At 71.8% G+C, this 110903-nt stretch carries 113 protein-coding genes and 4 pseudogenes (2 of these 117 running past the window's edge); 61 read left to right on the forward strand and 56 right to left on the reverse strand.

Annotated features, from left to right (window positions below; genetic code table 11):
- Window positions 1–255 carry the 3' end of an MFS transporter gene (locus ACSUPV_RS05640; RefSeq protein ID WP_031112603.1) on the forward strand. 1035 nt of this gene lie to the left of the window's left edge, so the window shows 255 of its 1290 coding nt (coding positions 1036–1290); its start codon lies off the left edge, out of view; it ends in the stop codon at window positions 253–255.
- Here ACSUPV_RS05640 and ACSUPV_RS05645 read toward each other — a convergent pair.
- Together ACSUPV_RS05645 and ACSUPV_RS05650 are read right to left on the reverse strand one after the other, a co-directional pair.
- Window positions 234–1448 (reverse strand): hypothetical protein, encoded by a 1215-nt coding sequence (locus tag ACSUPV_RS05645; protein ID WP_436947042.1) that lies wholly within the window; start codon window positions 1446–1448, stop codon window positions 234–236. The two genes, ACSUPV_RS05640 and ACSUPV_RS05645, sit on opposite strands and share 22 nt — an antisense overlap.
- Window positions 1445–1816 (reverse strand): peptidoglycan-binding protein, encoded by a 372-nt coding sequence (locus ACSUPV_RS05650; RefSeq protein WP_037769377.1) that lies wholly within the window; start codon window positions 1814–1816, stop codon window positions 1445–1447. The genes ACSUPV_RS05645 and ACSUPV_RS05650 overlap by 4 nt, the downstream gene beginning before the upstream one ends.
- 281 nt (window positions 1817–2097) lie before the next feature.
- On the opposite strand from ACSUPV_RS05650, the gene ACSUPV_RS05655 reads away from it, so the two are divergent.
- Window positions 2098–2802, forward strand: coding sequence for a GNAT family N-acetyltransferase (locus ACSUPV_RS05655; protein ID WP_436947043.1), 705 nt, complete (start codon window positions 2098–2100; stop codon window positions 2800–2802).
- A gap of 158 nt (window positions 2803–2960) precedes the next feature.
- On the opposite strand, the pseudogene ACSUPV_RS05660 reads toward ACSUPV_RS05655, so the two are convergent.
- From ACSUPV_RS05660 to ACSUPV_RS05680, 5 genes and pseudogenes are all read right to left on the reverse strand, one after another.
- A pseudogene (locus tag ACSUPV_RS05660) lies at window positions 2961–3942 on the reverse strand (aldo/keto reductase).
- 534 nt (window positions 3943–4476) lie between these two features.
- Complete coding sequence (locus tag ACSUPV_RS05665) at window positions 4477–4887, reverse strand: alpha/beta fold hydrolase (protein ID WP_436947044.1); 411 nt, start codon at window positions 4885–4887, stop codon at window positions 4477–4479.
- A 31-nt stretch (window positions 4888–4918) separates the two neighbouring features.
- Window positions 4919–5065: pseudogene (locus ACSUPV_RS05670) on the reverse strand (helix-turn-helix domain-containing protein); the annotation flags it as partial.
- 122 nt (window positions 5066–5187) lie between these two features.
- Window positions 5188–5355: a hypothetical protein gene (locus tag ACSUPV_RS05675; protein WP_382610212.1), complete on the reverse strand. Its 168-nt coding sequence runs from the start codon at window positions 5353–5355 to the stop codon at window positions 5188–5190.
- Window positions 5356–5622: 267 nt separating this feature from the next.
- A complete protein-coding gene (locus tag ACSUPV_RS05680; protein ID WP_382610214.1) occupies window positions 5623–5778 on the reverse strand; it encodes a hypothetical protein in 156 nt (51 codons plus the stop codon).
- 98 nt (window positions 5779–5876) lie between these two features.
- Between ACSUPV_RS05680 and ACSUPV_RS05685 the strand changes: the two genes are divergently transcribed.
- From ACSUPV_RS05685 to ACSUPV_RS05700, 4 genes and pseudogenes are all read left to right on the forward strand, one after another.
- Window positions 5877–6374 (forward strand): Chromate resistance protein ChrB, encoded by a 498-nt coding sequence (locus tag ACSUPV_RS05685; RefSeq protein WP_382610217.1) that lies wholly within the window; start codon window positions 5877–5879, stop codon window positions 6372–6374.
- Window positions 6371–6802 carry a chromate resistance protein ChrB domain-containing protein gene (locus ACSUPV_RS05690; RefSeq protein ID WP_382610220.1) on the forward strand — a complete coding sequence of 144 codons (432 nt, stop codon included), beginning with the start codon at window positions 6371–6373 and terminating at the stop codon, window positions 6800–6802. Before ACSUPV_RS05685 ends, ACSUPV_RS05690 begins: the two co-directional genes overlap by 4 nt.
- Window positions 6799–8196 (forward strand): chromate efflux transporter, encoded by a 1398-nt coding sequence (gene chrA, locus ACSUPV_RS05695; RefSeq protein WP_436947045.1) that lies wholly within the window; start codon window positions 6799–6801, stop codon window positions 8194–8196. Before ACSUPV_RS05690 ends, chrA begins: the two co-directional genes overlap by 4 nt.
- Window positions 8197–8405: 209 nt before the next feature.
- Window positions 8406–8660: pseudogene (locus ACSUPV_RS05700) on the forward strand (MarR family winged helix-turn-helix transcriptional regulator); the annotation flags it as partial.
- Window positions 8661–8847: 187 nt separating this feature from the next.
- Here the strand turns inward: ACSUPV_RS05700 and ACSUPV_RS05705 are convergent.
- Entirely contained in the window at window positions 8848–9192 is a 345-nt protein-coding gene (locus tag ACSUPV_RS05705; protein WP_436947046.1) for a hypothetical protein, read from the reverse strand.
- Window positions 9193–9270: 78 nt separating this feature from the next.
- On the opposite strand from ACSUPV_RS05705, the gene ACSUPV_RS05710 reads away from it, so the two are divergent.
- Complete coding sequence (locus ACSUPV_RS05710) at window positions 9271–9753, forward strand: heavy metal-responsive transcriptional regulator (protein ID WP_436947047.1); 483 nt, start codon at window positions 9271–9273, stop codon at window positions 9751–9753.
- Window positions 9754–9864: 111 nt separating this feature from the next.
- Here ACSUPV_RS05710 and ACSUPV_RS05715 read toward each other — a convergent pair whose 3' ends face one another.
- Window positions 9865–10068, reverse strand: a complete 204-nt coding sequence (locus ACSUPV_RS05715) for a hypothetical protein (RefSeq protein WP_436947048.1) — start codon at window positions 10066–10068, stop codon at window positions 9865–9867.
- 783 nt (window positions 10069–10851) lie between these two features.
- On the opposite strand from ACSUPV_RS05715, the gene ACSUPV_RS05720 reads away from it, so the two are divergent.
- Window positions 10852–10983, forward strand: a complete 132-nt coding sequence (locus ACSUPV_RS05720; RefSeq protein WP_359786317.1) for a hypothetical protein — start codon at window positions 10852–10854, stop codon at window positions 10981–10983.
- A 316-nt stretch (window positions 10984–11299) separates the two neighbouring features.
- On the opposite strand, the gene pspAA is transcribed toward ACSUPV_RS05720, so the two are convergent.
- Together pspAA and ACSUPV_RS05730 are read right to left on the reverse strand one after the other, a co-directional pair.
- The gene (gene pspAA, locus ACSUPV_RS05725; protein WP_359786314.1) at window positions 11300–11578 is read right to left on the reverse strand and encodes a PspA-associated protein PspAA; all 279 of its coding nucleotides are present in this window, start codon (window positions 11576–11578) and stop codon (window positions 11300–11302) included.
- Window positions 11575–12348 (reverse strand): PspA/IM30 family protein, encoded by a 774-nt coding sequence (locus ACSUPV_RS05730; protein ID WP_037769389.1) that lies wholly within the window; start codon window positions 12346–12348, stop codon window positions 11575–11577. Before ACSUPV_RS05730 ends, pspAA begins: the two co-directional genes overlap by 4 nt.
- 487 nt (window positions 12349–12835) lie before the next feature.
- Between ACSUPV_RS05730 and ACSUPV_RS05735 the strand changes: the two genes are divergently transcribed.
- The 7 genes from ACSUPV_RS05735 to ACSUPV_RS05765 all read left to right on the forward strand — a co-directional run bounded on the left by ACSUPV_RS05735 (window position 12836) and on the right by ACSUPV_RS05765 (window position 16828).
- Window positions 12836–13441 (forward strand): hypothetical protein, encoded by a 606-nt coding sequence (locus ACSUPV_RS05735; protein WP_436947049.1) that lies wholly within the window; start codon window positions 12836–12838, stop codon window positions 13439–13441.
- Between the two features lie 61 nt (window positions 13442–13502).
- Window positions 13503–13868 (forward strand): phage holin family protein, encoded by a 366-nt coding sequence (locus tag ACSUPV_RS05740; RefSeq protein WP_359786308.1) that lies wholly within the window; start codon window positions 13503–13505, stop codon window positions 13866–13868.
- Window positions 13844–14551, forward strand: a complete 708-nt coding sequence (locus tag ACSUPV_RS05745; protein WP_037769394.1) for a DUF3618 domain-containing protein — start codon at window positions 13844–13846, stop codon at window positions 14549–14551. Before ACSUPV_RS05740 ends, ACSUPV_RS05745 begins: the two co-directional genes overlap by 25 nt.
- Window positions 14552–14645: 94 nt before the next feature.
- Window positions 14646–15146 carry an SPW repeat protein gene (locus tag ACSUPV_RS05750; protein ID WP_359786306.1) on the forward strand — a complete coding sequence of 167 codons (501 nt, stop codon included), beginning with the start codon at window positions 14646–14648 and terminating at the stop codon, window positions 15144–15146.
- Window positions 15147–15206: 60 nt separating this feature from the next.
- Window positions 15207–15977, forward strand: coding sequence for a PRC and DUF2382 domain-containing protein (locus ACSUPV_RS05755; protein WP_359786303.1), 771 nt, complete (start codon window positions 15207–15209; stop codon window positions 15975–15977).
- A gap of 201 nt (window positions 15978–16178) precedes the next feature.
- Window positions 16179–16427 (forward strand): YhjD/YihY/BrkB family envelope integrity protein, encoded by a 249-nt coding sequence (locus ACSUPV_RS05760; protein ID WP_382610235.1) that lies wholly within the window; start codon window positions 16179–16181, stop codon window positions 16425–16427.
- Window positions 16427–16828, forward strand: a complete 402-nt coding sequence (locus ACSUPV_RS05765; protein WP_436949874.1) for a phosphatase PAP2 family protein — start codon at window positions 16427–16429, stop codon at window positions 16826–16828. The genes ACSUPV_RS05760 and ACSUPV_RS05765 overlap by 1 nt, the downstream gene beginning before the upstream one ends.
- Before the next feature lie 265 nt (window positions 16829–17093).
- On the opposite strand, the gene ACSUPV_RS05770 is transcribed toward ACSUPV_RS05765, so the two are convergent.
- Window positions 17094–17678, reverse strand: coding sequence for a hemerythrin domain-containing protein (locus ACSUPV_RS05770; RefSeq protein ID WP_359786298.1), 585 nt, complete (start codon window positions 17676–17678; stop codon window positions 17094–17096).
- 275 nt (window positions 17679–17953) lie between these two features.
- Complete coding sequence (locus ACSUPV_RS05775; protein ID WP_436947050.1) at window positions 17954–18487, reverse strand: hypothetical protein; 534 nt, start codon at window positions 18485–18487, stop codon at window positions 17954–17956.
- 159 nt (window positions 18488–18646) lie between these two features.
- Between ACSUPV_RS05775 and ACSUPV_RS05780 the strand changes: the two genes are divergently transcribed.
- Complete coding sequence (locus ACSUPV_RS05780; protein WP_037769397.1) at window positions 18647–19138, forward strand: DUF2243 domain-containing protein; 492 nt, start codon at window positions 18647–18649, stop codon at window positions 19136–19138.
- Window positions 19135–19989: a cytochrome c oxidase assembly protein gene (locus ACSUPV_RS05785; RefSeq protein ID WP_436947051.1), complete on the forward strand. Its 855-nt coding sequence runs from the start codon at window positions 19135–19137 to the stop codon at window positions 19987–19989. The genes ACSUPV_RS05780 and ACSUPV_RS05785 overlap by 4 nt, the downstream gene beginning before the upstream one ends.
- Before the next feature lie 90 nt (window positions 19990–20079).
- Here ACSUPV_RS05785 and ACSUPV_RS05790 read toward each other — a convergent pair whose 3' ends face one another.
- Window positions 20080–20565, reverse strand: coding sequence for a Rho termination factor N-terminal domain-containing protein (locus tag ACSUPV_RS05790; RefSeq protein ID WP_436947052.1), 486 nt, complete (start codon window positions 20563–20565; stop codon window positions 20080–20082).
- Between the two features lie 716 nt (window positions 20566–21281).
- Here ACSUPV_RS05790 and ACSUPV_RS05795 point away from each other — a divergent pair.
- From ACSUPV_RS05795 to ACSUPV_RS05825, 7 genes are all read left to right on the forward strand, one after another.
- Complete coding sequence (locus ACSUPV_RS05795) at window positions 21282–22352, forward strand: aromatic ring-hydroxylating dioxygenase subunit alpha (protein WP_359786285.1); 1071 nt, start codon at window positions 21282–21284, stop codon at window positions 22350–22352.
- Window positions 22349–22531: a hypothetical protein gene (locus tag ACSUPV_RS05800; RefSeq protein WP_031112235.1), complete on the forward strand. Its 183-nt coding sequence runs from the start codon at window positions 22349–22351 to the stop codon at window positions 22529–22531. The genes ACSUPV_RS05795 and ACSUPV_RS05800 overlap by 4 nt, the downstream gene beginning before the upstream one ends.
- Entirely contained in the window at window positions 22528–23463 is a 936-nt protein-coding gene (locus ACSUPV_RS05805; protein WP_436947053.1) for a PDR/VanB family oxidoreductase, read from the forward strand. The genes ACSUPV_RS05800 and ACSUPV_RS05805 overlap by 4 nt, the downstream gene beginning before the upstream one ends.
- A gap of 138 nt (window positions 23464–23601) precedes the next feature.
- Window positions 23602–24570, forward strand: a complete 969-nt coding sequence (locus ACSUPV_RS05810) for an ABC transporter substrate-binding protein (RefSeq protein WP_436947054.1) — start codon at window positions 23602–23604, stop codon at window positions 24568–24570.
- The gene (locus ACSUPV_RS05815) at window positions 24567–25340 is read left to right on the forward strand and encodes an ABC transporter permease (RefSeq protein ID WP_031112231.1); all 774 of its coding nucleotides are present in this window, start codon (window positions 24567–24569) and stop codon (window positions 25338–25340) included. Before ACSUPV_RS05810 ends, ACSUPV_RS05815 begins: the two co-directional genes overlap by 4 nt.
- Window positions 25337–26116, forward strand: coding sequence for an ABC transporter permease (locus tag ACSUPV_RS05820; protein ID WP_037769414.1), 780 nt, complete (start codon window positions 25337–25339; stop codon window positions 26114–26116). Before ACSUPV_RS05815 ends, ACSUPV_RS05820 begins: the two co-directional genes overlap by 4 nt.
- A 20-nt stretch (window positions 26117–26136) precedes the next feature.
- Window positions 26137–26907: an ABC transporter ATP-binding protein gene (locus ACSUPV_RS05825; protein WP_436947055.1), complete on the forward strand. Its 771-nt coding sequence runs from the start codon at window positions 26137–26139 to the stop codon at window positions 26905–26907.
- Window positions 26908–26926: 19 nt separating this feature from the next.
- Here the strand turns inward: ACSUPV_RS05825 and ACSUPV_RS05830 are convergent, their stop codons facing one another.
- From ACSUPV_RS05830 to ACSUPV_RS05860, 7 genes are all read right to left on the reverse strand, one after another.
- Window positions 26927–27598: a GntR family transcriptional regulator gene (locus ACSUPV_RS05830; RefSeq protein WP_436947056.1), complete on the reverse strand. Its 672-nt coding sequence runs from the start codon at window positions 27596–27598 to the stop codon at window positions 26927–26929.
- Window positions 27599–27633: 35 nt separating this feature from the next.
- Window positions 27634–28635 carry a proline racemase family protein gene (locus ACSUPV_RS05835; RefSeq protein WP_436947057.1) on the reverse strand — a complete coding sequence of 334 codons (1002 nt, stop codon included), beginning with the start codon at window positions 28633–28635 and terminating at the stop codon, window positions 27634–27636.
- Between the two features lie 5 nt (window positions 28636–28640).
- Window positions 28641–29531, reverse strand: coding sequence for a dihydrodipicolinate synthase family protein (locus ACSUPV_RS05840; RefSeq protein WP_382610259.1), 891 nt, complete (start codon window positions 29529–29531; stop codon window positions 28641–28643).
- A complete protein-coding gene (locus ACSUPV_RS05845) occupies window positions 29528–30925 on the reverse strand; it encodes an FAD-dependent oxidoreductase (RefSeq protein WP_436947058.1) in 1398 nt (465 codons plus the stop codon). Before ACSUPV_RS05845 ends, ACSUPV_RS05840 begins: the two co-directional genes overlap by 4 nt.
- The gene (locus ACSUPV_RS05850) at window positions 30915–31229 is read right to left on the reverse strand and encodes a (2Fe-2S)-binding protein (protein ID WP_031112217.1); all 315 of its coding nucleotides are present in this window, start codon (window positions 31227–31229) and stop codon (window positions 30915–30917) included. Before ACSUPV_RS05850 ends, ACSUPV_RS05845 begins: the two co-directional genes overlap by 11 nt.
- Complete coding sequence (locus ACSUPV_RS05855; RefSeq protein ID WP_436947059.1) at window positions 31226–32380, reverse strand: NAD(P)/FAD-dependent oxidoreductase; 1155 nt, start codon at window positions 32378–32380, stop codon at window positions 31226–31228. The genes ACSUPV_RS05850 and ACSUPV_RS05855 overlap by 4 nt, the downstream gene beginning before the upstream one ends.
- 98 nt (window positions 32381–32478) lie before the next feature.
- Window positions 32479–33138: an MmyB family transcriptional regulator gene (locus ACSUPV_RS05860; protein WP_436947060.1), complete on the reverse strand. Its 660-nt coding sequence runs from the start codon at window positions 33136–33138 to the stop codon at window positions 32479–32481.
- A gap of 238 nt (window positions 33139–33376) precedes the next feature.
- Between ACSUPV_RS05860 and ACSUPV_RS05865 the strand changes: the two genes are divergently transcribed.
- The 3 genes from ACSUPV_RS05865 (at window position 33377) to ACSUPV_RS05875 (ending at window position 35003) form a co-directional block, all read left to right on the forward strand.
- The gene (locus tag ACSUPV_RS05865; RefSeq protein WP_436947061.1) at window positions 33377–34036 is read left to right on the forward strand and encodes a helix-turn-helix domain-containing protein; all 660 of its coding nucleotides are present in this window, start codon (window positions 33377–33379) and stop codon (window positions 34034–34036) included.
- Window positions 34037–34068: 32 nt separating this feature from the next.
- Window positions 34069–34599 carry a hypothetical protein gene (locus ACSUPV_RS05870; RefSeq protein WP_031112210.1) on the forward strand — a complete coding sequence of 177 codons (531 nt, stop codon included), beginning with the start codon at window positions 34069–34071 and terminating at the stop codon, window positions 34597–34599.
- Between the two features lie 179 nt (window positions 34600–34778).
- Window positions 34779–35003 carry a hypothetical protein gene (locus ACSUPV_RS05875; RefSeq protein ID WP_037769432.1) on the forward strand — a complete coding sequence of 75 codons (225 nt, stop codon included), beginning with the start codon at window positions 34779–34781 and terminating at the stop codon, window positions 35001–35003.
- Window positions 35004–35079: 76 nt separating this feature from the next.
- Here ACSUPV_RS05875 and ACSUPV_RS05880 read toward each other — a convergent pair whose 3' ends face one another.
- Complete coding sequence (locus ACSUPV_RS05880; RefSeq protein ID WP_037769434.1) at window positions 35080–35739, reverse strand: 4'-phosphopantetheinyl transferase family protein; 660 nt, start codon at window positions 35737–35739, stop codon at window positions 35080–35082.
- Window positions 35736–36596 (reverse strand): metallophosphoesterase family protein, encoded by an 861-nt coding sequence (locus ACSUPV_RS05885; protein ID WP_436947062.1) that lies wholly within the window; start codon window positions 36594–36596, stop codon window positions 35736–35738. The genes ACSUPV_RS05880 and ACSUPV_RS05885 overlap by 4 nt, the downstream gene beginning before the upstream one ends.
- 255 nt (window positions 36597–36851) lie before the next feature.
- Here ACSUPV_RS05885 and ACSUPV_RS05890 point away from each other — a divergent pair, with 255 nt between their 5' ends.
- Window positions 36852–37982 carry an ATP-grasp domain-containing protein gene (locus tag ACSUPV_RS05890; RefSeq protein WP_436947063.1) on the forward strand — a complete coding sequence of 377 codons (1131 nt, stop codon included), beginning with the start codon at window positions 36852–36854 and terminating at the stop codon, window positions 37980–37982.
- Here the strand turns inward: ACSUPV_RS05890 and ACSUPV_RS05895 are convergent.
- The 5 genes from ACSUPV_RS05895 to ACSUPV_RS05915 all read right to left on the reverse strand — a co-directional run bounded on the left by ACSUPV_RS05895 (window position 37979) and on the right by ACSUPV_RS05915 (window position 45404).
- Complete coding sequence (locus tag ACSUPV_RS05895) at window positions 37979–38848, reverse strand: sulfotransferase family protein (protein ID WP_382610279.1); 870 nt, start codon at window positions 38846–38848, stop codon at window positions 37979–37981. The genes ACSUPV_RS05890 and ACSUPV_RS05895 overlap by 4 nt on opposite strands.
- Before the next feature lie 141 nt (window positions 38849–38989).
- On the reverse strand, window positions 38990–40240 hold the full coding sequence (locus ACSUPV_RS05900; protein ID WP_436947064.1) for an alpha-L-fucosidase: 1251 nt from the start codon (window positions 40238–40240) through the stop codon (window positions 38990–38992).
- 2 nt (window positions 40241–40242) lie between these two features.
- On the reverse strand, window positions 40243–43284 hold the full coding sequence (locus ACSUPV_RS05905) for a glycoside hydrolase family 38 C-terminal domain-containing protein (protein WP_436947065.1): 3042 nt from the start codon (window positions 43282–43284) through the stop codon (window positions 40243–40245).
- A 21-nt stretch (window positions 43285–43305) separates the two neighbouring features.
- Window positions 43306–44643 carry a 6-phospho-beta-glucosidase gene (locus ACSUPV_RS05910; RefSeq protein ID WP_436947066.1) on the reverse strand — a complete coding sequence of 446 codons (1338 nt, stop codon included), beginning with the start codon at window positions 44641–44643 and terminating at the stop codon, window positions 43306–43308.
- Window positions 44640–45404, reverse strand: coding sequence for a DeoR/GlpR family DNA-binding transcription regulator (locus ACSUPV_RS05915; protein ID WP_031112193.1), 765 nt, complete (start codon window positions 45402–45404; stop codon window positions 44640–44642). Before ACSUPV_RS05915 ends, ACSUPV_RS05910 begins: the two co-directional genes overlap by 4 nt.
- Window positions 45405–45553: 149 nt before the next feature.
- On the opposite strand from ACSUPV_RS05915, the gene ACSUPV_RS05920 reads away from it, so the two are divergent.
- The 9 genes from ACSUPV_RS05920 (at window position 45554) to ACSUPV_RS05960 (ending at window position 58272) form a co-directional block, all read left to right on the forward strand.
- The gene (locus ACSUPV_RS05920) at window positions 45554–46606 is read left to right on the forward strand and encodes a carbohydrate kinase family protein (protein ID WP_031112192.1); all 1053 of its coding nucleotides are present in this window, start codon (window positions 45554–45556) and stop codon (window positions 46604–46606) included.
- Window positions 46607–46653: 47 nt separating this feature from the next.
- Complete coding sequence (locus ACSUPV_RS05925) at window positions 46654–47931, forward strand: ABC transporter substrate-binding protein (protein ID WP_037769440.1); 1278 nt, start codon at window positions 46654–46656, stop codon at window positions 47929–47931.
- Window positions 47932–48055: 124 nt separating this feature from the next.
- The gene (locus ACSUPV_RS05930) at window positions 48056–48940 is read left to right on the forward strand and encodes a carbohydrate ABC transporter permease (RefSeq protein ID WP_031112190.1); all 885 of its coding nucleotides are present in this window, start codon (window positions 48056–48058) and stop codon (window positions 48938–48940) included.
- Entirely contained in the window at window positions 48937–49785 is an 849-nt protein-coding gene (locus ACSUPV_RS05935) for a carbohydrate ABC transporter permease (RefSeq protein ID WP_031112188.1), read from the forward strand. The genes ACSUPV_RS05930 and ACSUPV_RS05935 overlap by 4 nt, the downstream gene beginning before the upstream one ends.
- 106 nt (window positions 49786–49891) lie before the next feature.
- Window positions 49892–50794: an alkaline phosphatase family protein gene (locus ACSUPV_RS05940; protein ID WP_382610291.1), complete on the forward strand. Its 903-nt coding sequence runs from the start codon at window positions 49892–49894 to the stop codon at window positions 50792–50794.
- Window positions 50791–53724 carry a glycoside hydrolase family 2 TIM barrel-domain containing protein gene (locus ACSUPV_RS05945; RefSeq protein WP_436947067.1) on the forward strand — a complete coding sequence of 978 codons (2934 nt, stop codon included), beginning with the start codon at window positions 50791–50793 and terminating at the stop codon, window positions 53722–53724. The genes ACSUPV_RS05940 and ACSUPV_RS05945 overlap by 4 nt, the downstream gene beginning before the upstream one ends.
- Before the next feature lie 31 nt (window positions 53725–53755).
- Window positions 53756–55591, forward strand: coding sequence for a LamG-like jellyroll fold domain-containing protein (locus ACSUPV_RS05950; protein ID WP_436947068.1), 1836 nt, complete (start codon window positions 53756–53758; stop codon window positions 55589–55591).
- 16 nt (window positions 55592–55607) lie between these two features.
- On the forward strand, window positions 55608–57308 hold the full coding sequence (locus ACSUPV_RS05955; RefSeq protein WP_436947069.1) for a PHP domain-containing protein: 1701 nt from the start codon (window positions 55608–55610) through the stop codon (window positions 57306–57308).
- 136 nt (window positions 57309–57444) lie between these two features.
- Window positions 57445–58272 carry a PaaX family transcriptional regulator gene (locus tag ACSUPV_RS05960; RefSeq protein ID WP_031112179.1) on the forward strand — a complete coding sequence of 276 codons (828 nt, stop codon included), beginning with the start codon at window positions 57445–57447 and terminating at the stop codon, window positions 58270–58272.
- Here ACSUPV_RS05960 and ACSUPV_RS05965 read toward each other — a convergent pair.
- The 4 genes from ACSUPV_RS05965 to ACSUPV_RS05980 are packed head-to-tail and all read right to left on the reverse strand — an operon-like array spanning window position 58263 to window position 62044.
- Window positions 58263–58718 (reverse strand): MaoC family dehydratase, encoded by a 456-nt coding sequence (locus ACSUPV_RS05965; RefSeq protein WP_031112177.1) that lies wholly within the window; start codon window positions 58716–58718, stop codon window positions 58263–58265. The genes ACSUPV_RS05960 and ACSUPV_RS05965 overlap by 10 nt on opposite strands.
- An 8-nt stretch (window positions 58719–58726) precedes the next feature.
- Complete coding sequence (locus tag ACSUPV_RS05970) at window positions 58727–60229, reverse strand: acyl-CoA synthetase (protein WP_382610303.1); 1503 nt, start codon at window positions 60227–60229, stop codon at window positions 58727–58729.
- A gap of 10 nt (window positions 60230–60239) precedes the next feature.
- Entirely contained in the window at window positions 60240–61115 is an 876-nt protein-coding gene (locus ACSUPV_RS05975) for an amidohydrolase family protein (protein ID WP_031112175.1), read from the reverse strand.
- Window positions 61116–61126: 11 nt separating this feature from the next.
- The gene (locus ACSUPV_RS05980; protein ID WP_031112174.1) at window positions 61127–62044 is read right to left on the reverse strand and encodes an SDR family NAD(P)-dependent oxidoreductase; all 918 of its coding nucleotides are present in this window, start codon (window positions 62042–62044) and stop codon (window positions 61127–61129) included.
- Between the two features lie 167 nt (window positions 62045–62211).
- Between ACSUPV_RS05980 and ACSUPV_RS05985 the strand changes: the two genes are divergently transcribed.
- The 4 genes from ACSUPV_RS05985 (at window position 62212) to ACSUPV_RS06000 (ending at window position 66227) form a co-directional block, all read left to right on the forward strand.
- Complete coding sequence (locus tag ACSUPV_RS05985; protein WP_078651131.1) at window positions 62212–62673, forward strand: MarR family winged helix-turn-helix transcriptional regulator; 462 nt, start codon at window positions 62212–62214, stop codon at window positions 62671–62673.
- A 79-nt stretch (window positions 62674–62752) separates the two neighbouring features.
- Entirely contained in the window at window positions 62753–64099 is a 1347-nt protein-coding gene (locus ACSUPV_RS05990) for an MFS transporter (RefSeq protein ID WP_037769445.1), read from the forward strand.
- Window positions 64096–65463, forward strand: coding sequence for an alpha/beta hydrolase family protein (locus ACSUPV_RS05995; RefSeq protein ID WP_037769447.1), 1368 nt, complete (start codon window positions 64096–64098; stop codon window positions 65461–65463). The genes ACSUPV_RS05990 and ACSUPV_RS05995 overlap by 4 nt, the downstream gene beginning before the upstream one ends.
- Window positions 65460–66227: an IclR family transcriptional regulator gene (locus ACSUPV_RS06000; RefSeq protein WP_037769448.1), complete on the forward strand. Its 768-nt coding sequence runs from the start codon at window positions 65460–65462 to the stop codon at window positions 66225–66227. The genes ACSUPV_RS05995 and ACSUPV_RS06000 overlap by 4 nt, the downstream gene beginning before the upstream one ends.
- Before the next feature lie 70 nt (window positions 66228–66297).
- Here the strand turns inward: ACSUPV_RS06000 and ACSUPV_RS06005 are convergent, their stop codons facing one another.
- A complete protein-coding gene (locus tag ACSUPV_RS06005) occupies window positions 66298–67341 on the reverse strand; it encodes a lipase family protein (protein ID WP_436947070.1) in 1044 nt (347 codons plus the stop codon).
- Between the two features lie 201 nt (window positions 67342–67542).
- Window positions 67543–67998 (reverse strand): VOC family protein, encoded by a 456-nt coding sequence (locus ACSUPV_RS06010; protein ID WP_031112163.1) that lies wholly within the window; start codon window positions 67996–67998, stop codon window positions 67543–67545.
- Window positions 67999–68144: 146 nt separating this feature from the next.
- On the opposite strand from ACSUPV_RS06010, the gene ACSUPV_RS06015 reads away from it, so the two are divergent.
- The 3 genes from ACSUPV_RS06015 to ACSUPV_RS06025 all read left to right on the forward strand — a co-directional run bounded on the left by ACSUPV_RS06015 (window position 68145) and on the right by ACSUPV_RS06025 (window position 70790).
- On the forward strand, window positions 68145–68417 hold the full coding sequence (locus tag ACSUPV_RS06015; protein ID WP_037769450.1) for a hypothetical protein: 273 nt from the start codon (window positions 68145–68147) through the stop codon (window positions 68415–68417).
- Between the two features lie 200 nt (window positions 68418–68617).
- The gene (locus ACSUPV_RS06020) at window positions 68618–69166 is read left to right on the forward strand and encodes a DUF1062 domain-containing protein (protein ID WP_037769452.1); all 549 of its coding nucleotides are present in this window, start codon (window positions 68618–68620) and stop codon (window positions 69164–69166) included.
- Between the two features lie 226 nt (window positions 69167–69392).
- On the forward strand, window positions 69393–70790 hold the full coding sequence (locus ACSUPV_RS06025) for a glycoside hydrolase family 16 protein (protein WP_037769455.1): 1398 nt from the start codon (window positions 69393–69395) through the stop codon (window positions 70788–70790).
- An 82-nt stretch (window positions 70791–70872) separates the two neighbouring features.
- Here ACSUPV_RS06025 and ACSUPV_RS06030 read toward each other — a convergent pair whose 3' ends face one another.
- On the reverse strand, window positions 70873–71760 hold the full coding sequence (locus ACSUPV_RS06030) for a helix-turn-helix domain-containing protein (protein WP_031112159.1): 888 nt from the start codon (window positions 71758–71760) through the stop codon (window positions 70873–70875).
- 156 nt (window positions 71761–71916) lie between these two features.
- Between ACSUPV_RS06030 and tkt the strand changes: the two genes are divergently transcribed.
- Genes tkt through ACSUPV_RS06070 form a run of 8 tightly spaced genes read left to right on the forward strand, consistent with a single transcriptional unit; the run spans window position 71917 to window position 82414 of the window.
- Complete coding sequence (gene tkt, locus ACSUPV_RS06035; protein WP_436947071.1) at window positions 71917–73992, forward strand: transketolase; 2076 nt, start codon at window positions 71917–71919, stop codon at window positions 73990–73992.
- A gap of 19 nt (window positions 73993–74011) precedes the next feature.
- Window positions 74012–75157, forward strand: a complete 1146-nt coding sequence (tal, locus tag ACSUPV_RS06040; protein WP_031112153.1) for a transaldolase — start codon at window positions 74012–74014, stop codon at window positions 75155–75157.
- Entirely contained in the window at window positions 75154–76821 is a 1668-nt protein-coding gene (gene zwf / locus ACSUPV_RS06045) for a glucose-6-phosphate dehydrogenase (protein WP_037769462.1), read from the forward strand. The genes tal and zwf overlap by 4 nt, the downstream gene beginning before the upstream one ends.
- A complete protein-coding gene (opcA, locus tag ACSUPV_RS06050) occupies window positions 76818–77753 on the forward strand; it encodes a glucose-6-phosphate dehydrogenase assembly protein OpcA (RefSeq protein WP_031117413.1) in 936 nt (311 codons plus the stop codon). Before zwf ends, opcA begins: the two co-directional genes overlap by 4 nt.
- On the forward strand, window positions 77746–79410 hold the full coding sequence (gene pgi, locus ACSUPV_RS06055) for a glucose-6-phosphate isomerase (RefSeq protein WP_436947072.1): 1665 nt from the start codon (window positions 77746–77748) through the stop codon (window positions 79408–79410). Before opcA ends, pgi begins: the two co-directional genes overlap by 8 nt.
- A 1-nt stretch (window position 79411) precedes the next feature.
- Window positions 79412–80296, forward strand: coding sequence for a phosphogluconate dehydrogenase (NAD(+)-dependent, decarboxylating) (gene gnd / locus ACSUPV_RS06060; RefSeq protein ID WP_037769467.1), 885 nt, complete (start codon window positions 79412–79414; stop codon window positions 80294–80296).
- A 4-nt stretch (window positions 80297–80300) separates the two neighbouring features.
- Window positions 80301–80888, forward strand: a complete 588-nt coding sequence (locus ACSUPV_RS06065; RefSeq protein WP_037769469.1) for a histidine phosphatase family protein — start codon at window positions 80301–80303, stop codon at window positions 80886–80888.
- Between the two features lie 59 nt (window positions 80889–80947).
- A complete protein-coding gene (locus ACSUPV_RS06070; RefSeq protein ID WP_037769472.1) occupies window positions 80948–82414 on the forward strand; it encodes a hypothetical protein in 1467 nt (488 codons plus the stop codon).
- Here the strand turns inward: ACSUPV_RS06070 and ACSUPV_RS06075 are convergent.
- Complete coding sequence (locus ACSUPV_RS06075) at window positions 82401–84197, reverse strand: bifunctional sugar phosphate isomerase/epimerase/4-hydroxyphenylpyruvate dioxygenase family protein (RefSeq protein ID WP_436947073.1); 1797 nt, start codon at window positions 84195–84197, stop codon at window positions 82401–82403. The genes ACSUPV_RS06070 and ACSUPV_RS06075 overlap by 14 nt on opposite strands.
- A 21-nt stretch (window positions 84198–84218) precedes the next feature.
- Entirely contained in the window at window positions 84219–85094 is an 876-nt protein-coding gene (locus ACSUPV_RS06080) for a shikimate dehydrogenase (RefSeq protein WP_382610324.1), read from the reverse strand.
- 142 nt (window positions 85095–85236) lie between these two features.
- On the opposite strand from ACSUPV_RS06080, the gene ACSUPV_RS06085 reads away from it, so the two are divergent.
- Together ACSUPV_RS06085 and ACSUPV_RS06090 are read left to right on the forward strand one after the other, a co-directional pair.
- On the forward strand, window positions 85237–85902 hold the full coding sequence (locus tag ACSUPV_RS06085; protein WP_031118560.1) for a TetR/AcrR family transcriptional regulator: 666 nt from the start codon (window positions 85237–85239) through the stop codon (window positions 85900–85902).
- 160 nt (window positions 85903–86062) lie between these two features.
- Window positions 86063–87421, forward strand: a complete 1359-nt coding sequence (locus tag ACSUPV_RS06090) for an MFS transporter (RefSeq protein ID WP_436947074.1) — start codon at window positions 86063–86065, stop codon at window positions 87419–87421.
- Between the two features lie 228 nt (window positions 87422–87649).
- On the opposite strand, the gene ACSUPV_RS06095 is transcribed toward ACSUPV_RS06090, so the two are convergent.
- Complete coding sequence (locus ACSUPV_RS06095; RefSeq protein ID WP_031118558.1) at window positions 87650–88255, reverse strand: lytic polysaccharide monooxygenase auxiliary activity family 9 protein; 606 nt, start codon at window positions 88253–88255, stop codon at window positions 87650–87652.
- Between the two features lie 393 nt (window positions 88256–88648).
- Here ACSUPV_RS06095 and ACSUPV_RS06100 point away from each other — a divergent pair, with 393 nt between their 5' ends.
- Window positions 88649–89374, forward strand: coding sequence for a dienelactone hydrolase family protein (locus ACSUPV_RS06100; RefSeq protein WP_436947075.1), 726 nt, complete (start codon window positions 88649–88651; stop codon window positions 89372–89374).
- A gap of 248 nt (window positions 89375–89622) precedes the next feature.
- Here the strand turns inward: ACSUPV_RS06100 and ACSUPV_RS06105 are convergent, their stop codons facing one another.
- A complete protein-coding gene (locus ACSUPV_RS06105) occupies window positions 89623–90012 on the reverse strand; it encodes a VOC family protein (protein WP_436947076.1) in 390 nt (129 codons plus the stop codon).
- Window positions 90009–90302, reverse strand: coding sequence for an ArsR/SmtB family transcription factor (locus ACSUPV_RS06110; protein WP_031118555.1), 294 nt, complete (start codon window positions 90300–90302; stop codon window positions 90009–90011). The genes ACSUPV_RS06105 and ACSUPV_RS06110 overlap by 4 nt, the downstream gene beginning before the upstream one ends.
- A 173-nt stretch (window positions 90303–90475) precedes the next feature.
- Here ACSUPV_RS06110 and ACSUPV_RS06115 point away from each other — a divergent pair, with 173 nt between their 5' ends.
- A complete protein-coding gene (locus ACSUPV_RS06115; protein WP_436947077.1) occupies window positions 90476–91708 on the forward strand; it encodes a serine hydrolase domain-containing protein in 1233 nt (410 codons plus the stop codon).
- A 7-nt stretch (window positions 91709–91715) separates the two neighbouring features.
- On the opposite strand, the gene ACSUPV_RS06120 is transcribed toward ACSUPV_RS06115, so the two are convergent.
- From ACSUPV_RS06120 to ribA, 3 genes are all read right to left on the reverse strand, one after another.
- A complete protein-coding gene (locus tag ACSUPV_RS06120; protein WP_031118553.1) occupies window positions 91716–92873 on the reverse strand; it encodes a saccharopine dehydrogenase family protein in 1158 nt (385 codons plus the stop codon).
- A complete protein-coding gene (locus ACSUPV_RS06125) occupies window positions 92863–93924 on the reverse strand; it encodes a saccharopine dehydrogenase (RefSeq protein WP_436947078.1) in 1062 nt (353 codons plus the stop codon). The genes ACSUPV_RS06120 and ACSUPV_RS06125 overlap by 11 nt, the downstream gene beginning before the upstream one ends.
- A 158-nt stretch (window positions 93925–94082) precedes the next feature.
- Window positions 94083–94742, reverse strand: coding sequence for a GTP cyclohydrolase II (ribA, locus tag ACSUPV_RS06130; protein WP_031118551.1), 660 nt, complete (start codon window positions 94740–94742; stop codon window positions 94083–94085).
- 41 nt (window positions 94743–94783) lie between these two features.
- Here ribA and ACSUPV_RS06135 point away from each other — a divergent pair, with 41 nt between their 5' ends.
- Window positions 94784–95512: a creatininase family protein gene (locus tag ACSUPV_RS06135; RefSeq protein ID WP_114256432.1), complete on the forward strand. Its 729-nt coding sequence runs from the start codon at window positions 94784–94786 to the stop codon at window positions 95510–95512.
- A gap of 155 nt (window positions 95513–95667) precedes the next feature.
- Here the strand turns inward: ACSUPV_RS06135 and ACSUPV_RS06140 are convergent.
- The 5 genes and pseudogenes from ACSUPV_RS06140 to ACSUPV_RS06160 form a co-directional block, all read right to left on the reverse strand.
- Window positions 95668–96834, reverse strand: a pseudogene (locus ACSUPV_RS06140) (lysylphosphatidylglycerol synthase transmembrane domain-containing protein); the annotation flags it as partial.
- Entirely contained in the window at window positions 96831–97886 is a 1056-nt protein-coding gene (locus tag ACSUPV_RS06145) for a class I SAM-dependent methyltransferase (RefSeq protein WP_436947079.1), read from the reverse strand. The pseudogene ACSUPV_RS06140 and the gene ACSUPV_RS06145, both read right to left, overlap by 4 nt.
- Window positions 97883–99088 carry a glycosyltransferase family 4 protein gene (locus ACSUPV_RS06150; protein ID WP_436947080.1) on the reverse strand — a complete coding sequence of 402 codons (1206 nt, stop codon included), beginning with the start codon at window positions 99086–99088 and terminating at the stop codon, window positions 97883–97885. The genes ACSUPV_RS06145 and ACSUPV_RS06150 overlap by 4 nt, the downstream gene beginning before the upstream one ends.
- Window positions 99085–99483 (reverse strand): 6-pyruvoyl trahydropterin synthase family protein, encoded by a 399-nt coding sequence (locus ACSUPV_RS06155; protein WP_031118546.1) that lies wholly within the window; start codon window positions 99481–99483, stop codon window positions 99085–99087. Before ACSUPV_RS06155 ends, ACSUPV_RS06150 begins: the two co-directional genes overlap by 4 nt.
- Window positions 99484–99655: 172 nt before the next feature.
- Window positions 99656–100636, reverse strand: a complete 981-nt coding sequence (locus tag ACSUPV_RS06160; RefSeq protein WP_382610348.1) for a zinc-dependent alcohol dehydrogenase — start codon at window positions 100634–100636, stop codon at window positions 99656–99658.
- A gap of 108 nt (window positions 100637–100744) precedes the next feature.
- Here ACSUPV_RS06160 and ACSUPV_RS06165 point away from each other — a divergent pair, with 108 nt between their 5' ends.
- Window positions 100745–101506: a CDP-alcohol phosphatidyltransferase family protein gene (locus ACSUPV_RS06165; protein WP_031118544.1), complete on the forward strand. Its 762-nt coding sequence runs from the start codon at window positions 100745–100747 to the stop codon at window positions 101504–101506.
- Window positions 101507–101545: 39 nt separating this feature from the next.
- Here ACSUPV_RS06165 and ACSUPV_RS06170 read toward each other — a convergent pair whose 3' ends face one another.
- Entirely contained in the window at window positions 101546–101926 is a 381-nt protein-coding gene (locus tag ACSUPV_RS06170; protein ID WP_037769498.1) for a winged helix-turn-helix transcriptional regulator, read from the reverse strand.
- A gap of 113 nt (window positions 101927–102039) precedes the next feature.
- On the opposite strand from ACSUPV_RS06170, the gene ACSUPV_RS06175 reads away from it, so the two are divergent.
- Complete coding sequence (locus tag ACSUPV_RS06175) at window positions 102040–102441, forward strand: RidA family protein (RefSeq protein WP_436947081.1); 402 nt, start codon at window positions 102040–102042, stop codon at window positions 102439–102441.
- 9 nt (window positions 102442–102450) lie between these two features.
- On the opposite strand, the gene ACSUPV_RS06180 is transcribed toward ACSUPV_RS06175, so the two are convergent.
- Complete coding sequence (locus ACSUPV_RS06180) at window positions 102451–103965, reverse strand: ABC transporter substrate-binding protein (RefSeq protein WP_436947082.1); 1515 nt, start codon at window positions 103963–103965, stop codon at window positions 102451–102453.
- 152 nt (window positions 103966–104117) lie between these two features.
- On the opposite strand from ACSUPV_RS06180, the gene ACSUPV_RS06185 reads away from it, so the two are divergent.
- Window positions 104118–105059, forward strand: coding sequence for an ATP-binding protein (locus ACSUPV_RS06185; protein ID WP_037769502.1), 942 nt, complete (start codon window positions 104118–104120; stop codon window positions 105057–105059).
- 152 nt (window positions 105060–105211) lie between these two features.
- On the opposite strand, the gene ACSUPV_RS06190 is transcribed toward ACSUPV_RS06185, so the two are convergent.
- Window positions 105212–105586 carry a hypothetical protein gene (locus ACSUPV_RS06190; protein WP_436947083.1) on the reverse strand — a complete coding sequence of 125 codons (375 nt, stop codon included), beginning with the start codon at window positions 105584–105586 and terminating at the stop codon, window positions 105212–105214.
- Between the two features lie 155 nt (window positions 105587–105741).
- On the opposite strand from ACSUPV_RS06190, the gene ACSUPV_RS06195 reads away from it, so the two are divergent.
- Window positions 105742–106056 (forward strand): hypothetical protein, encoded by a 315-nt coding sequence (locus tag ACSUPV_RS06195; protein ID WP_037769504.1) that lies wholly within the window; start codon window positions 105742–105744, stop codon window positions 106054–106056.
- Between the two features lie 482 nt (window positions 106057–106538).
- Here the strand turns inward: ACSUPV_RS06195 and ACSUPV_RS06200 are convergent, their stop codons facing one another.
- From ACSUPV_RS06200 to ACSUPV_RS06220, 5 genes are all read right to left on the reverse strand, one after another.
- Entirely contained in the window at window positions 106539–107453 is a 915-nt protein-coding gene (locus ACSUPV_RS06200) for a YceI family protein (RefSeq protein ID WP_359790322.1), read from the reverse strand.
- Window positions 107454–107591: 138 nt separating this feature from the next.
- Complete coding sequence (locus ACSUPV_RS06205) at window positions 107592–108434, reverse strand: NmrA family NAD(P)-binding protein (RefSeq protein WP_436947084.1); 843 nt, start codon at window positions 108432–108434, stop codon at window positions 107592–107594.
- Window positions 108435–108601: 167 nt separating this feature from the next.
- Window positions 108602–109693, reverse strand: coding sequence for a maleylacetate reductase (locus ACSUPV_RS06210; protein WP_037769510.1), 1092 nt, complete (start codon window positions 109691–109693; stop codon window positions 108602–108604).
- Window positions 109690–110559, reverse strand: a complete 870-nt coding sequence (locus ACSUPV_RS06215; RefSeq protein WP_031120135.1) for an intradiol ring-cleavage dioxygenase — start codon at window positions 110557–110559, stop codon at window positions 109690–109692. Before ACSUPV_RS06215 ends, ACSUPV_RS06210 begins: the two co-directional genes overlap by 4 nt.
- A 47-nt stretch (window positions 110560–110606) precedes the next feature.
- Window positions 110607–110903 carry the 3' portion of an FAD-dependent oxidoreductase gene (locus ACSUPV_RS06220; RefSeq protein WP_436947085.1) on the reverse strand. Its footprint extends 1443 nt past the window's final position, so the window shows 297 of its 1740 coding nt (coding positions 1444–1740); its start codon lies beyond the right edge, outside the window; the stop codon is at window positions 110607–110609.

Below are 110903 nucleotides of genomic sequence, written 5' to 3' on the forward strand. Positions count from 1 at the left end.
CTGACCGGTTTCACCTCGATCAGCGCGGCCGTGAACGCGGAGGTCTTCCCGCCCCGGGTCCGCGCGGCCGGCATCGGCTTCCCGTACTCCCTGACGGTGGCCCTCTTCGGCGGCACGGCCCCCTACGTCGGCACCCTGTTCAAGGAGCAGGGGCACGCGGGGCTCTTCCCGTGGTACGTCGCGGTGATCTGCCTGGTGTCGTCGGTGGTGTACCTGCGGTTGCCGGAGACGGCTCACGCACCGCTGCGGCGGTGAGGGGGCGGCAGCCCGTCGGTGCCCGGCTCGCCGTCCCCGCCGTCCGTGGCTGCCTCGTGCGGCTCCTCGTCCTCACCCGCGCCGTCCGGGAAGGCGGTCGGCACCGCGGGGGTCACGGGCTCGCCCGCCGCGCCGCTCTTCACGGCGGCGCGCTCGGCGTCGGTCACCGCCTCGGTGGTCCTGCCCACCTCCGACAGCGTCATCTGGGCCCGGTCGTCGACCAGCCGGGTCACCAGGTGCTGTGCGGCGCCGAAGGCCGCGGCCCAGCCGAGGACCTGCGCCCTGCTGTCGAGGTCGCTGAGGCCGGGGACGAAGGCACCCCTGATCAACAGCAGGCCGAGGAAGGCCGACAGGGCGCCGGTGGGGAACTTCAGCACCGCCGACGCCAGCGGCAGCATGTACGGGGAGTCGGTGCCCCGGATGCGGCGCAGGGAGGCGATGACGGTGAGGGCGGCGCCGGCCAGTCCGGCGATCTCGACGGTGAGGATGTCCCTCGGCTGGGCCAGGTCGCTGGCGGGGGTGCCCGTCGGCACGTTGTGATGCTCCGCCGTGGGGCAGACGACATCGATCCCGCTCGTGTCGCCGGGGCTGACCTTGGGCGCGAAGCACATGCTCAACGACTGCGGGTAGAACCAGCCGTAGACGGCGAGGCCCGCCACGCCGAGCAGGACGAGGAACGTCGCGGTCCACAGGATGTTGCGCAGGCTGCGCACCCGGGCGAGTTCGTCGTCCAGCGCGTTGTAGGCGGCATCGAGTGCCCGGACCATGAGGTCCCGGTCGCTCCGCGTCGCCTGGCCGGAGGTGATGGCACGCAGCCGCCGGGCGAAGCGGACCCGCCGTGGGTCGTCGATGTCCAGGTGGTCCTTGACCAGCGCCATGACCTCGCTGGCGCGGCCGGAGGCCTCCTCGTCGGACACCAGTTGAAGGAGCAGCACCTCGGCGCTGCGCACATTCGACCAGACGCCCTCGCGGGCGGCCGATCCCGACCAAGGGCGCTGCCAGCCGAAATTCTCGTCCGCGGCGTGCCGGGCCCTTTCCAGATGGTTCCGCGTTCCCTCGACAAGGGTCATGCGGCCTTCCGGGCAGGGCCCGACGCTCACGTGTTCCAGCTGCGCTTCGAGATAGTCGATCCGGGTCTTGGCCCGGGCGCGCCACGCCGTACGCGCGGGGCGTCCGGGAGCGATGGCGATCACTCGTAGACGGCGGGCACGTGCAGCCTCTCCCAGGACTTCGGACCCGGCGTGCCGTCAGCGTCGCGGCCCGAGAACCCGAGCTTGCGCTGCCATTTCGCGTACGACTTCCGGTCCGCCTCGCTCCACTGGGAGTCGGGACCCTCGGCGTACGCCGAGCAGTCCTCTTCGATGAGGCGGTAGCCCATGGCCTCGATGACCGGGCTGCTCACGGACGACTGGAAGAAGTCGGCACCCGGAAACGGCTCGTACTCGTCGTCATGGTGCGAGTGCGGCGGGGCGACACGGATCCGCTGTTTGGGGAAGATGATGTCCGGATCCGTGATTTCGGGGTTCCATTCGAGGATCTGGTCCAGTGTCACACGGAACATTGCGGCGATCTTACTGAGCGTGTCACCGCGTTTCACTACGTAGAACTCTGCTGTCTTTTCCATGTATCCACGGTAAATCAACACCCCGAGGCGAAGAAGTGCGGCCGGTAAAATCGAGGGCAAAAAGCACCGGGCCACAACGTGCGGAATTCCGTTTCGATTTCACTTTTTGATTCGGAAACGGCCTGAAGAGTCGACCTGGTCGACCGTCCGCGTCCGTGTCGGGGATAGGGTGTACCCCGAAATCATCCGGGGGACGGTCCGAGAAAGGCACAGCAGGGATGAGGAGCGGGGACACCGCCGTACTCGACGACCCGGTGGGCGAGTCACTGCGCGGTCACCACGCGGCTCTCGCCCGCCGGCTCGGCCGCGCCGCCGCGTACGTGCCGGAGGTCGCGACCTTCTCGGCGGTGTCCTCCGCCGCGGGTCCGGCGGACTGGGCCGATCTCGCCGGACTGCTCGGTCCAGGCGAGTTCGCCGACCTGTTCAGCTGCCGGGCGACCCCGCCGCCGGACTGGGAGCCGGTGTTCGTCCTGCAGGGCCGGCAGATGATCCTGCCCGGCCTGAGCGGGCCCGCTCAGGCCCGTGCCGCGAGCGACACCGGCGTGGTCGAGCTGGGCGCGGCCGACGTGCCCGAGATGCTCGAGCTCGCCGCGCGGACCCAGCCCGGGCCGTTCTGGCCGCGCACCCACGAACTCGGCACCTACCTCGGTATGCGCGCCGGCGGACGGCTGGTGGCCATGGCGGGCGAACGGCTCCGGCCGCCGGGCTGGACCGAGATCAGCGCCGTCTGCACGGCCCCCGAGGCACGCGGGCAAGGCCACGCCGCCCGCCTGGTGAACGCGCTCACCGCACGCGTGCTGTCCCGGGGCGAACGGCCGTTCCTGCATGTGGCGGAGACGAACACCGCCGCGATCGCCCTCTACGAACGGCTCGGCTTCGAGAGCAGGAAGCGGGTGACCTTCCGCGGGTTCCGTACTCCGTGAGCGGCACAGGGCGGCGGTCGGTCGGGGCGGGGCGTGTCCCTCGAACTGCCTTGCTCAGGCCAGGGCGATCCGCAGCTGAAACACCGCGCGTCCACGCGGATGCCATGGCCGCTCAGATACCTGGGGCACGCCCCCGAGCGAGTCGATGTGCCTGTCGCTCATTGATCAGTCTCGAGGAGCTTTTTGAGGCTCATGACGTCCTCGTCGGTCCGGTTGCCGTGTATCTCGATCTTCGCCAGCTCGCTCTCGATCCGGGCGAACTCTTCGTCGATGAGGTCGAGTTCGGCGGCGTCCAAGTTCTCCTGGATGCGGTGGAGCTTGCGGGAGCCGGGGATGGGCACGATGAAGTCCTTCTTGTGCAGCATCCAGGCCAGCGAAATCTGTGCCGGAGTGGCTCCCTTGTGGTCCGCGAAGCTGGTGAGGAGGTCCACGAGGGGCTGGTTGGCGCGAACGTTGTCCTTGTGGAAGCGGGTGATGACCCGGCGGGCGTCGTCCCCGGTGTAGATGTCGTCGCCCGAGACCATGCCGGAGAGGAAGCCGCTGGCGAGGGGGCTGAAGGGGACGAATCCGATGCCGAGTTCCTCGCAGGCGGGGATGACGTCCCGCTCCCACATCCGCTCCATGATCGAGTACGTTCTGCACGGCCGTCAGCGGAGTGATGGCGTGGGCGCGGCGGATCTGTTCCTCGGTGGCCTGGGACTGGCCCCAGCCGAGGATTTTGCCCTCGGCGTTGAGTTCGCCCATGACGGCCGCGACGTCCTCCACGGGGATCGAGTCGGGCACCCGGTGCTGGTAGTACAGCTCGACGTGGTCGGTCCCGAGTCGGGCCAGGGACGCCTCCAGGTGGGCGCGGATCTGCCGGCCCAGCTCGGTGCGGGTGTGAGAGCCGTCCAGGTAGAACTTGGTGGCGATGACGACCTGGTCGCGGATGGGCGCCGGCGCTCGGCCGACGAGGTTTTCGTTGGCACCGTCGGCGTAGACCTCCGCGGTGTCGAAGAAGGTGCACCCCAGGTCGAACGCCTTGCGGATCAGGTCGACGTCTTCAGGGTCGCTCACTGCGGGGCCGTAACCATGGCTGAAACCCATGGTGCCCAGTCCAACGGCGCAGACTTGGAGTTGGCCGAGGATCCTTGTCCTCATGGAGTCTCCTTTCGGTACGAGGTACGGATTCAGGTCTGGTCGGGGTGCAGGCCGATGACATAGCCGGGATGAAGATGCTCCGACCGGCCCGCAGACAGGGCTGTCGATGAGTTCCCACGACGTACGGCTCGGCGTGACGGGGGATGCCAGGCTCCTGGCACCAGTTGTCACCTAGAGGCCGTCCCGTACGGGATGTGAGTTATTAGTGAGGGCCCGGTTGTGGAGCCGGGCGATGCCGAGCATCGCCCGGTGAACGCCGTTGCCCTTGACCGGCAATCCCGCAGGGGATTCATGCACGGTGCGAGGTGACTCGTCGTCCTCATCCGCACCATCGCCTTCAGCGGCATCCGCAGCGTCTCGGCGTGCCCGCTGCCTCGGCGGCCGGTCCGGTCGCTTCGCAGATTTCCTTCCCCCGCAGCGGCGTGTACGCGCCGGCGGCGGGGCCAGGACCGCCCAGTCGGTTCCGGCACCGCCCGTGGTTCCGGCAGGAACGGGCGGGCCGCACGATCGTGCGGCCCGCCCGTTGCGAGGGGGTCAGTGTGCCGAGATGAACTCGTGCATGACGCGGTTGAACTCCTCGGCGTGTTCCATCTGCGCCCAGTGGCCGCAGTTGTTGATGAGGTACAGCCGGGAGGATGGAATCATCGCCATCAACCGCAGCGCGTTCTCGAAGTGGACGGCGCGGTCGTTCCGCCCGTGCACGATCAGCGTGGGCACGGTGAGCTCGGCCAGCAGCGGCGGCAGGTCCTGGAACAGCTGCGGCGGGCCATTGAGATCCCCGCTGGACAGCGAGAGCCTCATGTTCTCCAGGTGGTCGGGGCGCGCGAGCGCGGCCTCCGACCGCGCGCGGGCGAGGTCGGCGTCCTCGGCGAGCGCCGGGTCGTGCGCGAGCGCCCCGACCATCGCCTGGAAGTTCGCCGGCGACGGGTCGAAATAGGCGCGCACCAAGGGGAGGATTCCCCCCGAGGACGCGGTAGGCCGTCGACTTCGGCAGACCGGCGCGGCGCGCCACCTCACTCAGCGTCAACACGCGGCCGTGACGGAACACTTCCAGCAGATCGAACGCCTTCTGCATGACCGACGACGGAACGGCCGTCTCCCGCACTGCGGCTCCATTGCCCATGTGCAGTCCTTTCACGAACGCCTTGAGAACGATCGTTCAAGGGCCTGTCTCGCAGATCGGTGCGGGGGGGGGAGGCACCTCGGGTGATCTGCGAGACAGGCCCTGGGGCGGTCAGGCCGTGATCAGCTTGGCGATCCGCAGCCCGTGCTCGGCGGCCATTCGATCTTCGAGGACATCACGTACTGCGGAATGATGAGTACGTAGACCGGCACCATCAGGGTCAGCATCATCATGCCGAAGAAGAACGCCCGCCCGCGGAACTTCAGCCGCGCGAAGGCGTAGGCCGCCATGGAACAGCTGACCAGGTTGCCGAGCAGCGCCCCCAGGACGACGATCGCCGAGTTCGCCAGGTACAGCCCGAACGGGTGCGACAGCGCGCTCCAGCCGTCGGTGCAGTGGCCGAAGTCCGTGTCCGTGGGCAGCAGGGAGAGGTCACGGAAGATCAGGGCGTCGGGTTTGAAAGCGCGCGAACGCGGGCCACCCGCCTCCGGCGGTGCGCGGCAGGAGAAAAGGCAGGAGCGGGCGAAGGGGTGTCTTCGGCCTTCAGGAACGTCGTCTCACTTACCGTCACCGTAGAACACCCATCTCTTGCTGAAGTAGAAGTTGATTGCGGTCAGGACGCCGACGATCAGCACGAGCAGCCATGCCATCGCGGACGCGTAGCCCATGTGGAGCCGGCCGAAGCCCTCGCCGTAGAGGTACAGCGACAGCATTGATGTAACCACGGTTGCGTGTAACCATGGTTGCATCGCCATGCGTCGAGCCGCCCGGGAAGCCACCGTGAACCACACCGTACGAACCGGAATTCTCCGTGCCCCCTGACCGACCGGCACGCGGCCCGGGCGAGTGGGTCCTGCTCTCCTACCGGATGCCCCGGGAACCCTCCACGCCCCGCATCACCGTCTGGCGCAAGCTCAAGCGCCTCGGAGTCGCCCAGCTCTCCGACGGTCTGGTCGCACTGCCCGCCGACGCCCGCACCCGCGAACAACTGGAGTGGCTCGCCGACGAGGCGATCGAGGCGGGCGGCACGGCATCCATCTGGCTGGCGCGCCCCGCGAGCCTCGCGCAGGAACGTGAGCTGGCTACCGCCATGGCTGCAGCCCGCGCCGCCGAATACCAGGCTGTGATCGACCAAGCCGCCGAGGCGACAGGCGGCACCCACACCGCGGCCGCCGTCCGGCGGCTGCGCGCCGAGTTGCGGCGCATCGGCCGCCGCGACTTCTTCCCGCCACCCGAACGCGACCGCGCCCACGCCGCCGTCCGCGCCCTGGCAGAACAGACCGAAACACCCAAGGAGGAGAACGCATGAAGTGGGCGACCCGCGCCGGCATCCACATCGACCGTGCCGCCTGCGCCTGGCTCATCCGCCACCACGTCGACAAAGAAGCCGAGTTCGTCTTCGTCACCGACCCCGCCGATGTCCCGGACGACGCAACGCCGTTCGACATGCGCGGCGTCGCCCTCGGCCACCACGGCGGCGACTGCTCCTTCGAGACCATCCTGCGCCGCTACGACCTGACCGACCCGGTGCTGTGGAAGCTGGCCGAGATCGTCCACGAGGCCGACCTCGACGACGAGCGCTACGACGCCCCCGAGGCCCCCGGCCTCGACGTCGTCCTGCGGGGCCTGTCCATGATCTGCGACGACGAACGGACCTTGGAGCTGACCGGCCCGCTCTTCGACGGGCTGTACGAATACCAACGCCGGGCCATGCTGATCGGACGGGATCCCGCATGAGCGCCCCCGAGACCACGGCCGGAAGCACGACAAAGTCCGCAGCCGTACGCGATGTCGTGCCGTTCCCCACGGCCGTGCGCACCTGGTTCGCGATATCCCTGCAGACCTTCGGCGGCCCTGCCGGGCAGATCGCCGTCATGCAGCGCGCCCTGGTGGAGGAGAAACGCTGGATCGGCCAGCAACGGTTCAACCATGCCCTGAGCTACTGCATGCTGCTGCCCGGCCCCGAGGCCCAGCAACTGGCCATCTACGTCGGCTGGTTGCTCAACGGCACCCGCGGCGGCCTGGCCGCCGGTACCCTCTTCGTCCTGCCGGGCATACTCGCCCTGCTGGCCCTGTCCGCGCTGTACGTCGCCTTCGGCACGACCGCCGCCGTCACCGGGCTGTTCGCCGGGCTCGCCCCCGCCGTGGTCGCCATCGTCGCCCAGGCGGTCTGGCGGGTGGGCCGCCGCTCCCTGACCCACCCGGCACTGATCGCCCTGGCGGTCGCGTCGTTCGCCGCACTTGCTCTGTTCGCCGTCCCCTTCCCCCTGGTCGTCGTCGCAGCCGCGCTCATCGGCTGGCTACTGGCCCGCCTCGCCCCGCACACCCTGCGCCCGGCCGCCGCACACACGGCCGACGACGGACCGCCACCGCTGATCGCCGACGACGCACTGCACGCCGAACGCCCCAGCCGCCGCCGGGCGTTGCGCATCCTCGGCCTCAGCCTGCTGCTGTGGGGCGCGCCCCTGGCCGCAGTGGCGGTCCTCACGGGCGCCGGAAGCGTCTTCACCACCCAGGGCCTGTTCTTCTCCGGCACCGCCCTGGTCACCTTCGGCGGCGCCTACGCCGTCCTCGCCTACGTCGCCCAGCAGGCCGTCCAGCACTACGGCTGGCTCGGCGCGGGCGAAATGGTCCGCGGCCTCGCCCTCGCCGAGACCACCCCAGGACCGCTGATCATGGTCGTGCAGTTCGTCGCCTTCCTCGGCGCCTACCGCGACCCCGGCGCCCTCAACCCCTGGGCCGCGGCTCTGCTCGGCGCGCTGCTCACCACATGGGTGACCTTCGTGCCCTGCTTCCTGTTCATCTTCCTCGGCGCCCCCTACATCGAGCGCCTACGCGGCAACCGCTCCGTCTCCGCCGCCCTCACCGGCATCACGGCAGCCGTCGTCGGCGTCATCGCCAACCTCGCCGTCTACTTCGCGCTCCACACCCTGTTCACGAAGGTCGACGACCGCACCTGGGGCCCGCTGCACCTCCAGCTCCCTGACCTGTCCACCGTCCGGCCGACCGCCCTGGCCATCACCCTCGCCGCCCTGGTCATGATCTTCGGACTCAAGTGGAGTGTCCTGCGCGTCCTGGGCATCTGCGCCGCTCTGGGCCTAGCCGTCGCCGGAGCCACCGCGGTCTGGTGATGCGACATTCCGAACAAGCCCCTCTTCCTCCGCCAGCCTTTCGCTGGACCGGCTGTTCGAACTCGCCGAAACGCTCGGAGCCCTGATAGCGCGCGGCATGGCGGAGCGGGGCATCAGCCGGGCCCGGGCGGGCCTGCTGTGGGCGCTGCTGCACGGCGGTCCGATGACACAGCGGGCCCTTACCGCCCGGCTGGCGCGTCACGCCCCGCAATGTGACCGGGCTGCTGGATGCCCTGGAGACGGATGGGCTGGTCCGGCGCGAGGCGGACCCCACCGATCGACGCGCGCTGCTGGTCTCCCTCGCCGAGCAAGGGCGGTCGCTGACGGCCGCGCTGCGCTCCGGCCGCGACGAACTGGCGGCCGAGCTGTTCCAGGGCATGCCGGATGAGCAGGTCGCCGCCTTCACCGCCGGGCTGGAGACAGTGATCGAGCGACTGCGGTCCACTGCGCTGCCCGACTGCTGATCAGTGACCGGCCTGGCGGAGCAGCGGGCAATTCGTTGCAGATCAGCACGCAGATCGTTATTCGCCAACAGCGGTCTGGCTTCCCGACTATGGGGAGGGCTTCGTCGAGCAAGGTGTCGGTGCGTGCGGGACGGCGGGCCCGGCATCGAGGCGCGAGAGGGGGCAGGATGCAGGCATCCGCCAGGTGTCAGTCAGTTCCGGACGCGGGCAGTCCGGCAGCGGCGAGTGCCTGGCGCAGGTCCGCCGTGGTCGGCGCGCCGTCAGCGGTGCCGTCCGGGTGCCGGTAGAGCCGGCAGGACACGCTGGGCCGGGACTCGGCCGTGGCGAACGGGTCGACATCGTTCAGCAGGATGGTGGGTGATCCGGTCATCTGCCACTGCGCTGCTCCCGCCTCGTCGGACACCTCAATCCAGTCAACAGGGACTTCTCGGCCGTCCAGGGCGCTGTCGATGCGGTGGCGTACGACGGTAGCGTTCGGACAGCCCGGGACCGTCAGGACGGTGATCCGCAGTCTCGTCTCGCGCGGGGTCACGGGAAACCTCCCGGTTCGTCGCTGCCTGGAACCGTAGACCTTCCAGTGCGCTGGAAGGTCAAGGGCTAGCCTGGAGGTATGCGTATCGGCGAGGTCGCCGCCGCCAGTGGTCTGACGACGAAGACCATCCGTTTCTATGAGCAGGCCGGGCTGCTGTCCGCACCGCCTCGTACCGCAGGCGGCTACCGCGACTATCCAGGCCAGACCGTCAAACGGCTGGCGTTCATCCGCGACGCCCAAGGCGCTGGCCTGACTCTGGCCGAAATCTGTTCGGTGCTTGCACTGCGTGATGCCGGTTCCTCCCCCTGCACGCACGTCACCGCGCTCATCAACCAGCACATCGCGGACATCGACCAGCGCCTGGCCGAGCTCCGCGCCACCAGGGCAGTCCTGCGCACCCTCGCGGGGCGTGCCGCCGCCACCGATCCGGCCGACTGCACCGATGCCGACGTCTGCCGCATCCTCACCAAGGTGAGTGGCTCCCTTGGTGAGCGCCCTCACGGAACCGGCCAGGCGGCCTTGTCCAGCGTGAATCATCCGGGAGCAGGCCCCGGCTCGTGAGGAGCGCTTCGATGCTGCGCGCGGTATGGAATGGCACGGTGTTCGCGGGGTGTTCGCGGAGTCCCCGCGCACGGTAATCGTCCAGGGCACTGGAGCCGGGGCGGCATGCGGTCAGCGGCCTTCGCCCGTCCGGTCGCCCGGTTCGGTGCCGCTGGGGCTGAGCCGGACGCAGCATTCTCCGGGCTCGGGGGCCAGGACGGCTTGGACTCCGCTGATTCGGAGGCCGTCGAGGTAGCCGGTGAGGAAGGCGTGGTTCATGCCGCACACCAGGTCGGGAGTCTTGGCGGCCAGGGGGTGGAAGGGGCAGCTGCGCAACCGAAGGTCGGTGGGGTTTCGCGGACGGGTTCCTAGCCGTGCTCGTCCAGCATGCGCTCGCAGGCGGTCAGACCGCGTTCGGCACCGAGGCGGCCTGGGCGCGTCTGTTCCTCAGTAGGCAGCTGGTGGAAAGCCGACAAGCGCACCGACCGGATCGGTCTGCCCGTCAGCTACGCCCTGCTGGTCTCCTTGCGAACCCCGGACGTCTCAACCGACCTGTACACACCCATCGCCACCCGGCTCGGCGTGCCGGTCGAGGTAGCGCCCGCCGCCCGGACCGAAATCATCTAAGGCATCCCCGTCCAGATGGAGTTCGGCTGGTGAGCCGCCGGCAGCTCGTGCGACGAAGCTAATCCTCGTCCTGTTCATTCGTACATCAGCGAAGGCGAGCACGAAGGGACCCTGCACGCGGAGCGCCTCGTGACGCAGACCGCAGGAGAGCTGGTCGAGCGAGTCCGGATCACCACCGACGAGCAACCCTGCGGTGCTGGCGCAGTACGCCACGGGTTCTGGCCAACGCACCGCGTCAGGCGGATCAGCTGATGCAGGACTGCAGCCGCCCGTAGACGGAGGAAGCCGGACACCATCGCGACGACTGGGTCACCCCGACATCTGGAAGCCAGCCGGCACGGACAAAATGAGCGGGCGCCCGGCAGGGCGCTTCGATGTGTGGCGCTGCCAGATGCGAGGCCCCTCACTCGATGCCAGTCTGGTCAGAGGACTGAAAGCGATGCAGGAGGTGCGGTCATGGGCGCAGAGGGGATGAGGCAGCGAGCCAAGGACATGGCTGAGAGGTTGCTGCAGAAGGGCCAGGGTGGGCAGAGCAGCAAGTCGCGACACAGGAGCGAAGGGCGCGGCAAGCGCATCGAGGAGCAGATGAAGAAGCTCCAGGAGCGGCGGCACCGGCATCGGTGACCGCTGGTCCGGCCCCGGGTGCCGGCCCGACGTGTTGAACACGCTCAGCGGTTTCGACGTGCACGCGCGAGTGCGGACATGACTGTCGCGCATCCCCGAGCACCGCCTGCAACAGCCCTTCCCGCTCGACGTCCCGGCCGACCAGCCCAGCGCAGGAATCGCCGCAGAGCCCGCTGGCACAGACCAAGGGTGCGAGCACCTGCTGCCTTGGGATACGCCTGACTGCACGGGCCTCATCCGCGCCACCGAGTTTTGCGGCTCCGACCACCTCCCGGCCGTGGCCTACGGGCGACGCGGACATCGTCCCTGCGCACGATCACCCCGGGATCAGGCCCTCGTCGGTCAGCAGCGCCTGTACGTCGGTCAGGCTGGCGTCCGAGTCGGGGAGCACCAGGTCGGACGGAGTGATCGCTTCGTCCGGCAGCGGGGTGCCCAGGCGGCGCACGGTATCGAGGAGGGCGTGCAGCGCGGTGTGGAAGGCTGCCTCGTCGTCGGCGTCGGCCGCGGACTGCAGGGCCGAGTCGGGCTTGTTGAGCTCGTCGAGGCGGGCATCGGTGACGGCGTACTGGCCCTCGCCGAGAATCCGGATGATCATGGCGTCTCCTGTTCCCTCGAGCGGCCGGGGCTGCCGCCTTCCACGGCCGCCGGACGGGCGGCGGATGCGGGGAGTTGGGCCTTCATCCGAGCCAGCTCCTGCTCGATTTCGGTGCCGGAGCTGAGGGCCTCCAGTTCTGCCTGGATGTCGTCGCGGCCGGCGGGAAGGGTCGCGTCCGCGAGGACCCCGGAGTCGATCAGCTCGTCCAGGGCGCCGGCGCGCGCCTGCATCTGCTCGGTCTTGTCCTGGGCGCGCTGCATGGCCAGGCCGACGTCGCCCAGCTCTTCACTGATGCCGGTGACGGCCTCGGTGATGCGGGTCTGGGCCTCCGCCGCGGTGTAGGTGGCCTTCATGGTCTCCTTGCGGGTACGGAAGGTGTCCACTTTGGCCTGCAGGCGCTGCGAGGCGACGGTGAGCTTGTCCTCGTCGGCCTGCAATGCTGCCTGCTGGCTCTGCAGATCGTTGAGCTGGGAGGTCACCGCGCTGCGCCGGGTCAGCGCCTCGCGGGCGAGGTCCTCGCGGCCTGCGGCCAGTGCCTGCTGTGCTTGGGTCTGCAGTTTCCCGGCGTACTGCTGTAGCTGTACCAGCTGCAGATCCATCCGCTTGCGGCTGGTGGCCACATCCGCCACCCCGCGCCGCACCTTGCGCAGCAGCTCCAGTTGCTGGGTGTAGGAGTAGTCCAGCACCTCACGTGGATCCTCGGCCCGGTCCAGAGCCCGGTTCGCCTTGCTCCGGAACAGCAGGGTGACGCGGTCGGCGATGCTGCTCACAGCCCCGCCTCCTCTCCTCGGACAGAGGCGTACACCTTCAGGCTCCGCCCGGCGGTGGTGTGCCGCAAACCCGACTGCGGCGATCCGGGCCGCGGCCCGGGCGGTGCCCCTTCCCGTACATCCGCCTGAACCTGTGAGCGAGGAGGCCCGGCTGCGCATTGTCGGCACCCACCGGAACCAAGACCTGCGCAGTAGTCCAGCGCACCGAGGTTGTGGCAGGTCAGGCAATGCGGAGATACCGACCGGGTGACGGGGTCACCAACTAGGCAGATTTAACCCGATTTACGACTTTTTGCTGTTTCGCCGATCGAGTGAGGGTTAGCCGAGGAGGGGAGAGAGGGCCGCACAGTGCCAGGGGCAGGCGGCTTCAGTCTCGGCGTCAGCAGGGGTGGAGCGTGGTGGGGCGTGTATCGATGCCGCGGACAGTCAGGGTTCTTGACCAGATCCATGGGCGGTGTGCCCGAGAGAAGGGGAGAAGGAGGGACTCATGGGTGACATGGCGAGAGAGGGTGCCGGGCGTGCTCAGCGGGCCGGGCAGACAGCGAAGCAGGAGGCGTCGGCGACGGCCGACCGGGCCAGGCAGGCGGCAGGTGAGGTCGCCGGTACGGTCACCGAGCAGGCAAAGGTCGTAACCGGTGAAACCCGGGAACAGGCCGGAGCGGCAACTCGTGAGCTGCGGGGTCGGGTCACCGAGCAGGCCGAGAGCCAGACCAAGCGTGGGGCGCAGGCCCTGCGGCAGTGGGCGGACGACCTGTCCGGTCTTGCGGACAAGGCAGACGGTGATTCCCCCGCGAAGACCCTTGTGGCGCAGGTGGCCGACCGCGGTCACCGTGCCGCCGACTACCTGGACAAGCAGGGCGCGGAAGGCTTGGTCCAGGATCTGCAGGGCTTCGCTCGACGGCGGCCGGGCGCCTTCCTGGGCGCGGCGGCGCTGGCCGGGTTGGTCGTCGGGCGGCTTGCCAAGGCCGGCAGCAAGGCCGACGGCTCCCGTCCAGGCCCGTCGGCGCTGCCCCCGTCTCCGAGTGAGCGGACGAGTCAGCAGAGCTTGCCTGCAACGGGCGTGCCACCGGAGCTTCCTGGCCGGGGGGTTTGAGATGTCGTCGGTTTCGCCGCAGTCCCCGCGGCCAGGGGGCCAGGTCGGCCAGGACAGCTCGGTGGGTGAGCTGCTGTCGACGGTGGCGTCGGACGTGCAGCAGTTGTTCCGGCAGGAGGTGAAGCTGGCCAAGGCCGAGGTTCAGGAGGAGGCCACCAAGGCGGGCAAGGCCGCCGGGATGTTCGGCGGTGCCGGGTTCGCCGGCTACATGGTGGCCGTTTTCGTGTCGCTGGCGGCGATGTTCGCCCTGGGCAACGTCATGGACCTGGGCTGGGCCGCGCTGATCGTCACTGCGGTGTGGGCGGTGATCGGTGCCGTTCTGTACCGCAGGGGCCGTGACCGCATGCGGACCGTATCGCCGAAGCCGGAACAGACCATGGAGACACTGAAGGAGGACGCGCAATGGGCACGGCACCCGACCAGGTAAGGGCCGATATCGAAAGAACCCGGGAACGACTGTCCGAGGACGTCTCCCGGCTGGCGGACCGCACCCGGCCGCGCCAGATGGCACGGCGTCGCGCCCGGCGGGTCCGCGGCGCGCTGTCCGGGATGAGGGAGCGGGTGATGGGCACAGCCTCCGACGTGACCGGTCAGGCCGCCGACCGGACACGGCAGGCCACCCAGTCGGTTCAGGAGACCACCGGGCAGGCCACGGACACCGCCCGCGAGGCGGCCGGTGAGGTCACGGACACCGCCCGTCAGGCCGCCCAGCAGGCGGGGGAAGCCGTACGGCAGGCCCCCGACCAGGCGATGCGGCAGACCCAGGGCAATCCGCTGGCGGCCGGTCTGATCGCCTTCGGCGCCGGCCTGCTGACCGCATCGCTCCTGCCCACCTCCGAGGCCGAACAGCAGGCCGCGACCCGGCTCGCCGACCGGGCCGGCGAGGCGGTCGAACCCGTCAAGCAGGCAGCAGTGGAGTCGGCCCAGCAGCTCAAGCAGGACGCGACCCAGGCCGGCCGACAGGCGGCTGAAGAGGTCAAGGACACCGCCGCCGAGGCCGCCCGCAGCACGGCGGAACAGGCCAAGGACCAAGCCGGGCAGGTCACCGACCAGGCCCGCCAGTCCGCACAGACCACAGCCGACGAAGCACGCAAGCAGACCGAACCGTAGAACACCGCTGCACGGACAGACACCACATGCCGTCCGTGCAGCGTGCACACCCAACGGCGAACACCGCCCTTGTCCTTCTTTGGAGGCGATCGGAATGACGTCACCCAGTTCCGGGTCGACGATGGAAACCCATCCCGACCTTGTCGAAATGCGCCAGCGCCACGCGCTGGCCGAGCGCGCCGCCACGACCCCGCGGGCGCAAGCGATCGAGGCGATGGCGCTGCTGACGGGCCTCTACCTCGCGGCCTCCCCCTGGATCGCGGGGTTCCCCGGCGGCACCTTCTCCCGGCTGGCCATCACCAACCTGATCACGGGAATCGGCTATGCGCTGCTCATGAGCGGCGGCTTCGGCCGTGCCTACGACCGCACGCACAGCATGGCGTGGGCCGCGTGCGCCCTGGGCGCGTGGACGATCATCGCGCCGTGGGTGGTGGCAGGCAATGTCGACACCACACGGACCGTCGTCAACAACGTCATCACCGGGATCATCGCGCTGCTGCTGGCCCTGGCCGCAAGCGCAGGAGCCCGCCGGAGCACCGGACGCGGTGATCAAGGCGCCTACGGGGGCGCATACGGCGGCGGTGTCGGCCGCTGACCGAGCCGGTATGCGAGTCGTGCGGGGCGACAGACCGGTTATGACCGAAGGAGAACTGAGATGATCACCCGAGAGCAGATACCCGCCGTGCTGGACCACCCGGTCTACGACTCGAGCGGGAGCAAGATCGGCGACGCCAGGCATGTCTTCTTCGACGATGTCACTGGCGAACCCGAATGGGTCAGCGTGAAGACCGGCCTGTTCGGCACCAGCGAGTCGTTCGTCCCCATCCACGACGCCAGCGTGGTCGAGGACCATCTTGAGGTGCCGTACGCCAAGAACCAGGTCAAGGACGCGCCCAACGTCGACGTCGATGCCGGCGGTCACCTGTCCGAGCACGAAGAGCACCGCCTGTACGAGTACTACGGCATCGACTGGGACGCCGCCTGGCAGCAGGCCGCCCAGCCCACTGCGGACACGGCACAGGCGCGCACAGCCGACGAGGCGATGACCCGCTCCGAGGAGGAGATGCACGTCGGCACCGAACGCCGTGAGGCCGGCCGCATGCGGCTGCGCAAGTACGTCGTCACCGAGGAGCAGCAACAGACGATCCCCGTGCGCCACGAGGAGGTCCGCGTCGAACGCGAGCCGATCACGGAAGCCAACCGTGACGCGGCCCTGTCCGGCCCGGAAATTTCCGAGGCCGAGCACGAGGTGACCCTCCACGAGGAGAAGCCGGTGGTCGAGACCAGGGCCGAGCCCAAGGAGCGGGTCCGCCTGACCACTGATGAGGTCACCGAGGAGGAAACCGTCACAGGCGAGGTCCGCAAGGAGCGCATCGAGGCAGAGGGGGAGACGGACGAAAGTGGCAAGCGGCGCCCGCGCCGCTGATCCATTCCCCGGGCGCCCGGACAGGAACAGGGACAGCCCTCACCGGGTGCCCGGCGACCACCGGACCAACTGCTTTTCGCGCCCGTGCCCGTTCTGCTACAACAGCGACGCGACGCCGAAGCGTACGGCCGCGAGGATGAGCCGGACAGGTTCGGTCCGGCTCCGGAGGTGGAGCGCAAAGCACCCAAGGCTCTCAGCAGAATGCCGAAGCAGTCCTGGTGGGCGGTGCTGCGCGGGACGTTCAAGGAGTTCAAGGACGACGAGCTCATCGACCGGGCGGCATTCCTGACCTACTACGGCATCCTTTCGCTGTTCCCGGCCCTGCTGGTGCTGGTCTCGGTGCTGGGGATGACCGGACAGTCGACGACGAGGCAAGTGCTGGACAACGTGCAGCGGCTGACCCCGGGCGCCGCGAGCACACCAGGCTGTGGTGCGGCGCCGCCGTGCTGATGTCCTTCGCCGGGGGCCGGCGTGGCCGCAAGGCCGCGGTGGCGGGGCTGGCGAGCATGGCTGTGGCGGAGTTGGTCTCCAACGCGGTGGCCAAGCCCCTTCGAGGCCGTCCTCGGCCGCCGAAGGAGTGGATCCCGCATGACGACGTCGACGACCGTCCCGCGTCGTCTTCCTTCCCGTCCGGGCACACCGCCGCAGCGGTCGCCTTCACCAGCGCCGTTGCGCCGACGTGGCCGCGTGGGGCCACCGCGTGTGCGGTGCCGGCGGTGATGGTGGCGGCCGAGCGGGTTCACAGCGGCGCCCACTACCCCACCGACGTCGCCGTCGGCGCCGTCATCGGCCTCGCGGCTACCGCCCTCGTACGTGCTGCGCCGCGCCTACTGCTGCAGCACCCTAGGTGAGGACTTCGCGGCGACAGGCTAAACGTGCCTGGTTTCCGGAGGTACCCGCCAGTCCGAAATAACTGGGAGACAGTCCTGGGCCCGCCGCCGACTGCGGCACGCTGGGTTCGCCGTGGGCCACGGCACCCATAAGCAACCTCGCTGCGCGAGCCCGCCTTGTCCCCGGACCTGCGAGGAAGCCTGATTCCGGAAAAGGCGCCCTGCGTCAGAGTGGACGCCATCAGCCCGGGATGTTCCGTGTCCATCTGGCGCGCACTGCGGCGTCTCAGCCGTTCTGGCCCATGGCCTTGCGGACTGCGTCGCGCGTGCGGTCGACGATGGCGGCGAAGGGGCCCACCGCGATGTTGGCCGCGGCGCTTTCCACACCCGGATGCGGGCGGGTGGGCGCCATGGCCTCGGCGGCTTTGACGGCCTTGGCCATCGCGGAGAGCTTGTCGGCGTCGGTGTGCTGCTGCAGCTGGGCGAACTCCTCGCGTTCTTCCGCATCGGCATGGGCGAGCACCGCTTGACGCAAAGCGAGAAAGGCGGACATGAAGGCGGGGTCCTCCGGGCCCATGTCGTCCAGGCGGCTGAGCTGCTCCTTCGCCTGCCGTTCTTCCTCCAGGCGTTCGGCGACGACCTGCTCGCCACTGTCGAAGGCGCGGCGGGCCGTCGGATGCACGACCTCTTCCTCCGCTGTCTCGTGCACGGCCAGCATGCGTACGAGCCTGCGCCAGGCGTCACGTTGCTGATCACCCGTGCTGCTCTCCACCTCCTGGAACAGTTCCCGGATGGTGACGTGCTGCGCTTTCAGCAGGGCCACCACGTCGTCATCGGGGCCGATCTGTGAAGGCCGGCCGGTGTCCGTCATCTGTCTCTCCTCGGTGCGGGACGGCGCCGGCCTTTGGACCCGGTCGGCAGTTCTTGTCTCCCCGGCGTGGCGGCTTCTGTGGGCGAAAAGGGGGTCGTTTCACTCGCTGGAGGGAGCGACACAGCGGTGCAGGGCGTTCGTCCTCTTGGATCCCGTCCGCCGCTGCCGCAGGGGCGGCCCTGGGTCGGCGGTCAGGCGCTCGCCGACCGGGTACCCCGCCACGGTGGTGCGATCGGGCTCAGGTCCTCCTGCCTCCGATGCACGACCGCAGGCGCCTACCGACCGTAGGCGTCCCGCCGAGGCAGGGGTCCGACGTCGGAGTGCCGGCCTGGCCGGACGGCGGCGTGACGCTGTCCCGGTCCGGGACCGGATCGGGCGGCGAGTGCGTCGGCGACCGCTCCGGTGACGAAGGCGTAGACGGCCTTGTGCAGCACGTCCACCGTCAGTTCGGTGCGGGGCCAGGTGGACGGTGGGGCGCCCACACCCGTGGCGTTCTCCAGAATCTGGTCGTTGGTGAGGCGGACCACGGTGAACTTCGCCGAGGCCACCGGTCCTCGCAGTCCGGCATGGGCCATGACCGAGCGCAGGACGCCGAGGAGGGCGGCCTGGCCGAAGTGCATGGTCCAGTTGACCGGCAGCGGCTGTCTGCCGGGGCTATCGGGCATGCCGGTGAGGCGTTCGAGGACCCGCCCGGGAACATGAGAGTCGGGTCGGCCGGTGACTGCCTGCTCGATTTTCTCGCCGAGCGTCATCACCACGCCTCCGGCCGTGCCGGCCAGCAGTCCCTGCCACAGTGCGCGCGTGATCACGCCCTGCCGGGTACCCGGCGCGTACACCTTTCACCCATCCGAGCGGACTGCACCGCGCCAGTGACTCACCAGCACCCCGGACGAATGCCCTGGGCCAGTTCACGGGGGTCAGATGGAAGGTCGACAGGAAGTAGCCCGGCAGGAAGGCGAGGCTCCGCCATGAGCGATGCAGTTCCTCCGCAGCCCGCCTCCGGGCCGCGTCCACAGCGCCGGAGGTCTCTGGCCGTGTGCGCCCTGATCGGCGTGGCCGTGATGGCCGCTGTGGATGAGATCGTCTTCCACCAGCTCCTGGGCTGGCACCACTTCTACGACCGTTCCACCAGCAGCGTTGGCCTGCTTTCCGACGGCCTTCTGCACACCGCTGAGCTGCTGGCCCTGGTCGCCGGATTCTTTCTCTACGCCGACCTGCGCCGCCGACGGGCCCTGGCCGCCGCCCACGCGTGGGCGGGGTTCTTCCTGGGCCTGGGCGCCTTCCAGCTCTTCGACGGGATCGTCGACCACAAGCTGCTGCGCCTGCACCAGATCCGCTACGGGGTGGACGTCACCCCGTACGACTGGGCATGGAACATCGGCGGCCTCGTCCTGCTGCTCATCGGCTGCACCCTCGCCGTCCGCGCGGCCCGCCGCACCCGGACGGAGCCGACAGCGTGACGCAGGTCCACGACGTCCACCCCGTACCGGCCGAGACGGGATCAGGACCGGGCAGCCTGACCGAGCCGTACATCGCGGTGCTTGCGGTGCTCGCGGTACTGGCGGCCGGTGTCTATCTGCTGGCCGCCCACCGCCTGCGCCGCCGTGGGGACGCATGGCCATGGCCGCGGGACGTGGCCTTCACCACCGGCTGCGTCACGGTGGCCTGGGCGGTGTCGAGCGAACTGCCGGGCGGGCCGTTCACCGCGCACATGACCCAGCACCTGATCGTCGGCATGGCAGCCCCGCTGCTCCTTGTCCTCGCCCGTCCCCTCACCCTCGCCCTGCGCAGTCTGCCTCCCGGGCGTGTGCGACAGGGCCTGCTGGCGACGGCCCACGCGCGGCCGGTCGGCCTGCTCCTCTTCCCTCCGGTGGCGGCGTTGGTGGACATCGGCGGCCTGTGGCTGCTCTACCGCACCGGACAATTCGCCGCCGCACAGCACCAGCCGCTGCTGCACGCCGTGACGCACACGCATGTGCTGGCCGCCGGACTGCTGTTCACCTTCACGGTCTGCCAACTCGACCCGGTGCGCCGCCGCTGGCGCCTCGCCGTGCGCGGTCCCGCGCTGCTGTGTGCCGGTGCCGGCCACGCCGTTCTCGCCAAGAGCCTGTACGCCGCACCCCCGCCCGGCACCGCCTTCACCACCAGCGACCTGCACACCGGTGCCCAACTGATGTACTACGGCGGCGACCTCGTCGAAATCGCTCTGGCCGTCGCGCTGGCCGTCCAGTGGTACACCATCACCGGCCGGGCCACCGCCCGCCGTCCGGTCAAGGTTCGGGGCGTTGAGGCGGCGTCCGCAGCACATTGATGACGCGGCCGCGCGGGAGGGCACGCTGTGGACCAGACACCGAAGTCCGCCAGGCTCTCTACGGCGCGTGGCGGAGCCGGCGTGCTCGTCTTACGAGCTCTGCTTGCCGCTGAGCGCGCCGACCAGGTCTTCCTTGCGCATGTCGTGGACGCCGCTGAGACCCTTCTCGCGGGCCATATCGCGCAGTTCGTCCATATTCATCTCACGGAGTTGCTCTTCAGACACGTCGGTCTCCTCCGACGCCCGGGTTCCGCCGCTCATGGACGCTCCGGCAGGGGTCGTCGCACTGGGCGGCGACGTCGGGTAGCCCTCCCCCGCCTCGCTCGAACCCATCTGCTCGACCAACTGGCCGAGCAGCCGTTCCGTCTCACGGCAGGCCCTCGCGGACAACTCGAAGTACGGGGTGCCCTTGATCTCCTCGGCGGCGTCGGCGCTCGCGCGCAGGACGGTGCGGGTCGCCTCGATGATCGCCATCGTGGTAGGCGCGTCGTAGCCCGTCTGCCGGGCCAGGATCCGCGCGGCGACTGTACACAGGTCGGCGCAGTCGTTGTCGAGCCGTACGCACTTGATCGACATCACGATCTTTTCCGGGTCCTGCTCGGCGGCGGCCGCGTCGGCGCAGGTGAGACAGACGCCGGCTCACTCGTACAGCTTGTCCAGTGCCTCTCCCAGGATCCTGGGCGGCATTCCCGTCTCGGCGGGATAGGCATCAAGCAGCTTCTCGCACCATTCCCGGGCCAACGACTCCGACGAGCTGCCCATAGCCGCCCTGTGCGCAGGTCAGCGATGCGTAGCCGCTGTACCACCAGCAGACCAAGAACCTCCCGGTGACCACCCCTGCCCCTCGGGACCTGCCGCAGCCAATCACACGACCCCCGTGTGATGACGTCTGATCATGTCATTGACCTGCACCAACACGCCTAACCGGGCGAATGGAATACGATTCGACCCGGATTCGACCCCGCCCCCTCCCGTCACGGCAACGCCCAGCCTTGATCTGCTGCTATGCAAATTCTGCCGCTGTACCAGCCGTATGCAGCCAAAGGAGCGCCAGAGAAGCAAGAAAACGGACATACATCTCAATGAGATGGTCACCGGCGAACGCGCCCGTCATTGCCGGCAGACGTTATGACTGCTGTCTCTCTTGCCGGAACGCAGCGGCACAGCGCCTCGCATCAGCACTCCCACCAGGGAGTTTCCGAGCACTCTTCCGTGACACGGAAGCCGTATTGCGCCCCCGCACAACTCGTTCCGACGATATCGCCACGACCCAACGACGGGAGCCGAACGCCATGCCGCACACCACCGCTTTTGCCAGGAACCAGTGGTACGTCGCCGCCTACAGTCACGAGGTCGGGCGGGAGTTGCTCGGACGGACGATCCTCGGTGAGACGCTCGTGCTGTACCGGACCGAGGAGGACGGCACGCCGGTCGTGCTGCACGACCGGTGCGTGCACCGCCGCTACCCGCTGTCCGAGGCCCCGACCCGCCTCGACGGGGACCGGATCGTGTGCGGGTACCACGGGTTCACGTACGACACGACCGGCACGTGCGTGTACGTGCCGGGGCAGAAACGGGTGCCGCGCACGGCCCGGGTCGCCTCCTACCCCGTCGTCGAGCAGGACTCGCTGATCTGGGTGTGGATCGGCGACCCGGCGCTCGCCGACCCGCAGGCCATCCCGCGGGCGAAGCACCTCGACTCCCCCGGCTGGGTGACCGTGCGCGGCATGGAGCCCATCGACTGCGACTACGGCCTGCTCGTCGACAACCTTCTGGACCTGTCCCACGAGACGTATCTGCACGGCGGTTACATCGGCACCCCGGAGGTCGCCGAGACGCCGATCACCACGGAGGTCGACGAGGGCGCCGGGATCGTCCGGGTCAGCCGGCACATGGACGACGCCGAGTGCCCGCCCTTCTACGCCAAGTCGACCGGTATCGAGGGCCGGATCACCCGCTGGCAGGACATCGAGTACCACGCGCCCTGCCTGTACCTGCTGCACAGCCGTATCGCCCCGGTCGGCGTACTGCCCGAGGCGGACGGCAGCGACCCCAACGGCTTCCACACGGAGATCACGTACTGCATCACGCCGTCCGGCGACGGCAAGGTGTACGACTTCTGGGCCGTCTCGCGGGACTGGGCGACGGACGACGCCGAGGTCACCGAGTTCCTGCGCGGCAACAACCACACGGTCGTGATGCAGGACGTCACCGCGCTCAACCTGCTGCAGAGGACGCTCGGCACCGAGCGCACCGGCTACCAGGAGCTGAGCATCAACATCGACACCGGCGGCCTGGCCGCGCGCCGCATCCTGGCCCGGCTGGTGGAGCAGGGCGAGAAGCCCGTGGAGAAGGTCCAGTGACCGGTCGCACCGGCGAGATCTACCGCATCGACTGGCTGCCCGGCACCGACATCCTGCACGGCACGTGCCACTGCGGCCGGGAGCACACCGCGCAGGACCCGGTCGAGATGTGGGAGTGGATGCTCGCCCACCCGCAGGGCCACGAGCCGCGACACGAGCCGCGAGGGAACAGTTCATGAGCGTGTACGAAGCCGAACTCGTCGTCGGCCGCCGCGAGTCGGTGGCCGACGGGGTGCTGGCCCTGACCCTGCGCCACCCGCTGGGCGAGCCGCTCCCGGCGTGGGAGCCGGGCGCCCACGTCGACGTCCTGCTCGGCCCCGGCCTGGAACGGCAGTACTCGCTGTGCGGCGATCCGGCGGACCGGACGGCCTGGCGGATCGCGGTGCTGCGCGAGCCGGACGGGCGGGGCGGCTCGGCCCATGTGCACGAGCAGGTGGGCGAGGGCGACAAGGTCCGGGTGCGCGGCCCCCGCAACAACTTCCGCCTGGAACCCGCCCCCCGCTACCGCTTCGTCGCGGGCGGCATCGGCATCACCCCGATCCTGCCGATGCTGGCGGCGGCCGAGGCCGCGGGCGCCGAGTGGACGCTGCTGTACGGCGGACGCACCCGCGGGTCGATGGCGTTCGGTGAGGAACTGCTCCGGTACGGGGACCGGGTGACGATCGCGCCCGAGGACGAGACGGGACTGCTGGACCTCCCCCCGGTACTGGACGACCTGCCCGAGGACACCCTCGTCTACTGCTGCGGCCCCGGGCCGCTGCTGGACGCGGTCGAGGCCCGCTGCCCGTCCGGGGTGCTGCGCGTCGAGCGGTTCCGGCCGAAGGAGCAGGAGACCGGCGGTGACACCGAGTTCGAGGTGGAGCTGGCGCGCAGCGGCCGGACGCTCACCGTCCCGCCGGACGTGTCCGTCCTGGACGCCGTGCGCGCCGCGGGCGTCGAGGTGCTGTACTCCTGCACCGAGGGCACCTGCGGCACGTGCGAGACCGACGTCCTCGACGGCGAACCCGATCACCGTGACTCGGTGCTCACCGACGACGAGCGCGCGGCCGGCGAGACCATGCTCATCTGCGTGTCCCGCTGCCGCGGCAAGCGGCTCGTGCTGGACCTGTGACGAGAGGCGGCCGTCAACTACCCTTATCCGTAATTGCATTGACCATGGCTCGGAACGGGCCCTAGGTTCCCGCTGAGCACATCCGTACTGCCTGCGCACAGCCTGTCGGAGCACCTGGACCGGTCCCACGGGGGAGCCATGCGTCGTCTGCTCGTCGGCCTCACGGCCTTGTCCGTCCTGGCCGCCGTCACCGCCTGCGGCTCGTCCGACCCCGACGGGGCGGACCAGCCGGGCTCGTCCGGCGGAACCACCAAGGTCGAGGTGGGCATCGTGCCCGTCCTGGACGTCGCGCCCATCTACCTGGGCCGGAAACAGGGCTTCTACAAGGAACGCGGCATCGAGCTGGAGCTGACCCCGGCCCAGGGCGGTGCCGCGATCGTGCCCGGGGTCGTGTCCGGGCAGTTCCAGTTCGGCTTCAGCAACACGACGTCGCTGCTGGTCGCCCAGTCCAAGAACATGCCGGTGAAGGCGGTGGCCAACGGCGTCGCGTCCACGGGCAAGGACGGCGCCGACTTCGCGGCCGTCACCGTGAGGAAGGGCTCCCCCCTCACCTCCGCCAGGCAGTTGGAGGGCAGGAAGACGGCGGTCAACACGCTCAACAACATCTGTGACACGTCGGTCCGGGAGTCCGTCCGCAAGGCCGGGGGCGACCCCTCCGAGGTCGAGTTCGTCGAGATGCCCTTCGACCAGATGCCCGCCGCGCTGGACGGCGGGCAGGTCGACGCGGCCTGCACCCCGGAGCCCGCGCTCGCCACCGTCAAGGCCGCAGGCGGCAGGGAGATCGCCTCGAACTTCCACGACGTGTCACCGGACCTCACCGTGGCCATGTACTTCACCTCCCAGCAGTACGCCGCCAAGAACCCGGACCTCGTGAAGAAGTTCCAGGAGGCGACCGCCGAGTCGATGAAGTACGCCGACAGCCACCCGGACGAGGTCCGGCAAATCCTCACCACGTACACGAAGATCCCCGGCACCCTGCTGGAGAAGCTGACCCTGCCCCGCTGGCCCGCCCAGCCGGACCGCGCCTCCATCGAGCGGCTGGCCGAACTGGGCCGACGGGACGGGCTGTTCGAGCGGGCGCCGGACCTGGACAAGCTGCTGCCGTGAAGGGCGCCGACGCGGCACTGGGCGCGGCCGGGCTCGCGGCGTTCCTCGTGCTCTGCGAGGCGGTGCCGCGGCTCGGCCTGGTCGACGACGACTACTTCCCGCCGGCCGGCCGGGTCGCGGACGCCCTCGGCCGGGAACTGGCCGACCCCGCCTTCTGGTCGGCGCTCGGCGACACCCTCACCGGCTGGGCGCTCGGGCTGGCGATCGCGGTGGGCGCGGGTGTCGTCCTGGGCGTGGTGATCTCCGTGGTGCCGTATCTGCGCCAGGTGACCGCCTCGACGATCGAGTTCCTGCGGCCCATCCCGTCGGTCGCGCTGATCCCCCTGGCGGTGCTGCTGTACGGCACGGAACTGCGCTCGGTGCTGCTGCTGGTCGTGTACGCCGCGTTCTGGCAGGTGCTGGTCCAGGTCCTGTACGGCGTCCGGGACGTCGACCCGGTCGCGGAGGAGACGGCACGCTCGTACGGCCTGGGCCCCTGGGCGCGGGTCCGGCACGTGCTGTGGCCGACGGCGCTGCCGTACGTCATGACCGGGGTGCGGCTGGCGGCGGCCGTGGCGCTGATCCTCGCCGTCACCGCCGAACTGGTCATCGGGGCGCCGGGGCTGGGTGCCCGGATCGCGGTCGCGCAGACCTCGCAGGCGGTGCCGGAGATGTACGCGCTGATCGTGGTGACCGGGGTGCTCGGGCTGCTGATCAACGTCGGGGCGAGGTCGGTGGAGCGGCGGGCGCTGGCCTGGCACCAGTCGGTGCGCGGGGAGGTGGCGGTGTGAGGCCGGTGCTGCTGCGGCTGGCGTTCGCGGTCGCTCTGCCCGCGGTGCTGGTGGCCGTCTGGTGGGTGGCCTCGGCGGGCAGCACGAACGTCTACTGGCCGCCGCTGCGCACGATCTTCGGCGCGTTCCCTGACGTGTGGACGGGCGAGCGGCTGCGCGAGGACGTGCTGCCCAGCGTGCTGCGGCTCACGGCGGGTTACACGGTGGCGGCCGTCGCGGGGGTCGCGCTCGGCACGGTCATCGGCTCCCACCGGCGGGTGCGGGCGGTGTGCGAGCCGGTGCTGGAGTTCCTGCGGGCGGTGCCGCCGCCGGTGCTCGTGCCGGTGATCATGCTGTTCGCGGGCATCGGCGACACGATGAAGATCGTGGTGATCGCGAGCGGCTGCGTGTGGCCGATCCTGCTCAACACCGTCGAGGGCGTCCGCGCGGTCGACCCGGTGCTGGCCGAGACGGCCCGCTCCTACGGCATCAGGGGTGCCGCCCGGCTGCGGGACGTGGTGCTGCGCTCGGCGAGCCCGCAGATCTTCGCGGGACTGCGCCAGGCGCTGTCGATCGGGATCATCCTCATGGTCATCAGCGAGATGTTCGCGGCCAGCAACGGCCTCGGTTTCACCATCGTGCAGTTCCAGCGCGGTTTCGCGATCCCCGACATGTGGACCGGGATCCTGCTGCTCGGCCTGCTCGGCTTCCTCCTCTCGGTCCTGTTCCGGCTGGTCGAGCGGCGGGTGCTCGGCTGGTACCACGGCCTGCGCGAGGCCGGCCGGCGGTCCCCGTGAACCTCGCGAAAGGGCGGTCCATGCTCGACGTACACGGCCTGCGGAAGGTCTACGAGGGTTCGGGGCGGCGGACCGAGGCGGTGCGCGACCTGACCTTCACCGTGGAGGCGGGCGAACTGGTCTGCCTGGTGGGCCCGTCCGGCTGCGGCAAGACGACCCTGCTGAAGTGCGTCGGCGGCCTGCTCTCCCCCACGTCCGGTGAGGTGCGGCTCGCGGGCCGCAGGGTCGACGGGCCGCCGCCCGGGACGGCGTTCGTGTTCCAGGAGTACGGCCGCAGCCTCTTCCCGTGGATGCGGGTCGGGCAGAACGTCGAACTGCCCCTCAAACAGAAGAAGCTGAGCAGGGAGCGGCGCCGCGCGCTGGTCGCGGACGCGCTGGAGTCGGTGGGGCTGGCGGACGTCGCCGGGGCGTATCCCTGGCAGCTGTCGGGCGGGATGCAGCAGCGGGTGGCCATCGCCCGGGCCCTGGCGTACGAGCCCGAGGTGCTGCTGATGGACGAGCCGTTCGCGGCGGTGGACGCGCAGACCCGGGCCGATCTGGAGGACCTTGTACGGCGGTTGTGGCGGGAGCGCGGCATCACGATCCTGTTCGTCACCCATGACATCGACGAGGCGGTGTACCTGGGTGAACGGGTGATCGTGCTGTCCGCCTCGCCCACCGTCGTCCGGGAGCAGCTGAAGGTCGATCTGCCGGACGGGCGGGACCAGGTGCACACGCGGGTGTCCCCGCGCTTCGCCGAGCTGCGGACCCGGGTGTACGAGCAGATCCAGGCGGCCAAACGCGGCCGTTGAACCGGTGGCGTCCGGCCGTTCAGGGCGCGGCCCACAGGCCCCGCACGTGCCCCAGGTGCCGGGTCATGACGGCCCGTACGGCCTCCGCGTCCCGGGCGAGCAGGGCGTCCAGGATCTCCAGGTGCTCCTCGGCGGACGCCTCCAGCCGCCCCTGCTCGACCAGTGCGGTCAGCCCGTAGAGCCGGGAGCGGCGTCTGAGGTCCCGTACGACGTCGACGAGGTGGGCGTTGCCGGCGAGGGCCAGCAGGCCGAGATGGAAGCGCAGGTCGGCCTCGACGTAGGCGATGAGGTCGCCGGCCGCGGCGGAGGTGACGATCTCCTGGGCGACCGGGCGCAGGGCCTCCAGGGCCTCCGGGTCGGCCGTGACCGCGAGGCCGGCCGTCGTGGGGATCTCGATCAGCGCCCGGACGTGGGTGTACTCGTCGAGTTGCCGCTCGGAGACGGCGGTGACGCGGAAGCCCTTGTTGGGTACGGTGTCGACCAGGCCCTCCTTGGCGAGGTCGAGCATGGCCTCGCGCACGGGCGTGGCGGAGACGCCGAAGCGGGCGGCGAGGCCGGGCGCCGAGTAGACCTCGCCGGGGCGCAGTTCGCCGGCGATCAGGGCGGCCCGCAGTGCGTCCGCGACCCGCTCCCGGTGGCTGGGTTTCCTGCTGCCCAGCACGGGCAGGGCGGGGGTGTGCCGCGGGGCCATGGCGGTCGGGGTTCCTCTCGTGTGCTCGGGTCGGCTTACAGGACGAATCCCGCGGGGAACGGGTCCTCCGGGTCCAGCAGGTACTGGGCGGTGCCGGTGATCCAGGCGCGTCCGGTGAAGCTGGGCAGCACGGCCGGGCGGCCGGCCACCTCGGTCGTGCCGAGCAGTCTGCCGGTGAACCGGGTGCCGATGAAGGACTCGTTCACGAACTCGGTGTGCAGCGGGAGTTCGCCGCGGGCGTGGAGCTGGGCCATGCGGGCGCTGGTGCCGGTGCCGCAGGGCGAGCGGTCGAACCAGCCGGGGTGGATGGCCATGGCGTGCCGGGAGTGGCGGGCGGTCGAGCCGGGGGCGGCCAGGTAGACGTGGTGGAGGCCGCGGATGGAGGGGTCCTCCGGGTGGACGGGCGGGTCCTCGGCGTTGACGGCGGCCATCAGGGACAGGCCCGCGGCGAGGATCTCGTCCTTGCGGGACCGGTCGAAGGGCAGGCCGAACCGCTCCAGCGGCAGGATGGCGTAGAAGTTGCCGCCGAAGGCCAGGTCGTAGGTCACCGTGCGCCCGTCGGCGAGGGTGGCCTCGCGGTCGAGGCCGACGGCGAAGGAGGGGACGTTCCGGAGGGTGACGGCCCGGGCGGCGCCGTCCTCCACGGCCACCTCGGCGACGACCGGTCCCGCCGGGGTGTCGAGCCGGATGGTGGTGACCGGCTCGACGACCTCGACCATGCCGGTCTCGACCAGCACGGTGGCCACGCCGATGGTGCCGTGCCCGCACATCGGCAGATAGCCGGAGACCTCGATGTAGACGACGCCCCAGTCGCAGTCGGGCCGGGTGGGCGGCTGCAGGATCGCGCCGCTCATGGCGGAGTGGCCGCGCGGTTCGTTCATCAGCAACTGCTTGACGTCGTCGCGGTGTTCGCGGAACCACAGCCGCCGCTCGTTCATGGTGGCGCCGGGGATGGTGCCGATGCCGCCGGTGATCACCCGGGTCGGCATGCCCTCGGTGTGCGAGTCGACGGCGTGCAGGACGAGTCTGCTGCGCATGATCCCTACGCCAATCCGGCCGCTACGGCCTTTTCGGTGGCGGCCCGGACGGCGGCCTCCTGCTCGGGCAGCAGCGGCACCCGGGGCGGGCGGCAGGGGCCGCCGTGGCGGCCGACGAGGTCCATGGACAGCTTGATGGCCTGGACGAACTCCACCCGCGAGTCCCACCGCAGCAGCGGGTGCAACTGCCGGTAGAGGGGCAGCGCGGTGTCCAGTGCGCCGTCGACGGCCGCGCGGTACAGCTCGACGGAGGCCCGGGGCAGGGCGTTCGGATAGCCCGCCACCCAGCCCTTCGCGCCCGCGACGGCCAGCTCCAGCAGGACGTCGTCGGCGCCGATCAGCAGGTCCAGCTCGGGGGCGAGTTCGGCGATCCGGTAGGCCCGGCGGACATCGCCGGAGAACTCCTTGACGCCCCGGATGTATCCCTCGCCGTGCAGCCGGGCGAGCAGCTCCGGCACGAGGTCCACCTTGGTGTCGATCGGGTTGTTGTACGCGACGACCGGCAGGCCCGCCTTCGCGACCTCGGCGTAGTGGGCGACGACGGCGCGTTCGTCGGCGCGGTAGGCGTTCGGCGGCAGCAGCATCACCGCCCGGCAGCCCGCCTCGGCGGCCTGCTCGGCCCAGCGCCGGGACTCGGCGGAGCCGTAGGCGGCGACACCGGGCATGACCCGCTCCCCGCCGATCGCGGCGACGGCGGTCTCGACGACCCGGGCGCGCTCCTCGGGGGTGAGCACCTGGTACTCGCCGAGGGAGCCGTTCGGCACGACGCCGTCGCAGCCGTTCTCCACGAGCCAGGAACAGTGCTCGGCGTACCGGTCGTAATCGACGGACAGGTCGTCGTGCAGCGGGAGCGCGGTGGCGACGAGGACGCCGCGCCAGGGGCGGTGGTCGGTCATGACGGTCCCTCCTGGGGGTGTTGCCGGGCGAGGACGCCGAGCGGCACGGGACGGGCGAACGGCCGTCTGGACGGGGTGGGTGGGCATCCGGCGAGTCCGGCGACCGCGGTGGAGCACATCCGGCCCTGGCACCAGCCCATTCCGGCCCGGGTCAGCAGCTTCACGGTGCGCTCGTCGCCCGCTCCGAGGTCCAGGGCGTCGCGTACGGCACCGGCGGTGACCTCCTCGCAGCGGCAGATCACGGTGTCGTCGGTGACCTGCTCGGGCCAGTGCGCGGGCGGCGCGTAGGCGGAGTCGAGGGCGGCTGCGGATCTCCTGAGCTTCGTGCGGGCCTTGACGGCGGCGGGGGCCGGGTCGGGGGTGGTGCCGCGCAGGCGGGCGGCGGCGGAGCGGCCGGCGAGGTGGCCCTCGGCGAGGGCGAGGGCGGCGCCGCCGACGCCGGTGGCCTCCCCGGCCGCCCAGACGCCGGGCACGTCGGTGCGCTGCTCGGCGTCGACGGCGACGGCGAGCCCGTCGAGGCGGCAGCCGAGGCCGTCGGCGAGGTCGGTGTGCGGGAGCATGCCGTGGCCGACGGCGAGGGTGTCGCAGGGCAGGTGCAGCTCGGTGCCGGGCCGGACCCGGCCGTCGCCGTCGAGGGCGGCGACGGTGACGCCGGTCAGCCGGAGGGGCGCGCCGTCGGTACGGGGCGTCATCGTGCCGCCGCCGTGGGCGCGTACGACCGTGTGGCGGGTGAGGACCGGCACGCGGTGGCGCAGCAGGCGAGCGGCGTACCCGGCGCCTTCGGCCAGCTTGCCTGCCAGGGCCGGGACATGGCCCGCGAGGCGTCGGGGGGCGGTGGACTCCACCAGCGCGGCGACCTCGACCCCGGCGGCCGCGAGCCCGGTCGCCACGGGCAGCAGCAGCGGTCCCGACCCGGCCACGACGGCCCGGCGCCCCGGCACCACGAGCCCGCCCTTGAGCATGGCCTGTGCGCCGCCGGCGGTGACGACGCCGGGGAGGGTCCAGCCGGGGAAGGGCAGCACCTGCTCGTAGCCGCCGGTGGCCAGGATCACGGCACGGGCGTGCACCTCGGCCGGCTCCTCCTGCTCCGGCCCCAGCAGCGCGTGCACGGTGAAGCCGTCGGGCCCGCGCTCCACGGCCCACACATGGTGATCCGTCAGCACGCGGACGGCACTGGCGGCGAGTCCGTCCCGCAGCCGCTCCCAGGTCCGCCACCGGTGGTGCAGCGCCTCGGGCCGCCCGGCCCGGAGCCCGGCGGCGGGCTGCCGGTAGAACTGCCCGCCCGCCTCGGTCGCGGCGTCGACCAGGGCGACCCGTACGCCGCGTGCGCAGGCCGCCAGGGCGGCGGCGAGGCCGGCCGGTCCGGCGCCGATCACGGCGAGGTCAGTGCGCACGGCGCGCCTCCTCGTGGCCCGTCCCGTCCTGGGTGCCGATCACGTCGCCCGGCCGCACCGGCACCAGGCAGGCCCGCTGGTTGGGCCGCCCGTTGACGGTCACCAGGCAGTCGAAGCAGACGCCGATCCCGCAGAAGACGCCGCGGGGGCGGCCCGCGCCCCGGGTGGAGCGCCAGGAGGTGACGCCCGCCGCCCACAGCACGGCAGCGACCGTCTGCCCGGGCAGTGCCCGGACCGGCCGCCCGTCGAAGGTGACGGTGAAGGCGGGACCTGGGCCGGCGCCCGCGAGCTCCAGCGGATTCACTCGGCCTCCTCGGTGAAGCGGTCGGGGCGGAACGGCCGTAGGTCCAGGTCGGGTGCCCGCCCGGTCAGCGCCTGGGCGATCAGGTGCCCGGTGCCGGTGGCCAGGCCGATGCCGGCGCCCTCGTGCCCGCAGGCGTGGTGGAGCCCGGGCGCGCGGGGGTCGGGGCCGATGGCGGGCAGGTGGTCCGGCAGGTACGGCCGGAAACCCGCGTAGGTCCGCATGGCCCGCACTCCGGCGAGGAACGGGAAGAGCCGGGTCGCGCCCGCCGCCAGCGCCCGCAGCGCCGGGATCGACAACGACCGGTCGAAGCCGACCCGTTCGCGGCTGGCGCCGATGAGGACGGGCCCGGCGGGCGTGCCCTCCACCACCGGGGACGTCTGCAGCGCCGCCGAGTCGCTGGCGACGTCGGCCACGTAGTCGGCGGCGTACACCTTGTGCCGGACGCGGGGCGGCAGCGGCTCCGTGACCAGGACGAAGCCGCGCCGGGGCAGCACCGGCAGGGTGACCCCGGCGCGGGCCGCGACCTCGCCGCCCCAGGTGCCGGCCGCGTTGACGACGGCCGGGGCGTGGAGGTCGCCCCGGTCGGTCCGCACCCCGCGCACCGCGCCGCCGGTGCCCCGCAGCACCCCGGTCACCTCCCGGCCGGTGAGCAACCGGGCGCCCGAAGCGCGCAGCAGGTGCGCCGCCGCCAGCGCGGGCATCACCTGGGCGTCCTGCGGGTAGTGCACCCCGCCCGCCAGGCCGGGGGCCAGGTACGGCTCCAGGTCGGTCAGGCGGTCGGCGGGCACGGGGACGGCCTCCACCCCGGCCGCGCGCTGCCCGGCGGCGAGTTCCTCCAGCCCGGCCCGCGCCGCTTCACCGCCGGCGACGACGACGCCGCCCTTGGCCTCGTACTCGACGGCCTTCCCCAGCCCCTCGCGGGCCAGTTCGGCCCACAGCCGGGCGGACAGCAGGGCCAGTTCGAGTTCGGGTCCGGGTTCCTTGTCCGAGACGAGGAGGTTCCCCTCCCCCGCGCCGGTCGTCCCGCCGGCCACCGGTCCCCGGTCGACCGCGACGGTGTCGAGGCCGGCCCGGGTCGCGTACAGGGCGCAGGCGGCACCGACGACTCCGGCTCCGATCACCACGACATCGCAGGTCAGCGGCACGCTCACGCCGGTACTATGTCACACACCACACGGTCTGGGAATGGTGCGGACAGGAAGGGCGCGGATACGCACGGACGGATACGCACGGCACGAGGGCCGGGGGCTCAGTCGGCCGCCGGGACGACCCTCAGGTGGGAGGCGCCGCGCCGCGTCCGCCGCTCCCGGAAGGGGGCGCGGCGGGCCTCGCGCAGGACGAACGTGAGCCGGGTGCAGCCCAGTTCCTCCAGGGTCCTGGACGTCTCGGCGACGACCCGGCAGTCGGTGGCGCCCCAGCGCGGGTCCGGGTGCAGGAGGGGCCGTACGGCGCCGTCGATCTCGACGGCCGCCTCGCCGACCGAGCGGATCCAGTGCGGCAGGCCGTGCCGGTAGGCGGCCTCCATGATCGGGTCCTGGGCGATGTCGCGGCGGATGGCCTGGAGTCCGTGGTCGGGGCCGTGGCTCTCCACGGTCCGCGCGAAGTGCGCGAGCATCGGCAGGCACCAGCTCGCCTCGTGCTCGCCGAGCACCGTGGGCGCGTCGGGGTGGAACAGCACGAACCTGAGGAAGTTGTCGCCCGGCATGGCCGTCGGATGCGGGCCGACGCCGCCGAAAAGTGACCGGAACGCGCTGTTGGTGAGCACGACGTCCCAGCAGTGGTCGACGACGAGCGAGGGGAAGGAGACGGCCTCCAGAAGCCCCGCGCAGTCCTCCAGGTAGGCCTGGGCCTCGGGAGTCTCGGGGGCGGGCCGCGGTGCCGGCCGCTGCCCTCCTGCCTGATATGCCATCGGGAGGTCACCCCTCTTGCCTGTGCGGCCTTGACGCGGCGCCCCGATCCTGCTGCCCGGAGCTGAGGCGTGTCAACTATCGTGGCATTTCATGCCTGTTGACGGCTGAAATTGGCCACAGTTGTGGCGAGACCTGGATGTGAGTTCGAACCACCGGCTACGCTCCGGGAAGTTCACGCCGGGGTAAGTCACGGCATCCGCTTGTGAGAAGCCTGTGAGAGACGTAGGAGATCTGTCGGTGACGGGTGGCTTCGTCGAAGGTCCTGGCGCCACGCGGACGACCGTGCTGGCGGCCGTCGTCTCCCGTGTCACCGCGCTCGCCGACCGGCTCGGCGTGCCGCACGCCGAGGTCTTCGACACCGGCCGGCTGTCCGTCGCCTCCGGCGTCCCGGAGCCCGTGGTGAAGGCCCTGCTCGGGGGTCGGCCCGCGGGCGAGCCCGATGTGCAGGCCCGGTTCCTGCAGCGGCTGGACCTGCTGCGCCGGACCCGGCTCAAGCCCAACGGCCGCAAGTACACCCAGCAGGAGATCGCCGACGGCGCGGGCATGTCCCGGCAGCAGGCCGGGGCCCTCATCAACGGCGACCGGCGGCCGACCATGGAGCACTGCGACGCGCTCCAGCGGTTCTTCCGGGTGCACGCCGGTTTCCTCACGGCCGAGGATCCCGAGGCGCTCGTGACCGCCCTCCAGCACACCGAGCAGGAGCTGCTGCAGAAGCTCGCCGACCGCGAACGGGAGTCGTCCGCCGCGGCGGACGACCCGCTGGAGCGGCTCCTCCAGGACCACGGCGTGCGCGGCATCGCCTGGCGGGCCGCGCAGCTGCCCACCGACCAGCACCGCGACAAGGTCGCGGAGTGGCTGGACATGCTCCTGGAGAGCGTCAAGCGGCCCGAGTCGTGACCGTGGGGAGAACTGTGGGCATAGGTAAGGAAATGCGCCGCCTGTGCGGCGAGCTGGTCGCGGAGCTGACCCTCCCCGCGCCGGCCCGGCCCGACGAGCTGTACCGCGCGCTGTGCGACGCCATGAGCAGACGCCGCGGCCGCCCCGTCCTCTTCCGTACGGCCGCCTTCCCGCCGGGGACCGCCAGCGGGCTCTGGCTCGACATGGCCGACCAGGACCTCGTCGTGATCGAGGAACGCACGGCCCCCGACCACCAGTTGGTGATCCTGGGCCACGAGCTGTGGCACATGAAGGCCGGGCACTGCTCCCACCACGTCGAGGGCGCCGCGGTCGCGGCGCGGCTGCTCGACGACGGCGCCGATCTCCAGGCGACGGTGCTGAAGGTCGCCGCGCGCAGCCGCTTCGACCTGGACGACGAGAAGGACGCCGAGAGCTTCGGCCTGCTGCTCGCCAGCAAGTGCCGTGCGTGGCTGGCGGGTTCGTCGTCGCGGGGGCCGGTGCAGCGGGACCACCTGGCGGGGCGGATCGAGGCGTCGCTGGGGTACCGGGGGCCGCAGAGCTGACGGGCGGCCGGCCACCGCGTCACCGGGGGCGGTTCCGCCTCCGCCGAGCGGGCGAACCGAGGGCCGGCGGGGCCGGATTGTCAGTGGTGGGCGGCAAGCTGGAGGTGCGCCCCCGCTGTCCGGGGCGTGCGCGCCGCGAGGGCGCGGGACCGACGACGCGACACGGGGAGAGCCGACCGATGCCCACCGCCGTACTGACCGACCGCGAACGCACCGCCGTCCAGGCGTATCTGCGGCTGCTGCACACCGTCCGCGCCGCCTTCGACGTGGAGGGCGGCCCGCCGGTCGTCCCGCCCGCAGTGCTCGCCGACGCGGAACGGGCCCTCGACCGCGCCGGTCTGTCCGGCAACGAGGAGGCGTTCTTCCGGCTGTTGCAGACATGGTGCCCGGAGCCGCGGTCCTGACCGACGGCTCAGGGACCCGACACGACGGCTCCGGGACCCGATATGACGATTCCGGGACCCGATGCGGCAGGGTGCCCTAGCCGTGCGGTACGGCGACCGCCGTCGCGACCAGGCCGCGGGCGGCGGTCCAGCGGCCGTCGAAGTGGCCCAGGCGGCGGTCGCCCACCAGCGGCCCGGGGACGAGGAGATCGGCGCGGAAGCGGCCGTCCGCGGTGATCTCGATGTCGGCCTCCATGAAGTCCAGCCACTTCCCGGTGAGGGGGAACCACGCCTTGTAGACGGATTCCTTGGCGCTGAACAGCAGCCGGTCCCAGTGCACTCCGGGGTGTTCGGCGGCGAGCCGCCGCAGCCGCTCCGCCTCGGCCGGCAGGGACACGGACGGCAGGACGCCCTCGGGCAGCGGTCCGTGGACCTCCGCGTCGATGCCGACGGAGGCCAGGTCGGCGGCGCGGACCAGGGCGGCGGCGCAGTAGCCGTCGCAGTGGGTCATGCTGCCGGCCAGCCCGGCCGGCCAGCCCGGGGCGCCGCGCTCGCCGGGCAGGATCGGCCGCGGCGGCACACCGAGCTTCTCCATGGCGCGGCGGGCGCAGGAGCGCACGACGGCGAACTCCCGCCGGCGCTTGGCGACCGCCCGCGCGATGAGCGCCTCCTCCTCGGGGTACAGCGGGGTGTCCGCATCCTCGTGGCCGTACGCCTCGACGGTGACCACGGTCTCCGGCAGCAGTTCCTCGATCACCGCTCCTCGCCCTCCCTCGGCAGGATGCGCCGCAGCCTTCCCGGCGGCCCGGGCCGCTTGCGCCACTCACGGGGATAGCCCACCGAGACCTCCTCGAAGCGCACGCCCTCGTGGAAGGTGGTCCGGGGGATGTGCAGATGGCCGTAGACCATGGTGTGGACGGGGAACCTGCGGTGCCAGTCGGCGGTCAGGCCGGTGCCGCACCACATGGCGAACTCGGGGTGCCACAGCACGTCCATCGGGTGCCGGTCCAGCGGATAGTGGTTGAGGGGGATCACGGGCAGGTCCGCGGGCAGTTCGGCGAGCCTGCGCTCGGTCGCGGCGACCCGGTCCCGGCACCAGGCCTCCCGGCTCGGGTACGGGTCGGGGTGCAGCAGATACTCGTCGCTGCACACGATCCCGGTGCCGTGGGCGTACGCGAGGCCCTGCTCCTTGGTCGTGCACCCGGCCGGCAGGAACGAGTAGTCGTACAGCAGGAACAGCGGGGCGACGGCCACGGGGCCGCCGGGGCCCTCCCAGACGGGGTAGGGGTCCTCCGGTGTCGTCACGCCGAGTTCCCGGCACAGCTCGACCAGGTACTCGTATCGGGCGACGCCGCGCAGGGTGACGGTATCGCTCGGATGGGTCCACAGCTCGTGGTTGCCGGGCGCCCAGACGACCTTGCGGAAACGCGCCGCGAGGGTCTTCAGGGCCCAGCGGATGTCGGCCACGGTCTCCGCGACGTCACCGGCGACGAGCAGCCAGTCCTCGTCCGTCCCGGGCCGCATCTCCTCGACCAGGGCACGGTTCTCCGGGTAACCGATGTGCAGATCGCTGATGGCCAGCAGTTGTCCGGCGCCACCGGCCGTCGACGTCACCTCTCGCCCCCTCCGCGCACACGAACTCCACTACGAGATCACATCCGCGGGACGGGAACAAGGGCGTCCCCGGACGGCCGGGTGCGGAATCCGTAACCCGCGTGTTGCACGTGGGGCCCCGCCGAAGCCGTATGATCTGCCCCAACACCACCGCTGAGAATGTCCCTTCGACAGGGGCGGTTTGGTGTCCCTCCATACGTCCTGCCCGGGCACGGGCTGCTCAGCCCTGCCCGCGAACCGTGAAAGGCGGCCTGCATGGTCTCTCGCGTACGCGTCTGGCTCAACCGCACGTACGCGGAGAACGTGTTCTTCATGGATCAGCTGCGGAGAAATCCCAGCGACCGGGCCGTCGAGATCCATGCGACCCACGGTGACCCGGACTCGCCCGTGCTGGCCGCCGCCGACACCGCCGAACTGGAACCCGAGAACCTCTCCCCCGCCGGGTACGTCGAGTACGCGCTGGACCAGTGCGCGCGGCGCGGCATCGACGTGTTCGTGCCCCGGCTGCACCAGTCGGCGATCGTCGCGCACCGCGCCGAGTTCGAGGCGGCGGGTACGGCGGTGCTGGCGCCGCCGCCCGAGGCGGTGGCCATTTTCCAGGACAAGGTGATCGCCTACGAGGCGGTGCAGGCGATCGGCGTTCCGGTGCCGCCGTGGTGGCGGGTCCGTTCGGGTGACGAACTGGTCGCCGCCGTCGAGGAGTTGGAGGCCGGCGGGCACAAGGCGTGCTTCAAGCCGGCGTCCGGGGCGGGCGGCGTGGGCTTCCGCGTGATCACCCGTACGCCGTTCTCGCTGATGCACCTGGGCGGCTTCCCGACCCCGTACGTGCAGCTCGACCTGGTCCTCGAGGCGCTGCGGCGGGCCGAGGAGCCGGTCGACTGGCTGGTGATGCCGCGCTTGGAGCAGCCCGAGGTGTCGGTGGACTGCCTGACCGGTCCGGACAGCCGGGTCCGGCTGGCGGTGGGCCGCACCAAGAACGGCCGTCGCCGGGGCTTCACGCTGAACGAGCAGTGGCTGGACCCGGCGCGGCGGATCGCGGAGGGCTTCGGGCTGCACTACCTGTCCAACATCCAGTTCCGCATGTACGGCGACCGGCCGGTCCTCATGGACGTCAACACCCGCCCGGCCGGCGGGCTGCACCAGCTGTCGTTGTGCGGGGTCAACGCCCCGTGGGCGGCGGTGCAGCTGGCGCTCGGCGAGGACCCGGGCGAGATGGTTCCGCCGTTCCTGGGCCAGGACTACACGGTGGTGTCGGGGCCGCGTCCGCTGCGGCCGGTGTCGCTGCCGCAGCAGCGGCCGGAGGCGACGGAACCGCTGCCCACGGTGCCGGTCGACTCCGTCGAGGCCCCCGCGCAGACCACGACCGTGGAGGCCCTGCGGCTCTAGACGCCGTACCCCCACGCCTCGGCGAGTTCCCGCAGGCGTGGGGGCAGGTCGACGTCCGGGGCGGCGGTGCGGGCGGACTGGATGCGGCCGGACTTGATGGTGCTGGACCAGTCGCCGAGCTGTGGGCGGAAGGTGCCGTGGTCCTTGCTGCCGTAGTCGAGCATGCCGGGCTCCCAGGGGAGGCCGAGGTGGTCGCAGATGCCCCGGGTGACCCGCTCCGGCTCGGCGGTGAGCTCCTCGTAGGTGATCACGTGGGGGCCGAGGTTCCGGCGGGCCTCCTCCAGCTTCTCGCTGTAGTCGAGGACTTCGGCGCGGATGGCCTCGTGGTCCGGGTCGGCGCGGCGTTCGGTGAGGGACGTGATGACGGCGCCGGGGTGGCGGAGCAGCAGGATGTAGCGGGCGTTCGGCCAACATCGGCGCAGACGGGGCCAGATGAGGGTGTTGGGCGGGGTCTTGTCGACGATGACGTCCTTGCCGCTGCGGGTGAGTTCGAGGTGCAGCACCCGGTCCCACAGCACGTGCTCCAGCTCGTCCTTGTCGAGGTGGAGGGCCCGCATGGCGTCCGCGGTGAAGTCGCGGGAGAGGTTCACGTGCACGGTGCGCAGGTGCATCTCGTGCGGGGCGCGGATGCGGCTGTGGCTGTTGAGCAGGACCCGCAGCAGGGTGGAGCCGGAGCGCACCGACGACAGCACGAAGACCGGTGAGTCCACCAGCCGGGGTGCGGGCGGGGCCGTGTAGGGGTCGACGGCCGGGCGGGGAGCGGGGATGGCGTCGAGGGTCCGGCGCGGGGGACTCACGGCCTGCATCACCAGCCTTCCGCGACGCTTCAGTCCCTTGCCGATCGCGGACATACGCGGGTCTCGCACCGTGACACCTTTCTTTCGCCGGGCATTCCGCATCCCAGGGGGACCGGGCGAACTTCAGATGTCCACCAGGCGAACCGGCGTGCTCACGGGCGTCCACATACCGCCCGTGAGCAGGCCACTTACCGGTTTCTTAAACTTTCGTCAGAACCGGCCGGCTCCGCGGTACAGCTCCAGTTCCCCTTCCAGTTCGACGGCCAGCACCGTGGCGTGCGGGTCGAGGTCCGCCGCGGCGGGGGGCTGGATCCAGAGGATGCCGGGGGTCTCGTGGAGGCCGCCGGTGATCTCGTGGGCGAGTTCCGTGCCGCTGCCCAGGACCGAGACGCGGCGGACACCGCTGAGCAGGCCGCGGACGTTGATCTCGGCGCGCGGGGCGTCGAAGAGGGTCAGGTAGAGGGTGCGGCGGTCCTTGGACAGGGTGCTCGGGCCGTAGTGGTGGCCCGGCGGGAGTCCCCGTTCGGTGCCGTACACGGCCTCCGCGTGCCGGGCGATCCAGTCGCCGAGGCCTTCCAGCCGTTCCCGCTGCTCGTCCGTGATCGTGCCGTCCTCGCGCGGGCCGACGCTGAGGAGCAGGTTGCCTCCGCCGCCGATGGTCTCGGTGAAGTAGCGGATGAGCTGGTCGACCGACTTGTGGTGGTGGTCGTGGTGCTGGTGGCCCCAGGAGTCGTTGATCGTCAGGCACAGCTCCCAGGGGCCCTCCGGCGGGATGACGGGGGCGCCCTGCTCGGGGGTGGCGTAGTCGCCCTCACTGAGCATGCGGGCGTTGAAGACGACGTCCGGCACCTCGGAGCGGATGAGGGCGGCGAGTTCGCGGATGCGCCACTGCTCCTCGCTGCGGTCCCACTCGCCGTCGAACCACATCAGGTCCGGCGCGTAGCGGCTGGTGAGTTCGCGGATCTGGCCGTCCCGGTAGGCGAGGAACCTCTCCCAGGCGTCGAGGTCCTCGTCCTCGGCGGCGACCTCCGAGTAGCGGTTGTCCTCCAGCTCCGGCGGGCGGCCGGGCTTGCGGGTGGAGGCGTAGTCGGGGTGGCTCCAGTCCGAGTGCGAGTAGTACAGGCCGACCTTGAGGCCCTGCTCGCGCAGGGCGTCCGCGTACCCGCCGATCAGGTCCCGGCCCACGTTCAGGTCGCCGTACGCGGTGTCCCACAGGGCGACGCCGTCGTGGTGGCGGCTGGTCAGCACGGCGTACTTCGCGCCGGCCCGCGCGAAGAGCTTCGCCCAGTCGCGCGGGTCGTAGCGGGCGGCCGTGAACCGGTCGAGCTGGGACATGTACCGGTCGTAGGGGACGATGTCGTCGTAGAACGACCAGGACTCCTGGACGCCGTCGACGGCGTAGATCCCCCAGTGGATGAAGATCCCCAGCTTGGCGTCCGTGAACCACGGTTGCATCGCCATGGTCAGGCCCTTCGCAGGCGGAGCGTCAGGATCTGGAAGGGCCGCAGGGCGACGGCGACACCGCCGTCCGCCGTCTCGGCGTCCTCCAGCGGGCGCTCCAGCAGGTCGGTGACCTGGGCGCCCGCGAGCGGGAAGCCGGTGCGCAGGACGCCGGTGGCGCGGCCGCCGCGGGACTCGTAGAGCCGTACGACGACATCACCGGAGGCGTCGTCGGCCAGCTTGACCGCCTCCACCGTCACTCCCTCGCCGTCGACGGAGACGACCGGTGCGGGGGCGCCGGCCGCGTCGGCCACGCGGAGGGGGAGGTTGAGGGCGTAGCCCTCGGCGACGGCGTCCTCGATGGTCGCGCCGGGCAGCAGCGCGTAGGTGAGGCGGTGGCGGCCCTGGTCGGCCTCGGGGTCCGGGATGCGCGGGGCGCGGACCAGGCTGAGGCGGACGGTGGTCGTGGTGCCGCCGTCCTCGCGGACCGTGCGGGAGACGTCGTGGCCGTAGGTGGAGTCGTTGATGACGGCGACGCCGTAACCGGGTTCGCCGATGTGCACCCAGCGGTGGCCGGAGACCTCGAAGCGGGCCGCCTCCCAGCTGGTGTTGGTGTGGGTGGGGCGCTGGATGTGGCCGAACTGGATCTCGGCGGAGGAGTGCGGGGCGCGGATGTCGACCGGGAAGGCCGCCTTGAGGATCTTCTCGGTCTCGTGCCAGTCGATGTCGGTCTCGATGTCGATGCGGGGGCTGCCGGCGCGGACGGTGATCGTCTGGGTGATCTTCGAGCCCTTGCCGAAGTCCCGTTCGACGCGGATCGCGCCGATGAGCGGGTCCTGCTCGACGACCGTCACGGACGAGGCGTCGAGGAGGTCCGTGTAGCGGTTCCTGTAGTGCTTGTCGATGTCCCAGGCGTCCCAGTAGTTGGGCAGGTCGGTGTGCAGGCGGAGCAGGTTGCCCGGCTCGGCGAGGACCTCGCGGTCGGCGCGCAGGTCGCGCACGGACGCCAGGGTGCCGTCCTCGGCGACCTCGACCCGGACCAGTCCGTTGTCGAGGACCCGGCCGCTCACCGTCACCGGCTGCGGGGGCTCGGCGTCGGTGAGGGGCGCGGAGCCGCTCGCGGGCACCTCCACGTACACCGGTGCGCCGTCTTCGGTCCGGATCACTTCGGCGCGGTCGCGCGGGCTGGTGTTGAAGACCCGGGGCCCGCCCGGGCCGAGCGCGGCGAGCGCCTCGGCGGTCAGCTCCTGGAGCTCACGGGCGACACGGGCGTACTCGGCCTCGGCCTCGCGGTGCACCCAGGCGATGGAGGAGCCGGGCAGGATGTCGTGGAACTGGTGCAGCAGCACCGTCTTCCAGAGCCGGTCGAGCTTCTCGTACGGGTAGGAGTAGCCCGGCGCGTGCAGCGCGGCGGTGGTCGCCCACAGCTCGGCCTCGCGCAGGAGGTGCTCGGAGCGGCGGTTGCCCTGCTTGGTGCGGGCCTGGGAGGTGTAGGTGGCGCGGTGCAGCTCCAGGTAGAGCTCGCCGACCCACACGGGCGCGTCCGGGTACTCCTCGCGGGCCTTGGCGAAGAAGTCGTCGGGGTGTTCGACGACGACCTTCGCGGAGCCCTCCAGGTCCGCGAGCCGGCGGGCGCGTTCCATGATCTCGCGGGTGGGGCCGCCACCGCCGTCGCCCCAGCCGAAGGGGGCCAGGGAGCGGGAGGCGCCGCCCTTCTCGGCGTAGTTGCGGACCGCGCGGGACATCTCCTCGCCGCTGAAACGGGCGTTGTAGGTGTCGACCGGCGGGAAGTGGGTGAAGATGCGGGTGCCGTCGATGCCCTCCCACCAGAAGGTGTGGTGCGGGAACCTGTTGGTCTGGTTCCAGGAGATCTTCTGGGTGAGGAACCACTCGTTGCCGGCGAGCTTGGCGATCTGCGGGTAGGCCGCGTTGTAGCCGAAGGAGTCCGGCAGCCACACGCCCTTGGTCTCGATGCCGAAGTGGTCCATGAAGAACCGCTTGCCGTGGACGAACTGGCGGGCGACGGCCTCGCCGCCGGGCAGGTTGCCGTCGGACTCGACCCACATGCCGCCGACCGGCGCCCACTGGCCGTTCTTGACCGACTCCTGGATGCGGGCCCACACCTTGGGGTAGTTGTCGCGGACCCACTCGTACTGCTGGGCCTGGGAGCAGGCGAAGATGAAGTCCTCGTACTCGTCGGCGAGGGACGTGACGTTGGAGAACGTGCGGGACGTCTTGCGCTTGGTCTCGCGGATCGGCCAGAGCCAGGCCGAGTCGATGTGGGCGTGGCCGACACCGGAGACGGTGTGCGCGCTGGCGTGCGCGGGCTTGGACAGCACCGGCTTCAGCGCCTCGCGCACAGCGGCGGCCGAGCCGGAGACGTCGTCCAGGTCGAGCAGGTCCATGGCCCGGTCGAGGGCGTGCGCGATCTCGTGCCGGCGCGGGTCGTGCTCGCCGAGTTCCAGCATCAGTTCGCGCAGCACCTGGACGTCGAGGTCGAGGTGCCAGACCTCCTCGTCGAGGACGGCGAGGTCGGCGGCGCGGAAGGTGTAGAGCGGCTTGTCGCCCGCGGTCAGCTTGTCACCGAGGGGCGTGACCTTGGAGAAGTTGTCCGCGAGGATGTCCGGGTTGGAGGCGGCCTCGACCAGGTAGTCGACCGTCTCGCCGCCGGTCGCCGGGTTGGCGATCGGGACGTACTGGTTGAGCGGGTTCACGGCCTTGAGCGGGGTGCCGTCCGTGAGGTGGACGAGGGCCTCGGCCTGGTTGCCGGGCCAGTCGCCCACGAAGCCGAGGTCGATGACGGCCTCGACGCGCTTGCCGGCCCACTCCCGCGGTACCTGTCCGCGCATGCGGAACCAGGTGGTGCCCCAGGGCGGGCCCCACGGGGTGCCCATCGCGAACGGCTCGTAGGACGCGGCGGCGGCCTCCTCGAAGGGCACCGGCTCCCCGGGAGCCTGCCACGCCTCCACCTGGAAGGGGACGGTGGCCGCGTAGACCGCGGTCTTGATGCGCTGGTCGTGGAGGCGCTGCACGCGCTCTTCGATCCGGCGGCTTTCGTCATGCATGGGACAGGTCTCCTGAGGGCTCTACTTGAGGTAGGCGAGGCCGGGGTGGACGGCGGTGTATCCGTCGACGAGGCGCCGGGCCACGTTGACGGAGTCGACGAGCGGGTGCAGGGCAAAGGCTTTCACAGCGGTCGCGCGGGAGCCGGACTCGGCGGCGGCCAGCACCTCGCGCTCGACCGCCTTGACCGCGCAGACCAGGCCGGTGGCGTGGTCGGGCAGCGGGTCGACGGTGACGGGGTGGGCGCCGTTGGCGTCGACGAGGCAGGGGGCCTCGATGACGGCGTCCGTGTCCAGGACCGACAGCGTGTGCTGGTTGCGGACGTTGAGGATCAGGGTGGTGCGCTCGTCCCGGGCGATGGCCCGCATCAGGGCGAGGGCGACCTTCTCGTAGCCGCCGGACAGGTCGTCCTCGTCGCGTTCACCGGCGCCCGCGGTCTCCCGGTTCTCGGCCATGTAGGTGGCCTCGCGCTCGGCGCGGGTGTCGTCCCAGACCCTCAGGGCGGGGGCGTCGGGGTTGCGCATCTCGGCGTAGAAGCGGGCCTGCTGGTCGTGCAGGAAGGCCCCGCGGGTCTTCTCGGCCTGCTGGTAGGCGCGGACGGCCTCGCGGTTGAAGTAGTAGTAGTGCAGGTACTCGTTGGGGATCGCCCCGAGGGAGCGCAGCCAGTCGGTGCCGAAGAGCTTGCCCTCCTCGAAGGAGCCGAGCAGGTCGGGGTCGGCGAGCAGGCGCGGCAGCTCGTCCCGGCCGGCGACGCGCAGGCCGCGGACCCAGCCGAGGTGGTTGAGGCCGACGTAGTCGATCCACGCCTCCTTCGGGTTCGCGCCGAGCACCCGGGCGATGCGGCGGCCGAGGCCGACCGGGGAGTCGCAGATGCCGATGACGCGGTCGCCGAGGTGGCGGGACATGGCCTCGGTGACCAGGCCGGCCGGGTTGGTGAAGTTGATGACCCACGCCTCGGGCGCGAGCCGGGCCACCCGCCGGGCGATGTCCTCGGCGACCGGGACCGTGCGCAGGCCGTAGGCGATGCCGCCGGCACCGACCGTCTCCTGGCCGAGGACGCCCTCGGCCAGCGCCACCCGCTCGTCGTCGGCTCTGCCCTTCAGTCCGCCGACGCGGATCGCGGAGAACACGAAGTCGGCGCCGGTGAGGGCCTCGTCGAGGTCGGTGGTGGCGGTCACCTCGGGGGCGTCGGGGACACCGGCCGCCTGCTCGGCGAGGACGCGCGTCACCGCCGACAGCCGTCCGGCGTCCAGATCGTGCAGGACGACGTGGGTCACCCGGCCCTCGGCGTGGTCCTGCAGGAGCGCCCCGTACACCAGTGGCACGCGGAATCCTCCGCCGCCCAGAATCGTCAGCCTCACGCTTGCACCTTTCCCGCCACGACGACCTCGACGCCCGCCTCCTGCAGGGAGGCCCGCGTCGCCGTGTCGACCGGCTCGTTCGTCACCACCACGTCCAGGTCCTCGGGACCGCAGACCTTCGCCATGCCGTGCCCCGGGAACTTCGCCGCGTCGGCGAGCAGCACGACCTTCTCACCGGCCTTGATCATGGCGCGCTTGACCGGCACCTCCACGACGGTGGTGTCCATGACCTGCCCGCCGGGCCGCACGCCGCTGGTGCCGAGGAAGAGCCAGTCGGCGTGCAGCTGGCGCAGGTTGTCCTCGGTGAGGAAGCCGACCAGGGAGCGGTACTCGCGGCGGACCATGCCGCCGAGCAGGACCAGCTCGATGCCCTCGTCGTCGGCGAGCTCCTCGTAGACCACCAGGTTGCTGGTGATCACGGTGAGGCGGCGGCCGTGCAGCTGCCGGGCCAGGCGGTAGGCGGTCGTCCCGATGTCCAGCAGCACCGACTGGCCGTCGCTGATCATCGCCGCGGCGCGCTCCGCTATGGCGTCCTTCTCGGCCACGCGCACCTCGGCGACCTCGGCGAAGGGCTGGTCGCCCTCCTCGACCACGGCGCCGCCGTGGACACGCGTCAGCAGGCCGTCCTCCTCCAGTTTCACCAGGTCACGCCTGATGGTGGCCGGGCTCACACCCAGCTGCTCGGAGAGGTCGGTCACAGCTGCGGGGCCGCCGGAGCGCAGGGCCCGCAGGATGAGTTGGTGTCGTCGTTCTGCCAGCACGCGGTGCACACTACTCGTCATCTTCAATCAATGCCATGCTCATTTCTGCTCGGGTATTGACCAATCTCTCCGATCGGCGCACGATTCCGCTCACCGAAATGAAGAGTTTTGACGATCTCCGTCGAGGCCCCGAGCGAGAGGACGCATCCGTGGACGACGACCGGCCCGATGTGCTGCTGACCGGGCTGCTCTTCTACGACCTCGTCCTCACGGGGCTGGGAAAGCCGCCGACGCCGGGCGAGGAGATCTGGACCCGGGGCATGGGCTGCGGCCCGGGCGGCATCGCGAACCTCGCGGTGGCCGCCTCCCGTTTCGGCCTCCGGACCTCCCTGGCCACGGTGTTCGGCGACGACTTCTACGGCGAGCACTGCCGCGACGTCCTGTGCGACCAGGAAGGCGTCGACCTCTCGCTCTCCCGTACGGCGGACGACTGGCCGACCCCGGTCACCGTCTCCGTCGCCTACGGCCAGGACCGGGCCTTGCTCACCCACGGGCAGGAGCCGCCGTACTCGCAGGACGTGCTGATGGGCGACCCGCCCCAGGCGCGGACCGCCCTGGTGCACCTCGAGGCCGAGCCCCGCGAGTGGCTCGCCAAGTCCGCCGCGAACGGCACGCGGATCTACGCCGACGTCGGCTGGGACCCCACCCAGGAGTGGTCGACGGCCCTCCTGGAGCAGCTGGCCCTGTGCCACGCCTTCCTCCCGAACGAGGCCGAGGCGATGGCCTACACCCGCACCGACACCGCGGTGGCCGCGCTCGGCACGCTCTCCGAGCTGGTGCCGGTCGCCGTGGTCACGCGGGGCGGGGAGGGGGCCGTCGCCGTCGACCAGATCACCGGCGAGTACGCGGAGGTCCCGGCCCTGGACACCGACGTCCTGGACGCGACGGGCGCCGGGGACGTCTTCGGCGCGAGCTTCGTCGCGGCCTCGCTCGGCGGCTGGCCGCTGGCGGAGCGGCTGCGGTTCGCGGTGCTCGCCGCCGGACTGTCCGTCCGGCACCACGGCGGGGCCCTCGCCGCCCCGGGCTGGTACGGCGTGGACCGCTGGTGGCGCTCGCTGACGGACCCCGACCTCCGGCGGGCGTACGGCTTCCTGGCCGACCGCATCCCGGCCAACGTCGGCCCCGCGGTGCGCCACGCCCCCGTCACCCCGCCGGCCCCTCTCATGCCCCTGGGTCCGGGCGCCCCCGAACGGCGGCACTGACCCCCGAATCCCCTCAGCACGTCGAACAGCAACAACAGGAGTGACCCGTGGATCTTTCCCGTAGAGGCTTCCTCCAGGCCGCCGCGCTCACCGCGGCCGCCTCCGGCCTGACCGTCGCGTGCGGCAACGGCTCAGGCTCGGCCGGCACCAAGAACGGCAAGAACCTCACCATGTGGTACTGGGGCGGCGCGCTGAGCGACAAGGTGGTCGCGGAAGCCAGGACGCACTTCAGCAAGCAGGTGAAGCTGACCGTCGCCTCCATCGGCGGCGACTTCAAGCAGAAGCTGACCACCACTCTGGCGGCGGGCACCTCCGTGCCCGACATCACCGGCATCAAGGGTGAGGACATCGCGTCCTTCCTGCCCAACGCGAACCGCTTCCTCGACCTGAACGACCTGGGCTTCAAGAAGGTCTCCTCCCAGTACCTGGAGTGGAAGACCAAGCTCGCCCAGACCGAGGACGGCAAGCAGATCGGCTTCCCGATCGACATCGGCCCCACCGCGCTCTTCTACCGCGCGGACCTGTTCGACAAGGCCGGGCTGCCCACCGACCCCGACAAGGTCGCCGCACAGGCCGGGACCTGGGACGAGTACTTCGCGCTCGGCACCGAGCTGGGGAAGAAGCTGCCCGGCACCTACCTGATCAACAACATCAGCTCGGTGTTCAACATCGCGGTCGGCCAGGGCACCGAGCGGTTCATCGACAGGGACAACCGCTTCATCGGCGACCAGGACCACATCCGCCAGGCGTGGAACACGGCCGTCCGCCCCTACACCCTCGGCATCGACGCCAAGATCAACGACAACACCTGGAACGCCGCCATCGGCAAGAACCTCACCACCGAACTCGGCGCGGCCTGGCACGCGCTGGACATCGAGCAGGCGGCCCCGAAGACCAAGGGCGACTGGCGGGTCTGTGCCACGCCCGGCGGACCGGCCAACCAGGGCGGCTCCTACCTGGCCCTGCCCAAGCAGTGCCGCAACCCCGAAGAGGCATTCAAGATCATCAGCTGGATCCTCAGCCCGGAGAACGACGCCCGCGGCTTCGCCGACGCCGCGATCTTCCCCGCCGCGCCGGCCGCGTACTCCATGCCGGCCATGACGGGCGGCGACCCCTTCTTCGGCGGTCAGAAGGTCATCGAAGTCTTCGGCCCGGCCGCCAAGTCCATCCCGGCCGCCTACGAGGCACCCGCCGACGCCGCCGTCATGGCCCCCTTCATGACCGGGCTGACCAGCATCGAGGCCAAGGGCGTGAAGCCCGACGACGCCTGGAAGGACGCGGTCGCCCAGGCCAAGCAGATCGCCCGGCGACAGGGGGTGAAGTGAGGTGACGTCACCTCCGGTCACCGGTCCCGCCGCGGTGCCCCAGCACCCCGGCGGGCCGGGCCCGGCCCGCTTCCGCCCGCGGCGCACACCGCCCGCGGGCGCCGTGCGGCCGACGCGTCGCCGGGTGCTGTCCTACTGGCGGCAGTACCTGGCGATCTCGCCCTTCTTCCTGATCTTCATCGGCTTCTCGTTCTTCCCGGTCTTCTACTCGCTGTACCTGGCCTTCCAGCGCTGGGACGGCATGGGCACCATGCAGTTCGTGGGACTGGACCAGTTCCGGTTCCTGTGGTCGGACCCGGTCTTCTGGCTGTCGATCCGCAACACCCTGGTGATCTGGGTGCTGTCCACCGTTCCCACGCTGTTCGGCGCCCTGGTGCTGGCGACGCTGCTGCACTCGGTGCGCCGCTTCAAGGGCTTCTACCGCATCGCCCTCTACGTACCGAACGTCACCTCGATCGTCGCCGTGTCGATCTTCTTCGGCGCGGTGTTCAGCAACAACTTCGGCCTGGTCAACGCGATCCTGGGCGTGGTCGGCATCTCGCCCGTCCCGTGGCTGAGCAATCCGTGGCTGATCAAGCTGGTCATCGCGCTGCTGATGACGTGGATGTGGACCGGCTACAACATGATCATCTACCTGGCCGGTCTCCAGGCCATCCCGACACAGATCTACGAGGCGGCCAAGCTGGACGGCGCCGGGCCGATCCGTACGTTCTTCCAGATCACCATGCCCATCATGCGGCCCATCATCCTGTTCACGGTCGTCATCTCGACCATCAACGGCCTGCAGAGCTTCAGCGAACCGCAGGTCCTGTTCGGCAGCAACGCCGCCAACCCCAACCTCGGCGGCCCCGGCCAGGCGGGCCTGACCACGCTGCTGTACTTCTACCAGTCCGCTTTCGTCAACAACGACTACGGCTACGGCGCCGCCATCGTGTGGGCCTTCTTCGTCCTGATCCTGGTCATGGTCGTCATCAACTGGCGCGTAGTGCAGCGCGGGAGGAAGTCATGACCGCGGTGGTCACCAGGCGGTCCCGGCGCCCCAAAGGCCTGACCGCGCACATCGTCCTCGTCCTGGCCGTCCTCATCTCGGTCTTCCCGTTCCTGTGGACGATCGTCATGGCGACGAACACCACCGAGGACATCTACAAGAGCCCGCCGAAGCTGACCTTCGGATCCCACCTGCTGGAGAACATCCGGCACGTGCTCGACACCATCGACTTCTTCGGGTCGATGCTGAACACGGTCGTCGTCGCGTCGGTCACCACCGTCCTGGTGCTGTTCGTCGACTCGCTGGCGGCCTTCGCCTTCGCCAAGTTCGACTTCCCCGGGCGCCGGGTGCTCTTCGCGACGCTGCTGGGCTTCATGATGCTGCCGCTCCAGCTGGCCGTCCTGCCGCAGTTCATCCTCATGTCCGACATCGGCTGGGTCGGTTCGCTCAAGGCGCTCGTCCCGCCCGCGCTCGCCAACGCCTTCGGCATCTTCTGGCTGCGCCAGTACATCGAGAACGGCGTACCGGACGAACTCCTCGACGCCGCGCGCATCGACGGCGCCGGGTTCTTCCGCCAGTACTGGAACATCGTGCTGCCGATGATCAAGCCGGCGCTGTCCTTCCTCGCCATCTACGCCTTCGTCGGCGCCTGGAACGACTACATCTGGCCGCTCGTCGTGCTCACCGACCCGGGCCACCTCACCCTCCAGGTGGCGCTCGCCCAGCTGCACGTCGGCCACACCACCGACTACAGCATGGTCATGGCCGGCGTGCTCATGGCGTCCGTCCCCCTGGTCGTGGTCTTCACGATCTTCGCCCGGGGCTTCATCGCGGGCGCGACGGAGGGAGCGGTGCAAGGAAGCTGAGGGGGGCGCCCCGAAAGGGGCGCGGGGAACTGCGCGATCAACCACAGCGGACGCGCACCCAAGAACCGACAGTCGGTCCCGAGCTCTTGGACGAGAGGGGTAGGCAATGCCAGACGCCGAGGTCACCGCGCACGGCAAGGTCCTCGTCGTCGGCATGGACGGCCTGCGCCACGACCGGCTGACCCGCTCCCCGGCCACCGCACCCGTACTGCACGGCCTGATGACCCGCGGAGCCCACGGCACCAGCCTGCTCCCCTACGGCCGGGCCGAGGACGGACCGTCGGCCGACGCGGCCTACACCGACTCCGGGCCCGGCTGGTCGAGCGTGCTGACCGGGGTGTGGCCCGACCGGCACGGCGTGACCGGCAACGACTTCCTCGGCTCCGACTACACCCGCTACCCCGACTTCCTGAGCCGCGCCGCCACCGCCCGGCCCGGTCTGCGCACGGCGGCGGTGGTGTCCTGGCCGGAGCTGGTCGACCGGGGCGTCCTCGGCGCCGCCATCGGCCGGCGGGTGCGCCACGACGGCGAGTCCGACGGCTACACCACCGCGGACCGCCTCGTCGCCGACACCGCCGTCCGCTGGCTCACCGAGGACGACCCGGACGCCCTGTTCGTGTACTTCGGCGCCACCGACGAGGCCGGCCACGCCACCGGCCCCCTCTCCCCCGCCTACGACGAGGCCCTCCTCGCCCAGGACGCCCACCTCGGGCGGCTCCTGGCGACGATCGACGCGCGACCCGCCCACGAGCACTGGACCGTGCTGGTCACCACGGACCACGGCCACCTCGACTCCGGCGGCCACGGCGGCGACACGCGTGCCGAGCGGGAGGTCTTCGTCATCCTCGCCGAGCCCGGCGCGCCCGGCGGCACCCGGCTCGACACCCCCCGCCTCATCGACATCGCCGCCACCGTCCTGGACCGCCTCGGCATCCCCGCCGACCCCGCCTGGGAGCTGCAGGGGCGCGTTCTGGCCCGGCCCACCGCCCCGACTTCGGAATGGTCATGAACGACGCACCCCTCGATCCCCTGATCGCCCTGCGCCCCTGGGCGGCACCCGAGCTGACCTCCTGGGGGCGACTGCCGACGAACGCCGTGGACCGGCGTTCCGGAGCCGTCTGCCTCGACGGCGACTGGCGCTTCCAGTTGCTCCCCGCCCCGGACGCCCCGCTCGGGGAGGTCTGGTCGTCGTCGTACGTGCCCGGGGTCTGGACCATGCAGGGCACGGACGACCTTCCGCGGTACCTCAACGTCCGCATGCCGTTCGCCGAGTTCCCGCCGGACGTGCCCGCCGCGAACCCGACGGGCGTCCACGAGCGCGCGGTGGACGTGCCGGCCGAGTGGGCCGGGCGGCGGATCGTGCTCCAGGTGGGCGCCGCCGAGAGCGTGCTGCTGGTGCACGTGGACGGGCGGCCCGTCGGGATCTCCAAGGACTCCCACCTGGCCGCCGAGTTCGACCTCACGGGCGTGGTGCGCCCCGGCGAGCGGGCCGTGCTGCGCCTGACCGTCGTCAAGTGGTCGGACGCCTCGCACATCGAGGACCAGGACCAGTGGTGGCACGGCGGGATCACCCGGTCGGTGCTGCTGTACGCCACCGACCCGCTGCATCTCGCGGACGTAACCGTGCGCGCCCGGCGGGACGGGGAGCTGCGGGTGGACTGCCGGGTGCGGGACGCGGGCGGAGCGCTGCCCGAGGGCTGGTACGTCAGCGGGGAGCTGGACGGGCAGCTGCTCACGCAGGACGCGGAGTTCGACCGGGCCAACGCCGAGGACGAGCGCGTCTCCGGCTTCCTCGGCGAGGCCCGGCTGCGGGCCGCCGTGCCCGACGTGCGCGTCTGGAGCGCCGAGACGCCCGAGCTGTACGAGCTGACCGTGCGGCTGCACCGCGCCGACGGCACCGTCGCCGACACCTCACGTCACCGGATCGGCTTCCGGGACGTCGAGATCCACGGCCGGGACCTGCTGGTCAACGGCGAGCGCGTGTTCATCCGGGGCGTCAACCGGCACGACTTCCATCCGCTGACGGGACGGACCGTGTCGTACGACGACATGCGCGCCGACCTCGTGCTGCTCAAGCGGTTCGGCTTCAACGCGATCCGCACCGCGCACTACCCGAACGACCCGGCCCTGTACGACCTGGCCGACGAGCTCGGCTTCTACGTCGTCGACGAGGCCGACATCGAGTCCCACGACCACGCGCACGAGATCGCCGACGACCCGCGCTACCTGGGCGCGTTCGTCGACCGTGTCGCGCGGATGGTGCTGCGCGACAAGAACCACCCGTCCGTCATCGTCTGGTCGCTGGGCAACGAGTCCGACTACGGCGCGAACCACGACGCGGCCGCGGGCTGGGTCCGTCGGCACGATCCGACCCGGCCCGTGCAGTACGAGGGCGCGGCCAAGCTCGGCTGGGCCGACCCGGACGTGGCCTCCGACATCGCCTGCCCGATGTACGCGCCGCTGCCGGAGTGCATCGCGCACGCCATGTCGGGGACGCAGACCAAGCCGCTCATCCAGTGCGAGTACTCGCACGCGATGGGCAACAGCAACGGCACGCTGGCGGACCATTGGGCGGCCATCGAGGCCACCCCGGGTCTTCAGGGCGGGTTCATCTGGGAGTTCTGGGACCACGGCATCCTCCAGCGTGTGAACGACGGCAGACCGGCCGGGCGTGGGGGCGCCGGGCTCTACGACAACGGTGTCGCCGCGCCCGGGCACCGCTGGGCGTACGGCGGCGACTTCGGGGAGACGGACCACGACGGCGCGTTCATCGCCGACGGTGTCGTCTTCCCCGACCGCACCCCCAAGCCCGTGATGTTCGAGCACCGGGAGATCGCCGCGCCCCTGCGGATCGACTGCTTCCGGCACGAGGGCGTCGTCCTGAGCAACCACCAGCACTTCCGCGGCCTGGACTGGCTGTCCGGCGAGTGGGAGTTGTCCCTCGCCGACGGCGGCACCCTGACGGCACCCGCCGAGCTGCCCGACCTGCGCCCGGGTGAGACGGCCGCCGTGCCGCTGCCGTTCGCGCTGCCCGAGGACGGTGGCGAGGCGTGGCTGACGCTGCGGGTCACCACGGCCGGCGACGAGCCGTGGGCGCCGCGCGGCACGGTCGTGTGCCTGCCCCAGGTGCGGCTGCGGGCGGCACCCCAGATGGCGCACACCCCGGTCGGGAACCGGCAGGTCGAGGTCGACGAGGACGGCCTGCTGCGCCATCCGCTGCTGACGGCCGCGCCCGTGCTGTCCCTGTGGCGCGCCCCGACCGACAACGACGAACTGGGCGGCATGGCGGCCCGCTGGCGGGACTGGGGGCTGGACGCGCCCACCCGCAAGGTCGTCGCCGTGCGGCGCGCCCCGGGGCGCGTGACCGTGGTCGCCGACCACGTCTGCGCGGGCGGGACGGTCCGGCACGAGCAGGTGTTCACGGCCGTCGAGGACGGGCTGCTCGTCGAGGAGTGCGCCGAGCTGCCCGAGGCGCTGCACGACGTGGCCCGGGTCGGCTCGGTGTTCGAGACGGTCGCCGGGCTGAACCTGTGGGAGTGGTTCGGGCAGGGCCCCTGGGAGTCGTATCCCGACCGGGCCGCGGGCGCGCCCGTCGGGCACCACGCGCTGCCGGTGGACGAGCTGTTCACGCCCTATCTGCGGCCCCAGGAGAGCGGCGGGCGGCACGGCGTACGGCGGTTCACGCTGTCCGCGCCGGACGCCACCGGCCTCGCCGTGCGGCTCGACCGGCCCCGCCAGGTCTCCGTGACCCGGCATCGCGCGGCCGACCTCGCCGCCGTCGCGCACCACGACGAACTGGTGCCGCGGGCCGGGTGCGTGGTGCACATCGACGCGGCGCACCGCGGGCTGGGCACGGCCTCGTGCGGGCCCGACACCTTCGCCTCGTACCTCGTCCCGGCCGGTGTCCATCGCTGGAGCTGGACGCTGCGCGTTCTCTGAGTTCCTCCCCCCGTCACCTCATGGAGCACCCGTGTGCACTTCGCATGACCACGACCTGGGCGAGGCGCCCCAGGCCGGTGCCGGCAGACGCAGTTTCCTGCGGGCGACCGCGCTGCTCGGCGCCACCGCCGCCGCGGTGAGCGCGCTGCCCGCCGTCACCGCCGAGGCGGCCGCGTCGAGTTGGCGCCCCGACCCGGACAGCCGTCGCTTCACGCTCGCCGTGATGCCCGACACCCAGTACCTCTTCGACGGGCCGAGCATCGACAGGGCGCCGGTCGAGGCCTCGCTGCGCTATCTGCTGGAGCACGGCCGGGAGGAGAACATCGTCTTCCTGTCGCACCTCGGGGACCTCACGCAGAACGGCGCGAAGGAGGAGTTCGCGGCGATCGGTGAGGTGTTCCGGCTGCTGGACCGGCGGGGCGTCGGCTACAGCGTCCTGGCCGGCAACCACGACGTGAGGTCGTCGACGAGCGACCAGCGCGGTGCGACACCGTACCTGGACGCCTTCGGGCCGCGGCGGTTCGCGGGGCAGCGGACGTTCGGCGGTGCCTCCCCGGACGGCTACAACTCCTTCCACCTGTTCACGGCGGGCGGCCGGGAGTGGATGGTGCTCGCGCTGGACTGGCGGCTGTCGCCGCAGGGATACGCGTGGGCGAAGGAGGTCATGGCGCGGCACCCGAGGACGCCGGTGATCCTCACGACCCACGAACTGGTCGTCGAGGACGACGCGTTGTCGGCCTACGGGCAGCAGCTGTGGGACGAGCTGATCGAGGACCACGACCAGATCTTCCTCACGCTCAACGGGCACTACTGGCCCGCCGCCCGGGCCACCCGCAGGAACGCGGCCGGGAACGACGTCCACCTGCACCTGACGAACTACCAGAACCGCTATTTCGGCGGCGCTGCGATGATCCGCCTCTACCGCTTCGACCTGGATCGGAACGTCATCGACGTGGAGACGGTCTCCCCGTGGATCCTGGGCCGGGCGAAGAAGGGGCTCAACGAGCTGGAGCGGCAGGAGATGGAGCTGAGCGGCGACGCCGACCGGTTCTCCGTCGAGATCGACTTCCAGGAGCGCTTCTCCGGGTTCGCGCCCGTGTCCGCGCGGCCGGCGCGGCCCGTGTCGAAAATGCTGGTGCCGGGCACCGTCGCCTACTGGCGTTTCGAGCAGCCCGTCGACGGCGCGGACGGCACGGTCCGCGACCTGTCCGGGCGCGGCAACGACCTCTCGCTGGTCACGGTGGGCGGCGGGGTGCTGGGCTGGTCCGCCGACCACCACCCCGACCAGCCGGGCCACGGCAGCCTGGAGTTCCAGGGCTTCAAGTCGCCGTTGAAGGGCGCCTATCTGCGCACGGTCGACGGCGCCCCGCTCAACCGGGCCACCTTCGAGGACGGTTACACCATCGAGGCGTTCTACCGGCTGCCCGCCGACTGGGAGCCGGACCACAACGCCTGGTCGGGTCTGGTGAGCCGGACGGGCACGGGCGGCGCGGCCGGCAAGACCGCCGACGACCCCGACGAGCCGCTCGCCACGCTGTCGCTCTCCAACGACCGCGAACCGCAGTGGGCGATGCGCCCGCTCAACCAGGAGGGCATCGCCACCAACTGGGGCCAGGAGACCCCGCTGGAGACCTGGTGGCACCTGGCCGTCGTCAATGACGGCACGCACACCACGCTGTACGTCGAGGGCTGCCCGGTGGTCCGCAATCCCAGGGCGTCCGCGGTCGGCATCACCTCCGTCGGCCTGCCCTGGCTGCTCGGCGGCTACGAGTACGGCGGGAAGATCGACCAGATCCTGCGCGGACGGCTCGGCGACGTCCGGATCGTCGCCCGGGCACTGCCCGTCACCTCCTTCATGAACCACTGACCGGCGAGGACCCGTGATGACCGAGCAGCAGTTGCCCGCCTGGGCCGACCCGTCCGTCTCCCCCGCCGCCCTCGATCCGCAGGGCGTCTCCCGCCGCGGGCTCCTGCGTCGCGCGGGCCTGTTCGGCGCCGCCTTCGCCCTGGGCTCGGCGGCGCCCCCGGTCCTGGCGGCCGGTGCCGGTGGACGGCTGGGCGGCGAGGACCCGCGCCTCGCCTACCTCGTCGGCGACCATCACATCCACACCGTCTACAGCCACGACGCCAAGTACACGTTCTCCCAACTGGCCGCCGCGGGCGCGAAGTACGGCCTGGACTGGATGGTGTTCACCGAGCACTCCAACTTCGGGCACGCCGACTTCGGCGCGGCGCTGGAGCACGAGGAGATCCTCCGGGCGCGGGCGGAGAACCCGCGCCAGCTGATCTTCCAGGGCCTGGAGTGGTACATCCCGGCGGCCGAGCACTGCACGGTGTTCACCGCGCCCGGCCCGCACGAGGTCGACGTGCTCACCCGTTTCGAGCGCGCCTACGACGGCAAGCTCCTCGCCTACGACAAGGGCGGCCCCGCCGACGCGGACACCGCCCGCAACGAGGCGCACGCCGTGAAGGCCCTCAAGTGGCTGGCCGAGCAGCGCCGTTCGGGCTACGTCGACGACGTCCTGGTCCTCGCCAACCATCCCATGCGCCTCGGCATCGACTCCCCGCACGAGATGCGCAACTGGCGGGACGCGGCCCCCGGCATCATGATCGGCATGGAGGGCGCGCCCGGCGCCCAGGGCGCGGCCATCCCCGGCTGGCGCGGGGCGAACTCGATCCGCGGCGAGTACGAGAACAAGCCGTCCGCGCAGTCCTGGCCCGGCTACCCGGCGGACGCCTACCTGACCTACGGCGGCTTCGACTGGGCGACCGCGACCGTCGGCGGGCTGTGGGACTCGATGCTCGCCGAGGGCCGGCTGTTCTCCGTCACCACCAACTCCGACGCCCACCGGATCGTCTTCGACACCTGGAAGAACGGCGACTGGCAGCCCGGCCAGAGCTTCGACACCACCGGGAAGCTGCCCGACCCGGTGAACACCACCACCCCGCAGCCCGGCAGCGACTTCTGGCCCGGCCAGTTCAGCCGCACCCACGTGGGGGTGACGCGCTACGGCTACCGGGCGGTCATGGCGGGGCTGCGCGCGGGCCGCGTCTGGGTCGACCACGGGCATCTGCTCGACGGGCTCGACGTCCGGCTGAAGCGGGAGCGCGACCGGGGCCGGGGTGTGACGCTCGGCGGCCGGCTGCGGGTCCGCGCGGGCGAGAGGCTGACGCTGGAGGTCACGGTGACGACCGCCTCCCGCCCCAACCCGCAGGGCATCCTGCCCGAGTTGGCGCACGTGGACGTCATCCGCGGCGCGGTGCGCGGGCCCGTCACCGACCGCGACTCCTGGAAGGCCCCCGACACGCGGGTCGTCCGGTCGCAGGACGTGTCCGGCCGCACGGGCACCTACACCCTGCGCATCCCGCTCACCGCGGGCGAGGAGTCCTTCTACGTCCGGCTGCGCGGCAGCGACGGCAACCGGCACGGCACCGGCTACCTCGGCGCCGCGGTCGACCCGCACGGGCCGGTGCCGCACGCGCCCGGGGACGGTGACCCGTGGGCCGATACGTGGTTCTATGCGAACCCCGTGTTCGTCGACGTGGAAGGGGGGTCGACGGGCGGCCGGTCACCGGCCCGGTGACGAGTCTGTAAACGCTGCCAGCAGCGGCGGCACCCTGCGGGTGCGGATGATCCCGCCCGGGGTGTGCGCGGTGGCGACGGCCGTGCACGCGTACCAGCAGGTCACGGACTGATCGGGCGGAGGTACGGTGGGCCGCGTGACCGGTGAAGAGTCGCTGCGGCCCCAGTCCCTCATGCTGACGTTCCTGGGCGACCAGGTGCTCGGCCGTGACGTGTGCGTGTACTCGGGCAGCGTCATCGACGTGTTCGCCCGCGCCGGGATCGGCGAGCAGGCCACCCGGTCCACGCTGACCCGCATGGTGGGCCGGGGCCTGCTGCGCCGCCAGCGCGAGGGCCGCCGCATGTACTTCGGGCTGACCGAGCGTTCGGCGGCGGTGCTGCGCGACGGCGAGCGGCGCATCTGGCAGACCGGTGCCGTCAACCGGCACTGGGACGGCACCTGGACGCTGCTCGGCTTCTCGCTGCCCGAGTCCTGGCAGCGCCAGCGCCACGACCTGCGCTCCCAGCTGACCTGGAGCGGCTTCGGCCCGCTGTTCAACGGCCTGTGGATCGCCCCGGGCGAGGTCGACGTGTCGGCCCTGGTGGCCGAGCTCGGCCTGTCCGCGCACGTGAAGGTGTTCCGGGCGCACGCGGACGCCGGCATGGACATCGGCCAGATGATCGAGGAGACCTGGGAGCTGTCCGACCTGGCCGCCGGCTACGCGGGGTTCGTACGGCGCTGGCAGCCCTGGGAGGACGGTCTCCCGGAGGCCGACGAGGCGCTCGTGCTGCGGCTGCGGCTCCAGACGGAGTGGCTGCGGATCGTCCGGCGGGACCCGCGGCTGCCCGTCAAGCACCTGCCGGACGACTGGCCGGCGGAACAGGCCGAGAAGACGTTCCGGGCCGTGCACGAGCGGCTCTCACCGCTCGCCCGTGCCGCCTCGGAACGCCTTCTGGACCTGGTGCCCGCGCGGCCTCAGGCGTAGAACCGCGACAGGCTCTGCAGCACCGCGGCCGGCTTGCCGCCGCCCTCGATCTCGATGGCGCCCTCGACGGTGATCTGCACACCGCCCGCCACGTCCTCGACCTCGGCGAGCCTCGCCGTGAGCCGGATGCGGGAGCCGGCCTTCACCGGAGCGGGGAAGCGCACCTTGTTCAGGCCGTAGTTGACCTTCGTCGTCACGCCCTGGACGTCCAGCAGTTCGGTGAAGAGCGGGATGAAGAGGGAGAGCGTGAGGTAGCCGTGCGCGATGGGGGCGCCGAAGGGGCCCTCCTTGGCGCGCTCGGGGTCGACGTGGATCCACTGGTGGTCGCCCGTGGCGTCGGCGAAGGTGTCGATCCGCTCCTGGGTGACCTCGATCCACTCGCTGGTGCCGAGGTCGCTCCCGGCGAGCTTCTTCAGTTCGTCGAGGCCGTTGACGGTGATGCTCATACGGTTCCTTACTGGTTGCCGTAGCGCTTGCGCACACGGGACTTGAGGAGCTTTCCGGAGGCGGTGCGGGGCAGTTCGTCCGCCAGCACCACCGATTTCGGGATCTTGTACTTGGCGAGGTGTCCCGCGAGCCCGGCGAGCACCTCGTCGGGGTCGAGCGCGGCGCCCGCGCGGGGCACGACGACCGCGCGCGGCACCTCGCCCCACTTGTCGTCCGGCACCCCGATCACCGCGCACTCGACGATGTCCGGGTGGGCGAGGAGCCGGTCCTCGATCTCGGCGGGGTAGATGTTCTCGCCGCCCGAGATGATCATGTCCTTGATGCGGTCGACGATGTGGACGTATCCGTCCTCGTCGACCTGGGCGGCGTCGCCGCTGCGGAACCAGCCGTCCGCGAAGGACGCGGCCGTCTCCTCGGGCAGCCCCCAGTAGCCGGGCATCACGTGCGGCCCGCGCACCACGACCTCGCCGACCTCGCCGACGTCGACCGGCGTGAGGTCGGGCCGTACGACGCGGACGTCGCTGAAGAAGTGCGGCACGCCCGCCGACCCCGCCTTGCTCACGGCGTGCTCGGCGTCGAGGAAGAGCGTGCCGGGGGCGGCCTCGGTCATGCCGTAGCCCTGGAGGAAGGTCAGACCACGCTCCTGGTAGGCGGCGATCAGCGGGGTCGGGACCGGGGAGCCGCCGCAGGTCAGGATCCGCAGCGACGACAGGTCGGCGGCCGGCCAGCGCGGGTGCCGGGCCACCTGGTCGAACATGGTCGGCACACCGAACATGAAGGTGATCCGGTGCCGTTCGATCAGGTCGAAGGTGGCGTCCGGGTCGAACGCCTCGACCAGGACGCAGGTGCCGCCCTTCAGCAGGACCGGCAGGGTCAGCATGTTCAGCCCGGCCGTGTGGAACAGCGGGGCCGAGACCAGGGCGCGCTCGTCGGCGATCAGGTCGGTGTCGACGAGGACGTTGACCGCGTTCCAGGTGAGGTTGCCGTGGGTGAGCATGGCACCCTTGGGGCGGCCGGTCGTGCCCGAGGTGTACATGATGATGCAGGTGTCGTCGGCGCCGACGGGTTCGTCGATCGGCTCCGCGGACGCCTCGGCGATCGCCGCCTCGTACTCGGGCCCCACCTCGACGTAGGCGCGGACGTCCGTGCTGCCCGGCAGGCCCGCGACCAGACCGGCGTGGGACGGGCCGTAGACCAGGGCCTTCGCGCCGGAGTCGGCGAGCTGGTACGCGATCTCCGGCCCGGCGAGGCGGATGTTGAGCGGGACGAAGACAGCGCCGAGCGTGCCGGCCGCGAACAGGGTCTCCAGGTAGGAGGGGTGGTTCGGGCCGAGGTAGGCGATCCGGTCGCCGCGGCGCACGCCCCGGGCGCGCAGGGCGTGGGCCAGGCGCGTGGTCCGGGTGTGCAGCGTGCCGTAGTCGATGGCGTGCTCACCGTGGATCAGGGCGGTGCGGTGCGGGGTCTTGCGGGCCCGGCGTGCGGGCCACGACCCCAGTCCCTCGTTGCGCATGTCACGCCCCTTACGTCTTGGTCAGCCCGAGCAGGCGGGCGGCGTTCTCCTTGAGGATCTTCGGCCGCACCTCGTCCTTGATCGACAGCTTCTCGAAGTCGGCGAGCCAGCGGTCGGGGGTGAGGACGGGGAAGTCGGATCCGAAGAGCACCTTGTCCTTCAGCAGCGTGTTCGCGTACTGCACGAGCTGCGGCGGGAAGTACTTCGGCGACCAGCCGGACAGGTCGATGTGCACGCCCGGCTTGTGCGTGGCGACGGCGAGGGCCTCGTCCTGCCAGGGGAAGGACGGGTGCGCCAGGATGATCTTCAGATGCGGGAAGTCGGCGGCGACGTCGTCGACGTGGAGGGGGTTGGAGTACTTGAGGCGGATGCCGCCGCCGCCCGGGACTCCGGCGCCGATGCCCGTCTGGCCGGTGTGGAAGAGGGCGATGGTGCCGGTCTCCTCGATCACCTCGTACAGGTCGTATGCCACGGCCCGGTCGTTGGGGAAGAACCCCTGGATGCTGGGGTGGAACTTGAAGCCCTTGACCCCGTACTCCTCGACCAGCCGGCGGGCCTGCCGTACACCCGCCTTCCCCCGGAAGGGGTCGATGGAGGCGAAGGGGATGAGGACGTCGGCGTTGGCGGCGGCCGCCTCGGCGACCTCCTCGTTCGGGACGGGCGGGGTGCCGGTGGCGGACTCGGCGTCCACCGTGAAGATCACGGCGGCCATGTTCCGCTCCCGGTAGTAGGCGGCCGTCTCCTCCAGCGTGGGCTTCCGCTTGCCCTCGACCTTGAAGTAGGCCGAGGAGGCGTCGTGCAGGTCGTCGTCCAGGGAGGAGTGTCCTTTGGAGGACACCTCCGCGTGGGTGTGGACGTCGATCGCGACCAGTGACTCCGGGTCCATCACGGGATCCATCACGCCTCCGGGAGCTTCGGCGCCGGGATGCCGACCGACTGGAGTTCGGCGCCGACCGAGGTGGGCCAGGCGTCCGCCAGGGCGCCGGGGGTCCAGCCGCCGTCGGAGTAGGCCGCCCTGATCTCCTGCGGATGCGACCAGAGTGCCACCTTGTCGCCACCGATGCCGATGCACTGACCGGTCACACCGCGCGCGGCCTCGGAGGCGAGGAACGGGACGAGGGCCGCGCAGTCCTCCGGGGTGCCGAAGCCCTCGCCCTTGCGGAGGAAGTCCGGGAGCGGCTCGCCGTTCCTCATGGCCTCGATGTACGGGGCGAAGGCGGGGATGGTCTCGGTCATCGCGGTCGCGGCGACCGGCACGATCGCGTTGACGGTGATGTTCGCGCGGCCCAACTCCATGGACCAGGTGCGCGCCATCGCCGCGATACCGGCCTTGGCGGCGGCGTAGTTCGTCTGGCCGAAGTTGCCGCGCTGTCCGGCCGGGGAGCCGACCAGGATCAGCGAGCCGCCCTCGCCCTGCTCGCGCATCCGCACGGCGGCGGCCCGGGCGCAGGTGAAGGTGCCCTTCAGATGCGTGGTGATCACGGCGTCGAAGTCGTCGTCGGTCATCTTCCACAGCACCTTGTCGCGCAGGATGCCCGCGTTGGTGACCAGGACGTCCAGCCGGCCGAACTCCTCGACCGCGCGGGCGACCAGCCGGTCCGCCGCCTCGGTCGTGCCGACCGGGACCACCTCGGCCACGGCCGTGCCGCCCGCCTCGGTGAGGGACTTCACGGCCGCCTCGGCCACCGCCTCGTCGACGTCGTTGACGACCACGGACGCGCCGTGGGCGGCCAGGGCATGGGCATAGGCGAGGCCGAGGCCCCGGCCGCTTCCGGTGACGACGGCGGCCTTGCCGGTGAGATCGATGCTGGGCACGAGCGGGTCCCTTCGCATGGTGATACGGGCGGTGCGGCTACGAGATCGAAGCTAAGAGCAATAATTGTTGTCGTCAATAGTTGTTGCCATCCGCCGTGTGCGGGACACTGGACCGGACCAGCGTTCGCCGCACGACCAGGGAGCCCGCCATCAGCCGCCAGCACGCCATGAACCAGGCCCCCATCGACGCCCACGAGCCGTGGATGCGCGGGCTGCACGCCGACACGGGCTACCTGCTGTACCGCCTGGGCCTGCGCTCGGGGCAGCTGTTCAACGCCTGCCTCCAGGAGTCGGGCCTGCGCCTGCGCCACTACGCGGTGCTGCGCTTCCTCGCCACCTCCGACGGCACCCTCCAGCGCGAGCTGAGCGCCCGGCTCGGCTACGACCCGAGCGCGATCGTCGGCCTGGTCGACGACCTGGAGAAGCTGGGCTTCGCCGAGCGCCGCCCCTCCCCCGACGACCGCCGCAGCCGGATCGTCGTGCTGACCGAGAGCGGCCGCGCGTTCCTCCGTGACACCGACGAGGCCGGCCAGCGGGTGACCGGCGAACTGCTGGGCCCCCTGGACCCGGCCGAGCGGGAGACGCTGCACGCGCTGCTGCTGCGGATCGCAGAGGACGGACTGAACTGATGTTGTGCAAATGATTGACGGCTGCACGTCTGGTGCCTAACTTCACGGGGCAACCGAGACCCGTCCCCAGGGAGCTCCCGTGCAGCCATCCACCCCCGCCGCTCAACCCGCCCCCGATTCCCGGCAGTTGCGCCGCGTCGCGATCTCCGGACTGCTCGGCACGGCCGTCGAGTTCTACGACTTCCTCGTCTACGGAACCGTCGCCGCGCTCGTCTTCGGCGACCTGTTCTTCCCGCGGGCCGACCCGGCGGTCGGCACCATCGCGGCGTTCGGCACGTTCGCCGCGGGCTACCTGGCCCGCCCGCTGGGCGGCATCGTCTTCGGCCACTTCGGCGACCGGCTCGGCCGCAAGTCGATGATGCTGCTGACCATGGTCCTGATGGGCTGCGGCAGCTTCCTCATCGGCCTGCTGCCGACGTACGACGCGATCGGCGTCTGGGCGCCGGTCCTGCTCGTCGCCCTGCGCGTCGTGCAGGGCCTCGCGATCGGCGGCGAGTGGGGCGGCGCGATGCTGATGGTCGTCGAGCACGCCGAGCACGCGCAGGGGTCCCGGCGCGGCTTCTGGTCCAGCTTCACCCAGCTCGGCGCCCCGCTCGGTTCCGTGCTGTCCGCCGGTGTGGTCACCCTGGTCGCCACGCTGCCCGACGACGACTTCCGCTCCTGGGGCTGGCGGGTGCCGTTCCTGCTGAGCATCGTGCTGCTGGCCGTCGGGCTGTTCGTGCGCCTGAAGGTCGCCGAGAGTCCGCTGTTCGCGCAGGTCAAGCGGGAGCCCGTGGACAAGCCGCCGATCGTGGAGGTGCTGCGCCGCCCGAAGCCGGTACTGCTGGCCGCGTGCGTCGGCATAGGCGCGTTCACCACCCAGTCGCTGCTGACCAGCTTCATGATCTCCTACGCCGTCGACCAGGGGTACACCCGCCCGCAGGTGCTGACCGCGGTGACCGTCGCCTCCTGCGTGGCCCTCGCCGTACTGCCCGCCGCGTCCGCCCTGTCGGACCGCGTCGGCCGCCGGCCCGTCGTCCTCGCCGGTGCCGTCGCCTCGGCGGCGCTCGCCTTCCCCGTGCTGGCCCTGGTGGACTCCGGCTCGCCCGGCCTGCTGATCCTCGCCCTGGCCCTCGGCCACGGCGTCGCCCAGTCCACGATGTACGGGCCGCTCGGCGCCCTGCTCACCGAGATGTTCGGCACCCGCGTCCGCTACACCGGCGCCTCCCTCGGCTACCAGGGGGCGACCCTGATCGGCGCCGGGTTCTCCCCGCTGATCGCCGGCAGCCTCCTCGCGTCCTTCGGCGGCGGCAGCACCCCGGTGTCGCTGCTGCTGTGCACGGGCGCGGCGATCACCGCCGTCACCGTGTGGCGGCTGCGCGAGACCCACACGGACGCCCTGGACTCCCCCACCGCCACCCCCACCCTGGAAGGAACCCCGCGTTGAGGATCCGCCTCGCCTTACTGACCGCCTGCCTGACCCTGGCGGCGAGCGCCCTGCCCGCGCGGGCCGCCACCGACACGCATCTGGAGGGCCGGCTCCCCTCCGGCGCCGCGTACGTGATGGACGTCCCCGCGTCCTGGAACGGCACGGTGCTGCTGTACAGCCACGGCTACACCCCGGCCGGGGCCCCCAACCCGGCCCAGAACACGCCCGGTCCGGCCGCTCGCGACACGCTGCTGGCCGAGGGGTACGCCCTCATCGGCTCCTCGTACGCGACGACCGGCTGGGCCGTCACGGAGGCGGTGCCCGACCAGCTGGCCACGCTGGACCTGTTCACGCAGAGGTTCGGGGCGGCGCGTCGGACCCTCGCCTGGGGCACCTCCTACGGCGGGTTCGTCACCGCCATGCTCGCCGAGCGGCACCCCGGCCGCTTCGACGGTTCGCTGTCGATGTGCGGGCTGGTGCAGGGCGGCGTCGCCAACTGGAACAGCACCCTGGACCCGGTGTTCGCGCTGCGCACCCTGCTCGCCCCGGGCTCCGGTGTCCCGCTCGCGGACTTCGCCGACCAGGCGGAGGCGGTCGCCGCCGCGAAGTCGCTCACCTCCAAGGTCGACGCCGCCCAGCGGACCCCCGAGGGCCGCGCCCGGATCGCCCTGGCCGCCGCCCTGCACAACATCCCCGGCCACAACGACCCCTCGCAGACCGAGCCGGGCCCCACGGACTGGCAGGCGCGGCAGGCCAACCAGTACACCGCCGTCCGCGGGCTCCTCCAGATGCCCGCCTTCAGCTGGCGGCAGGAGGCCGAGAGCCGGGCGGGCGGCAACCCGTCCTGGAACACGGGGGTCGACTACGGGGTGATGCTCGCCCGGTCCCCGCTGTACAAAGAGGTGACCGAGCTCTACAAGGAAGCGGGACTGTCCTTGCGCACCGACCTCACGGCCCTGGGCCGGGCACCCCGGATCTCCGCCGACGCGCCGGCCGTGCGGTGGATGCGGGACAGCAGCGTGCTCTCCGGCCGGCTGGCCGACCCGCAGCTGAACATCCACACGACCGGTGACGCCCTGATCCCGGTGCAGGCGCAGAGCGCCTACCGGCGGGCGGCCACCGCGGCGGGCTCGGCGGGGCTGCTGCGCCAGGCGTACGTGGACGGCCCCGGCCACTGCACCTTCACCACCGGCGAGACACTGGCCGCGCTGCGCACCCTGGAACACCGCCTGGACACGGGCCGCTGGGACGTCTCGCCCGGCACGCTCAACGCCCGTGCGCGGGCGGCGGACCCGGCGACCGAGCCCCGCTACGCCCCCTACCGCCCGACCGCCTACCCCCGCCCCTACGACCTCGCCCACCCGGGAGACACCCGGCCATGACCGTTCTGCCCCGGGGCGCCCCCACCGCCGCCGACCGGCTGCTGTCCGTGCTCGCGGCCTTCGACCACGAGCACCCGGCACTGAGCCTGACGGACATCAGCCGGCGGGCCGGGCTGACCCTGACCACCGCCCACCGGCTGGTCGGCGCGCTCACCGAGTGGGGCGCCCTGGAGCGGGACGAGTCCGGCGTCTACCACGTCGGGCTCCGGCTGTGGGAGGTCGCGGCACTGGCGCCCCGGGGCCTCGCCCTGCGGCAGATCGCGCTGCCGTACCTGGAGGACCTGTACGAGGCGACGCACGAGAACGTGCAGTTGGCCGTGCGGGACGGCCGGGACGTCGTCTACATCGAGTGGCTGTCGGGACGGTCGGCGGTCGGCGTGCACATCCGCATCGGCGCGCGCTGGCCGCTGCACGCCACCGGGGTCGGGCTCGCCCTGCTGGCGCACGGCGAGCCGGGGTTCCAGGAGGAGTACTGCGCGGGCGGCCTGGCGTCCTTCACCTCGTACACGATCACCGATCCGGGGCGGCTGCGGCGGGTGCTGGCCGAGGTGCGGCGGTCGGGGATCGCGGTGAGCGACCGCCAGATCACCGAGGACGCCCTGTCGGTGGCCGCGCCGGTGCGCGGTGCGGACGGCACGGTGGCCGCCGCCGTCTCGATCGTGGTACCCCACGCGGACGCCCAGGTGCCGGTGCTGGCCCCGGCGGTACGGGTGGCGGCGCGCGGGATCTCGCGGGCGCTGGGCTGGCGGCCGGAGCGGGCCTGAACCGCGCCGGAGATCAGCGCGGCCCGCGCCGGACGTCGGTCCGCCCAGTCGGCCGCCGGGCGCGGCGGGGTCAGCAGTTGCCCGGCATCGGCCGGCCGGCGAAGCGGTCGCCGAGCCACCTCACCACGTCGTCGACCGCCTGGAAGTCGGCCAGGAGGTGGTCGCCGAGGTAGGTGTTCCACTGGGTGGGGACGCGGGCGTCGCAGTACGCCCGGCGCGTGGCCTCCTCGGTCTCGGCGGGGATCACCTCGTCGAGCAGGCCGCGGTACTGGAGCACGGGGAAGCGGATCTCGTGGCGGGCACCGGACCCGGCGGGGCCCACGCCGGTGCCGAGCTTGTTCGTCTCGACGATCTGGCCCCAGGTCCTGCCGTCCAAGCCGCGCACCGCGAAGATCTGGTCGAGCGTCAGCCGGTCGCGGGTGTAGTTCTCCGTCCGGCCGCCGGCGAACCGGGCGAGGGTGCCGACGAGGCACAGCGTCCTCGCGTCCCGTACGGCGGTGCGGCCCTCCTCATGGAGGAGTTCGTCGAAGGGCATCTCCGGGTGGGTGGTGGCCATGCCGATGACGGCGTCGAGCAGGAACCCGGCGAACGCCCCGCCGTTCAGGCTCTTCGCCACGACCTTCAGGTCCCCGGGCACCCCGCCGGACGCCACGCCGACGACGTTCAGCCCCGGGGCGTAGGACCGCGCCAGCTGGGCGGCCCACAGGCTTCCGGCGCCGCCCTCGGAGTAGCCCCACAGGTCGACCCGGGCCGCCGCGCTCAGCCCGCTGCCGGGCACCCGGGGCGCCGCTCGCGCGATGTCCAGCAGCGCGTGTCCCGCGTCGGCGCCCGAGACGTACGGATGGACCTGGCCGTCGAGGTAGCCGGCGCCGTCCGTGGCCGCGACGGCGTACCCGGCGCGCAGCAGCGCGGCGATGTTCCCGCCCTCGTAGGCGTCCTGGTAGTCACCCGCGAGCTGCTTGGAGAAGGCGCACTGGGGCCCGATGCCGAGGGTGCCGGGCGCGAACGCGACCAGGGGAGGCTCGCCGGGTCCGGTCCACGCCGCCCGGGGCACGACGACCGTGCCGGACACGGCGACGGGCCGGCCCCGTCCGTCCGTCGAGGCGTACTGCACCTTCCAGGCGGTCAGCGGAACGTCGCCGACGAGCGGCAGGGCGTCGACCCGGCGGCAGGCGAGGACGGTCCCCGGGGCGGGCGCAGCATCAGCCTGCCCGGCCGCACGTCCCGTCCCACATGCGGCCGTTCCTTGGATATCGCACCGTTGCAGAGCACGTCTGCTGACCCCGCGACGCCGACGTGATCCCGACGACGGGTCCTAAGCCACGCAGAACTCGTTGCCCTCCGGGTCGCTCAGCACCACCCCGTAGTAGTCCATGTCCGGCTCGTCCATGGTCCGCAGTACCGTCGCGCCCGCCGCGACCAGGCGGTCGACCTTCGCCGCGACCCTCCTGGTGCGCTCCGGCAGGGGAACGCCCCGGCCGCCGCCCACCTTGAGGTCGAGGTGCACCCGGTTCTTGACGGTCTTGCCCTCCGGTACCTGCTGGAACCAGATGCGGGGCCCCCGCCCCTCCGGATCGACGATCGACTCAGGGGTCTCCCCGGCTCCCTCGGTCAGCTCCTCCGCCGGCACCCCCATGTCCTCCCAGTAGGCCCGCCAGCTGGGGTGACCGCCCGGAGGCGGCTCGGGTTCGTAACCGAGGGCCTGGGTCCAGAAGTTCACCAGGGTCGCCGGGTCGGCGCAGTCGATGGTCACCTGCAACGTCACATCCATGCCCCGAGCATCGCAGGGGGGTCTGACAACGGCCCGGTACGCCGTGCCGCTGAGCGGGCCGCCCCAGGAGAGGCAACCGTTTCCCTCCGCCGGCGGTCCGACTGGGCGGAGGGCCCGGACGGGCCCCGCGACGGGGGGAGTCGGCGATGGTGAGGCACGGGGCACGGTGGTCGGCGTCGCGCGTCGGGCGGTGGGGGCTGCTGCGGCTGATCGTGCTGGTCGCGCTCGCGGTGCTCATAGGGCTCGTCGCCGCCGTGGCCGGGCTGCCCCCGTGGACGCCGGTGATCGGGATCCTGCTGCTGCTGTTCATCGACGACGTGCTGAGGGCGCACGGCGAGCGGCGGGCCGCCCGGCAGGGCGGGCAACAGGGTTTGTCCGCCTCACCCGTTGACGAGCCGCCGGACAGAACCCGACGGTGAGGCCCCCGAAAAGAGGCCCCCGAAAATAGGTGGAACCGCGCCGCCGTGCGTCATTACCGTGCTGCCGGACCGAGTCGTCTGATCAAGGACATGCCGTTGTACACCCTGTGAGACCTCCCGAGCGATGAATCGTCGCGCGTCGCGCAGCTGCGCCGCGCTCCTTTTTGCTGCGGACTTCTCACAGAAACCGGTGTACTTCTGTGCTCGAAAACTGGGTGGTCACGCCCACCTGCCTGCCGCTCGTTCTCCGACGGTGCCACACGTGTGCGTCGGAGCGCTTCCGGGCGAGCGGCAAGTTCCGCGTCAACGCGAACCACAAGGTCATCGACGCCTGGCTCCTCGTCCTCTGTACCGCCTGCGGGGAGACGGCCAAACTCACGGTCCTGGAGCGGACGAATGTGCGCTCGGTACGGCCTGAGCTGCTGGACCGGCTGCACGACAACGACCTCGGCCTGACAGCCGAACTGCTCCAGGATCCGGTCGTCAGGCGCCGTAATCGCATCGCCCTGGACTGGGACGGCGCCTGGCGCCTCGACACCGGCGGAACGGACCGCCCGGACAGCGAGGTGCTCGACGTCTCGGTCCGCTTCGCGGCGCCGATACCGGTCCGGCCGGTGCGGCTGATCGCGCAGGGCTGCGGTCTGGCACGGGCCGAGGTGGAGAGACTGATCGCGGACGGCAGACTCGTCTCGGCGGTCCGGCTGGGCGGCAAGCTCTCCGGCGACTTCACCTTCACGCTCAAGCGCTGAGCTCCTCGGGAGCGGGGCCTGTCCGGCGAGCCAGATCCGCCGGACAGGCCCCGACCCCCATGCGGAACCCTCCCCAACTCCCCTGCGGAACCCTCTCGTTCAGGCTCTGCACCCAGCAGCGGCGCGGCACTTTTCTTGGCTTTACCTCTTGACGACCCGGGTGAGCCGGAGCACATTGACGGCACTTTGAGAGCGCTCTCATCCTCCTTCCCCGAGAGGCCCCCACATGAGCGAAACCTCCGGCACCTCCCGCAGACCCCGCCCCTTCCGGCGGGCCCTCGTCGCCGTCGCCTGCACGCTCGGACTGGCGGCGGCCGCCGCCACGGCCGCCACCCCGGCCGCGAACGCCTCGGCACCGCCGCCCCCGTCGGGCTGGACGCAGGTGTTCGTGGACGACTTCAACGGGCCGGCCGGCAGCGGCGTCAACACATCCAATTGGCAGTACGCGACCGGCAAGGGCTACCCGGGCGGCCCCGCCAACTGGGGCACCGGCGAGGTCGAGACGATGACGAGCAGCACCGACAACGTCTCCCTCGACGGCAACGGCAACCTGCGCATCACGCCCCGCCGGGACGCCGCCGGCAACTGGACCTCCGGCCGCATCGAGACCAACCGCACCGACTTCCAGCCCCCGGCCGGCGGCAAGCTGCGCGTCGAGTCACGGATCCAGGTGCCGAACGTCACGGGAGCGGCGGCCAAGGGGTACTGGCCCGCCTTCTGGATGCTGGGCGCCCCCTACCGCGGCAACTACTGGAACTGGCCGAGCGTCGGCGAGCTGGACATCATGGAGAACACCCAGGGCCAGAACACCGTGTTCGCCACGATGCACTGCGGCACCTCCCCCGGCGGCCCCTGCAACGAGACCAGCGGCATCGGCGGTTCGACCACCTGCCAGGGCACCACCTGCCAGGCCGGCTTCCACACCTACCGGATGGAGTGGGACCGCTCGACGAGCGTCGAGGAGATCCGCTTCTACCTCGACGGCGTCACCTTCCACACCGTGCGCGCCAACCAGGTCGACGCGACGACCTGGCGCAACGCCACCGACCACGGCTTCTTCATCATCCTCAACGTGGCCATGGGCGGCGGCTTCCCCGACGCGTTCGGCGGCGGCCCCGACGCCGGCACCCAGCCCGGCCACCCGATGGTCGTCGACTACGTGCAGGTGCTGTCGTCGGGCGGTGGCGGCACCACGCCTCCGCCCACCGGCGACCGCGACGCCTACGGCACCATCCAGGCCGAGTCCTACGACGGCCAGTCCGGCACCATGACCGAGCCGACCACCGACTCCGGCGGCGGCCGGAACGTCGGCGCGCTGGCCAACGGCGACTGGCTGCAGTTCAAGGGCGTGAACTTCGGCTCCACGGCGGCCCGGCAGTTCAGCGCCCGGGTCGCGAGCGGCGCGGCGGGCGGCGTCAGCGGACTGGTCGAGGTGCGGCTGGACAGCCGGAGCAACGCGCCCGTCGGGAGCTTCGCGGTGGGCAACACCGGTGGCTGGCAGTCGTGGCGGACCGTCCCGGCGAACATCAGCGCCGTGACGGGTACGCACGACGTGTACCTGACCTTCAGCAGCGGGCAGCCGGCGGACTTCGTGAACGTCAACTGGTTCACCTTCGGGCGCTGATCGGACCCGGGAGTTCACCTTCGGGCGCTGACCGGACCCGGGAAGGGGCTCCACGCGCGCGTGGGGCCCCTTCGCGCTGCCCTCAGCGCAACTCCGCGCGGAACGCCGCCGGGGTCTGGTCCGTGTGCTGGTGGAAGAACTTGGAGAAGTTCGCGGCGTCGGGGAAGCCGACCGCCGCGCCGACCCGGCCGATCGGCAGGTCGGTGTGGGCGAGGAGCCGCTTGGCCTCCAGGACGACTCGCTTGTCGATGAAGGCCTTGGGGGTCTCGCCGGTGGCGGCGCGGACCGCGCGGACCAGGGTGCGGCGGGAGTAACCGAGCGCGTCGGCGTAGGCGCTGACGCTGTGGTTGGTGGCGAAGTCCTTCTCCACGGCGTCCCGGAAGAGGGTGAAGGTGGAGTCGGACTGCCGGCGCACCGCCTCCGCGGACGTCGTGGCCAGGTGGGCGAGGCGCAGCAGGAACGCCGTCAGGGTGTGGCGCAGGACGGCGGTGTGCAGGCTCAGCGGCAGCGTGGCCGTGTCCTCGTACTCGCGCCGCAGTTGCCCGAGCGCGGCGCGCAGGGCGGCGCGCTGGCCCTCGTCGGGGCGCAGCAGCGGCGGCAGGTCGTAGCGGTAGAGGCCGGTGGCCTCCACGGTCGCGCGGGGCAGGAAGCCGGGCTGCATGGTGAGCACGGTTCCGCGGTACTCGCTGGTGCGCGAGAAGCGGTGGACCTGCCCCGGGCGGATCCACAGCAGGTCCCCGGCCGTGGCCTCGTACTCGGTGAAGTCGACCATGTGCCGGACGGGCCCCTCGCCGAACAGCATCACGACGTGGAAGTCGATGCGGTGCACGCGCTCCAGCGGCGCGTCGGCGTGCCAGGTGCGGCCGGTGCCCATCGGGCCGACCTGCATGCCGACGCCGCCGACGCTCAGCTCGACCGGGAAGGGGAACGTTCTGATCCCGTCGCCGCCTTGGATGCTTCTGTCCGCCATGTCCGCCTCGCACCGCCCTGTCGCCCTGTCGCGCCGCCGATGGGTGTCCCACTTTCACCACAGGCTGGCACACGGCGACCTTCCGTCGAAAAAGTCAGACTTTTAATTTTGAACGCGTCAGACCAGCCCCTTCGCTCCTATCGAGGACTTCTGAAGATGAGCACGCAGACAGCGGACAGCTTCGAATGGACCGACCTCGACCGGCGTGCCGTCGACACCGCCCGCCTGCTGGCGGCGGATGCCGTGCAGCGGGTCGGCAACGGCCACCCCGGCACCGCGATGAGCCTGGCGCCGGCCGCCTACACGCTTTTTCAGAAGGTGATGCGGCACGATCCCGCGGACCCGGAGTGGACGGGCCGTGACCGTTTCGTCCTCTCCCCCGGCCACACGTCGCTGACGCTCTACACGCAGCTGTACCTCGCGGGCTACGAGCTGGAGCTGGGCGACCTCAAGGCGTTCCGCACGCACGGCTCCAAGACGCCCGGCCACCCCGAGTACGGCCACACGGCGGGCGTGGAGACCACCACCGGCCCGCTGGGCCAGGGCGTCGCGAACGCGGTCGGCATGGCGATGGCCGCCCGCTACGAGCGCGGCCTGTTCGACCCGGACGCCCCCGAGGGCGAGTCCCCCTTCGACCACACGATCTGGGCGATCGTCTCCGACGGCGACCTCCAGGAGGGCGTCTCCGCGGAGGCCTCCTCGCTGGCCGGGCACCAGAAGCTCGGCAACCTGGTCTTCCTCTACGACGACAACCACATCTCCATCGAGGGCGACACCGCGACCGCGTTCTCCGAGGACGTGCTGGGGCGGTACGAGGCCTACGGCTGGCACGTGCAGCGGATCGAGCCGCGGGAGGACGGCGACGTCGACGTGCACGCGCTGTACGCGGCCCTGAAGGCGGCGCGGGCGGAGACCGGCCGGCCCTCGATCATCGCGATGCGCACGATCATCGCCTGGCCCGCCCCGAACGCCCGGAACACCGAGGCCTCCCACGGTTCGGCGCTCGGCGAGGAGGAGGTCGCCGCGACCAAGCGCCTGCTGGGCTTCGACCCGGAGAAGACCTTCGAGGTCGCCGACGAGGTGCTGGCCCACACCCGCACGGCGCTGGACCGGGGCGCCGACGCGCACGCAGCCTGGGACAAGAGGATCGCGGCCTGGCGCGGCGAGAACCCGGAGCGCGCCGCGACCTTCGACCGCGTCAGCAAGGGCGAGCTGCCCGAGGGCTGGGAGGACGCCCTGCCGGTGTTCGAGCCGGGCAAGGCGGTCGCCACGCGCGCCGCGTCCGGCAAGGTGCTCCAGGCGCTCGGCGCGGTCCTGCCCGAGCTGTGGGGCGGCTCCGCGGACCTGGCCGGTTCGAACAACACCACGATCGACAAGACGTCGTCCTTCCTGCCGAAGGACAACCCGCTGCCGGAGGCCGACCCGTACGGCCGTACCGTCCACTTCGGCATCCGCGAGTTCTCCATGGCCGCGGAGATGAACGGCATCGCGCTGCACGGCAACACGCGGATCTACGGCGGCACCTTCCTGGTGTTCTCCGACTACATGCGCAACGCCGTCCGCATGTCGGCCCTGATGCAGCTGCCGGTGACGTACGTGTGGACGCACGACTCGATCGGCCTCGGCGAGGACGGCCCGACCCACCAGCCGGTGGAGCACCTGGCCGCGCTGCGGGCCATCCCCGGCCTGAACGTCGTACGCCCGGCCGACGCCAACGAGACCGCGGTCGTCTGGGCCGAGATCCTGCGGCGGCACACCACCGACCCGGCCCCGCACGGCCTCGCGCTCACCCGCCAGGGCGTGCCCACCTACGCGCCGAACCCGGACGCGGCGCGCGGCGGTTACGTCCTCGCGGACTCCTCCACCGAGGTGCCGGAGGTGGTGCTGATCGCCACCGGTTCCGAGGTGCAGCTCGCGGTGGCCGCGCGCGAGGCGCTCCAGGCCGAGGGGATCGGCACGCGGGTGGTGTCGATGCCGTCCGTGGAGTGGTTCGAGCAGCAGCCGCGCGCCTACCGCGACAGCGTGCTCCCGCCGTCCGTGAAGGCCCGGGTCGCGGTCGAGGCCGGGATCGGGCTGAGCTGGCACCGGTTCGTGGGCGACGCGGGACGCATCGTCTCCCTGGAGCACTTCGGCGCCTCCGCCGACGCCAGGACCCTGTTCGCCGAGTACGGCTTCACCCCCGAGAACGTCGTGGGCGCCGCCCGGGAATCCCTCACTGCCGCGCGCGGCTGACCGCACCGCCCGAAAGAAGATGATCACTGTGACCGAAGCGACCGCGAGCGCGGGAGCACTCAAGCGCCTGTCCGACGAAGGCGTGTCGATCTGGCTGGACGACCTGTCCCGCCGGCGGATCGAGTCCGGCAACCTGGCCGGACTCGTGGAGACGAGGAACGTCGTCGGCGTCACCACCAACCCGTCCATCTTCCAGGCCGCCATCGGCTCCGGCGAGGGCTACGAGGAGCAGCTCGCCGACCTGGCGGTGCGGGGCGTGACCGTCGACGAGGCCGTCCGGATGATGACGACCGCCGACGTCCGGGCCGCCGCCGACGTGCTGCGGCCGGTGTACGAGGCGACGGGCGGCCGGGACGGCCGGGTTTCCATCGAGGTCGACCCCCGGCTGGCCCACGACACGGCGGCGACCGTCGCCGAGGCCCGGCAGCTGGCCTGGCTGGTGGACCGCCCCAACGCGATGATCAAGATTCCGGCGACGAAGGCGGGCCTGCCGGCGATCACGGAGGTGATCGGCGCGGGTATCAGCGTCAACGTGACGCTGATCTTCTCGCTGGAGCGCTACCGCGAGGTGATGGACGCCTACCTGGCGGGCCTGGAGCGGGCGCAGGCGGCCGGCCTGGACCTGTCGGCCATTCACTCGGTCGCGTCCTTCTTCGTCTCCCGCGTCGACGCCGAGATCGACAAGCGGCTGACGTTGCTGGGCACGGACGAGGCGCTCGCCCTGAAGGGCAGGGCGGCCCTGGCCAACGCGCGGCTCGCCTACGAGGCGTACGAACAGGTCTTCGCCGGGCCGCGCTGGCAGGCCCTCGGAGGCGCCCACGCGAACCGGCAGCGCCCCCTTTGGGCCTCCACCGGTGTGAAGGACCCCGCCTACAAGGACACCCTGTACGTGGACGAGCTGGTCGCCCCCGGCACGGTCAACACCATGCCGGAGGCCACGCTGAACGCCGTCGCCGACCACGGCGACGTCCAGGGCGACACCGTCACCGGCGGTTACGCCCAGGCCCGAGCGGACCTGGCGGCCGTCGAGCGGCTCGGGATCTCGTACGACGAGGTGGTGCGGCAGCTGGAGAACGAGGGTGTGGCCAAGTTCGAGGTGGCCTGGCAGGACCTGCTGGACGCGGTCACCAAGTCCTTGAACAGCAAGGGAGTTGACGCGGAATGAGCGAGGGCATCCCTCAGACGGCCGAGCAGGAGACCATCGGGACCAAGGAGGACAAGGAAGCCCGGGCGGCCCAGGAGGCGGCCGGGGTGGAGCAGACCGGGGTGAGCGGCCGCGCGGCCCCCGCCGCGGTGCACACCGACGCCGACTTCACCAATCCCCTGCGCGACCCGCGCGACCGCCGTCTGCCGAGGATCGCGGGCCCGTCCGGGCTCGTCATCTTCGGCGTGACCGGCGACCTGTCCCGCAAGAAGCTGATGCCCGCCGTGTACGACCTGGCCAACCGCGGCCTGCTGCCGCCGGGCTTCTCGCTGGTGGGTTTCGCCCGCCGGGACTGGGAGGACCAGGACTTCGCGCAGGTCGTGCACGACGCCGTCCGGGAGCACGCGCGGACCCCGTTCCGCGAGGAGGTCTGGCAGCAGCTCGCCGAGGGCATGCGGTTCATCCCCGGCGACTTCGACGACGACACTGCGTTCAAGCAGCTGCGTTCCGCCGTCGAGGAGCTGGACGCCTCCCGCGGCACCAGCGGCAACTACGCCTTCTACCTCTCGGTGCCGCCGAAGTTCTTCCCCAAGGTCGTCCAGCAGCTGAAGAAGCACAAGCTGGCCGACGCCCCGGAGGGTTCCTGGCGCCGCGCGGTCATCGAGAAGCCGTTCGGTCACGACCTCGACAGCGCCTGCGAGCTGAACGCGATCGTGCACGACGTGTTCGACCCGGAGCAGGTCTTCCGCATCGACCACTACCTCGGCAAGGAGACCGTCCAGAACCTCCTGGCGCTGCGGTTCGCCAACCAGATGTTCGAACCGATCTGGAACCGGTCGTACGTCGACCACGTGCAGATCACCATGGCCGAGGACATCGGCATCGGCGGCCGGGCCGGCTACTACGACGGCATCGGCGCCGCCCGGGACGTCATCCAGAACCACCTGCTCCAGCTGATGGCGCTCACCGCGATGGAGGAGCCGGCCGCCTTCGACGCCGCCTCGCTGCTGACCGAGAAGCTGAAGGTCCTGCGGGCCGTGAAGCTGCCGGAGGACCTGGGGCGGCACACCGTGCGCGGGCAGTACGCGGGTGCCTGGCAGGGCGGCGCGAAGGTCCGCGGCTATCTGGAGGAGGAGGGCATCGACCCGGCCTCCACGACCGACACCTACGCCGCGGTCAAGCTCCAGGTGGACAACCGCCGCTGGGCCGGCGTGCCGTTCTACCTGCGCACCGGCAAGCGGCTCGGGCGCCGGGTGACGGAGATCGCGGTGGTGTTCCAGCGGGCCCCGCACTCCCCCTTCGACTCCACCGCGACCGAGGAGCTGGGCGCCAACGCGATCGTCATCCGCGTCCAGCCGGACGAGGGCATGACGGTCCGGTTCGGCTCCAAGGTGCCGGGCACGTCGATGGAGATCCGGGACGTGACGATGGACTTCGCCTACGGCGAGTCGTTCACCGAATCGAGCCCGGAGGCGTACGAACGGCTGATCCTGGACGTGCTCCTGGGCGACGCCAACCTGTTCCCCCGTCACCAGGAAGTGGAAGAGTCCTGGAAGATCCTCGACCCGATCGAGCAGTACTGGGCCACGCACGGCCGGCCCGCGCAGTACGCCTCGGGCAGCTGGGGACCCGAGGAAGCCGACGAGATGCTCGCACGAGACGGACGGAGCTGGCGCAGGCCATGAAGATCGACCTGACCGACACCACGGCAAGCAAGATCAACAAGGCGCTGGTGCAGGGTCGCCGCGCCATCGGCACACCGGCCGTGGGCATGGTCCTGACGATGGTGATCGTCACGGACGAGGAGAACGCCTACGACGCGATCAAGGCCGCCGAGGAGGCCTCGCACGAGCACCCCTCGCGCACCCTGGTCGTCATCAAGCGGCACGCCCGCACCCCGCGCGACCGCCAGTCCTCCCGGCTGGACGCGGAGGTCCGGGTGGGCGCGGACGCGGGCACCGGCGAGACGGTGATCCTGCGGACCTACGGCGAGGTGTCCGACCACGCCGACTCGGTGGTCCTGCCGCTGCTGCTGCCGGACGCGCCGGTGGTGGTGTGGTGGCCGGTGGACGCCCCCGAGGTGCCCTCGAAGGACCCGCTCGGGGCGCTGGCCCAGCGGCGGATCACCGACCTGTACGCCGTGGAGAACCCCCTGGAGACCCTGGAGACCAGGGTCCGCTCCTACGCGCCCGGCGACACGGACCTCGCCTGGACCCGGCTGACGCCCTGGCGTTCCATGCTGGCGGCGGCGCTGGACCAGGCCCGGGCGAAGGTGATCTCGGCGGCCGTGGAGGCCGAGGCCGAGAACCCGGCCGCCGAGCTGCTGGCCCGCTGGCTGGAGGCGCGGCTGCACGTCCGGGTCGACCGCGTGGTCACCGCCGGGCCGGTGGTGACGGCCGTGCGCCTGGGCACCGAGAACGGCGAGATCGTCATCGACCGCCCCGAAGGGCCGCTGGCCACGCTGACCCTGCCGGGCCAGCCCTCCCGCACCCTCGCGCTGAAGGTCCGTGCCACCTCCGAACTCATCGCCGAGGAGCTGCGGCGCCTCGACGCGGACGAAATGTACGCCATCGCCCTGAACGGCGAGGCAACCGAGGAGACCCCCGCTCATGTCTGACTCCCCCTCCGGCTCCCCCCTGCTCACGCGGCGGCCCGAGTGGACCGCCCTGGAGGACCACCGCGCGGACGCCCTGCCGCAGCCGAACCTGCGGGAGCTGTTCGCGGCGGACCCGGGGCGCGCCGAGCGCTACGTCGTGCACGTGGGCGACCTGCGCATCGACTACTCCAAGCACCTGGTCACCGACGAGACGCTGGCGCTGCTCCAGGAGCTGGCGACCGCCACCGACGTGTTCGGGCTGCGCGACGCCATGTTCCGCGGCGAGAAGATCAACACCACCGAGAACCGGGCCGTGCTGCACACCGCGCTGCGCGCCTGGCGGGACGCGGTCATCGAGGTCGACGGCGAGAACGTCGTCCCCGGCGTGCACGCCGTGCTCGACAAGATGTCCGACTTCGCGAACCGGGTGCGCTCCGGGGAGTGGACCGGCCACACCGGCAAGCGCATCCGCAACGTCGTCAACATCGGCATCGGCGGCTCGGACCTCGGCCCGGCGATGGCCTACGAGGCGCTGCGGCCGTTCACCGCCCGGGACCTGACGTTCCGCTTCGTGTCCAACGTGGACGGCTCCGACCTGCACGAGGCCACGCGCGACCTGGACCCGGCGGAGACACTGTTCATCGTCGCGTCCAAGACCTTCACCACGATCGAGACGATCACGAACGCGACTTCCGCGCGCTCCTGGCTGCTGAACGGGCTCGGTGGCGACGAGAAGGCGGTGGCCAAGCACTTCGTGGCCCTGTCGACCAACGCGGAGAAGGTCGCCGGGTTCGGCATCGACGTCGACAACATGTTCGAGTTCTGGGACTGGGTCGGCGGCCGCTACTCCTACGACTCCGCGATCGGCCTGTCCCTGATGATCGCGATCGGCCCGGACCGCTTCCGGGAGATGCTCGACGGCTTCCGCATCGTCGACGAGCACTTCCGCAACGCCCCCGCCGAGGCCAACGCCCCGCTGATCATGGGCCTGCTCGGGATCTGGTACGGCAACTTCCACGACGCCCAGTCGCACGCGGTGCTGCCGTACAGCCACTACCTGTCCAAGTTCACCGCCTATCTCCAACAGCTCGACATGGAGTCCAACGGCAAGTCGGTGGACCGCGCGGGGCGTGCCGTGCAGTGGCAGACCGGGCCGGTGGTGTGGGGCACCCCCGGCACCAACGGGCAGCACGCCTACTACCAGCTCATCCACCAGGGCACCAGGCTCATCCCGGCCGACCTGATCGGCTTCGCCCGGCCGGTCGCCGAGCTGAGCGACGACCTGAAGGCCCAGCACGACCTGTTGATGGCCAATCTGTTCGCCCAGGGCCAGGCGCTCGCCTTCGGCAAGACCGCCGACGAGGTCCGCGCGGAGGGCGTGCCGGAGGAGCAGGTGCCGCACCGCACCTTCCGGGGCAACCACCCGACCACGACGATCCTGGCCACCGAGCTGTCCCCGTCGGTCCTGGGCCAGCTGGTCGCCCTCTACGAGCACAAGGTGTTCGTGCAGGGCGCGGTCTGGAACATCGACTCCTTCGACCAGTGGGGCGTCGAACTCGGCAAGGTCCTCGCCAAGCGCGTCGAACCCGCGCTCACCGAGGGCGCCGACGTCCCCGGTCTCGACCCGTCCACGGCCGCGCTGGTGGCCGCCTACCGCAATCTTCGGGAAGTGAACTGACATGCAGATCGGTCTTGTGGGTCTCGGCAAGATGGGCGGCAACATGCGCGAGCGCCTGCGCAACGCCGGCCACACCGTCGTCGGCTACGACACCGACCCCGAGAAGTCGGACGTCGCCAGCCTCGCCGACCTGGTCAACGAGCTGGAGGCGCCCCGCACGGTCTGGGTCATGGTTCCGGCCGGCGACCCCACCCAGCACGTCATCGACCGTTTGGCGGACCTCCTCAAGCCGTACGACACGGTCGTCGACGGCGGCAACTCCCGCTGGACGGACGACGAGAAGCACGCCGAGGAGCTGAGCAAGCGCGGCATCGGCTTCGTCGACGCGGGCGTCTCGGGCGGCGTGTGGGGCCTGAAGAACGGCTACGCCCTGATGGTCGGCGGCGAGAAGGAGACCGTCGACCGGCTGCGGCCGATCTTCGACGCGCTCAAGCCGGAGGGCCCGTACGGCTTCGTCCACGCGGGCCGGGTCGGCGCCGGGCACTTCGCCAAGATGGTCCACAACGGCATCGAGTACGCGATGATGCAGGCCTACGCCGAGGGCTGGGAGCTGCTGGAGGCCGTGGACTCGGTGGACAACGTCCGCGAGGTGTTCCGCTCCTGGCAGGAGGGCACCGTCATCCGCTCGTGGCTGCTGGACCTCGCCGTCAACGCGCTCGACGAGGACGAGCACCTGGAGGGCCTGCGCGGCTACGCCCAGGACTCCGGCGAGGGACGCTGGACCGTGGAGGCGGCCATCGACAACTCGGTGCCGCTGCCCGCGATCACGGCCTCCCTGTTCTCCCGGTTCGCCTCCCGGCAGGACGACTCGCCGCAGATGAAGATGATCGCGGCGCTGCGCAACCAGTTCGGCGGCCACGCCGTCGAGTCCGCGAAGAAGGCGTAGCACCGTGGGCGACCTGCTGCTGGTCCGCCACGGCGAGACGGAGTGGAGCCGGAGCGGACAGCACACCAGCTTCACCGACCTGCCCCTCACCCGGCACGGCGAGGAACAGGCGAAGTCGCTGGCCCCGCTCCTGGCGGGCCGTTCCTTCGCGCTGGTCCTCACCAGCCCGCTCGGCCGCGCGGTGCGCACCGCCGAACTGGCGGGCCTGACGGGGGCCCTGGCGGACCCGGACCTGCACGAGTGGTACTACGGCGCCTACGAGGGCATCACCACCGACGAGATACACCGCGGCCGCCCCGACTGGGACCTGTGGACCGACGGGGGCCCGGCCGGTCCCGACGGCGCGCCGGGCGAGTCCCCCGAGGAGGTCGGCGAGCGTGCCGACCGGGTGCTGTCCCGGGTGGCCGAGGCGCTGCCCGACGGCGATGTGGTGCTGGTGGCGCACGGCCACTTCCTGCGCGTCCTGACGGCCCGCCGGCTGGGCCTGCCGCCCGCGCAGGGTCAGCTGTTCCGGCTGGAGACGGGCACGGTCTGCCGGCTGTCGACCGAGCACGGCCGGCCGGTGATCGCGGAGTGGAACACCCGGGCGTGAACCCGGCCCGGCCGGAGGTGAGTTGACACCTCCGGCCGGGCCCGTCAGAGTCCCCGTCGATGCAGATCGACGACATGACGCCCGCCGAGGAGCGGGTGTGGCGCGCCTTTCCGCGCGGGGCGGACGTGGACTTCCGGACACCGTCCGACGAGGGCCCGGCACGGGGCGCGGACTGGGGACCCGAGCGCAGCATCCGGGCGGGCGTGCTCCGGGCCCTGCTGCTGAGCGCCCCGCAGGAGGACGGGGAGACGGCCGCCCTGCGCGTGGCGGGGGCTCGGATCACGGGCGTCCTGGACCTCAAGTACGCGGAGGTCGACCACGCCGTGCGCCTCAGCGACTGCCGCTTCGAGGAGGTCCCCGTCCTGTACGGGGCGCGGCTGCGCCAACTGAACCTGCGCGACTCCGTCCTGCCCGGGCTGGACGCCGCCACCCTGCGTGTGGACGGCGTGCTGCGCATGTCGGACTGCCGGTTCGAGGGGCCCGTGCGGCTCGGCGGGGCGCAGATAGCCGGGGCGCTGTTCCTGGACCGGGCCGACATCGGCGAACCGCCCGCCGGTCAGCCCGCGCTCCAGCTCAACCAGGTGACCGTCGGCGACGGCGTGTCGGCGCCGGGTCTGCGGACGCGTGGTGAGGTGCGCCTGACGGGCGCGTCGACCGCCGGCACCATCGACCTCGGCGGGGCGCGGCTGGACGCCGGTGCCGGTGAGCCCGCTCTCGACGCGGTCACCCTCACGGTGGAGGGTGACGTCCTGCTGCGCGACGCGGACGTGCGCGGCTGGATCGGCCTGCGCGGCGCCCGGATCGCGGGCCGTCTGGACCTCTCCCGCGCCCGCCTGGCGAACCCCGGTGGCACGGCGCTGCGGGCCAGCAGCTGCACCGTCGGGGAACTCTGGCTGCGGCAGAGCCCGCCCATGTCCGACGCCCTCAACCTGCGCCGCGCCCAGCTGGACGTGCTGTTCCTGGAAACGGAGTCGGTCCCCGACGAGGTCCTGCTCGACAGCCTCGTCTACACCTCCCTCACCCCGCACGAACCCGCCGAGCAGCGCCTGGTGATGCTGGAGCGCGACCGCGAGGGCTATGTCCCGCACGCCTACGAGCAGTTGACCGCGGCCTACCGCCGGATCGGCGACGACGACGCCGCCCGTCTCGTCCAGCTCGCCAAGCAGCGCCGCCGCCGCGGCACCCTGCCCTGGTACGGCCGGCTGTGGGGCCACGTCCAGGACGCCACCGTCGGCTACGGCTTCCGCCCCCTGCGCGCCGCGGGCTGGCTGGTGTCGCTGCTGCTGATCGGCTCCCTCGCCTACGCCGTGCACCACCCCGAGCCGCTGAAGCCGGCCGAGGCCCCGCAGTTCAACCCGGTGTTCTACACCCTCGACCTGCTCCTGCCGGTGATCTCCTTCGGCCAGGAGGGCGCGTTCGCGCCGACCGGCGGCTACCAGTGGCTCTCCTACGCCCTGGTGCTCACCGGCTGGATCCTCGCCACGACGGTCGTCACCGGCATCACCCGGACCGTCAGCCGCCAGTGAGCGCCCGTACCGCGTGCTGCGCCGCCAGCCGCACCGGGGCGTTCGGGGCGCCGTAGCCGCGGTAGCCGTCGTCGCGCTGGGCCAGTTCGAAGAAGACACGGCCGATCGTGCGCGTGTAGCAGTGGCGGAAGACGCCGTGGGCGTCCCGGTCATACAGGATGCCGAGCTCGCGGTACGTCTCCAGCTCGCCGTCGGCGAACTCGAAGCGGGCGGCGAGGTCGTCGTAGTAGTTCGCGGGGACCGGCAGCAGGCTGCCGCCGGCCTCGCGGAAGCGGCGGGCCGCGGCGACCACGTCGTCGGTGGCGAGGGCGATGTGCTGGGCGTGGACGGTGTCGTCGGTGGGCGCGGCGCCGACCGTGAGGGCGATCCGCACACCGCCGTCGGCGTCGGTGACGGCGCGGCTGCGCAGCAGGCCGTAGGGGTCGGCGACGTCCACGCTCTCCTGGGCGTGCAGGCCGAGCACGCCGCGGTGGAAGAGGGCCGCCTCGTCGAAGTGGTGCCAGGGCTGGGTGAGGGCGAGGTGGTCGATCCCCCGGATGCCCGCGCCGGTGGCGGGCCGGCCGGTGTCCTCGAAGTCGGCACGCCAGTCGGGCAGACCCGGGCGGCCGGTGGCACAGAAGAAGAGTTCCGTGCCGTCGGGGGCGGCGACGGCGTCGAGCGGCGCGTCCTCGGGTGCCCGGCGACGCGGCAGGACCGGCGCGAGCAGGGCCTCGGCGCGCCGGGCCGCTCCGGCCGGGTCCGGTGACTCCAGCCCGATCGCGGCGAGCTGGGCGCCGTCGCGGCGGACGGCCGGGCCGGTGTTGACGAGGATCCGGGCGTCCCCTTGCTCCCACAGGGCGACGGGTTTGCCGCGGTGCCGTGCGGTGCGGGTGAACCCCAGGGCGCCGAGCAGCGCGGCGAGGGGTTCCGCGTCGGGCGTGACCAGCTCGGCGAAGGCCACGCCGGTGGGGACGACGGGCTCGGGCAGGGCGGCGCGGCCCACCGCCTCCTGGAGGACCAGCAGGGAGCGCCGGGCGTCGACGGCGGTCGGACCGGCCTCGGCCTGCCGGAAGACGTCGTTGAAGACCTCCAGGGAGAGCGGCCCGTCATAGCCGGTGCGCAGCACGTGCCGCACCAGGCCGGTGACGTCGAAGCCGCCCTGGCCGGGGAAGCAGCGGTAGTGGCGGCTCCACTGCAGGACGTCCATGGCGAGCAGCGGGGCGTCCGCGAGCTGGAGGAAGAAGATCTTCTCGCCGGGGATGTCCTCGATGCCCTTGGGGTCCGAGCCGCGCGAGAGGATGTGGAAGCTGTCCAGGCAGGTGCCGAGCGCCGGGTGCCCGGCCGTCTCGACGATGCGCCAGGCGTGGTCGTACGTGCTGACGTGCCGTCCCCACGCGAGTGCCTCGTAGGCCACCCGCACGCCGGACTCGCGTGCCGCGTCGGCGAGTCGGCTGAGCTGCTCGGCGGCGAGGGCGTCGTCGTCCACCGCGTGCGGGGAGACGCTGGAGCAGACGAGGACCGTGTCGGCGCCGAGCCTGCGCATCAGCTCGAACTTGTGCCGGGCGCGTCGCAGGTTCCGGGCGAACTCGGCCTCGGGGACGGCCTCGATGTCCCGCATCGGCTGGTAGAGGTCGATGCCGAGGCCGAGGTCGGCACAGCGGGCGCGGATGTCCTCGGGGGTGAGGGGGCTGGCCAGCAGGTCGTTCTCGAAGATCTCCACCCCGTCGAAGCCGGCCCGGGCGGCGGCGTCGAGTTTCTCGGTGAGGGATCCGCTGAGGGAGACGGTGGCGATGGACGTACGCAACGTCGGTGTCCCTTCTGAGGGCTAGCGGGGTGCGCCCACGGCTTCGGCCAGCCGGGTCAGGTCCGCCAGCATGCGCGGGGCGTCGGGTTCCCGCCCGGTGAACAGGCGGAACGCGTCGGCGGCCTGGAAGGCGGCCATGCCGCCGCCGTCGAGCGTGGCGCAGCCCAGCGCGCGGGCGGTGCGCAGCAGTTCGGTCTCCAGCGGGCGGTAGACCACCTCGGCGACCCACAGCCCGGGGTGCAGCAGTTCGGCGGGCAGGGGCAGGCCGGGGTGGGCGGCCATGCCGGTGGGCGTGGCGTGGACGATGCCGTCGGCGTGTGCGAGCAGGTCGGCCTGCCGGTCGGGGGGCGCGGCGGCCGCGCGGCCCTGGCCGAAGGTGCGGTTCAGGGAGTCGGCGAGCGCGGCGGCCCGCTCGGGCAGCGCGTCGACGACGGTGACCCGTCCGGCGCCGAGGGTGAGCAGGGCGTGCGCGACGGCCGCGCCCGCGCCGCCGGCGCCCAGCTGCACGACCCCTTCCAGCGGCGCGTCGGGCAGCCCACGGGCGAAGGACGCGGCGAAGCCGGTGACGTCCGTGTTGTGGCCGACGGCCCGGCCGTCCTCGAAGACGACCGTGTTGACCGCGCCCAGCGCCTCCGCCTGCGGGGCGAGGGCGTCCAGGTGCTCCAGGACCAGCTGCTTGCACGGGTGCGTGATGTTGAGCCCGTCGAAGCCCAGGTCGCGGGCGGCCCGCAGCAGATCGCCCACCGCTTCGGGCGGCACACCGAGGGTGTCGATGTCGATGAGCCGGTACAGCAGGCGCAGCCCCTGGCGGTCGGCCTCTCTCTCGTGCAGCGCCGGGCTGAGCGACGGACCGATGCCGGAACCGATCAGTCCGACGAGATAGGAGTCCTTGGGCACGCGCGCCTCCCGAGCGGCTCAGCAATGTACGAACCAGTACGTTAGTTATATCAGCCGAGCGTGACCTCGGGAACACCCCGTGGGAGCACCGGCCCCTGCTTCTACAATCACCGGCACCGGACCCTCCGCCCGAAGGAACCTGATGACCAGCGTCGAAGAACCGGCACGCCCAGGCGAGCGCATCCGTGACGCCGCCCGCACCCGGGCCGAGATCCTCGATGTCGCCACGCAGGAGTTCGCCCGGGCCGGGTACGACGGGGCCCGGGTGGACGAGATCGCCGCCCGCACCCGCACCACCAAGCGGATGATCTACTACTACTTCGGCGGCAAGGAGCAGCTGTTCACGGCCGTGCTGGAGCGGGCGTACGGCGTGATCCGCCGGGCCGAGCAGCAGCTCGACGTCGACCACCTCGACCCCGTGGCGGCCATCCGGCGCCTGGCCGAGCTGACCTTCGACCACCACGAGCAGCACCCGGACTTCATCCGCCTGGTCAGCATCGAGAACATCCACGAGGCGCACCACATCGCCGGCTCCGAGAAGCTCGGCAAGATCGGCTCCCCGGCCCTGGACGTCATCCGCCGCATCCTGGCGTCGGGCCAGGAGTCCGGCCTGTTCACGGCCGACGTCGACGCCGTCGACCTGCACGCGATGATCTCCTCGTTCTGCTTCTTCCGGGTCTCCAACCGGCACACCTTCGGCGCCCTGTTCGGCCGCGACCTGCTCGACCCGGCGCAGCGCGCGCACTACCGCACCATGCTGGGCGACATGGTGATCGCGTACCTGACGGCGGAGCGCGCGGCGGACTGAACGCCCGGCGCACGACCCCTTGACACCGGCGACACACGGGCGCAGCATCACTGGCCATCCCCTACTAACTACCCAGTGGGTTAATTAGCCGCGATCCGGCACGCCCCCTCTGCTCACCTCGCCCCGCTCCGCCTAGGGTGGAGCCCCCTAAGGAGCCGCCGTGTCCGTCCCCGCCATGCCCGAAGGGGCCGCCGCCCCTCCCGGCCAGCCCAGGAAAGCCGCCACCGCCGCGTGGATCGGCAGCGCCCTGGAGTACTACGACTTCTTCATCTACGGCAGCGCCGCCGCGCTGATCTTCCCCGAGGTCTTCTTCGACGAGTCCGACCCGGCCACGGCCACCCTGCTGTCGCTGGCCACGTTCGGCGTCGCCTACGCCGCCCGCCCGGTCGGCGCGCTGGTCCTCGGCCACTTCGGCGACCGGCTCGGCCGCAAGAAGATCATGGTCTTCACGCTGATGCTGATGGGCCTGTCGACGTTCCTCATCGGCTGTCTGCCGACCCGGGAGCAGGTCGGCACGCTCGCCCCGGTCCTGCTGGTGCTCTGCCGGGTGCTGCAGGGCATCTCGGCGGCGGGCGAGCAGGCCAGCGCCAACTCCATGACGCTGGAACACGCGCCACCGGACCGGCGCGGCTTCTTCACCAGCTTCACGCTGAGCGGCACGCAGGGCGGGCAGCTGCTGGCCACGCTGGTCTTCATCCCGGTCGCCGCGCTGCCCGAGGAGCAGTTGCTGTCCTGGGGCTGGCGGGTGCCGTTCTGGCTGAGCGTCGCGGTCGCGGTCGCCGGTTACGTCATCCGGCGCAAGCTGGACGAGACTCCGGCCTTCGCCCAGCAGGCCGCCGCGGAGGGCGTCGTGAAACTGCCGCTCCTGGTGCTGCTGCGCGAGCACTGGGCGGACGTGCTGCGGGTGATCGCGGGCGCGCTCATCGCCTCGGTCAGCACGATCTTCACGGTGTGGGCGCTGGCGTACGCCACGAGCGACGCGGTCGGCATGTCGCGCACGGCGATGCTGTGGGTGGGCGCCCTGGCCAATGTGGTCGCACTGGCCGCGATCCCGCTGTGGGCCACGCTGTCCGACCGGATCGGCCGCCGCCCGGTGTTCCTGATCGGCGCGGCCGGCAGCGCGGTGACGATGTTCCTGTACCTGTGGGCGGTCTCCACGGGCTCCTACCCGCTGACCTTCCTGACCGGCGTCCTCTGCTTCGGGGTCGTCTACAGCGCCGCGAACGGGGTGTGGCCCGCCTTCTACGGCGAGATGTTCGCGACCCGGGTGCGGCTGTCCGGCGTGGCCATCGGCACGCAGATCGGGTTCGCGGCGGCCGGGTTCGCGGTGACGTTCGCGGCGCGGATCGCGGGGCCGGGCGGGGACGACTGGTCGGCGGTGGCGCTGTTCACCGCGGCGTTGTGCGTCCCGCCGGTGGTGGCGGCGGTGTCGGCGCGGGAGACCCACAGGGTGCCCACCGAGGCACTGGGCGAACGCGCTGCCGGGAGTGCCGTCCGGCCGGACAAGGTGACGGTCTGATCATCGTTGCCGTCGGGTGCGGGGGACGTGGGGCTGGTCGCACAGGCCCTGGGCGGTACTCAGCTGTTGAACAGCCGCTTGCCCCCGTGCTCCTCCAGGCGGGGAACGCAGGAAGCCCCGTCGGGGCAGGGTGACCACAGGGGCCCCTTCCCCGGCGGGGCTCGGTCGGCCGGGCGGCGGGTTACCGGCGCCCGGCCGGGGCCGGTGCCGTGTGCGGTGCTTTGCGGCTCAGCCGAAGTTCACGTCGCTGCACCACATGTAGGCCTGGTCGAGGTGCGAGGCCTGCCAGATCACGAACAGGATGTGGTGTCCGGTGTAGCCGGAGGTCTGGACGGGGAACGTGATGTTCTGTGCCGGGGCGAAGCGGCCGGTCTGCGTGATGAAGTCGAGGTTGCTCCAGCCCAGGGTCTGGGTCTTGGGGTTGAAGCCCTGTTTGCTCACGTAGACCTTGAAGTAGTCGGCACCGTGGGACGCCTGGTCGTACAGGTGGACCGAGAAGTTGTTGCCGACGGTGGTGGTCTTCCACGGTCCGGGCTTGTCCAGGCTGGCGTTCCTCGAGAGGTTGTTGCTGCAGAGTGTCCCGTCGGGGGTCCGTGCCTGGAACTGGCCTCCGAGGCCGTCGCGGAGCGCGCTCATCCAGTTCCACATGGTGTCGGGGTTGGCCTGGAAGGCCTGCCAACACATGGGGTCTTGGGTCTGCATGGCCGGGTTCGTGTGGTTGTTGCCCCACGTCTTCCAGCACTGGTACGCGCGGGTGGCGGGACCGACGACAGTGCCGTGAGCCTGGGCGGGGGTCGACCAGGCGACGGCGCCGACGACCACGGCGAACAGCATGACGAGCGCCTGGAGAGGCCGACGGAGGGACGCCCGTGAGCGCCCGGTTAACGGACTCTTTTTGCGCATGTGGGGGGACTCCTTCCAGTTGCAAGGCTGTTATGGGAGCGCTCCCAAGGTCCGGTCTTTTGAGTGAGATGTCAATGAAGCGGACGGAGTTGATTATGAGGGCGTGCGCCCGGTGGCGATCGAAGGCGGTATGCCCCCGGCGGAAGAACCAGCAGGTCCACCTCCAGCACCGTGGCCGGGCAGGTGATCCGAAACCGCTGCCGCGAGGGACGGGGTTTGTGGCGGATCATGAGCCATCGCCGCATTTCAGAGGAACACCCGCGCTGATCTGCCAGCGGCAGAACAGCGGCCCGACCGGACTCGACGATCACACAGTCCGGTCGCATGACGACGATCAGAACGCGCACGGTCGAGTACCCCGCCGACGGTCTGACGATGATCGGGCACCTCGCGCTGCCGGCCGGTGTCGATCGCCGGCCCGCGGTGCTGCTCGGGCCAGAGGGCATGGGGCTCAGCGACGTCGAGCGCCGCCGGGCCGATGCTCTCGCCGAGCTGGGATACGTGGCCCTGGCCTTCGACCTTCACGGCGGGCGCTATGTGGGTGACCCCGAGGAGATGCTGGCCCGTTGCATGCCGCTGCTCGCCGACCCCGACCGGATGCGGGGCATCGGTCATGCGGCGCTCGACGTGTTGCGCGCCGAGCCGCGGACCGACCCGGACCGGATCGCCGTCATCGGCTACGGCACCGGAGGCGCCGTCGGCCCGGAACTCGGGCGCGACGGCGTCAACCTGCGCGCGATCGGGACGGTCAACGCGCTGACCACGGGCCGACCGGGCGAGGCGGCGCGCATTCGCTGCCCGGTGTGGGCCGGCGTCGGGTCGGAAGACCCGATCATGCCGCCCGCACAACGGAACGCGTTCACCGCCGAGATGCAGGCCGCAGGCGTCGACTGGCGCCTCGCGGTCTACGGCGGCGCCTTGCACGCCTTCCACCACCCGCCGGTCGACCACCCCACGGTCCCCGGCGTCGGCTACCACCCACGGCACGCGCAGCGAGCCTGGCACGACGTCGTCGACCTGCTCGCCGAGTGCCTGACCGTAACGGAGTGATCCGGTCGACAACCGCGATTCCGGGCCGCGGACCAGGCCCGTCGACCGCCACCGGCTCCGGTGGTCTCACCCTCGACGCGGTCAGCGGCTGGAGGGCGCCCGTCGGCAGGGGTGTTCTTGCGGCCAGGAGTCCCACGACCTGGCCGAGCCGGCCATTGGCGCGGGCCTCGCGGATGCGTTCGCGCCCACACCGGAATCGGCGGCCACACCCCAGCCAGCCGCGTCACCAACCTGTCCGGGCAGCACACCTAGGCCTTCGTGTGCACGATCTGGATCAGGTTGCCGCATGTGTCGTCCAGCACGGCCGCGGTGACCGGGCCCATCTCCAGCGGCTCCTGGGTGAACCGCACCCCGAGCCCGCGCAGACGCTCGAACTCCGCCGGGACGTCGTCCACGGCGAAGGAGGCCGCCGGGATGCCGTCCTCGACCAGGGCGGTCTTGTAGGGCTGGACCGCGGGGTGGCCGGAGGGCTCCAGCAGCAGTTCCGTGCCGTCCGGGTCCTCCGGTGAGACCACCGTCAGCCACCGGTCCGCGCCCACGGGGATGTCGTGCTTCTTCACGAAGCCCAGCACGTCCGTGTAGAAGCGCAGGGCCTTCTCCTGGTCGTCGACGAAGACGCTGGTGATGTGGATCCTCATGGGGTGTCCTCCGGTCGGTCGGGCCTGAGCCATCGGGTCATGATGCGCTCGAGGGGCTCGGTGTTCAGGTCGTGGAACTTGTAGCGGCCCTCGCGCCGGGTCACGACGAGACCCGCCGACTCCAGTACCGCCAGATGCTGGCTGATCGCCTGGCGGGACAGCCCCAGACCGTGCTTGGTCACCAGCCGGGTGCAGATCTCGAACAGGCTCTGCCCGTCCCGCTCCACCAGCTCGTCCAGGATGCGCCGACGCGTGGGGTCGGCCAGGGCCTTGAAGACATCCTCCGCCATGACCCCACGATAGGCAAGTGATGACTTGCCTATCAAGCGCGACTCCGAGCCGATGACACTCGCTCACCTGTTCCTGCGTGATCATGAAGGGTTCCTGGACGAGGATGGGGTCGGAGGCGGTCCGGGCGGGGTATGCCGGATCTCACCTCGACGAGCGCGATGGAGGAAGAGCGATGGCACTGCTGCGACAAGAGGCGGATCCGGGTGAGGCGGGGCTGGATCCGGAGGCGCTGGGCCGCCTGGACCGGCACTTCGCCGGTCTGGTCGAGGCGGGACGGCTGCCGGGCTTTCTCGTCTCCGTCGCCCGTGGCGGACACGTCGCCCACCTCACCACGCACGGCCTGCGCGACATCGCGGCCGGGCTGCCCGTCGAGCCCGACACGCTGTGGCGGGTCTACTCCATGACGAAGCCGGTCACCGCGGTCGCCGCGCTGCTGCTGGTGGAGGAGGGCCGGCTGTCCCTGGACGACCCGGTCGCCGACCACCTGCCGGCCTTCGCCGACCCGCGGGTGTACGTGAGCGGATCCGGGTCCGAGGTGCAGACCCGCCCCGCCGCCGGCCCGATACTCGTCCGGCACCTGCTGACCCACACCTCGGGTCTGACCTTCGGCTTCTACCACACCCACCCCGTCGACGCCCTGTACCGCGCGGCCGGCCTGGAGTCGTCGGTGCCGCCGGGCGCGGACCTCGCCGAGACCATCGAGGTCTACGCGAGCCTGCCGCTGCAGTTCGAGCCGGGCACCGAGTGGAACTACTCGGTCGCCAGCAACGTCCTGGGCCGGGTGATCGAGGTGGTGTCCGGACAGCCGCTCGACGCGTTCTTCATCGAGCGGATCTTCACGCCGCTCGGCATGACCGACGCGGGTTTCCACGTCACGGACGAGCAGGCGCCCCGGCTGTCCGAGATGTACGGGGAGAAGGAGGGCGGCGGCGGCATCGAGCCGATCCCGGGGCTGCCGCTGCACGGCCGGCCTCGGTTCCTGTCGGGCAGCGGCGGCGTGGTCTGCTCCGCCAACGACTACCACCGTTTCATGGAACTGCTGCGCCGCCGGGGCGAGTTGGACGGCGTCCGGCTGCTCGCCCCGGAAACGGTGGACCTGATGACCCGCAACCACCTGCCCGGCGGCGCCGATCTGCGGACCTTCGGCAGCCGTCCCGCCCACGACGAGCCCGGCAACGAAGGCGTCGGCTTCGGCCTCAACTGCTCCGTGGTGATCGACCCGTCCCGCACGCAGGCGCCGTCCGGACTCGGCGCCTACGGCTGGAGCGGGGTGGCGACGACGACGTTCTGGGTCGACCCGGGCCGCGACCTGACGGTGCAGTTCATGACGCAGGTGCGGCCCAGGACCTCGCACACGGTCTTCAAGGACCTCAAGAGGCTGGTCCACGAGTCCCTGGTCGGCTGAACGCCGCTCACCGGTCGACGCGGAGCGTGAACTCGATTCCGTCCCGGGCGAGTTCACGCAGCCACCGCTCGGACCGGTCGGCCGTCTCGGCGGCGCGGTTCAGGCCCGCCGGCAGGGAGCCGTCCAGGACGTGCCGGACGCCCAGGGCGAGTGTGCGCGAGACGCAGCGGGCCATCGCGCTCTCCTCGGCGTCGCCCACGAGGTCGAGGAGGTAGCCGCCCGTCCAGGTCGGTCCCGTCTCGGCCCGCACCTCCAGGGACACGGCGAGCACGACCCGGTCGCGGTCGTCGTCCGTGGTCGGGTAGGTGGCGGCCAGTTCACCTGCCAGGGCCGTGATCCGGGCGTCGTCGCCGGTCTTCAGCTCCTCGAAGACGGAGTCCCAGGCGCGCAGCCAGCCCTCCAGGCGCAGGGTGCCGCGTACGAAGGTCCGCGGCGTCCAGGCGTCCGGCAGCCCGTACTGGGCGACGAACGGCACGCTGTCGCGGTTGGGGTAGACCTCGAAGGTCTCCCCGTCGACGACATGCCGCCGGGTCGCCTCCCAGGGGCGTTCGGCGACGGTCTCGGCACCGTTGTCGATGTAACGGGCCGGGGAGCGCAGGGCGTTGAGGACGCCCGCGGGTGCCCAGCTGAAGCGGTAGGTGAAGTCGTTCGGGACGGCGGGGACGCCGCCGCAGTACGAAGTGAGGGTGTACGAGGCGGGCGTGGCGTCGCCGACGGCCTCCCGGGCCCGGGCGACGAGGTCGTGCGCGAAGAGGTGGTCGATGCCCGGGTCGAGCCCGGACTCGGTGAGGACGACCACCCCGGCCTTCTCGGCGGCGGGCACCTGCTCCAGCACCGCCTGAGACACATAGCTGGAGCACGCGAAGTGCGCGCCCAGCCGTACGCACGCGGCGAGCAGCGGGGCGTGTTCCGGTGCGGGCAGCATCGACACGACGATGTCGCCGGGTGCCAGTTCGGCGGTGAGCGCGGACAGCGTGTAGGCGCGGGGCTCGGCCCGTCCGGCCAGGCACAGCCGGTCGAGGGCGTCGGCGGCGCGGCTCTCGGTGCGGTGCCAGAGCCGGACGCGCTCGGCGGTGTCGCACAGCGCGGCCAGCCCGCTGCCGGTGGACAGTCCGGCGCCGATCCAGTGGACCGTGCCGCTCGCGGGTACCGGGTCAGTGGGCATGGGGCTCCCCCTCGTCGGGACCGTGCTCACGGGACGCCTGGCGGAACCGGTCGAGGCAGCGCGCCCACGCCCCGGCGACGCCGAAGTCGAGCAGGTGGGGCAGCAGGGCGGCCGAGAAGTCGGCGCTGGACTCCAGGGGCAGCAGGGAGGGCAGGTTGTCGATGGCGATCAGGTCGAGCGGCGGCTGCGCGCGCAGTCGCCGCACCGGCTCGTCCCATGTGGTGGTCTCGTCGTACACCGGGAGGACGTTGAGCGGCGAGCCGACGTCACAGGTCACGTCGCACAGGGTGCGCAGGCGGCGGTCCGGGGTGTCGAGGTCCTGCTCGCGCAGGAAGGGCGGGACGGGGCTGGTGGCGAGCACCGCGTTCACCATCACGTCGTGCCGCAGCAGGGCGGCGCGGTCCAGGTCGCGGGTCTCGGCGAGGTCCCAGCAGGTCGGGTCCGCACCGGCGGTGGCGAAGGCCACCCGGGCGCCGCGGCCGCTGCGTCCAAGGGCGCCGATGACCAGGCCGGTGAAGTCGGCGTCGGTGTCGGCGGGCTTGAGGGTCTCGTCCAGTTCGTCCTTGGTGGTGGGCACGAGCGGCGCCCGCAGCCGGCCCCGGTGCTGCAGGACGGCCAGGGCCGCGCCCAGGTAGCCGGCCCAGAAGCCGAAGGCGGCGAGGCGCCGTCCGGTGTCGTCGACCAGGTACTCCAGGTCGAACAGCGCCCCGCCCCCGGCGGCGAACCGGCGCAGCAGGCCGGCCGCTCCCGGCTGGCCCTTGTAGGCGTGGCCGAAGAAGATGTGCCGGTGCGTCAGTTCGACGGGCTCATCGGGCAGTTCCTTCAGGCCGAGCACGACGGCGTCCGGCGGCGCCGTCACCCAGGAGCCTGCGGGGGCGACGCGGCAGCCGGCCGCCTGGTACTCCTCGATCGGGAAGATCCGCTGCGGGGACTCCTCGACGGTCAGTTCCACTCCGTTCTCGACGAGGCGCCGGGCGTCGTCGGGCACGACGGGCGTGCGTCGCTCGGTCGTTCGGGCCTCGTGGCGCAGCCACAGATGGAGCTCGGTCATACCAGGTGGGCCTCCGGACGTGAGGCGTCGGCCGCTTCAGGGCCGACGCTCAAGGGGCGGACGTCCACGAAGCGTACGCGGCCCGCCTACGGGTCGCGCACGGATTCGCCCAGGTCACGTCGGGGAGGACCGGAACCAGCCGAGGCGGCTCCGGCGCCTCAGGAGGAGCTGACCACCGCGTCCAGGTGGGGCAGGTGGTGGTCGAGGCGCTCCCGCTTGGTGCGCAGGTAGGTGATGTTGTTCTCGCACGGCGGTATCAGCAGCGGCACCTGCTCGGCGACCCGGATGCCGTGGTTCACCAGGGCCTCGCGCTTGCGCGGGTTGTTGGACATCAGGCGGACGGAGTTCACGCCCAGGTCCTCCAGGATGCGGGCGGCCACGCCGTAGTCGCGGGCGTCGACCGGCAGGCCGAGGGCGAGGTTGGCCTCGACGGTGTCCAGGCCCTCCGCCTGCAGGGCCATCGCGCGCAGCTTGGCGAGCAGGCCGATGCCGCGGCCCTCATGCCCTCTGAGGTAGACGACGACACCGGCGCCCTCGGCGACGACCGCGCGCAGGGCGGCGTCGAGCTGGTCGCCGCACTCGCAGTGCTGGGAGCCGAAGGCGTCGCCGGTCAGGCACTCCGAGTGCAGCCGGATGAGGACGTCCTCCGTGCCGATCTCGCCGTAGACGAGGGCCACCTGTTCGTCGCCGCGGTCGTGGTCCAGGTAGCCGACCGCCTGGAATTTCCCGTACACGGTGGGCAAGGGGGCATTGACGACGCGTTCCACGCCGGTCCGCTGCGGGGACTTCTTGCCGAGTACACCAATTTTTTCTGTCATGATTCTCGAGTTCCTAAGCAGAGACGAAAGGCCGTGGAGTTATGAGTGATCTGGTACCGGCGGACACCACGGAAGACATACGGACGCGAGGCGCCGGTGTCTCACGGCAGGTCGCGGTGCTTCCCGTGGGGAGCTTCGAGCAGCACGGTCCGTTCCTTCCGCTGGCGACCGACACGCTGGTGGCCTGTGCCGTCGCGCGGGAGATCGCCGGCGCGTACCCGGTGCACCTCCTTCCTCCGGTGACGATCTCGTGCTCGCACGAGCACGCGGCCTGGCCGGGGACCGTCAGCATCTCCTCGGTGACCCTTCATGCGGTGGTACGGGACATAGCGGATTCGCTCCGCCGGTCCGGGGTCGACGCCCTGGTGGTGGTCAACGGGCACGGCGGGAACTACGTGCTGGGCAATGTCGTTCAGGAGTCCTCCGCCCGCGGTGAGCGGATGGCGCTCTTCCCGGCCCCGGAGGACTGGGAGGCGGCGCGGGAACGGGCGGGTGTGGTCACCTCGCTGCTCACCGACATGCATGCGGGGGAAATAGAAACCTCCATCCTTCTGCACGCTCATCCCGAAATGCTCCGACCCGGTTATGAGACTTCTGATTTCGTCGCTGACGACCGGCGTCATCTGCTCACCCTCGGCATGTCCGGCTATACCGATTCGGGTGTCATCGGCCGTGCTTCGCTGGGTTCGGCGGAAAAGGGGAAGGAACTCCTGGCGAGCCTGGCGGATTCCTTCGGGGCGTATTTCTCGTTGCTGACCTCCGACGGGTAGTCACCTTCCGGCGCGGTGCCGGGTCCAGGGGCCGGAGCGGCGGCCCGGGGCCCGGCGCGCAGGCCCGCGTACCAGCGGGCGACGAGCACGATCAGGCCGGGCAGGCTCGCCACGAGGCTGAGCACCCCGTAGACGACGGCGACGGCGAGTCCCCGGCCGGCGCCGAGGCCGGCGGCGCCGAACGCCCAGGCGGTGACGCCCTCGCGGGGCCCCCAGCCGCCGACGTTCAGCGGCAGGCCCATCGCCAGCAGCGCGAGCACCGCGAGCGGCACCAGGACGGCCACGGAGGCGGCGGCTCCGGCGACGTGGGCGGCGAGGACGAACATGGCGACGTAACCGGCCAGGACGACCACGGAGGAGACGACCACCCCGGGCCCGTTGCGCCGGGACAGCAGCCCTTCGCGCGCCTCGGCGAGGGTCGCCCGCAGCTTCCGGCCCCGGGGGGAGGGTGCCGCCCGGTTCATGCGCAGGGCGAGGACGACGGCGACGGCGCCGAGGGCGGCCAGGGCCGCGAGCGGGGCGATGTGCCGGGCCTGGGAGAGCACCGGCGACGGCATGGTCAGCAGGACCACGGCCCCGACGGCGAACAGCGCGAGCTGCCCGGCGGTCCGTTCGAGGACGACGGCCTTCACGCCCCGCCGCAGGTCCCCCTCGCTCTGCCCGTGCCGCACGGCCCGGTGCACGTCGCCGAGGACGCCGCCGGGCAGGGCCGCGTTGAGGAACAGCGCGCGGTAGTAGTCGGCGACGGCCGGCCCGAACGGCAGCCGGATGCGCAGCCCCCGGGCCACCAGGGCCCAGCGCCACGCGCTGAACACCGTGGTGACGAGCCCGATCCCGAGTGCGAGCAGCAGCGTCACCGCGTCGATCCGGCGCAGCCCGTCCAGGAAGACGCCGGTGCCGAGCCGCCAGAACAGCACGCCGACGATGGCTGCTCCGGCGAGGGTCCCGAGGTGCGTTCGGACCTGGCGGGAGCCGAGCCGGGCGAGGGCGGCCCGGAGGGGGCCGGGCGACGGGGAGCCGGCCGGAGTGCGGTCGGCGTCCGGGGCGGTCGCGGGGCCTTCGACGGCGGTGGCCTCGGTGGGATGTCCCGAGCCGCTGCCGGTCGCCGGGGCCGATGCCGGTGCCGGTGCCGGTGCGGTGGCCGAAACCGACGTCGATGCCATCGCCTGCGCCGGTGCCGTTGTCGGAGCGGTGGACTCCGCGAACGGGCTCCGGGTGCCGGCGTCCGCCACCCACGGTGCGCCGGCCGGCGTCGGCCGTTCGCGCACCGGAGTCAGCACGCTCCGCGGGGCCGCCTCCGTCCCCGTCGCCTGCGGGCTCATGACGCTCCGCCCACCGGGCGGCACAGGGCCAGGAGGTCGGTGTGGTGGACGGTGACGCGCAACTCGCCCGCGGCGCAGGCGGCCAGACGGTCGGCCAGGTAGGCCTCGGCGGGGACGCGCAGGTCGGGGCGTTGCTCGACGGCGGCGCCGACCCAGCCGCGCAGCCACTGCTCGGTCAGCGCGGCCTGCTCGGGGCCGAGCCGCCAGGGGCTCGGGTGCAGCCGTACCGTCGCGCCCTGTTCGGAGAACGCCTCGGCCGCCGCCGTGACCGCGTCGGGGCCGAGCAGGCCGTCGCGGCGCTGGTGGTCGTTGAACGCCTCGGCGATCTCCGCGTCCAGCGGGTGGGACGGGGTCAGCTCCACGCGCCCGGCGACGGACAGCGTCAGCAGGGCGGGACAGCCGGCTCCGGCGCAGGCGGCGGCGAGGGTGTCGAGCTCCTCGCGGGTGAGGACGTCCAGCAGGGCGGAGGCCGTCACCAGGGAGGCGCCCTGCAGGGCGTCCGGGGTGAGGCGGGCGACGTCACCGCGGCGCGTCTCCACGCTGACCCGGCTGCCGTCGGCGGCGGAGCGCGGGGAGGAGACGGCGGCGAAGTGCAGCAGATAGGGGTCGCGGTCGTGCAGGACCCAGTGCTGGGCGCCGTCCAGGCGGGGGGCGAGCCAGCGGCCCATCGAGCCGGTGCCGCAGCCCAGGTCGTGGATGACGACGCCGCCCGACTTGCCCGGCAGGTTGGCGAGCCGGATGCGCAGCGGGTCGAGCAGGTCGTGCGCCCGCGCGGCGGCGTCGGCGGGCTCCCGCAGCTCCAGCCACTCGGGCGCGTAGCGGGGCGGATCGTCGGGCCCGGCCTCACGCAGCTTCACGGTGGGCCGCGGTGCGGCCGTTCCGACGCTGGGTCCGGCGCCCGGGATGACCGCGCCGACGGCCTGCCCCGCCACGGACGAACCGACCGGGCCCGCGCCCGGAATCACGCCGTCCGTCGACTCGGCGGTCTTCTGCCTCGGCCCGGGCTGGGCCGGGATCGTGCCGCTCTGCTGGGTCGTCACCGGGTTCGTCATGCGGCCCTCCGGGGTTCGGTCGGGAGCCGGCGCAGTACCGCCGCCAGGCTCTGTGCGGTCGTCGCCCACCCGTCGAGGGCGGCACGGCGGCCGCGGGCGGCGGCCTTGAGGCGGCGCCGTACGTCGGCCTCGCCGAACCAGCCGCGCAGTTCGGCGGCGATGGCGGCGGGATTCTCCGGCGGGACGAGGATCCCGGGCACTCCGCCGTCGGGGGCGCGTCCGACGGCCTCGGGGACACCGCCGACGTCCGTGGCCAGCACGGGGATGCCACGGGCCAGCGCCTCGGTCACCGCCATGCCGTACGTCTCGGCGTACGAGGTGAGGACCATCAGGTCGGCGGTGGCGTAGGTGGCGTCGAGCGCGGCACCGGACCGCGGGCCCGCCAGCTCCAGCCGGTCCTCCAGGCCGTGCGCGCGGATCAGGGACCGCAGATGGGCGACGTACTCGGGGTCCTGGGTGAGGCCGCCGACGCACACGCAGCTCCACGGCAGGTCGGTCACCGCGGCCAGCGCCTCCACCAGCCGGTGCTGGCCCTTGCGCGGGGTCACGGCGGCCACGCACAGCAGCCGCGACACACCGTCGGTGCCGGGCGCGAGAGGCGCGATGTCGGCGCCGGGGGCGGCGACGTGGACGCGCTCCGGGGGCAGACCGTGGTGGGCGACCAGGCGGCGGACCGCCCAGTCGCTGGTGGCGATCACCGCGGGCACGGCCCGCAGCACCGCCCGCTCCCTGGCGTCGAGTTCGGCGGCGACCGCCGGTTCGAGCCCGGTCTCGTCGCCGAGCGGGAGGTGGACGAGCACGGCCATGCGCAGCCGTTCCGCCTCCGGCACCACGATCTCCGGGACGCCGCAGGCCACCAGCCCGTCGAGCAGGACGGCGGCGCCGTCCGGCAACCCGGCCAGGGCGCGGGCGAGTTCCGTGCGGGCGGCCGCCGACGGCCGGGGCCAGTCACCGGCGACGGCGTGCTTGGTCACCTGCCAGCCGAAGCCGGGCAGGTCCAGGCACACGCGCCGGTCGTAGGCGTTGCCGCCGCTGGGCGTCGCCGGGTCGTCGACGCCGCCCGGCAGCACGAAGTGCACGGTGCGCAGGGACATGGGGATGATCTCGGCGTTTCTCAGGGCGGTGTGCTGCACGGGGACGTAGTTCAGCCGCGCCGGTGCCGAGCCGGTCTGCTCGGGCCGCTCGATGGTCGTGTCGGTCACAGCGCACGCTCGTAACTCGCCCAGGCGATGTGCGACTCGTGCAGGGTGACGGTGAGGCCGGCGATGCCCTTGGCGCCCTCGCCCAGCGCGCCCTTGTGGATGCGCTCGGCGAGCCGGTCGGCGATGACCTTGGCGAGGAACTCCGTGGAGGTGTTGATACCGGCGAAGTCGGGCTCGTTGTCGAGGTTGCGGTAGTTCAGCTCGCTGACGACGGCCCCGAGTTCCTGGGTGGCCAGCCCGATGTCAACGACGATGTTGTCCTCGTCCAGCTGTTCACGCCGGAAGGTGGCGTCCACCAGGAACGTGGCGCCGTGCAGGCGCTGCGCCGGGCCGAAGACCTCGCCGCGGAAGCTGTGGGCGATCATGATGTGATCGCGGACGGTGATGCTGAACAACGGACGACCCTCCAGGTGCGGCGCGTCTGCTCCCCCGCCATGGCTGCCGGGGATGCCGTGTAGTACGGCTGTCTGCCTTCCCCTGTTCAGCGTCGGGTACGTCTTTTCTCAGGTCAGGCGCTCTTGTCGTGGCCGATGTCGTACCGGATGGAACGAATCGTCAGCCGATGTGTCAATCGCTCTCGTCGTAGCGGACGCGGTGACAGAGGGCGGGGATCTCGCCCGAGGCGAGTGCCGGCAGCACGTCGGGCAGGTCCTCGAAGGCGGACTCGCCGGTGACGAGGGCGTCGAGCGCCGGGTCGGCGAGCAGGTCGAGGGCGACGGCGAGCCGGTCGGCGTAGGTCCGGTTCGGGCGGGCCGGGGAGACGGTGCCGACCTGGCTGGAGCGGATGACCAGGCGCCGGGAGTGGAAGGCCTCGCCGAGCGGGAGGCTCACCTTCCGGTCGCCGTACCAGCTCAGTTCGACGACGGTGCCCTCCGCGGTGAGCAGTTCCAGGGACCGGGCGAGGCCCTGCTCGGTGGCGCTGGCGTGGACCACGAGGTCGCAGTCGCCGTCGGCGTCCGACGGGGTGGCGAAGCCGACGCCGAGCGCCTCGGCGGTCTTCGCGCGGGACGGGTCGGCGTCGACCAACTGTACGCGTACGCCGGGGAACCGGGCGAGCAGGGCGGCGACCGAGCACCCGACCATGCCGCCGCCGACCACGGCGATCCGGTCGCCGACCAGGGGCGCGGCGTCCCACAGGGCGTTGACGGCGGTCTCCACGGTCCCGGCGAGCACGGCCCGTTCGGCGGGCACGGTGTCCGGGACGGGCGTCACGGCGCTCGCCGGGACGACGTACCGGGTCTGGTGCGGATACAGGCAGAACACCGTACGCCCGGCGAGCGTCTCGGGCCCCTGCTCCACCACTCCGACGTTGAGGTAGCCGTACTTCACCGGGCCCGGGAAGTCGCCCTCCTGGAACGGCGCCCGCATGGCCGTGTGCTGGCTGGCCGGCACGCCGCCGCGGAAGACGAGCGTCTCGGTGCCGCGGCTCACGCCGGAGAACAGCGTGCGCACCAGCACGTCGCCCTCGCCGGGTTCCGGCAGGGCGACGTCCCGGATCGCGCCTCGCCCAGGCGAGTCGATCCAGAACGCGCGTCCGGTGTGCTTCATCGAAGTCCTCCTGAACGATCGGGAAGCTGCTTGCGTACCGAGGGGTGCACAGGCCGCGCACAAGGTAGCGGCGTTGATCGACTCTGTCACACGGCCGGAGGGTGTTCGGTGGCCCTGAACAACACTTACGACGCGAGGCTCGTACAGCAGGAGACCGCCCTGGGGGCGGGTGTGCAGGTTCTGCTGCTGGCCCTGATCGGCACGGCGATCGGCATGGGCCCGGCGGGCTGGCTGACCGGCCTCGCGTTCGCGTTCGCCACCTGGGCGGTGCTCTCCCGGGCCCTGCACCGCTCCCGGCTGCGCTCCTTCGGCGCGGCGAACCGGGTCACCCTGGGCCGGGCCACCCTCGTCGGCGGGGTCACCGCGCTCGTCGCGGACTCCTTCCAGAGTTCTCCGCCGGTGTCGCTGTTCGTCGGACTGACGGCGGTGGCGCTGATCCTCGACGGCGTCGACGGCAAGGTCGCCCGCCGTACCGGCACCTCGACCCCGCTGGGCGCGCGCTTCGACATGGAGGTCGACGCGTTCCTGATCCTGGTGCTCAGCGTGTACGTGTCCATGCAACTGGGCCTGTGGGTGCTGCTGATCGGCGGCATGCGGTACGTCTTCGTCGCCGCCGCCCGCGTCTGGCCCTGGCTGACCGCCGCGCTTCCGCCGAGCACCGCCCGCAAGACGGTCGCGGCGCTCCAGGGCGTGCTGTTGCTGCTGGCGGGCGCCGATCTGCTGCCGTACGCGGCCAACTTCGGGGTCGCGGCCCTGGCGCTGGGCCTGCTGGTGTGGTCGTTCGGGCGGGACGTGCTGTGGCTGTACCGGACCTCGCGGGTCGAGAAGGCCCCGGCTCCCCGGCAGGTGCGGGAGCTGGTCGCGGGCTGAGAGCCCGGCGGGTTCGCTCTGCAGGCGCCCCCGGGCCGGTCAGCCGTCGAAGCGTCCACGCGCCGACTCGATGTGCCCGAGGTACTGGTGGGTCCAGCCGCAGATCGCGTCGACCGTGGCGCGCAGGGCCCGGCCCGGCTCGGTCAGGGTGTACTCGACCTTGGGCGGCACGGTGGGGTGCACCGTCCGGTCGACCAAGCCGTTGCGCTCCAGCATCCGCAGATTCTGGGTCAGCATCTTGTGGCTGACGCCCTCCACCTCGCCGCGCAACTCGGTGAAGCGCAGGGTGCGTTCGCCGAGGGCCTCGATGATCAGCAACGCCCACTTGTTGGCGACGTCGGAGAAGATCTCCCGGGCCAGGGAGTCGGCCCGCCGGAGGTCCGCGTTCTCGGGCAGGTCCCTCAACTGCTTGGTCACCATCTGGTTCCCCAGTCACTGAAAAGTGCGTTCTTCCAGGTCGGCCGTCACTCTCCTACGGTTTCCGAGTAACCGCAAGAGAGCGCGGGTGCGCGCTCGACGGAAGGACGGGAACCATGACCACCCTCGACGTCTACGACCACGGTGTGCCGGCGGAGGGCCACTTCGGCTACGCGCAGGCGATCCGGTCCGGCGATCTGATCCACGTCTCGGGCCAGCTCTCGTTCGACGAGGCGGGCGGCTTCGACCCCGGGGACGATGTCGCCGCCCAACTGGAGCAGACCTATGTGAACATCGACAGGGTCCTGGCCCATTACGGGGTGACGCGGAACCAGATCGTGTCCCAGACGCTGTACGTGGTGGACCTGGTGCGCAACGCCGAGGTGGTGGCGGAGGGCAACCGGGCGTACTTCGGCACCCACCGCCCGGTCAGCACGGCCCTGGGCGTCACCGAACTGACCTTCCCGGGGCAGGCCGTGGAGATCAGCTGCGTGGTCGACACGCGGCTGCCGGCCTGAACCCGCGGCTCAGCGTCGCGTTCCGGCTCCGACCAGGGTCCGCTCGTAGGGGTCGAGGAGCACGCCCCGGACCGTGGTGGCGACGCCGACGATGATCCGCTGGTGCGCCAGCGGCACGACCGCGTCGGTACCGAGGACGGCGGCCTCGGCGGCCATGGCCGCGTCCTGCCGCTCGCCGGTGCCGTCGGTCCTGTCGGCCTCGGCGACGGCCCGGTCGACCTTCTTGTCGCACAGCAGGGCGAGGTTGTAGCCGCCGTCGCAGGTGTAGTCACTGGCGAGGATCCCGACGGGGTCGCCGGTGTCCAGGAGGCTGTTGCGGGCGCCGATGAACGCGTCGAACTTCCCGGCGAGCGCGTCGCTCTCCAGGCGTGAGTACTCGCGCACCTCCAGTTTCACCGTGAAGCCGGCCTTCTGGAGCTGCTGTTGCACGACCTGCGCGGCCTCGGGCAGCTCGGGCCGGTTGTCGTAGGTGGCGAGGGTGATCCGCGTGCCGTCGGGCCGGGCGGGCTTCGCGCGTCCGGCCGGCTTCACCCGCTTGTTCTCGGCCCAGGTGACGGCGGGGCCGTAGATGCCCGCGCCCGGGTCGGCGTATCCCTCGAAGACGCCCTTGACGAGGGCGGAGGAGTCGATCGCGGTGCGGGCGGCGGCGCGGAGCTCCGGGTCCGTGAAGGGGCCGGACCTGGTGTTGAGTTGCAGGCTGGTGGTCCGCGTGGTGCCGGCTTCCCGGAGGGTGTCCTCGTCGAGCGTGGCGGCCTGCGCGACGGGGACGGCCTCGGCGATGTCGACGTCCCCGGTGCGTACGGCGTTGGCGCGCGCGGTGCCGTCCTTGACGAAGCGCGCGTCGATGCCGGCGGCCTGGGCGCGGCCGCCCCAGTAGTCGTCGTAGCGGTCGAGGGTGGCGGAGCCGCCGCCGTTGACCTTGGTGATCTCGAAGGGCCCGGTGGCGGTACCGACGGGATCGGGGCGGTCCGCCTTCCCGTACGCCTTCGGGGAGAGGATCGCCAGGCTCGGGCTGGACAGGCGCATGGGCAGGACGGGGTCGGGGGCTGCGGTGGTGATGCGCAGGCCGCGGTCGCCGTCGGCCCGCGCGCGGAGGGTGACGCCGGCGAGCGCGGCGGGCGCGGGCTTCGCGCGCGTGGCGTGGGTGAGCGCGGCGGCCACGGCGGACGGGGTGACGTCGGTGCCGTCCTGGAAGGTGGCGTCGCGCAGGGTGAAGCGCCAGGTGCGGTCGTTCTCACGGCGCCAGGAGGAGGCGAGCGCGGGGGTCGCGGCGCCGTTGGCGTCCAGGGCGGTCAGTCCCTCGGTGACACCGAGACGGCTGAGCAGCGTGGCGTCGGCCCCGTACGGCGAGAAGTTCTCGGCGGGCGGGAAGGCGAGCGCGACGCGCAGCCGGGAGCCCGGCCGGCCGTCGTCCGACGACGACGCCCCACCAGGGGAGGCGAAGCAGCCGGCCAGGCACGGGACGAGGGCGAGCGCGGCGAGGATCCGGGAGCGGGGCTTGATGCTGATGTGGCGCACTTGCACAGCATATGCATCAAGCCGGGTCACCGGCCGACCAGGGGCCGACGACAGGGAAATACGCACCAAAACCCGTACAGCCCACACGATTTGACAGCCCGACGCCCGCTCCCGGAACCTAACCACATGACATCCATTTTCAAAAAGGCGGGTGGGTCGTGAGGGTCGCGTTCGTCGGCAAGGGAGGCAGCGGCAAGACGACGCTGTCGGCGCTGTTCTCCCGCCACCTGGCGCGTTCCGGCGCCCCGGTCCTCGCCATCGACGGCGACATCAACCAGCACCTGGCCGAGGCGCTCGGCGGCGAGGAGAAGTCCGCTCCTCCCCTGGGCGCGCACCTGCCCGAGATCAAGGACTACCTGCGGGGCACGAACCCGCGCATCCCCTCCCCCGAGGCGATGATCAAAACGACTCCCCCGGGGCGCGGCTCCCGCCTCCTGCGCCCTCTCGGCGACGACGCGCTGCACGCGCGGCACGTCGGCCGGGCGGGCGGCGTACCGCTGATGGTCACGGGCGAGTTCGACGAGTCGGACCTGGGCGTGGCCTGCTACCACTCCAAGCTGGGTGCGGTCGAGCTGTACCTGGGCCACCTGGCGGACGGGCCCGGCGCATACGTCGTGGTCGACATGACGGCGGGCGCGGACGCCTTCGCCTCGGGCCTCTTCACCCGCTTCGACATCACCTTCCTGGTGGCGGAACCCACCCGCAAGGGCGTCTCGGTCTACCGCCAGTACCGCGACCACGCCGAGCAGTTCGGCATCCGCATCGCGGTCGTCGGCAACAAGGTCACCTGCGAGGACGACCTCCTCTTCCTCAAGGAACAGGTGGGGGACGACCTCCTGACCCACCTGGAGCAGTCCTCCTGGATCCGCGCGGCCGAACAGGGCCGGGAGCGGGGCGAGCTGGAAGCTCACAACCGGCACGCCCTGAACGTCCTGCGCGAGACGGTCGACTCCCACCCCCGCGACTGGACCCGGCTGCACCGCCACGCGGTCGAGTTCCACCTGCGCAACGCCCGCGCCTGGGCGGACGCCCGCACGGGCGAGGACCTGGCGGCGCAGGTCGACCCGGAGTACGTCCCGGGCGGCCCGGCGAACGCCTGAGCCCTCTGCACCTCACCGACGACCAGACAGGACGCCCCGTCATGTCCCTCGACGTATCCGACCGACTCCTCGCCGAAGGGCGATCGCCTCTCTCGCCGCCGATCTGATCCTGAGCCGAGCACCGGAGTTCAGGGACTGCTGACGGGCCGAGGTCAGCCCTCCCTCGCCTCTCGGCGACGGTCTCGCGTGGCCCGCGTCAGAGCCAGCGCGGTCAGCGGCACGGCGGTCAGTACGGCCGCCACGGTGCCGACCAAGGGAGGGCCGGCCTCCCGCAGGGACGAGGCCAGTGCCATGCCTGCCGCCCAGGAGCCGATGGTGACGCCCACGTTGGACGCCGCGCTGCTCAGCGAGGAGGCGAGGGTCGGCGCGGAACCGGCGAAGCGGACGACGAGCGCGCCGAGCACAGGCGTGGCCGCGAAGCCGGTGATGCCCAGGAGGGTCACCAGGACGACGGTCACCCAGGGGCTGGTGGAGAAGAGCACCAGCAGGCAGAGGATCAGCGTGGTCGTGCCGGCCGAGGCGATCATCGTGGCCAGAGGTCGCCCACGCGTCCGCCGGCCGCCGTACCCAGCACGGCACCCACACCGTAGGCGGCGAGCACCACTCAACCTCCCTCCACTGCGCTGCACGACTACCGTGAAACCCTTGTGGGGACGTCGTCCCCGCACGAGGCCAGGAACCCATGACCGACTCGCATACGGCCCGCGTGACCTTGCTGGTGCTGTACTCGCCCCGGCTGGAGGAGTGCCGGCGCTTCTCCCAGGACCTCGGCTTGACCTTCACGGCGGAGCGACACGGTCAGGGGCCCGAGCACCATGCCGCCGTCCTCGGCGACGGCACGGTCTTCGAGCTCTACCCAGCCCGTCCGGACCGGCGAACCGACGCCCTCCGTCTGGGCCTGACGGTGGACGGCACGAGGACGACTCCGCCGCTCGCGGAGGGACGCCACCTGCTCAAGGACCCGGACGGCCGCACGGTCGAGGTTCACGCCACCTGAACACGCGGGCCGGGCCCCCGGTCGCTCCACCCCCGCCCGTCCCCCGGCGTCGGCCGATCAGGCAGCCCTGCATGCCCGGCTCCGATGGGCCCGGACCACCTCGGCGTACCGGTGGCCCGTGCCCTTGATCGTGCGCTGCTGCGTCGCCCGATCGTGCCGTCGGGGCGGACCACGTCGGGGAAGGCCCGGGGCCTTTCGGTGCGATCGGGAAAGGGCAGCGCGATTTCCGGGCGAGCGGGCACGAGGGAGACAGACCTGACGGCAGACAGACCTGGCGGCAGGTCAGGTGAACGCTGGGTGCTCGGGGTTCGTCCCGGGCAGCCGGTGCCGCCGCGCAGCGGGCACCGGAGGGACGAAGACACGAGGATCACCTCGTAGCGCGGCAGGGAGACGGCGGCGACGGTGTGATCACGCACGGCCGTCTCCCTTCGTTCGTCACGCCGGCGCGCCACCCGGGTCGTGGGCGGCGCGGGGGCCAGGGATTATTCCGGGGGGGTCGGGGTGTCGTGGGTGCGGTACATCGCCTGGACGTCCAGCTCCAGTTGCACCGTCGGGCCGACCACCGCGATGCCCCGGGCCAGCATCGAACGCCAGTTGAGGGTGTAGTCCTCGCGGTGCAGTTCCGCCGTGGCCAGGGCCGCGCAGCGCAGTTCCTGTCCGTAGCCGCCGTTCACCGTGCCGAGGTACGTCGTGTCCAGCGCGACCGAGCGGCTCACGCCGTGCATCGTGAGCGAGCCCTGCAGCGTCCACTTGCTGCCGCCCCGGTAGGCGAAGCGCGCGCTGGTGAAGTCGATGTACGGGAAGCGTTCGACGTCCAGGAAGTCGGCGGACCGCAGGTGGTTGTCGCGGGTGGTGTTGCCGGTGGTGATGCTGGAGGCGTCGATGCGGACGTGCACGCGGGAGTCCGTCATGTCCGGGGCGATCTGGATGCCGCCCTCGAAGCGTTCGAAACGGCCGTGGACGTGCGCCATGCCGACGTGCTTGGCGATGAACCGGATCGCGGTGTGCGGCGGGTCGAAGAGCCATGTTCCGGGGGTCGGCAGCTGGAGGGCCTCGGCCGGTGCGAGCCAGACGCGCTCGGTGGGCGTCGACGCGCCCGCCACGACCTCGATCGTCTCGCGGTGCGGCCGCAGGCCCTCCGCCGAGATCAGCAGGCTGTAGCGGCCCGGCGGCAGCGCCGCGAGGAAGTAGCCGTAGGGGTCGGTCGTCCCGCGGGCGGCGACACGGTGGGTGTCGAGGGCGGTGACGGTGACGTCCGCGGCCGCCAGGGGCGAGCCCATCGGGTCGACGACCTCGCGGGCCACGGCACCGGCACCGGACGGAAGGGGGAGGGCGAGGCCCGCCGCTGCGGCGGAGGTGCTCTTGAGCCACCGGCGCCGGAGCAGTGCGAGGGCCATGTGGTTCACCTTTCTTCGGGTGTGCGCCCGTACGGCGGCGGTTCAGCGCACGCCGTACGGCCGCACCTTGCTGCGGTCACACCCCCTCGTCGATCCTGACGGACCGGGTTCCGGCGCGGGTGTCTCATTACGAGACAGTCAGGACCGCGCCCGGAAGACGTCCGCGTGCTCGGCGGCCCACTGGGCGAAGGTCCGCGCGGGGCGGCCGGTGACCTTCTCGACGGTTCCGGCGACCGTGCGGCCCACCTCGGGGGTGTTGCCGTACGCCTCCAGCAGGAAGCCGATGACGTCCTCCGGGAGGAACGCCGCCCGCCACCGCGCGACGGCCTCCTCCTCGGTCAGCTCGACCAGGGTGATCTCCCGGCCGGCGGCGGCCGCGATCGTCTTCACCTTGTCGCCGACGGTGAGCACCTCCGGGCCGGTGATCACGTACTCCTGCCCTCCGTGCCCCTCCTCGGTGAGCGCGACCGCGGCGACGGCGCCGATGTCGCCCTCGTGGACCATGGCGCTGAGCCGGTCGACGAACGGTTCGTGAACCTCGCCCGCGGCCGCGATCCCGTCCGCCCACTCCAGGGCGTTGGCCATGAACTCGACCGGCATGAGCACGGTCCAGCTCACCTGGGCGTCGGCGCGCACCGCGTCCTCCAGCGGGGTGGGCCCACCGCCGTGCAGCACGGTGATCCGGCGGACGCCGGCCGAGCGGGCCAGCTCCAGGATGCGCGGGCCGGTCTCCAGTGGGGTGAAGGCGGCCCCGCCGAAGGTGATCAGGTGGAGGCCGGTGATTCCCTCCAGGGCGGGGGCAAGGCCGTCCGGCGCGGTCAGGTCGCCCTCGGCGATCTCGACACCGGCCGGGAAGGCGGCCTTCGCGGCGTCCCGGGTGAGGGCACGGACCTCATGGCCCCGGGCGAGCAGTTCGGCGACGACCTGCCGGCCGACGGTTCCGGTGGCGCCGGTGACGAGGATCTTCTGCGTCTGAGTCATGCCACGACCATAGGAAGCCTTGCGGTCACCTTCTGTCCGCAAGACCGTGCCACGGGAGGGCCGTTCGGGCCAGACCGCCGTACCGCCGGACGGCCGTTCCGGCCAAACCACCCTGCCGCCAGGCGACCGCCCCGCCAGACCGCCATCCCCGCCAGGCGACCGCGCCGTCAGGCGACCGCGCCGTCGGCGGGCTCCGGAGGGCCGCCCTCGTACGCCGCCCGCAGCACCGCTCGCACCCCGTCCGCCGTCACCGGGCGCGGGTTGGCGTACGGCTCGCCGGCGATCCGGTCCGCCGCCGGGGCCACGTCGCCTTCCCCGAGGCCGAGTTCCGCGAGGGACCGCGGTGCGCCGAGGCGCCCGGACAGCTCCCACAGGGCGCGGGGCACGTCGTCGGCGCCGAGTGCCCGGCGCAGTACGGTCGACGCCCCGGGGGCGGCGGGGGCGTTGAAGGCGAGGACGTACGGCAGGACCACGGTGTGCGTCTCGGCGTGCGGCAGCCCGTAGCTGCCGCCCAGCACGTGGCAGACCTTGTGGTGCAGCCCCATCGTGGTGGCGCCCAGGCACGCGCCGCACAGCCACGCCGCGTACAGCGCCCTGCCGCGCGCCTGCAGGTCCTCGGGGTCGGCGGCCAGCAGCGGCAGCGCCTCGGTCATCGCCCGCACGCCCTCCTCGGCCATGACCGACACCAGCGGCGAGGCGTCCGGGGCGTACAGCGCCTCGGCGGCGTGCGCGAGCGCGTTGACGCCGCTGGTCACGGTCAGCGACAGGGGCAGGGAGAGCGTGAGCCGGGGGTCGTAGACGACGCTGCGGGGCTGGACGACCGGGTCGCGGCCGGTGCGCTTGGTGCCGTGCTCGGTCAGGCCCCAGACCGGGGTCATCTCGGAGCCGGAGTAGGTCGTCGGCACGGCGATCAGCGGCAGCCCGGTGCGCAGGGCGATCGCCTTGCCGAGCCCGATCGCGGAGCCGCCGCCGACGGCGACGCAGCCGTCCGCCCCGGCCGCCCGGACCGCCGCGACGGCACGGTCGACGTCCTCGACGGGTACGTGCATCCGGGCCTCGGCGTGCAGTCCCACGCAGTTGTCGCCGAGCGCGTCCGCGACCGCCCGGGCGACGGGCTCGCCCCGGCTTCCGCAGACCACGAGCAGTCTGCGCAGCCCCAGGCGCGCGGCCTCGCCCGGCGTCGCGGTGACGGCCGCGCCGGGCCGGAACACGACCCGCACGGGCCGGGTCTCGTAGGTGAACTCCTCCTGGAAGGTCATGCCGCACGCTCCAGTACGAGGTCGAAGTCGGCGTGCCGGAAGGGGTTCGGGACGCCGAACTCCCGGGCCAGGGCCGGGTCGTCGGTCTCCGCGAAGTCCTGGACCAGGCTCTGCTTCACCGCGAACACGGCGTCGGAGTCGAGGTAGTCGCCGCCGGCGACGAAGATGTGCGTGGTGACGGGCGTGTGTCCCTCGGCCGTGGCGATGAAGTGGATGTGCGCGGGGCGGTACGGGTGCCGTCCGGTCGCGCGCAGCAGGCCGCCGACCGGCCCGTCGGTGGGGATGGGGTACGCCGCCGGGACGCAGGTGCGGAACCAGAAGCGGCCCTCGGCGTCGGCGGTGAACAGGCCGCGCCCGTTGCCGGGGGGCTGCACGCCGGGCTGCTGGACGTCGTAGAAGCCCTTGTCGTCGGCCTGCCAGACGTCGACGAGGGCGCCGGGCAGCGGCGTGCCGTCCTCGGACCGCACCCGGCCGCTGACCACGCAGGGTTCGCCACCGCCGACGAGGTCGATGTCGGCGCCGAGTTCGCGGACCGGCGACTCGGTCATGTGGAAGGGGCCGAGCACGGTCGACTCGGTGGCCCCGGGCGCGCGGTCGCCGTGGAGGGTCTCGACGAGCATGGAGAGGCCGAGCACGTCCGACAGCAGGATGAACTCCTGCCGGGTGTCGGTGCAGGCCTGCCCCGTCGCCGTCGCGAAGGCGATCGCCCGCTCCCACTCCTCCTGGGTGAGGCGCGTCTCGCGGGCGAAGTCGTGCAGATGGCGGACGAGCGCGGTGAGCAGCTCGCGCAGCCGCGGATCGGCCGTCGTGCGCAGGCTGGCCAGGGCCTGCTCGGTGACGTCGGCCCCGGTCGCGTCGGTGGTCATCCCCGCTCCTCGTCGTCGACGTGCGCTTCTTCCATGATGGCGCGCGCTCAGGCGTGCCCGAGGATCCGCCGCAGCGCGTCGGCGAGCCGTTCCCCGGCGTCCGGGGCGGCGGTCGCGTGCCGGAAGGCGACGAAGCCGTCCGGGCGTACGAGAAGGGCGCCCGCGTCGGACGTCTCGCGCAGGCGTGCCCAGTCGCCGTACGGGTCCTCGTACTCCTGCCCGGGACCGATCACCACGGTGGCGATCTCGACGTCCTGCGCCTCGGCCGCCCGCACCCAGTAATCTCCCCCGATGCCGGTCAGCAGGGTGAAGCGGCCCCGGCCGACCGTGTCGAGGGTGGAGAG

The organism is Streptomyces sp. SudanB52_2052 (genome assembly GCF_964272415.1).
Taxonomy (GTDB): Bacteria; Actinomycetota; Actinomycetes; order Streptomycetales; family Streptomycetaceae; genus Streptomyces; species Streptomyces olindensis.

Coding starts and splice junctions, on each gene's coding strand:
- ACSUPV_RS05650 (WP_037769377.1), bottom strand. CDS start 1,816: ATGTTCCGTGTGACACTGGACCAGATCCTCGAATGGAACCCCGAAATC.
- ACSUPV_RS05655 (WP_436947043.1), top strand. CDS start 2,098: ATGAGGAGCGGGGACACCGCCGTACTCGACGACCCGGTGGGCGAGTCA.
- ACSUPV_RS05675 (WP_382610212.1), bottom strand. CDS start 5,355: ATGGCGGCCTACGCCTTCGCGCGGCTGAAGTTCCGCGGGCGGGCGTTC.
- ACSUPV_RS05680 (WP_382610214.1), bottom strand. CDS start 5,778: ATGCTGTCGCTGTACCTCTACGGCGAGGGCTTCGGCCGGCTCCACATG.
- ACSUPV_RS05690 (WP_382610220.1), top strand. CDS start 6,371: ATGAAGTGGGCGACCCGCGCCGGCATCCACATCGACCGTGCCGCCTGC.
- chrA (WP_436947045.1), top strand. CDS start 6,799: ATGAGCGCCCCCGAGACCACGGCCGGAAGCACGACAAAGTCCGCAGCC.
- ACSUPV_RS05710 (WP_436947047.1), top strand. CDS start 9,271: ATGCGTATCGGCGAGGTCGCCGCCGCCAGTGGTCTGACGACGAAGACC.
- ACSUPV_RS05720 (WP_359786317.1), top strand. CDS start 10,852: ATGGCTGAGAGGTTGCTGCAGAAGGGCCAGGGTGGGCAGAGCAGCAAG.
- pspAA (WP_359786314.1), bottom strand. CDS start 11,578: ATGATCATCCGGATTCTCGGCGAGGGCCAGTACGCCGTCACCGATGCC.
- ACSUPV_RS05735 (WP_436947049.1), top strand. CDS start 12,836: ATGGGTGACATGGCGAGAGAGGGTGCCGGGCGTGCTCAGCGGGCCGGG.
- ACSUPV_RS05745 (WP_037769394.1), top strand. CDS start 13,844: ATGGGCACGGCACCCGACCAGGTAAGGGCCGATATCGAAAGAACCCGG.
- ACSUPV_RS05750 (WP_359786306.1), top strand. CDS start 14,646: ATGACGTCACCCAGTTCCGGGTCGACGATGGAAACCCATCCCGACCTT.
- ACSUPV_RS05755 (WP_359786303.1), top strand. CDS start 15,207: ATGATCACCCGAGAGCAGATACCCGCCGTGCTGGACCACCCGGTCTAC.
- ACSUPV_RS05760 (WP_382610235.1), top strand. CDS start 16,179: ATGCCGAAGCAGTCCTGGTGGGCGGTGCTGCGCGGGACGTTCAAGGAG.
- ACSUPV_RS05765 (WP_436949874.1), top strand. CDS start 16,427: ATGTCCTTCGCCGGGGGCCGGCGTGGCCGCAAGGCCGCGGTGGCGGGG.
- ACSUPV_RS05770 (WP_359786298.1), bottom strand. CDS start 17,678: ATGACGGACACCGGCCGGCCTTCACAGATCGGCCCCGATGACGACGTG.
- ACSUPV_RS05780 (WP_037769397.1), top strand. CDS start 18,647: ATGAGCGATGCAGTTCCTCCGCAGCCCGCCTCCGGGCCGCGTCCACAG.
- ACSUPV_RS05790 (WP_436947052.1), bottom strand. CDS start 20,565: ATGTCGATCAAGTGCGTACGGCTCGACAACGACTGCGCCGACCTGTGT.
- ACSUPV_RS05795 (WP_359786285.1), top strand. CDS start 21,282: ATGCCGCACACCACCGCTTTTGCCAGGAACCAGTGGTACGTCGCCGCC.
- ACSUPV_RS05805 (WP_436947053.1), top strand. CDS start 22,528: ATGAGCGTGTACGAAGCCGAACTCGTCGTCGGCCGCCGCGAGTCGGTG.
- ACSUPV_RS05810 (WP_436947054.1), top strand. CDS start 23,602: ATGCGTCGTCTGCTCGTCGGCCTCACGGCCTTGTCCGTCCTGGCCGCC.
- ACSUPV_RS05825 (WP_436947055.1), top strand. CDS start 26,137: ATGCTCGACGTACACGGCCTGCGGAAGGTCTACGAGGGTTCGGGGCGG.
- ACSUPV_RS05830 (WP_436947056.1), bottom strand. CDS start 27,598: ATGGCCCCGCGGCACACCCCCGCCCTGCCCGTGCTGGGCAGCAGGAAA.
- ACSUPV_RS05835 (WP_436947057.1), bottom strand. CDS start 28,635: ATGCGCAGCAGACTCGTCCTGCACGCCGTCGACTCGCACACCGAGGGC.
- ACSUPV_RS05840 (WP_382610259.1), bottom strand. CDS start 29,531: ATGACCGACCACCGCCCCTGGCGCGGCGTCCTCGTCGCCACCGCGCTC.
- ACSUPV_RS05860 (WP_436947060.1), bottom strand. CDS start 33,138: ATGGCATATCAGGCAGGAGGGCAGCGGCCGGCACCGCGGCCCGCCCCC.
- ACSUPV_RS05870 (WP_031112210.1), top strand. CDS start 34,069: ATGCGCCGCCTGTGCGGCGAGCTGGTCGCGGAGCTGACCCTCCCCGCG.
- ACSUPV_RS05875 (WP_037769432.1), top strand. CDS start 34,779: ATGCCCACCGCCGTACTGACCGACCGCGAACGCACCGCCGTCCAGGCG.
- ACSUPV_RS05890 (WP_436947063.1), top strand. CDS start 36,852: ATGGTCTCTCGCGTACGCGTCTGGCTCAACCGCACGTACGCGGAGAAC.
- ACSUPV_RS05900 (WP_436947064.1), bottom strand. CDS start 40,240: ATGGCGATGCAACCGTGGTTCACGGACGCCAAGCTGGGGATCTTCATC.
- ACSUPV_RS05905 (WP_436947065.1), bottom strand. CDS start 43,284: ATGCATGACGAAAGCCGCCGGATCGAAGAGCGCGTGCAGCGCCTCCAC.
- ACSUPV_RS05935 (WP_031112188.1), top strand. CDS start 48,937: ATGACCGCGGTGGTCACCAGGCGGTCCCGGCGCCCCAAAGGCCTGACC.
- ACSUPV_RS05940 (WP_382610291.1), top strand. CDS start 49,892: ATGCCAGACGCCGAGGTCACCGCGCACGGCAAGGTCCTCGTCGTCGGC.
- ACSUPV_RS05945 (WP_436947067.1), top strand. CDS start 50,791: ATGAACGACGCACCCCTCGATCCCCTGATCGCCCTGCGCCCCTGGGCG.
- ACSUPV_RS05955 (WP_436947069.1), top strand. CDS start 55,608: ATGACCGAGCAGCAGTTGCCCGCCTGGGCCGACCCGTCCGTCTCCCCC.
- ACSUPV_RS05965 (WP_031112177.1), bottom strand. CDS start 58,718: ATGAGCATCACCGTCAACGGCCTCGACGAACTGAAGAAGCTCGCCGGG.
- ACSUPV_RS05970 (WP_382610303.1), bottom strand. CDS start 60,229: ATGCGCAACGAGGGACTGGGGTCGTGGCCCGCACGCCGGGCCCGCAAG.
- ACSUPV_RS05975 (WP_031112175.1), bottom strand. CDS start 61,115: ATGGACCCGGAGTCACTGGTCGCGATCGACGTCCACACCCACGCGGAG.
- ACSUPV_RS05985 (WP_078651131.1), top strand. CDS start 62,212: ATGAACCAGGCCCCCATCGACGCCCACGAGCCGTGGATGCGCGGGCTG.
- ACSUPV_RS06000 (WP_037769448.1), top strand. CDS start 65,460: ATGACCGTTCTGCCCCGGGGCGCCCCCACCGCCGCCGACCGGCTGCTG.
- ACSUPV_RS06010 (WP_031112163.1), bottom strand. CDS start 67,998: ATGGATGTGACGTTGCAGGTGACCATCGACTGCGCCGACCCGGCGACC.
- ACSUPV_RS06015 (WP_037769450.1), top strand. CDS start 68,145: ATGGTGAGGCACGGGGCACGGTGGTCGGCGTCGCGCGTCGGGCGGTGG.
- ACSUPV_RS06025 (WP_037769455.1), top strand. CDS start 69,393: ATGAGCGAAACCTCCGGCACCTCCCGCAGACCCCGCCCCTTCCGGCGG.
- ACSUPV_RS06030 (WP_031112159.1), bottom strand. CDS start 71,760: ATGGCGGACAGAAGCATCCAAGGCGGCGACGGGATCAGAACGTTCCCC.
- tkt (WP_436947071.1), top strand. CDS start 71,917: ATGAGCACGCAGACAGCGGACAGCTTCGAATGGACCGACCTCGACCGG.
- tal (WP_031112153.1), top strand. CDS start 74,012: ATGATCACTGTGACCGAAGCGACCGCGAGCGCGGGAGCACTCAAGCGC.
- zwf (WP_037769462.1), top strand. CDS start 75,154: ATGAGCGAGGGCATCCCTCAGACGGCCGAGCAGGAGACCATCGGGACC.
- opcA (WP_031117413.1), top strand. CDS start 76,818: ATGAAGATCGACCTGACCGACACCACGGCAAGCAAGATCAACAAGGCG.
- pgi (WP_436947072.1), top strand. CDS start 77,746: ATGTCTGACTCCCCCTCCGGCTCCCCCCTGCTCACGCGGCGGCCCGAG.
- gnd (WP_037769467.1), top strand. CDS start 79,412: ATGCAGATCGGTCTTGTGGGTCTCGGCAAGATGGGCGGCAACATGCGC.
- ACSUPV_RS06070 (WP_037769472.1), top strand. CDS start 80,948: ATGCAGATCGACGACATGACGCCCGCCGAGGAGCGGGTGTGGCGCGCC.
- ACSUPV_RS06085 (WP_031118560.1), top strand. CDS start 85,237: ATGACCAGCGTCGAAGAACCGGCACGCCCAGGCGAGCGCATCCGTGAC.
- ACSUPV_RS06095 (WP_031118558.1), bottom strand. CDS start 88,255: ATGCTGTTCGCCGTGGTCGTCGGCGCCGTCGCCTGGTCGACCCCCGCC.
- ACSUPV_RS06100 (WP_436947075.1), top strand. CDS start 88,649: ATGACGACGATCAGAACGCGCACGGTCGAGTACCCCGCCGACGGTCTG.
- ACSUPV_RS06105 (WP_436947076.1), bottom strand. CDS start 90,012: ATGAGGATCCACATCACCAGCGTCTTCGTCGACGACCAGGAGAAGGCC.
- ACSUPV_RS06110 (WP_031118555.1), bottom strand. CDS start 90,302: ATGGCGGAGGATGTCTTCAAGGCCCTGGCCGACCCCACGCGTCGGCGC.
- ACSUPV_RS06115 (WP_436947077.1), top strand. CDS start 90,476: ATGGCACTGCTGCGACAAGAGGCGGATCCGGGTGAGGCGGGGCTGGAT.
- ACSUPV_RS06120 (WP_031118553.1), bottom strand. CDS start 92,873: ATGCCCACTGACCCGGTACCCGCGAGCGGCACGGTCCACTGGATCGGC.
- ACSUPV_RS06125 (WP_436947078.1), bottom strand. CDS start 93,924: ATGACCGAGCTCCATCTGTGGCTGCGCCACGAGGCCCGAACGACCGAG.
- ribA (WP_031118551.1), bottom strand. CDS start 94,742: ATGACAGAAAAAATTGGTGTACTCGGCAAGAAGTCCCCGCAGCGGACC.
- ACSUPV_RS06135 (WP_114256432.1), top strand. CDS start 94,784: ATGAGTGATCTGGTACCGGCGGACACCACGGAAGACATACGGACGCGA.
- ACSUPV_RS06145 (WP_436947079.1), bottom strand. CDS start 97,886: ATGACGAACCCGGTGACGACCCAGCAGAGCGGCACGATCCCGGCCCAG.
- ACSUPV_RS06160 (WP_382610348.1), bottom strand. CDS start 100,636: ATGAAGCACACCGGACGCGCGTTCTGGATCGACTCGCCTGGGCGAGGC.
- ACSUPV_RS06170 (WP_037769498.1), bottom strand. CDS start 101,926: ATGGTGACCAAGCAGTTGAGGGACCTGCCCGAGAACGCGGACCTCCGG.
- ACSUPV_RS06175 (WP_436947081.1), top strand. CDS start 102,040: ATGACCACCCTCGACGTCTACGACCACGGTGTGCCGGCGGAGGGCCAC.
- ACSUPV_RS06190 (WP_436947083.1), bottom strand. CDS start 105,586: ATGATCGCCTCGGCCGGCACGACCACGCTGATCCTCTGCCTGCTGGTG.
- ACSUPV_RS06195 (WP_037769504.1), top strand. CDS start 105,742: ATGACCGACTCGCATACGGCCCGCGTGACCTTGCTGGTGCTGTACTCG.
- ACSUPV_RS06200 (WP_359790322.1), bottom strand. CDS start 107,453: ATGGCCCTCGCACTGCTCCGGCGCCGGTGGCTCAAGAGCACCTCCGCC.
- ACSUPV_RS06205 (WP_436947084.1), bottom strand. CDS start 108,434: ATGACTCAGACGCAGAAGATCCTCGTCACCGGCGCCACCGGAACCGTC.
- ACSUPV_RS06210 (WP_037769510.1), bottom strand. CDS start 109,693: ATGACCTTCCAGGAGGAGTTCACCTACGAGACCCGGCCCGTGCGGGTC.
- ACSUPV_RS06215 (WP_031120135.1), bottom strand. CDS start 110,559: ATGACCACCGACGCGACCGGGGCCGACGTCACCGAGCAGGCCCTGGCC.